This window comes from Pseudomonas cedrina subsp. cedrina (assembly GCF_001983175.1).
Lineage (GTDB): Bacteria > Pseudomonadota > Gammaproteobacteria > Pseudomonadales > Pseudomonadaceae > Aquipseudomonas > Aquipseudomonas cedrina.
The window spans coordinates 396295-508728 of sequence record NZ_MNPW01000002.1; the positions used below are offsets into that span (position 1 = coordinate 396295).

General features: G+C 57.7%; 105 protein-coding genes and 2 pseudogenes. 64 read left to right on the forward strand and 43 right to left on the reverse strand.

Annotation, left to right across the window (positions count from 1 at the left end; all coding sequences use genetic code 11):
• The first annotated feature begins 215 nt into the window (after positions 1-215).
• From BLL36_RS04915 to BLL36_RS05000, 18 genes are read left to right on the forward strand one after another with little or no spacing between them, the layout of a single operon-like run.
• Entirely contained in the window at positions 216-1196 is a 981-nt protein-coding gene (locus BLL36_RS04915) for an NAD-dependent 4,6-dehydratase LegB (RefSeq protein ID WP_076950352.1), read from the forward strand.
• Between the two features lie 9 nt (positions 1197-1205).
• On the forward strand, positions 1206-2357 hold the full coding sequence (locus tag BLL36_RS04920; RefSeq protein WP_076950353.1) for a LegC family aminotransferase: 1152 nt from the start codon (positions 1206-1208) through the stop codon (positions 2355-2357).
• Positions 2354-3508: a UDP-N-acetylglucosamine 2-epimerase gene (gene neuC / locus BLL36_RS04925; RefSeq protein WP_076950354.1), complete on the forward strand. Its 1155-nt coding sequence runs from the start codon at positions 2354-2356 to the stop codon at positions 3506-3508. Before BLL36_RS04920 ends, neuC begins: the two co-directional genes overlap by 4 nt.
• A 3-nt stretch (positions 3509-3511) precedes the next feature.
• Entirely contained in the window at positions 3512-4594 is a 1083-nt protein-coding gene (gene neuB, locus BLL36_RS04930; protein WP_076950355.1) for an N-acetylneuraminate synthase, read from the forward strand.
• Positions 4594-5283 (forward strand): acetyltransferase, encoded by a 690-nt coding sequence (locus BLL36_RS04935; protein WP_076950356.1) that lies wholly within the window; start codon positions 4594-4596, stop codon positions 5281-5283. The genes neuB and BLL36_RS04935 overlap by 1 nt, the downstream gene beginning before the upstream one ends.
• Positions 5280-6326: a nucleotidyltransferase family protein gene (locus BLL36_RS04940; RefSeq protein WP_076950357.1), complete on the forward strand. Its 1047-nt coding sequence runs from the start codon at positions 5280-5282 to the stop codon at positions 6324-6326. Before BLL36_RS04935 ends, BLL36_RS04940 begins: the two co-directional genes overlap by 4 nt.
• The gene (locus BLL36_RS04945) at positions 6323-7336 is read left to right on the forward strand and encodes a Gfo/Idh/MocA family protein (RefSeq protein ID WP_076950358.1); all 1014 of its coding nucleotides are present in this window, start codon (positions 6323-6325) and stop codon (positions 7334-7336) included. The genes BLL36_RS04940 and BLL36_RS04945 overlap by 4 nt, the downstream gene beginning before the upstream one ends.
• A complete protein-coding gene (locus BLL36_RS04950) occupies positions 7333-8034 on the forward strand; it encodes an acylneuraminate cytidylyltransferase family protein (RefSeq protein WP_076950359.1) in 702 nt (233 codons plus the stop codon). Before BLL36_RS04945 ends, BLL36_RS04950 begins: the two co-directional genes overlap by 4 nt.
• Entirely contained in the window at positions 8021-8782 is a 762-nt protein-coding gene (locus BLL36_RS04955; RefSeq protein WP_076950360.1) for an oxidoreductase, read from the forward strand. Before BLL36_RS04950 ends, BLL36_RS04955 begins: the two co-directional genes overlap by 14 nt.
• A 30-nt stretch (positions 8783-8812) precedes the next feature.
• Positions 8813-9796, forward strand: a complete 984-nt coding sequence (locus tag BLL36_RS04960; protein WP_076950361.1) for a Gfo/Idh/MocA family oxidoreductase — start codon at positions 8813-8815, stop codon at positions 9794-9796.
• A gap of 12 nt (positions 9797-9808) precedes the next feature.
• Positions 9809-10744 (forward strand): Gfo/Idh/MocA family oxidoreductase, encoded by a 936-nt coding sequence (locus BLL36_RS04965; RefSeq protein ID WP_076950362.1) that lies wholly within the window; start codon positions 9809-9811, stop codon positions 10742-10744.
• A 30-nt stretch (positions 10745-10774) separates the two neighbouring features.
• Positions 10775-12022: a hypothetical protein gene (locus BLL36_RS04970; protein WP_076950363.1), complete on the forward strand. Its 1248-nt coding sequence runs from the start codon at positions 10775-10777 to the stop codon at positions 12020-12022.
• Complete coding sequence (locus BLL36_RS04975; protein WP_130925961.1) at positions 11997-12692, forward strand: hypothetical protein; 696 nt, start codon at positions 11997-11999, stop codon at positions 12690-12692. Before BLL36_RS04970 ends, BLL36_RS04975 begins: the two co-directional genes overlap by 26 nt.
• An 8-nt stretch (positions 12693-12700) precedes the next feature.
• Entirely contained in the window at positions 12701-13945 is a 1245-nt protein-coding gene (locus BLL36_RS04980; protein WP_130925962.1) for a hypothetical protein, read from the forward strand.
• A complete protein-coding gene (locus tag BLL36_RS04985; protein WP_076950366.1) occupies positions 13932-15080 on the forward strand; it encodes a hypothetical protein in 1149 nt (382 codons plus the stop codon). The genes BLL36_RS04980 and BLL36_RS04985 overlap by 14 nt, the downstream gene beginning before the upstream one ends.
• 30 nt (positions 15081-15110) lie before the next feature.
• Entirely contained in the window at positions 15111-16244 is a 1134-nt protein-coding gene (locus BLL36_RS04990; RefSeq protein ID WP_076950367.1) for an N-acetyl sugar amidotransferase, read from the forward strand.
• Positions 16241-16855: an imidazole glycerol phosphate synthase subunit HisH gene (gene hisH / locus BLL36_RS04995; protein WP_076950368.1), complete on the forward strand. Its 615-nt coding sequence runs from the start codon at positions 16241-16243 to the stop codon at positions 16853-16855. The genes BLL36_RS04990 and hisH overlap by 4 nt, the downstream gene beginning before the upstream one ends.
• Before the next feature lies 1 nt (position 16856).
• Positions 16857-17642, forward strand: a complete 786-nt coding sequence (locus BLL36_RS05000; RefSeq protein WP_076950369.1) for an AglZ/HisF2 family acetamidino modification protein — start codon at positions 16857-16859, stop codon at positions 17640-17642.
• 60 nt (positions 17643-17702) lie between these two features.
• Here BLL36_RS05000 and BLL36_RS05005 read toward each other — a convergent pair whose 3' ends face one another.
• The 4 genes from BLL36_RS05005 to BLL36_RS05020 are packed head-to-tail and all read right to left on the reverse strand — an operon-like array spanning position 17703 to position 21525.
• Positions 17703-19232 (reverse strand): hypothetical protein, encoded by a 1530-nt coding sequence (locus BLL36_RS05005; RefSeq protein ID WP_076950370.1) that lies wholly within the window; start codon positions 19230-19232, stop codon positions 17703-17705.
• Between the two features lie 49 nt (positions 19233-19281).
• Complete coding sequence (locus BLL36_RS05010) at positions 19282-19677, reverse strand: GtrA family protein (RefSeq protein WP_076950371.1); 396 nt, start codon at positions 19675-19677, stop codon at positions 19282-19284.
• Positions 19678-19716: 39 nt separating this feature from the next.
• On the reverse strand, positions 19717-20430 hold the full coding sequence (locus tag BLL36_RS05015) for a class I SAM-dependent methyltransferase (RefSeq protein WP_076950372.1): 714 nt from the start codon (positions 20428-20430) through the stop codon (positions 19717-19719).
• 3 nt (positions 20431-20433) lie between these two features.
• The gene (locus tag BLL36_RS05020; protein ID WP_083735260.1) at positions 20434-21525 is read right to left on the reverse strand and encodes a glycosyltransferase family 2 protein; all 1092 of its coding nucleotides are present in this window, start codon (positions 21523-21525) and stop codon (positions 20434-20436) included.
• 407 nt (positions 21526-21932) lie between these two features.
• On the opposite strand from BLL36_RS05020, the gene BLL36_RS05025 reads away from it, so the two are divergent.
• The 10 genes from BLL36_RS05025 to BLL36_RS05070 all read left to right on the forward strand — a co-directional run bounded on the left by BLL36_RS05025 (position 21933) and on the right by BLL36_RS05070 (position 32630).
• On the forward strand, positions 21933-22967 hold the full coding sequence (locus BLL36_RS05025) for a polysaccharide biosynthesis protein (RefSeq protein ID WP_076950511.1): 1035 nt from the start codon (positions 21933-21935) through the stop codon (positions 22965-22967).
• Positions 22968-22970: 3 nt separating this feature from the next.
• Positions 22971-24089 carry a UDP-2-acetamido-2,6-beta-L-arabino-hexul-4-ose reductase gene (wbjC, locus tag BLL36_RS05030; protein WP_076950373.1) on the forward strand — a complete coding sequence of 373 codons (1119 nt, stop codon included), beginning with the start codon at positions 22971-22973 and terminating at the stop codon, positions 24087-24089.
• A 24-nt stretch (positions 24090-24113) separates the two neighbouring features.
• The gene (wecB, locus tag BLL36_RS05035) at positions 24114-25244 is read left to right on the forward strand and encodes a non-hydrolyzing UDP-N-acetylglucosamine 2-epimerase (protein WP_076950374.1); all 1131 of its coding nucleotides are present in this window, start codon (positions 24114-24116) and stop codon (positions 25242-25244) included.
• A gap of 13 nt (positions 25245-25257) precedes the next feature.
• Positions 25258-26511, forward strand: coding sequence for a glycosyltransferase family 4 protein (locus BLL36_RS05040; protein WP_076950375.1), 1254 nt, complete (start codon positions 25258-25260; stop codon positions 26509-26511).
• Entirely contained in the window at positions 26511-27473 is a 963-nt protein-coding gene (locus BLL36_RS05045) for a UDP-glucose 4-epimerase family protein (RefSeq protein WP_076950376.1), read from the forward strand. Before BLL36_RS05040 ends, BLL36_RS05045 begins: the two co-directional genes overlap by 1 nt.
• Positions 27470-28495 (forward strand): MraY family glycosyltransferase, encoded by a 1026-nt coding sequence (locus tag BLL36_RS05050; protein ID WP_076950377.1) that lies wholly within the window; start codon positions 27470-27472, stop codon positions 28493-28495. Before BLL36_RS05045 ends, BLL36_RS05050 begins: the two co-directional genes overlap by 4 nt.
• Before the next feature lie 56 nt (positions 28496-28551).
• The gene (locus BLL36_RS05055; RefSeq protein WP_162279248.1) at positions 28552-30549 is read left to right on the forward strand and encodes a polysaccharide biosynthesis protein; all 1998 of its coding nucleotides are present in this window, start codon (positions 28552-28554) and stop codon (positions 30547-30549) included.
• Between the two features lie 110 nt (positions 30550-30659).
• A complete protein-coding gene (locus BLL36_RS05060) occupies positions 30660-30992 on the forward strand; it encodes a ComEA family DNA-binding protein (RefSeq protein ID WP_076950378.1) in 333 nt (110 codons plus the stop codon).
• A 129-nt stretch (positions 30993-31121) separates the two neighbouring features.
• On the forward strand, positions 31122-31766 hold the full coding sequence (locus tag BLL36_RS05065) for a GntR family transcriptional regulator (RefSeq protein ID WP_076950379.1): 645 nt from the start codon (positions 31122-31124) through the stop codon (positions 31764-31766).
• A gap of 15 nt (positions 31767-31781) precedes the next feature.
• Positions 31782-32630, forward strand: a complete 849-nt coding sequence (locus BLL36_RS05070) for an urea carboxylase-associated family protein (protein ID WP_076950380.1) — start codon at positions 31782-31784, stop codon at positions 32628-32630.
• A gap of 8 nt (positions 32631-32638) precedes the next feature.
• On the opposite strand, the gene BLL36_RS05075 is transcribed toward BLL36_RS05070, so the two are convergent.
• Positions 32639-32806 carry a DUF2897 family protein gene (locus BLL36_RS05075; RefSeq protein WP_076950381.1) on the reverse strand — a complete coding sequence of 56 codons (168 nt, stop codon included), beginning with the start codon at positions 32804-32806 and terminating at the stop codon, positions 32639-32641.
• 111 nt (positions 32807-32917) lie between these two features.
• Positions 32918-34282 (reverse strand): ethanolamine permease, encoded by a 1365-nt coding sequence (gene eat, locus BLL36_RS05080; protein WP_076950382.1) that lies wholly within the window; start codon positions 34280-34282, stop codon positions 32918-32920.
• 410 nt (positions 34283-34692) lie between these two features.
• On the opposite strand from eat, the gene kdpF reads away from it, so the two are divergent.
• The 6 genes from kdpF (at position 34693) to BLL36_RS05110 (ending at position 42695) form a co-directional block, all read left to right on the forward strand.
• Entirely contained in the window at positions 34693-34782 is a 90-nt protein-coding gene (gene kdpF, locus BLL36_RS05085) for a K(+)-transporting ATPase subunit F (RefSeq protein ID WP_003218754.1), read from the forward strand.
• 10 nt (positions 34783-34792) lie between these two features.
• The gene (gene kdpA / locus BLL36_RS05090) at positions 34793-36487 is read left to right on the forward strand and encodes a potassium-transporting ATPase subunit KdpA (RefSeq protein WP_076950383.1); all 1695 of its coding nucleotides are present in this window, start codon (positions 34793-34795) and stop codon (positions 36485-36487) included.
• Positions 36488-36499: 12 nt separating this feature from the next.
• Positions 36500-38557 (forward strand): potassium-transporting ATPase subunit KdpB, encoded by a 2058-nt coding sequence (gene kdpB / locus BLL36_RS05095; protein ID WP_197678453.1) that lies wholly within the window; start codon positions 36500-36502, stop codon positions 38555-38557.
• A gap of 86 nt (positions 38558-38643) precedes the next feature.
• A complete protein-coding gene (kdpC, locus tag BLL36_RS05100) occupies positions 38644-39189 on the forward strand; it encodes a potassium-transporting ATPase subunit KdpC (RefSeq protein WP_076950385.1) in 546 nt (181 codons plus the stop codon).
• A gap of 127 nt (positions 39190-39316) precedes the next feature.
• Positions 39317-41968, forward strand: a complete 2652-nt coding sequence (locus tag BLL36_RS05105; protein ID WP_076950386.1) for a sensor histidine kinase — start codon at positions 39317-39319, stop codon at positions 41966-41968.
• 37 nt (positions 41969-42005) lie between these two features.
• Positions 42006-42695, forward strand: a complete 690-nt coding sequence (locus tag BLL36_RS05110) for a response regulator (RefSeq protein WP_076950387.1) — start codon at positions 42006-42008, stop codon at positions 42693-42695.
• A 124-nt stretch (positions 42696-42819) separates the two neighbouring features.
• Here BLL36_RS05110 and BLL36_RS05115 read toward each other — a convergent pair whose 3' ends face one another.
• The gene (locus BLL36_RS05115; RefSeq protein WP_076950388.1) at positions 42820-43857 is read right to left on the reverse strand and encodes a patatin-like phospholipase family protein; all 1038 of its coding nucleotides are present in this window, start codon (positions 43855-43857) and stop codon (positions 42820-42822) included.
• A 227-nt stretch (positions 43858-44084) separates the two neighbouring features.
• Here BLL36_RS05115 and BLL36_RS05120 point away from each other — a divergent pair, with 227 nt between their 5' ends.
• The 3 genes from BLL36_RS05120 (at position 44085) to BLL36_RS05130 (ending at position 46056) form a co-directional block, all read left to right on the forward strand.
• A complete protein-coding gene (locus BLL36_RS05120) occupies positions 44085-44363 on the forward strand; it encodes a hypothetical protein (protein WP_003172685.1) in 279 nt (92 codons plus the stop codon).
• 44 nt (positions 44364-44407) lie between these two features.
• Entirely contained in the window at positions 44408-45169 is a 762-nt protein-coding gene (locus tag BLL36_RS05125; protein WP_076950389.1) for a CHAD domain-containing protein, read from the forward strand.
• An 89-nt stretch (positions 45170-45258) separates the two neighbouring features.
• Positions 45259-46056, forward strand: coding sequence for an acyl-CoA thioesterase (locus tag BLL36_RS05130; protein WP_076950390.1), 798 nt, complete (start codon positions 45259-45261; stop codon positions 46054-46056).
• Positions 46057-46089: 33 nt separating this feature from the next.
• On the opposite strand, the pseudogene BLL36_RS05135 reads toward BLL36_RS05130, so the two are convergent.
• The 6 genes and pseudogenes from BLL36_RS05135 to BLL36_RS05155 form a co-directional block, all read right to left on the reverse strand.
• Positions 46090-46329: pseudogene (locus BLL36_RS05135) on the reverse strand (terminase); the annotation flags it as partial.
• Between the two features lie 216 nt (positions 46330-46545).
• On the reverse strand, positions 46546-46953 hold the full coding sequence (locus BLL36_RS05140) for an Imm50 family immunity protein (protein ID WP_076950392.1): 408 nt from the start codon (positions 46951-46953) through the stop codon (positions 46546-46548).
• A 2-nt stretch (positions 46954-46955) separates the two neighbouring features.
• Positions 46956-51665 carry an RHS repeat-associated core domain-containing protein gene (locus tag BLL36_RS05145; protein ID WP_076950393.1) on the reverse strand — a complete coding sequence of 1570 codons (4710 nt, stop codon included), beginning with the start codon at positions 51663-51665 and terminating at the stop codon, positions 46956-46958.
• A 198-nt stretch (positions 51666-51863) separates the two neighbouring features.
• Positions 51864-52748, reverse strand: a complete 885-nt coding sequence (locus BLL36_RS31620; protein ID WP_394329473.1) for a methyl-accepting chemotaxis protein — start codon at positions 52746-52748, stop codon at positions 51864-51866.
• Positions 52734-53390: pseudogene (locus BLL36_RS31625) on the reverse strand (HAMP domain-containing protein); the annotation flags it as partial. The pseudogene BLL36_RS31625 and the gene BLL36_RS31620, both read right to left, overlap by 15 nt.
• A 51-nt stretch (positions 53391-53441) precedes the next feature.
• A complete protein-coding gene (locus tag BLL36_RS05155; protein ID WP_076950395.1) occupies positions 53442-54248 on the reverse strand; it encodes a TatD family hydrolase in 807 nt (268 codons plus the stop codon).
• 236 nt (positions 54249-54484) lie between these two features.
• Between BLL36_RS05155 and BLL36_RS05160 the strand changes: the two genes are divergently transcribed.
• The 3 genes from BLL36_RS05160 to BLL36_RS05170 all read left to right on the forward strand — a co-directional run bounded on the left by BLL36_RS05160 (position 54485) and on the right by BLL36_RS05170 (position 57002).
• Positions 54485-55906 carry an MltF family protein gene (locus BLL36_RS05160; protein ID WP_076950396.1) on the forward strand — a complete coding sequence of 474 codons (1422 nt, stop codon included), beginning with the start codon at positions 54485-54487 and terminating at the stop codon, positions 55904-55906.
• A gap of 103 nt (positions 55907-56009) precedes the next feature.
• Positions 56010-56444, forward strand: coding sequence for a DoxX family protein (locus BLL36_RS05165; RefSeq protein ID WP_076950397.1), 435 nt, complete (start codon positions 56010-56012; stop codon positions 56442-56444).
• Positions 56445-56693: 249 nt separating this feature from the next.
• Positions 56694-57002, forward strand: a complete 309-nt coding sequence (locus tag BLL36_RS05170) for a hypothetical protein (RefSeq protein ID WP_076950398.1) — start codon at positions 56694-56696, stop codon at positions 57000-57002.
• A 4-nt stretch (positions 57003-57006) separates the two neighbouring features.
• On the opposite strand, the gene BLL36_RS05175 is transcribed toward BLL36_RS05170, so the two are convergent.
• Genes BLL36_RS05175 through BLL36_RS05185 form a run of 3 tightly spaced genes read right to left on the reverse strand, consistent with a single transcriptional unit; the run spans position 57007 to position 60397 of the window.
• Positions 57007-58734: a GldG family protein gene (locus BLL36_RS05175; RefSeq protein WP_076950399.1), complete on the reverse strand. Its 1728-nt coding sequence runs from the start codon at positions 58732-58734 to the stop codon at positions 57007-57009.
• Between the two features lie 14 nt (positions 58735-58748).
• Positions 58749-59474 (reverse strand): ABC-2 transporter permease, encoded by a 726-nt coding sequence (locus BLL36_RS05180; protein WP_076950400.1) that lies wholly within the window; start codon positions 59472-59474, stop codon positions 58749-58751.
• Complete coding sequence (locus BLL36_RS05185) at positions 59471-60397, reverse strand: ABC transporter ATP-binding protein (RefSeq protein ID WP_076950401.1); 927 nt, start codon at positions 60395-60397, stop codon at positions 59471-59473. The genes BLL36_RS05180 and BLL36_RS05185 overlap by 4 nt, the downstream gene beginning before the upstream one ends.
• A gap of 218 nt (positions 60398-60615) precedes the next feature.
• Between BLL36_RS05185 and BLL36_RS05190 the strand changes: the two genes are divergently transcribed.
• Positions 60616-61602 (forward strand): hypothetical protein, encoded by a 987-nt coding sequence (locus BLL36_RS05190; RefSeq protein ID WP_076950402.1) that lies wholly within the window; start codon positions 60616-60618, stop codon positions 61600-61602.
• Positions 61603-61715: 113 nt separating this feature from the next.
• Positions 61716-62189, forward strand: coding sequence for a transcription elongation factor GreB (greB, locus tag BLL36_RS05195; protein WP_076950513.1), 474 nt, complete (start codon positions 61716-61718; stop codon positions 62187-62189).
• Between the two features lie 1408 nt (positions 62190-63597).
• On the opposite strand, the gene BLL36_RS05200 is transcribed toward greB, so the two are convergent.
• On the reverse strand, positions 63598-66108 hold the full coding sequence (locus BLL36_RS05200) for an ABC transporter permease (protein ID WP_076950403.1): 2511 nt from the start codon (positions 66106-66108) through the stop codon (positions 63598-63600).
• On the reverse strand, positions 66108-66791 hold the full coding sequence (locus BLL36_RS05205; RefSeq protein ID WP_065869920.1) for an ABC transporter ATP-binding protein: 684 nt from the start codon (positions 66789-66791) through the stop codon (positions 66108-66110). The genes BLL36_RS05200 and BLL36_RS05205 overlap by 1 nt, the downstream gene beginning before the upstream one ends.
• 10 nt (positions 66792-66801) lie before the next feature.
• Between BLL36_RS05205 and BLL36_RS05210 the strand changes: the two genes are divergently transcribed.
• The 3 genes from BLL36_RS05210 (at position 66802) to BLL36_RS05220 (ending at position 68810) form a co-directional block, all read left to right on the forward strand.
• Positions 66802-67407, forward strand: a complete 606-nt coding sequence (locus BLL36_RS05210) for an arylesterase (RefSeq protein ID WP_076950404.1) — start codon at positions 66802-66804, stop codon at positions 67405-67407.
• Positions 67408-67465: 58 nt separating this feature from the next.
• On the forward strand, positions 67466-67759 hold the full coding sequence (locus BLL36_RS05215; protein ID WP_010211879.1) for a hypothetical protein: 294 nt from the start codon (positions 67466-67468) through the stop codon (positions 67757-67759).
• A gap of 85 nt (positions 67760-67844) precedes the next feature.
• Positions 67845-68810: a L,D-transpeptidase family protein gene (locus tag BLL36_RS05220; RefSeq protein WP_076950405.1), complete on the forward strand. Its 966-nt coding sequence runs from the start codon at positions 67845-67847 to the stop codon at positions 68808-68810.
• 183 nt (positions 68811-68993) lie between these two features.
• On the opposite strand, the gene oprI is transcribed toward BLL36_RS05220, so the two are convergent.
• On the reverse strand, positions 68994-69245 hold the full coding sequence (gene oprI, locus BLL36_RS05225) for an outer membrane lipoprotei OprI (RefSeq protein WP_003172710.1): 252 nt from the start codon (positions 69243-69245) through the stop codon (positions 68994-68996).
• A gap of 613 nt (positions 69246-69858) precedes the next feature.
• On the opposite strand from oprI, the gene BLL36_RS05230 reads away from it, so the two are divergent.
• Entirely contained in the window at positions 69859-70140 is a 282-nt protein-coding gene (locus BLL36_RS05230) for a GNAT family N-acetyltransferase (protein ID WP_003233387.1), read from the forward strand.
• A gap of 66 nt (positions 70141-70206) precedes the next feature.
• On the opposite strand, the gene BLL36_RS05235 is transcribed toward BLL36_RS05230, so the two are convergent.
• Both BLL36_RS05235 and BLL36_RS05240 read right to left on the reverse strand, forming a co-directional pair.
• A complete protein-coding gene (locus tag BLL36_RS05235) occupies positions 70207-71283 on the reverse strand; it encodes a 3-deoxy-7-phosphoheptulonate synthase (RefSeq protein WP_053130701.1) in 1077 nt (358 codons plus the stop codon).
• 131 nt (positions 71284-71414) lie between these two features.
• Positions 71415-71849 (reverse strand): PilZ domain-containing protein, encoded by a 435-nt coding sequence (locus BLL36_RS05240; RefSeq protein ID WP_076950406.1) that lies wholly within the window; start codon positions 71847-71849, stop codon positions 71415-71417.
• Here BLL36_RS05240 and BLL36_RS05245 point away from each other — a divergent pair.
• The 5 genes from BLL36_RS05245 (at position 71848) to cysB (ending at position 75758) form a co-directional block, all read left to right on the forward strand.
• A complete protein-coding gene (locus BLL36_RS05245; protein WP_076950407.1) occupies positions 71848-72234 on the forward strand; it encodes a YbbN family protein in 387 nt (128 codons plus the stop codon). The genes BLL36_RS05240 and BLL36_RS05245 overlap by 2 nt on opposite strands.
• Entirely contained in the window at positions 72231-73184 is a 954-nt protein-coding gene (locus BLL36_RS05250) for a putative 2-dehydropantoate 2-reductase (protein WP_076950408.1), read from the forward strand. Before BLL36_RS05245 ends, BLL36_RS05250 begins: the two co-directional genes overlap by 4 nt.
• A 15-nt stretch (positions 73185-73199) precedes the next feature.
• Positions 73200-74105 (forward strand): 5'-nucleotidase, encoded by a 906-nt coding sequence (locus BLL36_RS05255; RefSeq protein ID WP_076950409.1) that lies wholly within the window; start codon positions 73200-73202, stop codon positions 74103-74105.
• Between the two features lie 73 nt (positions 74106-74178).
• Positions 74179-74679, forward strand: coding sequence for a universal stress protein (locus BLL36_RS05260; RefSeq protein WP_076950410.1), 501 nt, complete (start codon positions 74179-74181; stop codon positions 74677-74679).
• Between the two features lie 104 nt (positions 74680-74783).
• Positions 74784-75758 carry an HTH-type transcriptional regulator CysB gene (gene cysB, locus BLL36_RS05265; protein ID WP_012722988.1) on the forward strand — a complete coding sequence of 325 codons (975 nt, stop codon included), beginning with the start codon at positions 74784-74786 and terminating at the stop codon, positions 75756-75758.
• A 118-nt stretch (positions 75759-75876) separates the two neighbouring features.
• Here the strand turns inward: cysB and BLL36_RS05270 are convergent, their stop codons facing one another.
• Complete coding sequence (locus BLL36_RS05270; protein ID WP_076950514.1) at positions 75877-76359, reverse strand: GreA/GreB family elongation factor; 483 nt, start codon at positions 76357-76359, stop codon at positions 75877-75879.
• 5 nt (positions 76360-76364) lie between these two features.
• Positions 76365-76733 carry a hypothetical protein gene (locus BLL36_RS05275; RefSeq protein ID WP_076950411.1) on the reverse strand — a complete coding sequence of 123 codons (369 nt, stop codon included), beginning with the start codon at positions 76731-76733 and terminating at the stop codon, positions 76365-76367.
• Between the two features lie 132 nt (positions 76734-76865).
• On the opposite strand from BLL36_RS05275, the gene earP reads away from it, so the two are divergent.
• Positions 76866-77999 (forward strand): elongation factor P maturation arginine rhamnosyltransferase EarP, encoded by a 1134-nt coding sequence (earP, locus tag BLL36_RS05280; RefSeq protein WP_076950412.1) that lies wholly within the window; start codon positions 76866-76868, stop codon positions 77997-77999.
• A gap of 49 nt (positions 78000-78048) precedes the next feature.
• On the forward strand, positions 78049-78621 hold the full coding sequence (locus tag BLL36_RS05285; RefSeq protein WP_003172723.1) for an elongation factor P: 573 nt from the start codon (positions 78049-78051) through the stop codon (positions 78619-78621).
• A 227-nt stretch (positions 78622-78848) separates the two neighbouring features.
• Here the strand turns inward: BLL36_RS05285 and BLL36_RS05290 are convergent, their stop codons facing one another.
• From BLL36_RS05290 to BLL36_RS05305, 4 genes are all read right to left on the reverse strand, one after another.
• Positions 78849-79865, reverse strand: a complete 1017-nt coding sequence (locus tag BLL36_RS05290; protein WP_076950413.1) for an alpha/beta hydrolase — start codon at positions 79863-79865, stop codon at positions 78849-78851.
• Positions 79866-79893: 28 nt separating this feature from the next.
• Complete coding sequence (locus BLL36_RS05295; RefSeq protein ID WP_076950414.1) at positions 79894-80313, reverse strand: organic hydroperoxide resistance protein; 420 nt, start codon at positions 80311-80313, stop codon at positions 79894-79896.
• Between the two features lie 264 nt (positions 80314-80577).
• Positions 80578-81030, reverse strand: coding sequence for a MarR family winged helix-turn-helix transcriptional regulator (locus BLL36_RS05300; RefSeq protein WP_076950415.1), 453 nt, complete (start codon positions 81028-81030; stop codon positions 80578-80580).
• A gap of 80 nt (positions 81031-81110) precedes the next feature.
• Positions 81111-82061 carry a LysR family transcriptional regulator gene (locus BLL36_RS05305; RefSeq protein WP_076950416.1) on the reverse strand — a complete coding sequence of 317 codons (951 nt, stop codon included), beginning with the start codon at positions 82059-82061 and terminating at the stop codon, positions 81111-81113.
• A 109-nt stretch (positions 82062-82170) separates the two neighbouring features.
• On the opposite strand from BLL36_RS05305, the gene BLL36_RS05310 reads away from it, so the two are divergent.
• The gene (locus BLL36_RS05310) at positions 82171-82920 is read left to right on the forward strand and encodes a sulfite exporter TauE/SafE family protein (protein WP_076950417.1); all 750 of its coding nucleotides are present in this window, start codon (positions 82171-82173) and stop codon (positions 82918-82920) included.
• On the opposite strand, the gene BLL36_RS05315 is transcribed toward BLL36_RS05310, so the two are convergent.
• Positions 82910-83791 (reverse strand): LysR family transcriptional regulator, encoded by an 882-nt coding sequence (locus BLL36_RS05315; protein WP_076950418.1) that lies wholly within the window; start codon positions 83789-83791, stop codon positions 82910-82912. The two genes, BLL36_RS05310 and BLL36_RS05315, sit on opposite strands and share 11 nt — an antisense overlap.
• A gap of 69 nt (positions 83792-83860) precedes the next feature.
• On the opposite strand from BLL36_RS05315, the gene BLL36_RS05320 reads away from it, so the two are divergent.
• Entirely contained in the window at positions 83861-84067 is a 207-nt protein-coding gene (locus tag BLL36_RS05320) for a DUF1127 domain-containing protein (protein ID WP_076950419.1), read from the forward strand.
• 45 nt (positions 84068-84112) lie between these two features.
• Positions 84113-85342, forward strand: a complete 1230-nt coding sequence (locus tag BLL36_RS05325) for a winged helix-turn-helix domain-containing protein (RefSeq protein ID WP_076950420.1) — start codon at positions 84113-84115, stop codon at positions 85340-85342.
• Positions 85343-85456: 114 nt separating this feature from the next.
• Here BLL36_RS05325 and BLL36_RS05330 read toward each other — a convergent pair whose 3' ends face one another.
• Positions 85457-86803: a class II 3-deoxy-7-phosphoheptulonate synthase gene (locus BLL36_RS05330; RefSeq protein ID WP_076950421.1), complete on the reverse strand. Its 1347-nt coding sequence runs from the start codon at positions 86801-86803 to the stop codon at positions 85457-85459.
• 124 nt (positions 86804-86927) lie between these two features.
• Between BLL36_RS05330 and BLL36_RS05335 the strand changes: the two genes are divergently transcribed.
• Complete coding sequence (locus BLL36_RS05335; RefSeq protein ID WP_076950422.1) at positions 86928-87683, forward strand: spermidine synthase; 756 nt, start codon at positions 86928-86930, stop codon at positions 87681-87683.
• 135 nt (positions 87684-87818) lie between these two features.
• Here BLL36_RS05335 and BLL36_RS05340 read toward each other — a convergent pair whose 3' ends face one another.
• The gene (locus BLL36_RS05340; RefSeq protein ID WP_076950423.1) at positions 87819-88610 is read right to left on the reverse strand and encodes a crotonase/enoyl-CoA hydratase family protein; all 792 of its coding nucleotides are present in this window, start codon (positions 88608-88610) and stop codon (positions 87819-87821) included.
• 424 nt (positions 88611-89034) lie between these two features.
• Between BLL36_RS05340 and BLL36_RS05345 the strand changes: the two genes are divergently transcribed.
• Entirely contained in the window at positions 89035-90708 is a 1674-nt protein-coding gene (locus BLL36_RS05345) for a DEAD/DEAH box helicase (RefSeq protein WP_076950424.1), read from the forward strand.
• Positions 90709-90911: 203 nt separating this feature from the next.
• Here BLL36_RS05345 and BLL36_RS05350 read toward each other — a convergent pair whose 3' ends face one another.
• Positions 90912-91679, reverse strand: a complete 768-nt coding sequence (locus BLL36_RS05350) for a DODA-type extradiol aromatic ring-opening family dioxygenase (RefSeq protein ID WP_076950425.1) — start codon at positions 91677-91679, stop codon at positions 90912-90914.
• 103 nt (positions 91680-91782) lie between these two features.
• Between BLL36_RS05350 and BLL36_RS05355 the strand changes: the two genes are divergently transcribed.
• Positions 91783-92439 (forward strand): thiopurine S-methyltransferase, encoded by a 657-nt coding sequence (locus BLL36_RS05355; protein ID WP_076950426.1) that lies wholly within the window; start codon positions 91783-91785, stop codon positions 92437-92439.
• A gap of 172 nt (positions 92440-92611) precedes the next feature.
• Here the strand turns inward: BLL36_RS05355 and htpX are convergent, their stop codons facing one another.
• Together htpX and BLL36_RS05365 are read right to left on the reverse strand one after the other, a co-directional pair.
• Complete coding sequence (gene htpX, locus BLL36_RS05360) at positions 92612-93499, reverse strand: protease HtpX (protein ID WP_076950427.1); 888 nt, start codon at positions 93497-93499, stop codon at positions 92612-92614.
• A gap of 304 nt (positions 93500-93803) precedes the next feature.
• Entirely contained in the window at positions 93804-95015 is a 1212-nt protein-coding gene (locus BLL36_RS05365; RefSeq protein ID WP_063032067.1) for a pyridoxal phosphate-dependent aminotransferase, read from the reverse strand.
• A 201-nt stretch (positions 95016-95216) separates the two neighbouring features.
• Here BLL36_RS05365 and msrB point away from each other — a divergent pair, with 201 nt between their 5' ends.
• Both msrB and BLL36_RS05375 read left to right on the forward strand, forming a co-directional pair.
• On the forward strand, positions 95217-95609 hold the full coding sequence (msrB, locus tag BLL36_RS05370; protein WP_076950428.1) for a peptide-methionine (R)-S-oxide reductase MsrB: 393 nt from the start codon (positions 95217-95219) through the stop codon (positions 95607-95609).
• A gap of 140 nt (positions 95610-95749) precedes the next feature.
• Positions 95750-96235, forward strand: coding sequence for a glutathione peroxidase (locus BLL36_RS05375; protein ID WP_076950429.1), 486 nt, complete (start codon positions 95750-95752; stop codon positions 96233-96235).
• Between the two features lie 9 nt (positions 96236-96244).
• On the opposite strand, the gene BLL36_RS05380 is transcribed toward BLL36_RS05375, so the two are convergent.
• Positions 96245-98554, reverse strand: coding sequence for a hybrid sensor histidine kinase/response regulator (locus BLL36_RS05380; protein WP_076950515.1), 2310 nt, complete (start codon positions 98552-98554; stop codon positions 96245-96247).
• A 163-nt stretch (positions 98555-98717) separates the two neighbouring features.
• Here BLL36_RS05380 and BLL36_RS05385 point away from each other — a divergent pair, with 163 nt between their 5' ends.
• Together BLL36_RS05385 and BLL36_RS05390 are read left to right on the forward strand one after the other, a co-directional pair.
• Entirely contained in the window at positions 98718-99608 is an 891-nt protein-coding gene (locus BLL36_RS05385) for an ATP-binding protein (RefSeq protein WP_076950430.1), read from the forward strand.
• Positions 99605-100087, forward strand: coding sequence for a GAF domain-containing protein (locus BLL36_RS05390; protein WP_076950431.1), 483 nt, complete (start codon positions 99605-99607; stop codon positions 100085-100087). Before BLL36_RS05385 ends, BLL36_RS05390 begins: the two co-directional genes overlap by 4 nt.
• Positions 100088-100251: 164 nt before the next feature.
• Here BLL36_RS05390 and BLL36_RS05395 read toward each other — a convergent pair whose 3' ends face one another.
• The 8 genes from BLL36_RS05395 to BLL36_RS05430 all read right to left on the reverse strand — a co-directional run bounded on the left by BLL36_RS05395 (position 100252) and on the right by BLL36_RS05430 (position 109043).
• The gene (locus BLL36_RS05395) at positions 100252-103887 is read right to left on the reverse strand and encodes a transporter substrate-binding domain-containing protein (RefSeq protein ID WP_076950432.1); all 3636 of its coding nucleotides are present in this window, start codon (positions 103885-103887) and stop codon (positions 100252-100254) included.
• Positions 103888-103895: 8 nt separating this feature from the next.
• A complete protein-coding gene (locus BLL36_RS05400; protein ID WP_076950433.1) occupies positions 103896-104522 on the reverse strand; it encodes a response regulator transcription factor in 627 nt (208 codons plus the stop codon).
• Between the two features lie 250 nt (positions 104523-104772).
• On the reverse strand, positions 104773-105174 hold the full coding sequence (locus tag BLL36_RS05405) for a response regulator (RefSeq protein WP_076950434.1): 402 nt from the start codon (positions 105172-105174) through the stop codon (positions 104773-104775).
• 173 nt (positions 105175-105347) lie between these two features.
• Positions 105348-106679, reverse strand: coding sequence for a deoxyguanosinetriphosphate triphosphohydrolase (locus BLL36_RS05410; RefSeq protein WP_076950435.1), 1332 nt, complete (start codon positions 106677-106679; stop codon positions 105348-105350).
• Between the two features lie 71 nt (positions 106680-106750).
• Positions 106751-107914, reverse strand: a complete 1164-nt coding sequence (locus tag BLL36_RS05415; RefSeq protein ID WP_076950436.1) for an EAL domain-containing protein — start codon at positions 107912-107914, stop codon at positions 106751-106753.
• Positions 107915-108005: 91 nt separating this feature from the next.
• A complete protein-coding gene (locus BLL36_RS05420; RefSeq protein ID WP_076950437.1) occupies positions 108006-108344 on the reverse strand; it encodes a hypothetical protein in 339 nt (112 codons plus the stop codon).
• Entirely contained in the window at positions 108341-108724 is a 384-nt protein-coding gene (locus BLL36_RS05425; RefSeq protein ID WP_076950438.1) for a phage holin family protein, read from the reverse strand. Before BLL36_RS05425 ends, BLL36_RS05420 begins: the two co-directional genes overlap by 4 nt.
• Before the next feature lie 4 nt (positions 108725-108728).
• Complete coding sequence (locus BLL36_RS05430) at positions 108729-109043, reverse strand: DUF883 family protein (RefSeq protein WP_076950439.1); 315 nt, start codon at positions 109041-109043, stop codon at positions 108729-108731.
• A 348-nt stretch (positions 109044-109391) separates the two neighbouring features.
• On the opposite strand from BLL36_RS05430, the gene BLL36_RS05435 reads away from it, so the two are divergent.
• Positions 109392-110600, forward strand: coding sequence for an ammonium transporter (locus tag BLL36_RS05435; RefSeq protein WP_076950440.1), 1209 nt, complete (start codon positions 109392-109394; stop codon positions 110598-110600).
• Here the strand turns inward: BLL36_RS05435 and BLL36_RS05440 are convergent.
• Positions 110587-112323 carry a cation:proton antiporter gene (locus BLL36_RS05440; protein WP_083735261.1) on the reverse strand — a complete coding sequence of 579 codons (1737 nt, stop codon included), beginning with the start codon at positions 112321-112323 and terminating at the stop codon, positions 110587-110589. The genes BLL36_RS05435 and BLL36_RS05440 overlap by 14 nt on opposite strands.
• Positions 112324-112434: the final 111 nt, after the last annotated feature.

A 112434-nucleotide genomic window follows, 5' to 3' on the forward strand; every position in this document is an offset into this window, starting at 1 on the left:
TCTGAGGTGGCATGCGGCCTGGGTTGTCCTGTCTCGCTTAAGGCGGAGGGACGCCTAAATACTGGTTTTATGAAGTCAAAGTCTGTAAATTGTGGGTAGAAAAGGCCGATGCATTCTCAGGTGTTGAATGCTCGTATTGCTAGCGTGAAGGCTTTTTTTGCTCATGTCGTATAGCGAAGTCATGCCTCAGTTAAGTTTAAAGTTAAGGTGAAATGATGAAGACAGTTTTGGTAACCGGGGCAGATGGATTTATTGGATCGCATCTGACGGAACTTCTGGTTCGGGAAGGGTACAAGGTCAAAGCGTTGTCTCAGTATAATTCTTTTAATTACTGGGGGTGGCTTGAGGATGTAAGCTGTCTGAAAGACATTGAAGTGTTAAATGGTGATGTGCGCGATCCGCATTATTGCAAACACATCACCAAAGGTGTTGATGCCGTTTTTCACCTGGCCGCGTTAATCGCTATTCCTTACTCCTATGTGGCGCCCGACAGTTATGTGGATACTAACGTCAAAGGTACACTGAATATTTGTCAGGCTGCGATAGATAACGGTGTGCAGCGGGTAATACATACTTCTACCAGCGAAGTCTACGGTACCGCTCAGTACGTTCCTATCGATGAAAATCATCCGCTTCAGCCGCAGTCGCCTTACAGCGCTTCGAAGATGGGTGCTGATGCGATGGCCATGAGCTTTTTCAATGCGTTTGACTTGCCTTTAACCATTGCTCGCCCTTTTAACACTTATGGGCCTCGGCAGTCTGCGCGAGCGGTCATTCCTACAATCATTACGCAGATCGCCAGTGGCAAGAGGCAGATCAAGCTCGGTGACGTTTCACCCACGCGCGACTTCAATTATGTTGCTGACACTTGCCGCGGATTCCTGGAGCTCTTGCGCTGCGACAAGGCTGTGGGCGAAATCGTCAATATCGGCTCGAACTTTGAAATCACCGTGGGGGATACACTAAATCTCATTCGTGAGCTGATGAACAGTGATGTCGAATTCTTGATGGATGACCAGCGCCTGCGCCCTGAGAAGTCTGAAGTTTTCAGGCTATGGTGTGATAACACCAAGATCCAAGGCCTCACGGGCTTTCAGCCGCAGTACTCGATCCGCCAAGGGCTTCAGGAAACCATCGATTGGTTTACTCAGCCTGAGAACCTGGCTAAATACAAAGCCGATCTCTACAACGTCTGAGGCGCCGTTATGCTCGACTCCCTGGTGAAATTTGTGCGGGAACAGTACCGCACCAATGAGTTCATTCCGCTGCACGCGCCGATATTTGGCGGAAACGAAAAACGCTACGTTAACGAAACTATAGAATCGACGTTTGTTTCCAGCGTTGGCGCGTTTGTTGATCGATTCGAGCATGATATGCAAGCTTATACTGGCAGCCCGCGCGCAGTGGCGACTGTCAATGGCACTGCCGCCTTGCATGTTGCACTGATGTTGGCCGGCGTAAAGGCCGGTGACTTGGTGCTGACGCAGCCTCTCACCTTCGTTGCCACGTGCAACGCCATTGCTTACTGCGGTGCAGAGCCTGTGTTTATCGACGTCGACAAACACACACTGGGGCTTTCGCCGGTAGCCATGGAGCAGTGGCTGCGGGAGTTTGCGTATCTGGATGACGACGGAACATGTCGGGCTAATGAAGGCGGCAGGATAATTCGTGCCTGTCTGCCCATGCATACTTTTGGGCACCCTGTTGAACTGGATCTGTTGATTGACCTTTGCGCACGCTGGGGGCTGGTGGTCGTCGAGGATGCTGCCGAGTCCTTGGGTAGCCTTTATAAAGGGCGTCATACCGGTACATTTGGCGCCGTGGGTACCTTGAGTTTCAATGGTAATAAAACCATCACTACGGGCGGGGGGGGCATGATTCTGGCCGGTGAAACGTTGGGCGCTCGGGCTAAACACCTGACTACCACTGCTAAACAGGCTCATCCTTACGAGTACGTGCATGATGAAGTTGGCTACAACTATCGTCTTCCCAACCTTAATGCCGCGTTGGGGTGCGCCCAGCTTGAACAACTGGATTCTTTTATTGCCGCCAAGCGTGTTCTTGCGAGCCGTTACCAGTCATTTCTAAAGGGTAGCGCCCTTCAGTTCGTTGTCGAGCCACAAGGATGTCGTTCCAATTATTGGCTTAACGCAGTGATCTGCGAGGACCTCCAGCAACGCGATGAGCTGCTGGCTTTCAGCAATCAGGCTGGGGTCATGACGCGGCCGATATGGAAGCTGATGAGTCATCTACCTGCTTACTCCTCAAGCCTGCAAGGTGAACTGACTAACGCATTATGGCTCGAGCAGCGGGTCGTGAATTTGCCGAGTAGCGTTGTGCCGGAGCTGCAGGTTTGAAGCGTAATGTTGCAGTATTCACTGGCACGCGCGCCGAGTATGGTTTGCTCTATTGGTTGATGAAAGACATTCAGGCCAGTGAAAGCTTGGCGCTGCAGGTAATTGTGAGTGGTATGCACCTTTCGCCTGAGTTTGGTGAAACCTGGAGAAGCATAGAAACCGACGGGTTCACCATTGACGCAAAGGTTGAAATGCTCCTCTCGTCCGACACCGATGTTGGTGTTGTCAAGTCGATGGGCCTCGGTACGCTGGGTTTTGCCGATGCCTTGGACCGATTGCGCCCTGAGATCCTGATCGTGCTGGGAGATCGGTTCGAGGCGCTTGCGATCGTGCAAGCGGCATTGATTATGAAGATTCCAGTTGCGCATCTGCATGGCGGTGAGATTACCGAGGGCGCCTACGATGACGCCATCCGACACGCCATCACCAAGATGGCGTTCTTTCACTTTGTAGCTACTGAACCGTACCGGCAACGCGTGATTCAGATGGGGGAAGCGCCAGAGCGCGTGTTTAATGCGGGCGCCGTCGGGCTTGACCATCTGTTCCGCAGTCCGCGAATGACTCAGGAGGAGCTGTCCCAGAGTCTGGAGTTCACGTTGGATGGCCCGCTCCTGTTAGTGACTTATCATCCGGTTACCTTGCTCGAGGAAGATCCCACCCAAAGCTTTCAGGCGTTACTGTCGGCGCTGGATCAGTTTCCTGGACACAAGGTCATTATTACCTACCCCAATGCTGATAATGGCGGTCGTGCGATCATTCCCCTTCTAGAAGAGTATGCGCAGCGCAACCCTGAGCGAGTGAAGGCAATTCCTTCGCTCGGATTTAGGCGCTATTTGAGCGTGGTAGCATTGGCTGATGCGGTTATAGGTAACTCTTCAAGCGGTATCATCGAAGTACCGGCTTTTCGTGTACCGACAGTTAATATAGGTGCTCGGCAGAACGGGCGCTTATCCTCGGCCTCTGTTATCAATTGCGCACCTGACGCGCAATCGATTGAGGGCGCAATCCGCCATGCACTGAGCGACGTATTCGCTGAAACCTGTAAACAGGCGATCAACCCCTACGGCGCTGGCGATGCTGCTCGTGGCATAGTGGGCGTGCTTGAGAGTTTCAATGGGGAATACCACAAGTCATTTCACGATTTGAGCTAAACCATGAAAGCATCCAACCAAGACTCGGTCTATATCATCGCGGAAGCTGGCGTTAACCATAACGGTGAGCGTGACCTCGCGTTTGCTCTCGTTGACGCGGCCGCTGCAGCGGGTGCTGATGCGGTGAAGTTTCAAACTTTCGATGCCGTACGTCTGGCATCAAAGGCTGCTCCCAAGGCCTCTTACCAAAAGCAGAGTACCGACGCGGCAGAAAGCCAACTCGCCATGTTAAAAAAGCTCGAATTGCCCAAAGAATGGCACGCTGACTTGCAGGCACATGCGCATCGCAGCGGCATTGAGTTTCTATCCACGGCGTTCGACACCGAAAGCCTGACGTTTTTGTCTGAGATGGGGTTGCCATTTTTCAAAGTGCCATCCGGTGAACTTACGAATGGTCCGCTGCTGTGGCAGTTTGCGCATACTGGAAAGCCACTAGTGCTATCAACGGGCATGGCTACGTTGAGCGAGGTCGAGCAAGGCCTTGCTATCGTCGCGCATGCCTTGGCGGCTGATCGAGAGCCCGCGAATATGGACGAGGTTTGGAAAAACTGGAGCCAACCTCAGGCGCGGGCACGTCTTAAAGGCCATGTCACATTGTTGCATTGCACTTCCCAGTATCCTACTCCCTGGGTGGAAGTGAACTTGCGAGCAATGGATACACTGAAAGCATTCGATCTGGCAGTTGGTTATTCTGATCATACGGAGGGCGCCTTGATTTCTGTAGCGGCAGTAGCCCGCGGTGCCAGGATCATTGAAAAACATTTCACGTTGGATCGCTCTATGCCAGGACCGGATCACAAGGCCTCACTTGAGCCTGATGAGTTAAAGGCGATGATCAGCCAGATCCGTGTGCTGGAGTTGGCGCTGGGTGATGCCTGCAAGACACCTCAACCCAGTGAGTGGGACACCCGCAGGGCCGCACGACAGCAGGTTGTGGCGGCGCGTGATATTGCTCAAGGTTCCATTATTGCCAGGGATGATTTGACCACAGCTCGCGCCGGCTCGGGTTTACCGCCCACTGCCTTGTGGGAATTGGTCGGCACTCGTAGTGAGTTCGCGGTGCAAACTGGCGAGATCATCAAGTAATGAGCCAGCCTTCAGACTCGTCATCGCTTCTGGTTATGCTGGGCGCTGGCGGGCACGCGAAAGTGCTGCTTTCACTCGCCAATGCTTCTGACGTGCCCGTAATGGGCGTCTGTGATCCAGAGCTTCATCGTTTGGGCATCCTGGAGTGGCGTGGGCTAACCGTGTTGGGTGGGGATGAGGTATTGGACCAGCTTGATCACACGCGCGTTGGTCTGATAAACGGCATCGGTCAGGTTGTGGGGAGTAATCTGCGACAACACGTTTATGAATCGGCAGTGGGCAAGGGATTTCAATTTCCGCCACTCGTTCACCCTGCTGCTTTTGTTGATGAGTCTGTCGTTCTAAGCCAAGGAGTACAGATAATGGCGGGTGCAGTTATCCAGCCGGATGTGACCCTTGGATGCAATACCATCATTAATACTGGAGCAAGCGTGGACCATGATTGCAACGTGGCTGCCCATGTACATATCGCCCCCGGCGCTACCCTGTGTGGGAACGTTCGGATTGGCAGCGGTGCATTTGTGGGTGCCGGTTCAACAGTGATTCAAGGGCTGATGTTGGGCGAATACTCGATTGTCGGTGCCGGGACAGTTATGGTTCGTGACCTGGCTGCCAACAGTATTTTATTAGGAAAAGCGGTGCGTCTCAGATCCGTTTCCGACGAGAAACATAGAGAAGGTAATCAATGAAGCAGTGGGAGTTAACACTCGTCGGTCCAGAGTGCTCAATGGAGGAGGCCATCGCAACGCTTGATCGGGCTGCGGCGCGTATTGTTATGGTGGTGGATCAGGAGCGCCGCTTGTTGGGGACGCTGACTGATGGTGATGTACGCAGGGCATTATTGAGACAGCGACCGCTGACAACGCCTATTCAAGAAATAATATGCACCACGCCGCGTACAGCGGGCCTGGACTGGAACCGAGACCGGATTTTAGCGGTCATGGAAAAATACCAGTTATTGCAACTACCGGTTGTGGACCCTAACGGGCGGGTAATTGGCCTTGAAACACTGCATGATCTGTTAAACCGGCAGAGACGCGATAACCCGGTATTTCTTATGGCCGGAGGGTTCGGGACTCGTTTGCGGCCCCTGACACAAAACTGTCCAAAGCCACTGCTCAAGGTAGGCGAAAAACCAATCCTTGAACTGATTCTCGAGCGTTTTATCAGTTCCGGATTCCATCGCTTTTTCATCTCGACCCATTACATGCCTGAGATGATCCGAGAGCATTTTGGAGATGGGAGTCAGTGGGGGGTCTCGATTCGCTATGTCCATGAGGATGAGCCTCTGGGGACAGGCGGTGCGCTGGGGTTGCTTCCACATCATGAGATTGATCTCCCGCTCTTTCTTATGAATGGGGATTTGTTGACAACGCTCAATTTTGAAAATCTCCTAGAGTTTCATGATGAGCACCCAGGCTCCGCAACTATGTGCGTGCGCGAATACGAGTATTGCGTGCCGTATGGGGTCATTGAAAATGAGGGGCATCGAATTCTATCAATGATTGAGAAGCCGATTCATCGGTTTTTTATCAATGCCGGCATTTACCTGTTATCTCCTGCACTGGTTAAAAGTGTGGCCGCCGGTAACCGTGTAGACATGCCAACTCTACTGGAGCGTGAAATAGAGGCTGGCCGCGATGTCAATATGTTCCCTGTTCATGAGTACTGGTTGGATATTGGCCGGATGGAAGATTTTCAACGTGCTCAGCAAGAGTTTGGCACGTTATGAGTGAGCAATTCACTTGCCTGGTAGTTGGAAGCGGCAGTATTGCAAAACGTCATATCAGCAACATTAAAATGTTGTTCGCTTCTGTGCGTGTCGGTTGTGTGTCCGCTTCGGGCAGGACGTTGTCTATTGACGAGGTGGGATGCGATATAATCTATTCATCCATCGACGCTGCGCTGCAGGATAAATTGTTGTTCGCAATTATCGCTTCGCCCGCGCCCTGGCATGTAGAGCATGCCGCACGTTTAGTGTGTGCGAAAGTGCCTGTCCTGATTGAGAAGCCCGTCTCTGATTCGTTGCAACGACTTTCAGCTTACCGTGATGTGCTGACGAATAACCTTGATCGGATCGAAATCGCCTACAATCTACGTTTCATGTCTTCGGCCATCAGGTTCAAGGCCCTCCTAGAGGAGGCCGCTGTGGGCGAGGTTCGCAGTGTAGCCGTCGATGTTGGTCAGTTTCTACCCGACTGGCGCCCTGCTAGTGACTACCGCAAGAATGTATCCGCCCGACACGAATTGGGCGGCGGCGTGTTATTGGAGCTCAGTCACGAGCTCGACTATCTCGGATGGCTGTTCGGTTCATTCAAAACAGTATATTGCGTCACCCGTCATACGGGCGACCTCGAAATTGACGTGGAGGATAGCGTTGACGCACTTCTCGTTCGGGATGACCATTTAGTCGTCAATGTACATATGGATTTTCTTCAGCGAGCGCCGGTACGAATCTGCAAAGTTGTTGGGCAGCTTGGCACTCTCTATTGGGATATTTTGAATAATAGCATTATCTTGCACACGGACAGGAATCAGCGGCAAGTTCTATTTGAGAGCCCTGACTACGACCGCAATAATATGTACCTTGATCAATTACGTCATTTTGCAATAGTTGCCGCAGGTTTGGCGGCTCCGGCCATCGGACTTAAAGATGGTCTGGCGGCACTCCGCCTGATTGAGGCGATGAAGATGTCTGCATCAACAGGTCAAGTCGTCAACATTGGAGATATTCAAGCATGAGCGTATACGCCTTCATTTTTGCGCGAGGCAACTCCAAAGGGCTGCCAGGAAAAAATATTCGAATGCTCGGCGGCCACCCGTTGATTGCGCACTCCATCCGTGTTGCGCAGCAAGTTGCAGGTATCGACAGAATCTTTGTGTCCACAGACTCAGATGAGATTGCGGTAATCGCCGAGACCTACGGCGTGACAGTCATTAGGAGGCCTGACGAATTAGCGACGGATACAGCACCTGAGTGGTTGGCTTGGCGTCACGCCATTAGTTATCTACATGCACAAGGCCACAAGTTCGACGTGTTTGTCAGTTTGCCTGCAACGAGCCCGCTGCGTAGCGTCGAAGATGTTGAGCAGTGCCTCGCATGTATAGACCGACACACCGATGTTGTCGTTACTGTGACTCCCGCCTCGCGCAGTCCGTTTTTCAATATGGTAGTTCGAGATTCAGACGGTGTGAGTCAACTTGTGTGTTCAGGCAGCAGTGCGCACCGGCGCCAGGACGCTCCCGCAGTTTACGACATGACAACGGTGGCCTATGTGGCGACCCCCACCTTCATTTTAACCAATGAGCGGATCTTTTCAGGGCGAGTCAGGTCGGTAATAGTACCCCGACATAGAGCCGTTGATATCGACGATATCTATGATTTCAAAATGGCTGAGATGCTTCTGGCTGATAAAGAGAATAACTATGTTGGAAGGTAAGAAGTTTCTAGTGGCGGGCGCAGGCGGATTGCTTGGAAGTAAACTGGCAGCGGCGTTGGTGAATGATGACGCTCAGGTGATTGCAGCTGACATCAGCCTTGATTTGATGAAAAAGCGTCTAGTGTCTCTGGGGCTGGATACTAATAGCCCTTCCCTTTCGTGTATAGCGCTCGACCTGAACGATACGACTTCCGTGGTGGATTTTTTTGCCACTATTAATGATGTCGATGGAGCGGTTAATTGCTCTTACCCGCGAAATAAGCGTTATGGGGCGAAGTTTTTTGACGTGTCACTCGCAGATTTCAATGAGAACGTTTCTCTGCATTTAGGCTCTTCTTTCTTCTTCATACAACAGTGCGCAGCGTATTTTAAACGTGTGCAGATACCGTTCTCCTTGGTTAACATTTCATCGATATATGGTGTTGTTGCGCCGAAATTTGAGGTTTACGACAATACACCGATGACGATGCCGGTTGAGTACGCGGCTATAAAAGCTGCGCTTCTTCATTTGAGCAAGTATGTAACTAGCTATGTTGGGGACAGCGCATTCAGGTCGAATAGCGTAAGTCCTGGCGGGATTTATGATCACCAACCTGAGCAGTTCCTTGAACAATACAAGAAGCAGACATTGGGTAGAGGAATGCTCGATATCGAGGACGTAATCGGCTCGATCAAATTTTTGCTTTCCGATAGCGCTCGTTATGTAAACGGCCAAAATATCATTGTTGATGACGGTTTCAGTCTTTAACTCACATTTATTAAAGATGACAGTGCTAATATGTTGAATTTTTTACTAGTAGGTGCGGGACAGTTAGGTAGTCGTCATCTGCAAGCATTGGCGCTTTCGGATTTTTCCGATGTGTCTATTCAGGTGGTAGATCCCTCATCGGAGGCGCTTCTTATAGTTCAGGAACGCTGGAGACAAGTTGTTAAGTCTCCACGTATAAAATCCATCGAGTTTCTGGCGGATTTTAGCGGTGTAAAACGTGACATTGACTTCTGCATTATCGCAACTAATGCAAATTGTCGCTTGCAGGTACTCAAGGCTCTCTTATCCCATGCACGCGTACGTCAGTTAGTTCTCGAAAAAGTGTTATTCCAGTCTGTTGAGCAGTTAGACGATGCGAGCCAGCTTTTACTTTCCGTAGGTACGCAAGCGTGGGTTAATTGCCCACGTCGGATGTTTCCAATTTACCTCACGTTGCGAAACCGTTTGATAGATGAACAGAAGTTTAATCTTCAAGTCCAGGGCAGCAACTGGGGGCTTGCGTGCAACGCGATTCATTTTATCGACCTATGGGCTATGCTCAGTGGGCAGCAGAGCTATATGCTCGACACCTCTGGCCTAGACGATACTATTGTTGGAAGCAAGCGCTCTGGTTACAAGGAGGTAACAGGCACATTGAGGGGTGGTTCGGGAGCACGAGTTTTTTCTTTGACGTCTTTTACAGCTACCGATCCGGTGCCCTTGAGTATTTTGATTGAGACAGAGCGATTTGTCATTGACGTCAGCGAGGCTTCGGGAGAGTGTTCGTTTCGGACGAAAGAGAGCGGGGCAAGGGAAATAATACCTTTCTCGGTCCTTTATCAGAGCCAGTTGTCCCACAGAGTCGGCCGCCAGTTACTCGCGGGTGAGAACAGCTCCTGCGAACTAACTTCTTTTAGTGAGTCAGCGTCGCTACATGCGCCGTTCTTGCAAGAAATGCTTGAGTTTTTCAGGAAGCAAGACGGTCACGCATACACCCTTTGCCCAATTACTTGATTTAGGTTCCCTATGATTCTGCTAGTCGGTGCTGGCCCTATGGCCATTCAATATGCAAAAGTGCTGCAAAGTATGGGCAAACCTTTCGTCGTGGTAGGGCGTAGCCAGCAGTCAGCAGACAGCTTCAACGCAAGTATTGGTATTCAGCCATTTGTAGGAGGTATCGAGGCATTTCTTTCGTCTGCGCATTCTATAAGCCATGCAATAGTTGCCGTCAGCGTTGACCAATTGGAGCGAACTACAGCATGCCTCGTAGAAAACGGAGTGAAAAATTTATTAGTGGAAAAACCTGGTGGAATGACGTTAGAGGCTATCGAGCGACTTCAAATACTTGCTCAGATGAACTTTGCTTCCATTTATATTGCCTACAACCGTCGCTTTCTCGCCACGGTAATCAAGGCACGTGAACTGATCGAGGAAGATGGTGGAGTTACTAGTTTCAGTTTTGAACTCACCGAGTGGGCTGACACCGTCCAAAAAATCTTTAAAGCTGACGGGGTCAAGGAAAACTGGTTTTTTTCCAATACTAGTCACATTACTGACTTGGCTTTTTATTTGGGGGGCACACCTCGGGAAATTGCTACCTTTACTGGCGGTAGCTTACCTTGGCACAGCCGAGCTGCTCGATTTGCCGGCGCAGGAGTAACCGAGCAGGGCGCACTATTTTCTTACTCAGGTGACTGGGAGGCGCCGGGCCGTTGGGCTGTAGAAGTACTCACTCGCAAACGACGTTTTATTTTTAAACCCCTAGAGAAATTGCAAGTCCAACTGCTTAATAGTGTCGCGATAGAGGCGGTGGATGTCGATGAAGAGTTGGATGCGAAGTATAAGCCAGGGTTATACCTCCAAGTCGCTCACTTTTTGCGCTGTGATGAAGCAAACCTGTGTTCGTTAACAGAACACTTGAAAAAGAGTAGGCTCTACGCACGTATTGCCGCTTATGATTGATTTAATTGCAATGATGCTTGGCGTTACCTTATGAGAGTCGAAAGTCGAGCGGGCGCCATCAAGTACGTCGTGGCTACTTATAGTGAATTTTCGCTGGTTGCGTTGCTGACCCTATTCTTTACGAATCTAGCTAGCCAGCAGATACTCGCAGATTCAAGTATTGCGTTCATTGTTATTTCCTATAGTACCTTTTTGGCATTTGGGTTTCACAATGGTGCAATACGCGATGGCGCGATTTGTATAAGCGGGGATGAGAAGGAAAATATTTTAAGGTTGGAGCTTTATTTTTCGGCGGTTATAGCAGTAATACTTGTTCTGTCGGCAATGGTCTTCCGAAGTAATTTCTACTTAATGAGCGGGTTATTCATTGGTGGTATCAATCACCTCAAAACATCTTGCCAAACGGTTTTCAGGCTAAAGGGAATGGATAATTTACTAAACGCGCTAAATGTGGCGTGGGCATCGGTGTTCTTTGTTGCTTTTTCCCTGCTAACTTGGTTGAGATCGGATATAGCACTAGAAATTAGGTTCTTCGGTGCTTGGGCAGGGGCGGCTTCACTAGTTGTATGCTCGCTCTACTTATTTTGTTTATCTACACTGAATACCACTCAGCCTTCTCCTGTATTGATGCGCAAGCTTTTTTTTAAGATCTTAAACTCTTCGAAGTACATGTTTCTCATGGCCAGTGGGCTGGTGGTTGTATTGACCTCCGATCGCCTTGTATTGAGCGCATTAGATGCTTCTGAAAAAACGAGAGCAGATTTTCAATATATTGATGTTCTCACGAATATCTATTTTCTTGGTATGACCTCAGTGCTTTACTATTTCACTCCTGGGCTTCTAAATCGACTCAGTGGAAAAGAGGGAGAGCATCACTCCGATTTTAAGTCGATGACGAAGAAGTACATTATCTGTTTATTTGGAGTGGCAATCGCGTTTATGCTGGCTATAACCATTTTTTTGCTAATTATTCATCGGTTCGGCTGGGACCTTTTTGGTATTCTGTTTTCAATGTTAACTGTTAAAACTTTGCTAATATGCCTTGGGATGGTGTGTAACTTTTACCTTGCCCAACGCCTGGAGCGTATTTTAGCTATCGCGTACTTGGGATTAATGGCGCTTGGCCTTTCTATGTCCTTTGTTTATGCATACCTTTTCATCCGCTCAGGACTGCTAATTTTTCTTCCTCTCCTGAATGCGATACTTGTGGGTATTTTGGCTGTTTACTTGCTAAAGGGAATAGGGGGAAGGCATGAAAAAAATACTTATAATAACTGATTCGCTTGGACTGCCGAGGGTATTACCTGAAGTAATCAATGATGAGCAATGTTGGACATATCGCCTTGCCGATCAATATTCGAAATATTGTCGGTTTCGGATTGTCAGTGTTCCAGGCATGGATACCAATCAGTTGGTGTCCCTAGTAGCTGATTATTATAAAGTGATTAAAGCTGACTTGGTAGTTGTTCAGGTTGGTATTGTCGACTGCTATCCCCGTGCGATAAAAAAATCTGAACTGTCCTTATTGTTAAGGATGCCGAGGTTCCTTAGCGAACTGATACATCGCTGGGTGAAGAGGAACTATTCCTGGCTTATATCCAAACGTGGTATTCGGTATGTAAAGTCCGAGCAGTTCAGCTCTAACCTTGTAAAGCTACAAGAAAGTTTTCCTGATTCGAAGTTTTTGGTAGTGCCCATTGCACCGCCGTCAATGGCCTATATAAAGAAAAATCCACTGATCCTAGGGGCGATCAAGGAATATAATGATTTGCTAGCATCGACATTTCCGAGTGGCTTTTTAGCAGAGTGCTATGCTGGGACCTCCGATGATATTTTTTTGAGTGACAATCATCATTTGAATGGGTTAGGAAATGAGCTTGTGTATACCGCAGTTAAAGAGGCGCTTTCTTTCGAGGATGCTGACAACGAAATTTGGGAAATCATATGATTTTTTGGGTGGCTAGTTTTATTGTCTTGATTTTCCTTGTTTTCAGGAATAAGGATGTGCTATGTCCTTCAAATGTTGTGTTCGGTAGTTACTTTCTCTATCTGGTTTTTCCCAGCATATTGTTCTATGCGCTGGAGTGGATGAGCTGGACATATGTATTACCTTGGGGGAAAACCAACGATTGGTCTAAAGTCTCTGATGAGGCAATTTTGTCATTTGGTTATGTGTTTGCTCTTTTCTTTTTCTTTACACGTACCTTTGAGGTGATCCTCCAGCGAGAGCATGCTCAAAATTTATTTTTGAAGTACCGAGTAAGTCCTTCGCTATTGTTCGCTTTCGCCGTGTTGGTTATTCTCGGAAGCACGTACTTTTTTCAGGTAACTGGCGGTGCTGATGCTTGGTTCGGTAACTACAGCGAAACGTATCTTGGTAAGAAGAAAGGTTTCGGTCTGCTTAATTTTTTACTCATTATGAGCTCTAATTTTCTCGCGTTCGTATTGGGTTTCTACTGGCGTACCCAACACCGAGTTAGTTGGTTTCTAGTATTATCGGTGATTGTGGCGCTAATCTTCTGTGCCTATATTCAAGGTGTAAAAAGCAGGATTTTTTATTTTGCGATTTTCTTTAGCATTCCTTGGCTGAGTGCGATGAGGTTTACGCTTAAAAAAGGTGTGTTCGTATTTTTCGGATTCGTGTTCGCTTTTAGCTTTGCGATGTATTTTCGGTCAAATGGTTTTTACAGTACCCCTGAAATGTTACTTGAGTATTTTCTGAGTTATTTTAATACCATTTTTCTACATGACATGATATTGCGGGATATGCCTCCTGACTTTTTTTTGACGGTGAGCTACCCATTTAATAAGTGGATGACATTTGTAGGTGTGCCTTCTGATGAATATTTGCATGATATCAGTCGTTGGCTGACATCTATATATTATCCATCACAGTGGTTTAATGAGTCAGCTACTCAGCAGTGGCCGATCGAAACCGAGCTATATCTGAACTATGGTAGTTATGTATTCTGGGTGGTGCCCATTTTTTTATATTCGCTATTCATCTGTGGTCTGTATGCCCTTCGTTATCGGCTGGGGCCTGTATTCTTGTTTATATTTGTGTCTGAGTTGCTTTTATTTCTAAGTATGTTTAGAGGTAGTATGTTGCAGTGGATCGAGTTGTTTAATTTGGTTTTTTATGGGGTTTTACTGCTGTGCAGCCGTTTGCTTTTTATCAGGTGCTTACATGAAAAGCGGTAAGGAAATAGGGGGATTGGCTAAGCTCGTTCTCCACGCCTATGTAAATGAGGTTTGCCTTGATCGATCAATGAAGGCCAAGTTTCTTGCCTTGGATCCCATGGCAGACGCCTTACCTCAGTATAAGATTATGCCGTTGTTGTCCTTATGCAAGCGCTACGGCAAACCAATGCTGTGGCTGTTGTCGGTTTTAAAGTTTGTAATTCTGCCTGTGCTTGTGGTAGCGGCACTCGTCAATTTGGTAATGGCGTTCGCGTCCGTATTACCTTTCTGGCGAAGGCAAGTGAAAGATCTGCCGCCTTTGGTTTGTCTACCCAATACTGCGCATCTCAAGTTGTTTCATTATTTGTTCGATGATTTCGATACGCGAGTCAAATTCGAATGCCGACGCCCTTGGGCAATGCTTCGTTATCTAGATGCCAGGGACTATCTGCGTGCACTGTTAACAGTCTGGAGGGTCATTTGGTACATTCTTTTATATCAACGGCATCATGGGGTGCGGCGGCAGGATCTTATTTTTCACGCGGTGGACGTTCTACCATTCGTATGCTACTCGTTATTTTTAATAAAATTATCAGAAGCTGGCAGGCAAGTGGTGACCGACTGCAATCTGCAACGGTGGGACTATGTTGCAACGCACCTTATGGCGGATTGTTCGATTATTCAACATGCGTATATACACCCAGACCTCGATTTCTCCCACACGTTTGGCCCGGTTGACTGCTTGTTTGTATTTGATCAGGAGTTTGAAACGGTTTTTTCGCGATATTATCAGTTTAAAAGAACTGATATTATTCGACCTAAGCTCACGCTTGCAGACATGGGCAGTGATAAACAAGTACTTTTTCTTGCTTCTTCGGCACCATTTTTGAATACCGAGATTGACTTTCTCGAGCGTGTCAAACAAAAGTTTGATTTTTTTATCGTGGTGAAGCTGCATCCACGTCACGTCTACGATGAGTCGGTAACGCGTTTGGTTTCGTTGGCTGACTGTGTTGCTGAACCTGCGGTTTTTCCAGATTGCCACCTTCAGGTATCTTACGATTCATTCTTGGGATACGAGTATAAAGCGCTTGGAAAAAAAGTATTATTTTTAAAGGATGAGTGCTCCGTGCGTAGGTTTATGGAGCGCCCTTGAGGTCAATAGTAGGATTTGAATGGGGGCAGCATGAGCTACCAAATTTGTAACACGTGTATTATGGATACGTCCGACCCTCACATCAGCTTTGATGCACAGGGTAGCTGCGAATACTGTGCTAATTTTCGTACGAACATCCAACCCAATTGGCATGTCGATGCACGGGGGGAAGCGCAATTGATGAAAATTGCTGATCGGATCAAAGCCGACTGCAAGGGACGTGATTTTGACTGCATCATTGGTTTGAGCGGTGGGTTGGACAGTTCTTACCTTGCGTATGTTGCCAAGGAGATAATGGGTTTGCGCCCCTTACTTTTCCACGTGGATGCTGGATGGAATACCGATCAGGCGGTTGGCAACATCGAGAAACTGGTCGATGGGTTGGGTCTAGACTTGTATACCGAAGTCATCAACTGGGAAGAGATGAAGAGCCTCCAGCTCGCCTTTCTCAAGGCACAAGTAGCCGATCAGGATATCCCCCAAGACACCGCTTTCTTCTCGGGCTTATACAAGTTCGCCAAAGCTCACAAAATCAAGTATGTACTCACGGGCGGAAATTTTTCGACTGAGTGCTGCCGGGAACCCGAAGAGTGGGGTGCCTATCCGGGTATCGACAAAACACTGATCAACGATATTCATAGTCAGTTCGGCTCACGTAAGTTGAAAAGCTTTCCTATTGTTGACGTATTGGCCTATAAAATTTACTACCGCTACGTTTTGGGAATGCGGGTGGTACGCCCGCTGAACTTAGTTCCTTACATTAAGCACGATGCAGAGGCGACTCTAGAACGTTTGTTTGGTTGGAAGAAGTTTCAGCACAAACACCACGAGTCGCGTTTTACCCGGTTTTACGAAGATTACTGGATGCCCCGTAAATTTGGCTATGAAAAGCGCCGCGCGCATTTTTCCAGCCTTATCATGACTGGTCAAATGACTCGGGACGCCGCATTGGAGCGTATTTCCAAGCCGGAGTTGGACGAGCAATTCCTGAAATCGGAATTTGAATATGTTGCAAGCAAGCTTGATTTAACTGTCGAGGAGTTGCAGAAACTGTTTGATGGAAAAAATAAGACTTTTCACGACTATAAGAACAAACGTTTTATGATTGGCCTAGGAGCGCGCGTGCTGTCTGCGCTGGGGTTGGAAAGAAGGCTGTTTAGATGATCACTATTATTGATTATGGCCTCGGGAATATTCAGGCATTTGTGAATGTCTATAAGCGTCTGCACATTCCTGTAGCTGTCGCTCGTGTACCGGAGGAATTGAGTGGGGCCACGAAGCTCATCCTGCCGGGGGTAGGCGCATTTGATCATGCTATGGAACGGTTGAACGCTTCAGGTATGCGCGCAACGCTTGACGAGTTGGTACTGAACAAAAAAATACCAGTAATCGGTATTTGCGTGGGTATGCAAATGCTCGCCGAAAGTAGTGAGGAGGGCTCACTTCCAGGGCTGGGATGGATTCCTGGGCATGTGCGACATTTTCGTTCAGTGCCTGAATTAGAAAAAATACCGTTGCCTCATATGGGTTGGAACGATGTCGAGTCGCTGCTTGGGCATGCTTTGTTTAGGGGGCTGGAAACAGATGCAAGATTTTACTTCCTTCACTCTTTTTATTTTGAATGTGCGCAAAAGGTGCATGAGGCCGCTCGAACCGAGTATGGTTTGAATTTTAGTTGCGCAGTCTCTGCGGAAAACATCTACGGTGTCCAGTTTCACCCGGAAAAAAGCCATCACTTTGGTGTAGCGCTTCTAAAAAATTTCGCGGAATTATGAAATGTTAAGACCTAGAATTATTCCCTGTTTGTTAATTCATGATGGCGGACTGGTGAAAACCGTTCGCTTTAAGGACCCCAAGTACGTAGGGGATCCCATTAACGCAGTCAAGATTTTCAATGAAAAGGAAGCCGATGAGCTGATCGTTCTGGATATTGATGCTACGGTCGAAAATCGCGAACCTAATTATAAGCAAATAGCGATTTTAGCCGCTGAATGTCGAATGCCGCTTTGTTACGGTGGAGGTATACGCACCGCGAGTCAAGCTCAGAAAATAATCGCATCAGGTGTAGAAAAAGTGGCGATTAGTTCTGCCGCATTGGACAATCCTCACTTAGTGACTCAAATAGCAGATGAGGTCGGTAGGCAAAGTGTAGTCGTGGTGCTGGATCATAAAAAGCGCCTGCTGAGTAAGCAGCACGATGTCTGGACGCATAACGGCAAGGTCAACACAAAGCGTAATGTGCTTGATGTTGCCAAGGAAATGGAGGCGCTGGGAGCGGGAGAAATTGTCATTAATTCGATTGATAACGACGGAAGAATGAAAGGCTATGATCTCGAGTTATTGTTAGAGTTGCGCAAGACCGTAAGCACTCCAGTTACAATTCTTGGTGGCGCCGGTTCCTTAGACGATATGGCGAAAGTTATATCGAGTTGTGGGGTGGTAGGAGTTGCTGCTGGCAGTTTCTTTGTGTTCAAGGGAACTTATCGAGCGGTACTTATCAGTTATCCTGACATCAGCCAGAAAGAAAAATTTATTTTTTCTGCTTTGCGCTCTAATCATTGACTGCTTCATCACGGTAGAAGATCGCCAGGTATGCAAAGGAATCTTCTACCGCCATAAAAGTCAGAGGTTTCTTACTTTCGAGACTGTTAGAGCTACGATAGCTTGATTGTTTCTCGAAAGATACTGGGTAAAAGTTTTCCCAAAGTTCCACGTTGCCACCGATGTGGTCACGCTCATGTCGACAATGCACTTTGGCATTTGTAGGGGTATGAAGTACTTGATTTTGTAACTTTCTTTTGGGAGTTTTCTGTAAATCTTTTCCATGTCAGAGGTTGGATCTTTCGAGTCCCCAAGCGGCAGTTGATTTGTCTCGCCATAGGCTCTATAGAATATGTCGCCGTATTCATAGTTTGTCAAAGTTCCTACGCCTGTGCTTTGAATATTGATGGCACAGGAAGGAAGAGCGGGACTAAGTTTTTTTATCTCGTTAACCATCCCGCGTTGAAAGAGCACTTCTTTCATCTTTCCTTCATGTGCATAAATATTAAGTGCACAGGCGTGTATCAATATTACTGTTAATGCCGACAATCTTAACCGAGGCGCCTGCGCTAGAGATTGCCAGACTGCAGGTAGCAATAATACGGAAAAGATAGTGCTGGTGAATGTAAAACGTAGCGACTCGCCGTGCATCAGCCCGATTTCTGAAACGCTTGGTAGCTTGTTTACGGCGATGTAGGCAACTCCGTTGAACAGAATGCCCGAAAATATAGCGACGAGTAGGTACAGTATTTTTTTATCAGGTCGATAATATAATGCCATCCCCACGGCAATAAAACTCGGTAAGTAGAGAATTACAAAGTATTTTATCAGGCTGAGATAGTTGCGTATGTCTAAAATGTTGCTGAGTTGGATTTCGTTATAGGTGTCATAAAGCCCGTAGGTTGGAAAGAGTTTTCTAAGGGCGAAAAAGCCGACAGTTATAAACAATATAGCACTTAGATTTATCAATCTATCTTTGATTTTGGTCTGTTGAAATATGCTGCTTAGCAATATTAGTGATATGGAAAGCGGGGCGTTTGAGGATTGTTGGAATGCCAGTAGAAGTAAGGGAAGGCATACCGTCATTGCTTTGCGGTCAAGGACGTATCTAGTACAGATCAACGTGGTAAACAGCGTCAGCGAGTGCATCAGATAAATATTTGAATAGTAGAGCACCCATGCAGGCGATAGGTAAAACAGAATGCCAGTGTAGAATTTTATCCGTGGCGGTATCTCAAAGTATCTTGATGCAATTTTGGCCGCTTCAAACGCCGACAGAATTAAGAAAAATACTGTGAAGATTTTTGCAAGAAGCTCGTAACCCAATACGCTGCGAAATAGGTATATCGCATCGTATATATATGGAGTGAAAAATAATCCAGCTTCACTGAACCATTCATGGTATACATCGGGTCTCGCTAGTGAGACGGCGTGCGAGACAATCACACCATCCCATAAGTCTGTTCCTATCGTTAGAAAGCCTAGTAGCCCAATAACGAGTGTAAAAGCTATAAAAAAATGAGCGCTGAAGGTCGCAAAATTTACCTGAATGTTTCTTTTATTTATATTCGTCCAAGAATTGTCAAAAATGAGTGCTTTCAGAGAGTACATCTCTAGGTCCTTAAGATGTGGGTATGCAATGTGGAAAGAGCACTGAATTTTATTTTTGCATGTTTTCGCGATAAGTCCAGGTGCTATGCAGTATAAATGTCATGACGGGCACCGTTAAAACTACACCGACGATGCCAAGAAAGTAATTTAAACCGAGTGCTTGCGCTGCCCATGCGATGACGACTGAGGCAGTGAAGCCTATTATCGATACGCAGATAAATTTATAAAGTGTGTGTCTCTGTAAAGGCTGGGAGAAGCTCCAAAGGGTATTGATTGTGTAGGAAGTAATGGTAGCGATGATAAACGCAATACCATTCGATAGCGGTGGTGAGAAAAAAAGTACACCTACCATGAGCCAGACGATAAATGCGTGAGTCGAGGTTACAAGCAGGCCTGTAGCACAAAAGCGTAGTACCTTTTTCTGCGTGTCATCTTGGCCAATCACCTTCGGTTCTCCCTCGATACTGTTGCTGCATCTGCTTGTTTATGGTTTTTGTGCAACACAAAATACGGATAAACCTGCGACTCGGTTAAAATTCATAATAGGTAATTCCAAGTCGCAGATGCCCTTTAAAAGTGCATTAGTAAAGCGGCTGTGTTGCGCCAGTTGCGATTTCGGTATTCTGGCTTTCGATTGACTGCGGTCAGCCAGACGAAGAGCCGCTGCTATTGGAAACACGCCACCAAAAAAATAAGCGCCTTTTTTCAGTTCCAACCCGCTTGCCTCTACAACGGATTCCATCTGTAGCAAGGTGTAGCGGCGTTTATGTTCAAGAAAATCGTCGTGTCCACTCCACAAAAACTTAAAAGCGGGAACAGTTATCAAAAACGTAGCGCCTGAAGGGACTTTTTCGACGTACTCTTTCAGCAATCCGATGTCATCGTCAACGTGCTCAAGCACGTCCATGAGCATGACTAGGTCAACATCGATGGTTTGAATGGATTTACGTAAATACAGTGGTTTATCTAAGTAGATCTCGTCCGATTCGGACGCATAGCTGATATCAACACACCAAGCTTCTTTGGCTGAGGTGTGTTGGAGTAGGTGCTTCGAAAAAAAGCCTGACCCTGCACCGATATCCAAGATCGTATTAATTGGCGTTTCGCCGAGAAATTTCTCTACGGCTTTTACTTTCGAGCTGTAATACCAATGGTCATTGATTGCATCACCGAGAATTTCGGTTTCTTTAAGGTCCATGATTCAGCGTTTGCTCCCGTAAATTTGGCGCACAAGGAAAACTGGACGCCGTTTGGATTCAATATAGGTTCTGCCCAAATATTCACCCAGTATGCCGATGCCGATTAATTGTAGTCCACCCAAAAATGTGACGGCAACCATGATCGATGCATAACCCGGTACATCAATGCCGTGGACGATAACTTTCAAAGCTATAAAAATGGCGAGCAAAAATGAAACCGCGGAGAACATGAGGCCGAGATAGGTCCATATCTTAAGGGGGTCTGTACTGAAGCTGGTGATCCCCTCCAGCGCAAAGTTCCACAGCTTCCAGCCGTTGAATTTACTTGTACCAGCAGAACGTTGGGGGCGGGCATAGTCGATGTAGGTCGTTTTGAAGCCTACCCACGCGAACAACCCTTTCATGAAGCGCCTTGACTCAGGAAGTTCTTTGAGTGCTTCCACTACGCACCTGTCCATCAAGCGGAAGTCACCCACGTTTTCTGGAATTTTCGAGCTGGTCATTTTGTTATGGATGCGATAGAACCAGTTCGCAGAAGAACGTTTCGCCCATGAGTCTGAATCCCTATCGGTCCTGCGACCGAGGACAACCTCATACCCATCTCGCCACTTTGCAATCATGTCGGGAATCAGTTGCGGAGGATCTTGCAGATCAACATCAATTGGCACAACTATGTGCCCCGTGCAAATTTGTAGCCCTGCTGTAAGGGCTGCTTCCTTTCCAAAATTTCTACTGAGATCAACTATATGAATGCGAGAATCTATATTCTGTAATTCAATCAGCCGGGGCAGGGTGTCGTCAGTGCTCCCGTCATTAATAAAGAGAATTTCAAGTTCGATCAGGGGAGCGCAGTCAAACACGCTCGAGACAGAGTCAATAAATAAGGATACAGTTTCTGCCTCGTTAAAAACGGGTACTACTAATGATAATTTTACCGTGGTTTCTGGCGCTATGCTCTGTGTCAATTCACCGTACTCACTCTCAGTCGTTATTTCGGACGCGGTATCACACGAGTCGTTTATTGTCCCACAATCCGGATTTACGGTTCGAATTTTTTCTATGTTTTCGTGCCTTGATTTTCCAGTCCACTCCATGCATATACACCTTCGCGAATCGAGTATGGGATGCCTCTTGCGCTTTTTCTATTTGGGCAGGTCGGCTGTATGAGCACGCAGGCTACGGTAGACCAAAACAAGCGCAGCGCTGGTCATTTCATGTCACGCCTGTCGGTTGCGCTCATGGGCTGTGCCCGAGCAGACACGTTTCGGGCGAGCCTTGCTCTCAGCTTCTGGAGGCGTGCTTTTCCGCTCCGATGTCGTGCTAAACTCTCGCTCAAACCTTAGGTAGGCTGCTGCTCAGCTCTTTGCTTTCCGGCGTTGCTTTCCTTGCCTCCTGTACGATGTCGAAAACCGGCAAGATTTGTGTCGATATTCGACGTTTAGTTTGGTCGTGGGTAGGCTCATTTTATATTCAGAATTGTATGCGCGGTTTGGGGGAAATTATGTTTGATGGAAGTAAACTACTCATATCTGGCGGCACGGGTTCTTTTGGTAATGCTGTTTTAAAGCGCTTTTTGAATACCCAAATCAGTGAAATTCGCATTTTCAGTCGTGACGAAAAAAAACAAGACGACATGCGTAAGCACTACAATAACCCGAAGTTGAAATTTTACATCGGCGATGTGCGTGATTTCCAAAGCGTCCTCAACGCCACCCGAGGCGTCGATTACATTTTTCACGCTGCGGCTCTAAAACAAGTTCCCTCTTGTGAGTTTCATCCGATGGAGGCAGTCAAGACAAACGTTATTGGCACCGACAACGTACTGGAGGCCGCCATACAGAACGAGGTCAAGCGTGTTGTCTGCTTAAGCACCGACAAAGCTGTATATCCCATCAACGCCATGGGGATCTCCAAGGCGATGATGGAGAAAGTCATGGTCGCTAAGTCTCGCAACGTCGACGAAGCCAAGACAGTCATATGCGGCACCCGCTACGGTAATGTTATGGCTTCCCGTGGTTCAGTCATCCCATTGTTCATCGATCAAATTCGGGCGGGAAAAGCACTCTCGATTACTGACCCGAGCATGACGCGTTTCATGATGACTCTGGCGGATGCTGTTGACTTGGTTCTCTATGCTTTCGAGCACGGGAATAATGGCGATCTGTTCGTCCAGAAGGCTCCCGCAGCAACTGTCGAAACCTTGGCTCGTGCTCTGACTTCCCTGCTCGGTGTTCCCGAACATCCTATCCGGATCATCGGTACCCGCCACGGGGAAAAACTATATGAGGCGCTTTTGAGTCGGGAAGAGATGGCGTGCGCTGAAGACCGGGGCCAATACTTCCGTGTGCCGCCCGATCTGCGCGACCTTAACTACAGTAAGTACGTCGAGCAGGGGGAGGAGAAGATTTCCACTATGGAGGATTACAACTCTCACAACACCGATCGCCTTGACGTCGATGGGATGCAGGCGTTACTGCTGAAGCTGGAATTCATGCGCGCTATCCAGCGTGGCGAACATGCCACACCTGAGGAGTAAGCAATGAAGGTACTGATCACGGGCAGCAACGGCTTTGTCGCAAGGAACCTCCATGCTCACTTGAAGGTTCGCAAAGACATTGAGGTATTGCAGTTCTCACGTGAGGACAGTCTTTCCGAGCTGAACGAAATGCTCTTGCAGGCAGACTTCATATTTCACTTGGCTGGGGTGAATCGGCCGACGAACCCTGAAGACTTCAGGTCCGGAAATACGGATCTGACCCGTGCGGTCTGTGAAGGCATTATCGCCAGCGGCAAGAAAACTCCCGTGCTTTACACCTCATCCAGCCAGGCGGAGCTGGACAATGCCTACGGCGCCAGCAAGTTGGCGGCCGAGCAGGCACTGTTGGACCTGAGTGCTACGCATGATGTGCCAGTGCATATTTTTCGCCTGCCTAACGTCTTCGGAAAATGGGCTCGTCCTGATTACAATTCGGCTGTGGCGACTTTCTGCAATAACATCGCTCGCAATCTGCCTATCAAAATCAACAATCCTGACGCCGCACTGACGCTGGTTTACGTTGATGACGTGATCACGCACTTTCTGGAAGTCATGGACGGTCGGCTCTCTGGCGATCCATTTGTTTCTGTCAAGCCTGTCTACCCCACAACTGTCGGAGAGGTCGCGGACCAGTTAGCCGCCTTCCGCGACAGCCGTGCAACCTTGGTCACTGAGGCTGTGGGCACAGGACTGACAAGGGCGCTTTATTCGACCTATTTGAGTTATGTCCCTCCAGAACACTTTACCTACGACGTTCCAAAGTACGGTGACCAGCGGGGCGTCTTTGTCGAAATGCTCAAGACCCGGGATTCTGGTCAGTTTTCTTATTTTACTGCGCATCCAGGTATCACTCGGGGCGGGCACTACCATCATTCGAAGACCGAAAAATTCCTGGTGATCAAAGGGAACGCGTGTTTTCGCTTTCGTCACATCGCGTCGGGAGAGTTTTACGAATTGTTTACTACTGGCGACAAGCCGGAAATTGTCGAGACGGTGCCAGGTTGGACCCACGATATTACTAACGTTGGTGATGAAGAGATGATTGTTATGCTCTGGGCCAACGAGGTGTTCGACCGTGAGCACCCGGACACCTATGCGTTGCCGGTCGGCACCGAAGCCTAAACATTTTCTCGAGTAGATGCAGTCATGAAAAAATTGAAAATTGTCACGGTCGTCGGCACGCGGCCCGAAATTATTCGTCTATCAAGGGTTATCGCCGCTCTGGACGAACACTGTGATCATGTGTTGGTTCATACCGGGCAAAATTACGACTACGAACTCAATGAGATTTTTTTTCAAGATTTGGGTATTCGCAAACCTGACCACTTTCTGAATGCTGCGGGTGCAAGTGGCGCGGAAACGATTGGCAATGTGATCATTACGGTTGACCGTGTACTGGCACAAGTTGAGCCGGAAGCCTTGTTAGTGCTCGGAGACACCAACAGCTGCATGGCGGTTATTCCTGCCAAGCGCCGCAAGATTCCAACGTTCCATATGGAGGCGGGCAATCGTTGTTTCGATATGCGCGTCCCCGAAGAAATCAACCGGCGGATTGTTGATCATACCGCCGATATCAATATGACCTACAGCACGATTGCTCGGGATTATCTGCTGCGTGAAGGGTTACCACCCGATATGGTAATCAAGACGGGCAGCCCTATGTTTGAAGTGCTCAACCACTACCGATCGGGCATTGAAAATTCGGACGTCCTTGATCGCCTTGGTTTGCAGCAGAACCAGTTTTTTGTATGCAGCGCTCACCGTGAAGAAAACATCGATTCGGACAAAAACTTCCTTAAACTGGTGGAAGTGCTGAACACCGTAGCCGCCCACTACGATCTTCCGGTCATCGTCTCCACTCACCCGCGTACGCAAAAACGCGTGGACGCGATGGGGATAACCTTCCATAAAAATGTGCAATTGCTCAAGCCGCTCGGTTTCAAGGACTATAACAAGCTGCAGCTGACGTCCAAGGCCGTGCTGTCGGACAGCGGTACTATCAGTGAGGAGTCGTCGATTTTAAATTTCCCCGCCCTGAACATTCGGGAAGCACATGAGCGGCCTGAAGGGATGGAAGAGGCGGCGGTGATGATGGTTGGCCTGGAAGTTAATCGCGTACTTCAGGGGCTTGGCATTCTTGAGAGCCAAGGTACGAATCTGGATCGCACCTTGCGTCTGGTAAGCGACTACAGCATGCCGAACGTGTCAGAAAAAGTCGTCAGGCTTGTTCACAGTTATACAGATTATGTGAATCGCATTGTCTGGAAGCGTTACTGATTGAGCCATGCAGATGCCTGATAATAAGCTGAATATTCTAGTGGTGACGCAATATTTTTGGCCCGAAAATATGCGTATCAACGACCTTGTCCGTGATTTCTCCGAAAAAGGCCACACGGTTACGGTGCTGACGGGGCTGCCGAACTACCCCGAGGGTAGGGTGTATGAACCTTACCGGACTGATCCGGAAAGCTTCAGTCAGTATTCCGGCGCGAGTGTTGTACGCGTGCCGCTGATCCCTAGGGGCAAGCGAAGCATCAGCCTGATAATGAATTACCTTTCCTTCTTCACCATGGCCTCTACGCTGGGTGTGTGGAAGCTACGCGGTAAACAGTTTGATGCGGTTTTTGTGTACGCGGTCTCGCCCATCATGGCGGCGATCCCGGCCATCATCATCGGTCGCTTGAAAAAAATACCGGTATTCATTTGGGTCCTGGATTTATGGCCCGAAACGCTTCGCGCCGTTGGCGTGTTACGTCATCCCCTGTTATTGGGCTGTGTCGGGCGAGTAGTCTCCTGGATCTACAATCGTGCGGACTACCTGCTGCTTCAATCACACGGTTTTTTTGAAAATGTGCGGCGTTACTGCACGCGGGAAATTGATCAGCAGCGACTCGTCTATTTTCCAAGTTGGGCAGAGGACGATTTTTCTACCGCTACGCCAAATCCCTCTGCATTGTTGACGCACGATCCATCGGTTTTTACCGTCTTGTTCGCAGGCAATTTGGGAGAAGCGCAGGATCTGCCCGCTGTGATAGAGGCCGCCCAGACCTTGCTGGGTACTGTAGCGGTGCGTTGGGTCATTGTCGGCGACGGCCGTATGAGCGATTGGCTTGCGGACCAGGTTGAAGTACGAGGCCTGGATAATGTGCTGCTGTTGGGTCGACACCCTCTTGAGGAAATGCCCGGCTTATTCGCATGCGCAGACGCCTTGCTGGTTTCGCTCAAGACCAATGATGTTTTCGAGAAAACCATACCGGGTAAGGTCCAGGCCTATCTGGCTTCCGGTAAGCCTATCCTCGGGATGATTAACGGTGAGGCGGCACACGTTATCGAGGCATCGGGAGCCGGGCTGGCATGCCCATCCGGTGACGCAACCGCCCTTGCGCGAATCACGCTCGAGTTGGCGTCCACTGATGCGGATGAGCGTATTCGTATGGGCAAATCTGGTCGCGAGTATTATCTGGCTAATTATTCGAAACCTACGCTCCTGGCTCGCCTGGAACAGCTGTTTCGTGATGCAACTTTGCGCAAAGGACGTCTGTGATGTCGCAATCTGTTTTCTTGACTGGGGCCACCGGGTTTGTCGGAGGGGCGGTGATGCGTCGCCTGGTCGCGGACGGCGTTCGCGTCACTGCAGCTGTGCGTAATGAATCCGATGCTATCAACGAAGATGTGGACGTTGTTCAGTTCGACTCCTTCGATGACGCAAATTGGCGTGAGAGCCTTGTCGGCGTCGACTCGGTAATTCATTGCGCAGCACGCGTCCATGTCATGAGTGATACCGAAGTTGATCCATTGGCCGCCTTTCGCAAGGTGAATGTGGAGGGCACTTTGAATCTGGCGGAACAGGCCGTCCGAGCTGGCGTACGACGCTTCGTCTTTATCAGCTCCATTAAGGTCAACGGCGAAGGGACTCGGTCAGGTAAGCCTTACGCGGCTGATGACACCCCAGCACCGAGTGATCCATATGGTGTTTCCAAGCTTGAAGCCGAGCAGGGGCTGCTTGCATTGGCAGGCCGCACTGCGATGGAAGTCGTGATCATCCGACCTGTTTTGGTGTACGGGCCAGGAGTCAAGGCTAACTTCTTGAATATGATGCGCTGGTTGGACAAGGGCATTCCGCTGCCTTTCGGTGCTATCGACAACCGTCGTAGTCTGGTGGCGCTGGATAACCTCGTGGATCTCATCATCACGGCTATCAACCATCCCGCTGCTGCAAACCAGATATTTCTGATAAGTGATGGGGAAGATTTATCTACGACGCAGTTGCTGCGCCGAACCGCAGCTGCGTTAGGAAAAAATGCGCGTTTATTACCGGTACCCTCTTGGATGCTCAGCAGCGCAGCCAAGCTTGTTGGTAAAGACGCCTTATCCCAAAGGCTTTGCGGCTCGCTGCAGGTTGATATTCAGAAGACCCGAACCTTGTTGCAATGGAATCCTCCAGTGTCGGTAAATGACGCGCTCAAGACAGTAGCAACGCAGTACATGAGTGATAAAAAACAATGAGTTATTGGTGGCTTGTCGTCGTTATCTCTCTTTTGTCGTACCTGCTGACCGCCTCGCTGCGGCGCTATGCTCTTGCTAACAGCATCATTGATATCCCTATTGCACGTAGTTCCCACTCTGTACCCACTCCAAGGGGAGGAGGAGTAGCTATTGTAGTGTCCTTCCTTTTAGCGTTGCCTTTGCTTGGATGGACCCAGGCGGTGTCACTTCAAACCCTGCTTGCGGTGGGAGGCGCGGGCGCATTGATCGCGATAATTGGCTTCATGGACGACCACGGGCATATCGCCGCCCGGTGGCGGTTACTCGGTCACTTTGCGGCCTCAGCATGGGCACTATACTGGCTGGGTGGTATGCCTGAGTTAGTGCTCTTCGGTGTCACCGTAAACCTAGGTTGGGTGGGGGTTGTGCTTGCCGCTTTCTACCTCGTCTGGATGCTTAATTTGTACAATTTCATGGATGGAATTGACGGTATTGCCAGTGTTGAAGCCATCTGTGCGTGCTTGGGTATGTGCCTGATTTGCGCGTTGAGCGGTCACTCCGGCTTGGTTTTACTACCGCTCGTTCTGGCGATGGCAGTAGCAGGCTTTTTATGCTGGAATTTTCCGCCTGCGCGTATATTCATGGGAGACGCAGGAAGCGGGTTCCTCGGTATTGTCCTGGGTGTTTTTTCAATCCAAGCTGCTTGGGTATCCTCTCAATTGCTATGGGCGTGGTTGATTCTGCTGGGCGTATTCATCGTAGATGCGACTTTTACATTGATCCGCCGCCTTGTGCGCGGTGACAAGGTATACGAGGCTCATCGCAGTCACGCGTATCAATTTGCCTCTCGGCGGTATGGCGGCCATTTATCCGTAACGCTTGCGGTTGCAGGTTTGAATCTGTTCTGGCTGTTGCCGGTTGCAATGTCCGTGGTCATGCTAGGGCTGGACGGTGCTGTCGGTGTTGTTATCGCTTACGTGCCATTGGTTGTGCTGGCGTTCAAGTTTCATGCCGGCGAGCTGGAAAAGGTTGACACTAAGTAAGGCGGGAGCCAGCCGCACAGTCATAAATACAGGAACGTTTTCAGGTGGACGAAGGGATTATGGATAGGTTACGGGCGATTCTGGTGGGGTTGCCGCGTCGCAACAAACGGCTTATTCAAGTGACTACAGACATTGTGGTCGTTTGGGCTGCGTTGTGGCTGGCCTTTATCGTGCGTCTGGGAATTGATGAGATGGCTACTCCTTTCCGTGACCATCTCTGGTTATTTGCCGCGGCTCCCGTGGTCGCTATTCCCTTGTTTATACGTTTTGGAATGTACCGCGCGGTCATGCGGTATTTTGGTAACGATGCTCTTATCGCGATCTTCAAAGCCGTCACTTTATCAGCGTTGATATTGGGGCTCGTGGTGTATTGGAACAGCAATCAGGTACATGTTGTTCCACGCTCCATCGTCTTTATTTATTGGTGGCTCAGCCTGATCATGGTTGGCGGGCTGCGCCTGGCCATGCGTCAGTACTTTCTCGGCGATTGGTTCTCCGCATCGCAGCACGTGCCCTTTACCAATCGGGAAGATGGCCTGCCCCGTGTTGCTATCTATGGCGCAGGCGCGGCAGGCAATCAATTGGTTGCAGCACTGCGAATGGGGCGATTGATGCGTCCGGTTGCTTTTATCGATGACGATGCAAGTATTGCTGATCGGGTCATTGCCGGTCTTCAGGTTTACAAACCCAAGCATATCCAACGCATGATCGACGCTACCGGCGCGCAAGAGATCCTTTTGGCGATTCCTTCATCCAACCGAGGGCGCCGCCGTGAAATTCTGAGCTTCCTGGAAGGTTTCCCACTGCACGTACGCAGTGTTCCCGGTTTTATGGACTTGGCCAGTGGGCGAGTCAAAGTTGATGATATTCAAGAGGTCGACATTGCTGATTTGTTAGGCCGTGACGCTGTTCCGGCTCAGACCGAGCTCCTGGAGCGTTGTATCGAGGGGCAGTGCGTACTGGTGACGGGCGCGGGCGGTTCTATTGGTGCTGAGCTCTGCCGCCAGATCTTATCGTTACGCCCTCTCACACTGTTGCTCTTTGAGCACAGCGAGTTCAATCTCTACTGCATTCTCTCGGAACTCGAACAGCGCGTAACTCGGGAGTCTCTCCCAATAAGGCTGCTACCGATCCTTGGCTCCGTGCGCAACGCCTCCAAGTTGGTGGACGTCATGAAGACATGGCGAGTCGATACGGTTTATCACGCAGCGGCTTATAAGCACGTGCCCATGGTGGAGCATAATATTGCCGAGGGCGTTTTGAATAACGTTATTGGTACGCTGAATACTGCGCAAGCGGCACTTGAGGTAGGGGTGGCCAATTTCGTCCTGATTTCAACTGACAAGGCCGTACGCCCAACCAATGTGATGGGGAGTACAAAACGTCTTGCGGAATTGACTCTCCAGGCTTTGAGTCGCGAGGCCGCTCCGGTCATGTTCGGCGATAAATTCAATATCTCGCGCGTCAACAAAACCCGTTTCACCATGGTGCGTTTCGGTAATGTACTGGGGTCATCCGGATCCGTAATTCCACTGTTTCATAAGCAAATCAAATCAGGTGGTCCCCTCACCGTCACCCATCCAAAAATCACCCGCTACTTCATGACTATCCCCGAAGCTGCCCAGCTAGTCATCCAGGCTGGCTCCATGGGGCAGGGCGGTGACGTGTTCGTACTCGATATGGGTGAACCCGTAAAGATTGTCGAGCTTGCCGAAAAAATGATCCATCTCTCCGGCTTGAGCGTGCGCTCCGACAAGAATCCTCACGGCGACATCGCCATCGAATTTACCGGTCTGCGCCCTGGCGAAAAGCTTTACGAAGAGTTACTGATTGGCGACAACGTAGTCGCCACCCGGCACCCCATGATCATGAGCGCTAACGAAGATCATCTTTCCTGGGAAGTGCTAAAGAGCAAGCTGACCGAGCTGCTGGCCGCGGTGGATCAGGACGATTACACCCGCGTCCGCCAACTGCTGCGAGACACCGTGAGCGGGTACTCCCCCGATGGCGAAATCGTCGACTGGATCTACCAGCAGCGCCGCCTTGAACCGTAAATTAACACCCTGTTACTCAAGCATTTTTGACGAATCTCCAACATGACCTAAGTTTGAAAAGCAGCTTCGAAAAAGCTGCTTTTCCCTCACCAATGTCATGGAGCGTCAAAATGCAAAACACCTACCTCACCTCCCTCATCTTCGCCTTCCTCACCACTCTCTCCGTCATCACCACCGCAGCCCCGTCCATCAAACCCGAAGCCTCAACCCCGATCACCGCGCAGATGTCCAAGGCCGAGCAACCCGCCAAGGTCAACCTCAACGCCGCCGATGCCGAAACCCTGCGGCGTGATCTGTTCGGCATCGGCGCCGCGAAAGCCAAGGCGATCGTGGCCTACCGCGAGAGCAATGGTCCGTTCACGGCGGTGGACGAATTGTTGGAAGTGAAGGGGATCGGCAAGGCGTTGCTGGAAAAGAACCGCGAGAGGCTGGTGCTCAATTAAGTAAGCCGAGGAGGCCGGTCATTGACCGGCCTTTCTCTTAGTCAGGATCCCGCGGTTCAAACTCAAACGCTTTGGCACGAAACGTGATTACCTCTACTAAACAGATTGTTCAACAATCCCAAGGTAACCATGACCCTAACCCTATCCCTAGCCGACCAAATCGCCCTGGAGCTGCGCACCGATATCATCGGCGGGCGGCTGTTACCAGGCATGCCACTGATCGAAGCCGAACTGGTAACCGCCTACAACGCATCGCGCAACACCATTCGCGAAGCGTTGCACCGTCTCGGCCAGGAAGGGCTGACGCGCTATGTGCGCAACAAGGGTGTCATGGTCCGGCGGCTGGAACGGGAGGAGGTGTGTGATTTGTTTGTGGTCCGCCGCACTCTGGAGTTGCAGGCTATCGCTCAGAGTGGCCCTCTCACCGACGATCAATCCGAGCGCATGCAGAATGCAATCGACGCGACAACCCTGGCCCGTGAGCGTGAGGACTGGCGGGCGGTCGCTACCCATAGCCTGGTGTTTCATCAGCAGATTGTCGGGTTGATGCGCAGCCCGTTGTTCGATGAGTTTTTTGCCCAGGTGATCGCGCAACTGCGTCTGGTGTTTTGTGCGGCGCCCGATGAGCAGCGTTTCCAGTCGCCTTGGCTGGAGCGTGATCGTGAGATTTACCAGCTCTTGCTCAACCATGACAAGCCGGCGGCAGGGGAGGCGATGAGCTTGTACCTGGATGATTCGGAGCGCCTGTCGTTGGCTTTGTTTACTCACTCTTGATCGAGGATTTGCATCATGTTCAAAGACTATCCGGCGGCGTATCAGGTCGGTAAAGGTTCTGCATTGCAGGTCGACACGGCGTTTTATGAGCGTGTGCGTGACCGGAAGGCGCAGCGCACGTTGGTTGAGCAGTTCGAGGTGCCGATCCGTACGGGCAGGGCGTGGAAGGTGCCGGCCGGGCATGTGTTTCGGGTGACGACGCCGGTGGGGCCGCAGGTGGGCGACTTCAATGTGTGGAACGCCCATGACCCGCGCGAGCGGTTGTGGGCGGCGCGCACGCGTCAGTTGCAGGGCGCGCATGTGAGTACCCATGACCGGTTGTGGTCGAACCTGCCGTTTTTGCGGCCTCTGTTGACGATCACCGATGACAGCCTGGCGAGTTATGGCATCGATGAGCATGGCGGGCGTCTGCATGATTTGCTCGGCACGCGGTGTGATCCGTATGTGAACCGGATGCTGACCGGTGAGGACTTTCATCACCATTGTCATTCGAACCTGACCCGGGCGGTTTTACCTCACGGTCTGACGGAGTTCGATGTGCATGACGTGCTGAATATTTTCCAGTGCACGGGCCTGAATCATGACGACATGTATTTCATGAAGGCGTGCCCGGCGCAGAAGGGCGATTATCTGGAGTTTTTTGCTGAGATTGATGTGTTGTGTGCGTTGTCGACCTGCCCCGGTGGGGATTTGTCGCTGCCGATGTGGGGGCCGGAGGCGCAGGATCCGTTGACGGTGTGCCGTCCGCTGGGGGTCGAGGTGTACAAGCTGGAAGAGGAGTTGCTCAATGGCTGGAGCCAGCCGGAGCGTGCTGCCTATAAGGGGCAGCACGGGTTGCAGATTGCCAAGGCGGATTGGGAGTAACCCAAGGTTCAGCGACCCTGCGCGTCCTTGGCGTCCGCCTGGGCGTTGCGCTCGGCCACGCGCTTGCGTTGTTCGTCGGTGAGTTCGACTTTGTTGGCGCTGTCACGCAGCATCATCAGGCCACCGACGATCGACCCGATCGCGACCACTAAAATCAACCATGCATACCACGGCATAAGGCTCTCCTTGAGGCAGATTGCCGTGGGAGAATTTTCCCACGGCAATGGCTGCTTTGAGTAACGGGCTTTCTTACTAGTTCAGTGTAGGCCCGTTCTGCCTCCATGGGATCAGAGCCCGGTCAACATCGCATCCGCCGGTGCATCGGCGCGGTCTTGCGCGGTCATCTGGAAGTAGGCGAAGCCCACGGCCATGAAGCCCAGGAAGATCAGCCCGATCAGTGTGTTGAACCAGGCCATGGCGACCAGGCATACCAGCGCCAGCACCAAGGCAATGCCGGGCACGATGGGGTAGCCGGGGGCGCGGAAGGTGCGTTCCAGCAGTGGTTCGGTCTTGCGCAGTTTGAACAGGCTGAGCATGCTCATGATGTACATGACGATGGCGCCGAATACCGCCATGGTGATCATGGCGGCGGTCAGGGTCATGCCGCCCAGGTTGATCAGGCCGTCGCTGTAGATGGCGGCGATACCCACCACGCCGCCGGCGAGGATGGCGCGGTGCGGTGTCTGGAAACGCGACAGTTTGGCGAGGAACGACGGCAGGTAGCCGGCGCGGGCCAGGGCGAAGAATTGGCGCGAGTAGCCGAGGATGATGCCGTGGAAGCTCGCCACCAGGCCGAACAGGCCGATCCAGACCAGCATGTGCAACCAGCCGGAGCTGTCGCCGACCACGGTTTTCATGGCTTGCGGCAACGGGTCGTTGATGTTCGACAGGGTGCGCCAGTCGCCGACGCCGCCAGCAAAGAACATCACGCCCATGGCCAGGACCACCAGGGTGAGGATGCCGCTGATGTAGGCTTTTGGAATGGTGCGCTTCGGATCTTTCGCTTCTTCGGCCGCCATGGCCGCGCCTTCGATGGCGAGGAAAAACCAGATGGCGAAGGGAATCGCGGCAAACATGCCGGCAATCGCCGGGGCGCCGAAGGTGTCGGAGCCGGCCCAGCCGTTCAGAGCGAAGTTGCTGAAGCTGAAGGCGGGCGCGACGACGCCCATGAACACCAGCAATTCCGCGACGGCGAGCACGCACACCACCAGCTCGAAGGTTGCGGCGAGTTTGACGCCGAGGATGTTCAGGCCCATGAATACGATGTACGCGCCGACGGCCGCGTGCTTGGGGTCGAGCGCCGGAAACTGCACATTCAGGTAAGCGCCGATGGCCAGGGCGATGGCGGGGGGCGCAAAGACGAATTCGATCAAGGTCGCGAGGCCGGCGATCAAGCCGCCTTTCTCGCCAAAGGCGCGACGGCTGTAGGCAAACGGGCCGCCCGCGTGGGGAATCGCGGTAGTCAGTTCGGTGAAGCTGAAGATGAAGCAGGTGTACATCGCGGCGACCATCAAAGAAGTCACCAGGAAGCCCAAGGTTCCGGCGACGCCCCAGCCATAGCTCCAGCCGAAGTATTCCCCGGAAATGACCAGGCCGACGGCGATGCCCCATAAGTGCAGGGTGCCCAAGGTGGGTTTGAGTTGTGTGTTCATTGTGTTGCTCCCTGAACGGTTTGGAATGATTCAAGGTGTTGCAGCGGGCATGCCAGGCTGGAAATCGGTGTCGTAAAGCGGAGCAAGCGTCGTGTGGGGGATGGTTTGGCGTTTGAATATCGGCCGGGTTGCACCAGTTGGGTGCGGTGTTGGCTGGGCGGGCCTCATCGCGGGCAAGCCCGACTCCCACACTTGAGCGGGTGTCTGAACGAACGCCGATCAACCTGTGGGAGCGGGCTTGCCCGCGATGAGGCCCGCCCAGCCGCCGAAAATGCCCCTGTAAACCCCGCATAAACCCACTCTTTACGCCGTCTTTACGCCCCGCCCACTCCCTCGCTCTCGTTCCTTTACGCCACTCCTGCGGACAATTGCCCCACACGCGGCACTCGCCGCTGAACGGAGAGACTTCCATGAGCGTTCTGGACGGGGTGTCACTGCTATTGGCCGTGGCGCTGTTCATTTATCTGCTGGTTGCGCTGTTACGCGCGGATCGGAACTAGGAGCTGGGCCATGCACAGTTATGACTATTGGCTGATCATCGCCTTCTTCGCGGTGGTACTGGTGCCGGCGCCGTTCCTCGGGCGGTTCTACTACAAGGTGATGGAAGGGCAGCGCACCTGGCTCACCCCGGTGCTGGGCCCTGTGGAAAAAGCCTGTTATCGCCTGTCGGGCGTGAACGAGCATCAGGAACAAAGCTGGCAGAAGTACATGCTGGCCTTGCTCGCGTTCAACCTTGCGGGCTTTTTGCTGTTGTTTGCGATCCTGTTGTTCCAGGACTATCTGCCACTGAACCCGCAGAAATTGCCGGGCCAGGAATGGACGTTGGCCTTCAACACGGCGGTCAGTTTCATGACCAACACCAACTGGCAGTCCTACAGCGGTGAAGCGTCCCTGAGCTACCTTAGCCAGATGGCGGGGTTGACCGTGCAGAACTTCGTCAGTGCGGCCACCGGTCTTGCAGTGCTGGTCGCCTTGTGCCGTGGGATCGGTCGCAAATCCGCCCAGACATTGGGCAACTTTTGGGTCGATATGACCCGCGCCACCCTCTACGGCTTGCTGCCGTTGTGCCTGGTGCTCGCGCTGTTCCTGGTGTGGCAGGGCGTACCGCAGACCTTCGCCCATTACGTCGATGCCGTGACAATGCAAGGCGTGGATCAGGTGATTCCCCTGGGCCCGGCGGCCAGCCAGATTGCGATCAAGCAATTGGGCACCAACGGCGGTGGTTTCTTCGGCGTCAATTCGGCGCATCCGTTTGAAGACCCGACGGCCTGGGCCAACCTGTTTGAAGTGGCGTCGATCATCCTGATCCCGGTGGCGCTGGTGTTTACCTTCGGCCATTACGTCAAGGACCTGCGCCAGAGCCGCGCCATTCTTGGCTGCATGCTGGCGCTGTTCCTGATCGGCGGCGCGACCTCGCTGTGGTCCGAATACCAGCCCAACCCGACTTTGAACAACCCGGCCGTGGAGCAAACCGCGCCGCTGGAAGGCAAGGAAGCGCGCTTCGGCACCACTGGCACCGTGTTGTGGTCGGTGACGACGACGGCGGCGTCCAACGGTTCGGTCAACGGCATGCAGGACAGCCTCAGCCCCCTCAGCGGCATGGTAGCGCTGGTCAACATGATGGTCGGCGAAGTGATCTTCGGCGGCGTCGGTGCCGGCATGTACGGCATGTTGCTCAACGTGTTGATCGCGGTGTTCCTCGCCGGCCTGATGATCGGGCGCACCCCTGAATACCTGGGCAAGAAGCTGCAGGCCAAGGAAGTGCAACTGCTGGTGGTGACCCTGCTGGTGATGCCGGTTGGCGTGCTCGTGCTCGGTGCCATCGCCGCCAGCCTGCCTGGCCCGGCGGGTGCCATCAGTAACCCCGGCCCTCACGGTTTCAGCCAGTTGCTCTACGCCTACACCTCGGCCAGCGCCAACAACGGCTCGGCGTTCGGTGGTTTCAGCGCCAACACGCCGTTCCATAACCTGATGCTGGGCCTGGGCATGTTGATCGGCCGCTTCGGCTACATCCTCCCGGTACTGGCCCTGGCCGGCAGCCTGGCGATGAAGAAGAGCGCACCCATCGGCCAGAACAGCTTCCCGACCCATGGTCCGCTGTTCGTGACCCTGTTGACGGTGACCATTTTGCTGGTGGGCGGCCTGACTTTCCTGCCGACGCTGGCGCTGGGCCCCATTGCTGAACATTTGAGCTTGGGCTTCTAAGGGGATATGACAATGAATATGCCTGCAAAAAATGCCGCTCCGGTGCAAACCCGGGAGCCTGCCAAGACCGCCATCTCCGCCCTGTGGCGCCCGGCGCTGGTCCAGGCGTTCGTTAAGCTGGACCCGCGCCAACTGAAGCGCTCGCCGGTGATGCTGGTGGTCGAGCTGACCGCCATTCTCACCACCGTGCTGTGCTTTGTGCCTGATACCGCCGTGCCGACCTCTGTCGCTGTGCAGATCGCCGTGTGGCTGTGGTTCACCGTGCTGTTCGCCAACTTCGCCGAAGCCTTGGCCGAAGGGCGTGGCAAGGCGCGCGCCGACAGCCTCAAGGCCGGCAGTGAAGGCCTGAGTGCACGTCGCAAGGAAGGCGACGGCAGCTTCAAGGTCGTACCGGCCACCAGCCTGCGCAAAGGCGATGTGGTGCGCGTCGCCGCCGGGGAAATGATCCCCGGTGACGGCGAAGTCATCGAAGGGATCGCGGCGGTCAACGAAGCCGCCATCACCGGTGAGTCCGCACCGGTCATCCGTGAATCCGGCGGCGATCGCTCGGCCGTCACCGGCAACACGCGCCTGGTGTCGGACTGGCTGCTGATCCGCATCACCGCCAACCCCGGTGAGTCCACACTGGACCGCATGATCGCCCTGGTGGAAGGCGCCAAGCGCCAGAAAACCCCCAACGAAGTCGCGCTGGATATCCTGCTGATCGGCCTGACCCTGATCTTCCTGTTGGTGGTGGTGACCCTGCAACCGTTCGCCCACTTCGCTAATGGCAGCTTGCCCCTGGTGTTTTTGGTCGCACTGCTGGTGACGCTGATTCCTACCACCATCGGCGGCTTGTTGTCGGCCATCGGCATCGCCGGCATGGACCGCCTGGTGCGCCTCAACGTGATCGCCAAGTCCGGCCGTGCCGTCGAGGCGGCGGGTGACGTGCATGTGTTGCTGCTGGACAAGACCGGCACCATCACCTTTGGTAACCGTCGCTGCACGGCGGTGGTCGCGGCGCCGGGCGTGAGTGGCAAGGAAGTGGCCGAAGGCGCGCTGTTTGCTTCCCTGGGGGATGACACGGCGGAAGGTAAATCCATCGTCGAGTACCTGCGCGCCTTGCACCCACAGGCCGAGCCCGCTGCGGATGAGCTGACGGTCGTGCCGTTCAGCGCCGAGACTCGTTTGTCCGGTGTCGATTACCAGGGCCGCGTGTTTCGCAAAGGCGCGGTGGATTCGTTGCTGGCGTTCATCGGTCAACAACGTAGCGACCTGCAACCAGCACTGTCGCGGGAAATCGACAAGATCGCCCAGAGCGGCGGCACGCCATTGCTGGTGTGCGCCGATGGCAAGTTGCTCGGTGCGATCCACTTGAAGGACGTGGTCAAGCCCGGCATCCGCGAGCGGTTCGCCGAGCTGCGCAAACTCGGCATTCGTACCGTGATGGTCACCGGCGACAACCCGCTGACCGCTGCCGCGATTGCTGCCGAGGCCGGTGTGGATGACGTGCTGGCTGAAGCCACGCCTGAGAAGAAGCTCGCGCGCATTCGTCATGAACAGAATGACGGTCGCCTGGTGGCGATGTGCGGCGACGGCGCCAACGACGCCCCGGCGCTGGCCCAGGCTGACGTCGGCATGGCGATGAACGACGGCACCCAGGCCGCCCGCGAGGCCGCCAACATGGTCGACCTCGACAGCGACCCGACCAAGCTGCTTGATGTGGTGCAGATCGGCAAGGAATTGCTGGTGACGCGCGGCGCGCTGACCACTTTTTCCATCGCCAACGACGTGGCCAAGTACTTCGCCATCCTGCCGGCGCTGTTCGCCTCGATCTACCCGCAACTGGGCGTGCTCAACGTGATGCATTTGCAGAGCCCCCAGAGCGCGATCCTCTCGGCCATCGTGTTCAACGCGCTGATCATCGTGGTGCTGATCCCGCTGGCGCTGCGCGGTGTGCGTGTGCAGGCGGCGAGCGCGGCGGCGTTGCTGCGGCGCAACCTGCTGATCTACGGGCTGGGCGGGCTTGTGGTGCCGTTCGTGGGCATCAAGGCGATCGACATGCTGCTGACCGCGCTGCATCTGGTGTAACCCGATCGTTCCCTCGCTCCGCGTGGGAACGCGGCCCCGGACGCTCCGCGTCCCTGCGATCCGATCATTGAATTGAGGAATCCAAAATGTCCAACATCATCCGCCCGGCCCTGAGCCTGCTGGTGCTCATGACCCTGATCACCGGCGTCGCCTACCCACTGGTGGTGACCGGCGTCGCCCAAGTCGCCTTTCCGGATCAGGCCAACGGCAGCCTGGTACGCGATGCCAGCGGCAAAGTGCGCGGCTCCAGCCTGATCGCCCAGGACTTTACCGGTGACGGCTGGTTCCACCCGCGCCCGTCGGCCGGTGCTTTTGCCACGGTTTCCAGCAGCGCCAGTAACCTGGGGCCCAGCAACCCGGCGCTGGCCACGCGCGTGTTCGATGACGCGCAAAAACAGTTAGTGCCCAGCCAGGGCCCGGTGCCTCTGGCATCGCTGACTACCTCCGGCAGCGGTCTTGATCCACACTTGCCACCGCAGGCGATTGCCTATCAACTGGCGCGGGTGGCCGCGGCGCGGAATGTGCCGGTGTCGAGCTTGCAGCGGTTGCTTGATGAGCATATCGAAAGCCCGCTGGTGGGGCCGCCGGTAGTAAACGTACTGGCGCTGAACATGGCTTTGGAAAAGTTGTAGGCAGTGGCACCGCCATCGCGGGCAAGCCCGGCTCCCACAAGGAAATGCATTCCAACTGTGGGAGCCGGGCTTGCCCGCGATGGCGGCATCAAAGATTCCATATAAATACCTGAAGGAACCCCACAGCATGAGCGACTCCGGCCGCGCCGATGCCCTGTTAGCCGATCTGCCCCGCAACGGCCGTGGCCGGCTCAAAGTCTTCCTCGGCGCCGCGCCGGGCGTGGGCAAGACCTACGCCATGCTCCAGGCCGCCCATGCGCAACTGCGCCAGGGCGTCAAATTGGTTGCCGGCGTGGTCGAAACTCACGGCCGCGCCGAAACCGAAGCCTTGCTCAGCGGCCTGCCGCAGCAACCCCTGCTGCGCAGTGAATACCGTGGCGTATTGCTCGAAGAAATGGACCTCGACGGCCTGCTCGCCGCCAAGCCCAAGCTGGTGCTGGTCGACGAACTGGCGCACAGCAACGCCCCCGGCAGCCGCCACGAAAAGCGCTGGCAAGACATCCAGGAATTGCTCGCCGCCGGCATCAACGTATTCACCACGGTCAACGTCCAGCACCTGGAAAGTCTCAATGATCAGGTGCGCGGCATCACCGGCGTGCAGGTGCGCGAAACCCTGCCGGACTGGGTGCTGCAGGAAGCCGACGAATTGCTGCTGATCGACCTGCCGTCCCGCGAGTTGCTCGAGCGCCTGCGCGACGGCAAGGTCTATGTGCCGGAACAGGCCCGCGCGGCCATTGATGCGTTTTTTACCCAGACCAACCTCATGGCCTTGCGCGAGCTGGCGATGCAAACCGCCGCCGCCCACGTCGATGACGATTTGGCCCAGGGTTACCGCCAACTCGGCCAGGCCGCACCGGCGGTGCGCGGACGCTTGCTGGTCGGGGTGGACGGCGATGCGCAGGCCGAGCGCCTGGTGCGCCATGCCAGCCGTGTTGCCCAGCGCCGGCATTTGCCGTGGAGCCTGGTGCATATCGATAACGGCCGCGTGCGGGATGAACAGTCGCGCTCGCGCCTGCAAACTGCCCAGCAATTGGCCGAACGCCTGGGCGGCGAGGTGGTGTTGCTGCGCGCGGGGGAGGTCGCCAAGACGCTGATCCAGCACGCCCGCGAACGTCGCGCCAGCCTGCTGCTGGTGGGGCAATCGAGCATGGGTTGGCGGCGTCAGCTGTTCGGTGGCGGCCTGGCCGCGCGGTTGCTGCGCAGCGCGCGCGGCCTGGAAATCAATGTCCTCGACAGCGATGACACTCCCGCACCGCCACGCATGCCGCAGGTGCGCGGGCTGGTGTGGTTCGACTACGGGCTGGCGGTGCTGGCGACGGTGATCGCGGCGGCGGTGGCCTGGGCGGTGTCCAGCGTCTTGCCGCTGCCGAATATTTCGCTGGTGTTTCTGGCGGCCGTCTTGCTGGTGGCGGTGCGCAGCAGCCTGGGGCCGTCGCTGGTGTGTGCGGCGTTGTCGTTCATGACCTATGACTTCCTGTTTATCCCGCCGAATTTTTCCTTCGCCGTCCAGCGCGAAGAAGATGTACTGACCCTGCTGTTCTTCCTGCTGATGGCGGCGTTGACCGGTAACCTCGCCGCCCGCCAGCGTCGCCAGTTGCAGGCGTTGCGCGATACCCAGGAAGAAACCAGCGAACTGCTCGACCTGTCACGCAAACTCACCGCCGCCACCGACCGGCAGGCGGTCGTCAGTGCCGCGGCCCATCACCTGGAAGGCTGGAGCGACCTGGACCTGTGCCTGGTCAATCGCGATGGCCAGGGTGGCTGGACGATCGAGACTGGCGGCCCGCTGACCCTCACCGACGCCGAGCGCGCCGCCGCCGATTGGGCCTGGCAACATGACCAGCCGGCGGGCAAGGGCACCGGCACCTTGCCGCTCGGGCGTTGGTGGTGGTGGCCGCTGTCGGGCGAAGAGGGGCCGCTGGGTTTGCTGGGTGTCAGCCCCAAACCCGGCCTGGAATTGAGCGGCCAGCGCCGTCGCTTGCTGACCGCCTTGAGCCAACCGCTGGCCCAGGCATTGGCGCGGGCGCAACTGGCCCAGGAGCTGGAGTCGGCGCGTCTGCACGGCGAAACCGAGCAACTGCGCAGTGCCTTGCTGGCCTCGGTATCCCACGATTTGCGCACGCCGCTGACCTCCATGCGTGGCAGCATCGACAGCCTGTTGGCCCTTGGCGAAGCCATCCCGCTGGAAGATCGTCGCGAGCTCCTTGAAGGCACCCGCGATGAGGCCGAGCGTCTCGACCGTTATATCCAGAACTTGCTCGACATGACCCGCCTCGGCCATGGCGCGTTGAAGCTGGCGCGGGATTGGGTGTCGCCGGGCGATATCGTCGGCAGCGCCCTGGGCCGCCTGCGCGCAGTGCTGGCGCCGCTGCGGGTGAGCACCGACGTGCCGCCTGAGTTGCCGTTGCTGTATGTGCATGCCGCGTTGATCGAGCAGGCGTTGGTCAATGTGCTGGAAAACGCCGCGCGGTTTTCGCCGTCGCAAGGGCGTCTGCAGCTGAGCGCCGGCGTCTCGGATAACCAGTTGTTTTTCGCGGTGGCCGACGAGGGGCCGGGCATTCCCGAGGACGAGCGCGCGAAAATCTTCGATATGTTCTACACCGCTGCGCGGGGCGACCGGGGCGGGCAGGGCACCGGCCTGGGCCTGGCGATCTGCCAGGGCATGGTCGGTGCCCACGGTGGGCATATCCGCGTGGCCGACGGCATTGACGGGCGCGGCACCTGCATCACCTTGTTCCTGCCGTTGCCGACCCAGCCTGGCCTGGAGCGCGAGGCATGAGCTACCCTGCGTTCTTCACGGATTTTGATGGAACACCATGAGCCAGACCGCGACGATTTTGGTCATTGATGACGAACCGCAGATCCGCAAATTCCTGCGTATCAGCCTGGCTTCCCAGGGCTACAAGGTAATCGAAGCCGGCACCGGCACCGAAGGCCTGGCCCAGGCCGCGCTGAGCAAGCCGGACTTACTGGTGCTCGACCTTGGCCTGCCGGACATGGATGGCCAGCAGGTGCTGCGCGAATTTCGCGAGTGGTCGACGGTGCCGGTGCTGGTGCTGTCGGTACGGGCCAGCGAAGGGCAAAAGGTGGAGGCCCTCGACGGCGGCGCCAATGACTATGTGACCAAACCCTTCGGCATCCAGGAATTCCTGGCCCGGGTGCGGGCGTTGTTGCGTCAGGCGCCAATTGGGGAAGCCCAGGAAGCAGCCTTGCGTTTTGGCCCGTTGACGGTGGACCTGGCCTATCGCCGGGTGCTGCTGGACGGTGCCGAAGTGGCGCTGACGCGCAAGGAGTACGCCGTGCTCGCGCAGCTCGCCCGGCACCCGGGGCGGGTGATTACCCAGCAACAATTGCTCAAGGACATCTGGGGGCCGACCCATACCGAGGACAGCCACTATCTGCGCATTGTGGTAGGGCATCTGCGGCAGAAACTGGCGGACGATCCGACGCAGCCGCGGTTTATCGTGACCGAGGCGGGGGTGGGGTATCGGTTGTTGAGTGCCTGAGTGTGTCTGTGCCTGAACTGGCCTCATCGCAGGCAAGCCAGCTCCCACATTTTCTGATGTGTGAATACATTCAACTGTGGGAGCTGGCTTCCCTGCGATAGGGCCATCAGCCACACCCAAAATCTTAACCCTGCTCACGCTCATAACGGTCCAACGTATCACTGGCAATCTCCCGCCCCAGCGCGATCAACTCCGGCGCCTTGTAGAACTCGAAAAACCGGCACACCCGCTTCGGCACGTTGATCAGTACATCCGGCGGGTAGCCGGCGATCTTGTACTGCGCCAGCGAAGTCTGCATCACCTCGAAGCTCTGGTTGATCAGGTCCAGCAGTGACGCCGGGCCGACGTTGTCGATGATGAACGACCCGGTCGCCGACTTCGGTGCGCCGGGTTTTTCCGGTGCGGCGGCGGGTTGTTGGGATTCCGGCTCGGCGGACTCCAGCCACGGGTTGATCTCCGCGGCCTGGGCCTCCAGTGCCTCTTGCTCCAGCTTCATCAGCTGTTCGGCCTGCTTGCGGCGAAACGGCAGGTGCGATCCCAGTGATTTGGCCAGGTTATTGAAGCGACTCTTGAACGCCGGCGGGCGCTGGATCACCGGTAACTGGTAGTGTTTCTGGTTGGTGGCGTTGAGGTTGACCGCGATGATCAAGTCGCAGTGGCTCGACACCACTGGCACGATGGGCAGCGGGTTAAGCAGGCCGCCGTCCACCAGCATGCGGTTGCCTTGCATCACGGGGGTGAACAGGCTGGGAATCGCCGCCGATGCGCGCATGGCCTGGTGCAGGCAGCCTTCCTGGAACCAGATTTCCTGCTGGTTGGTCAGGTCGGTGGCGACGGCGGTGTAGGGAATGCGCAGCGCTTCGATATTGATCTCGCCGACGATCTTGCGGATCTGGCCGAAGACCTTCTCGCCGCGAATCGCGCCCAGGCGGAAACTCACATCCACCAGGCGCAGTACATCGAGGTAGTCGAGGCTTTCGATCCAGTTGCGGTATTCATCCAGCTTGCCGGCGGCGTAGATCCCGCCCACCACGGCGCCCATCGAACAGCCGGCGACACAGGCGATGTCATAGCCGCGCCGTTCTATTTCTTCGATCACCCCGATATGGGCGTAGCCCCGGGCCCCGCCGGAACCCAGCACCAAGGCAACACGCTTTTTCATGGTCGACTTACTCCCAAAACAGGTGCCCACAATGCACCCATTGAGGGGGCGGCTTCAATCTTCGCGGGGGCCCGAAATATTATTCCGGGATAACCGTGGTGCTCGGGTATGCTTTGCGATGCCTGGGCCAATAGGTACTGTCGATTTCGGGATCGGACAAGGCACTTTTCCCTGTAGGCAACGTCTACAACGTACGACTGTTTCTTCTTTATTTTGAGGTGTCATCAATGAAAGCCTGGATGTGTGTGCCTGTGATCATGTTGGCGCTGGCCGGTTGTGCCGGTAAAACCGCGTACCGCGACAGCTGCGGCAGCCAATTGGACGCCGCCTGGAAGGAACTGGACCTGGCCAAGGCCGAAGGTTTTGCCGGCACCGTGAGCTACTCTAAAGCACTGTCGTTGTTGACCGGTGCCAAGACCCAGCAACAATTTGAAGCGTTTGAAGGCTGCTCCAACAAGGCCGAGAAAGCACGGTTCTATATTCGTGAGTCGCGCGCCGGGCGTTGACCTATAGTGGTGAGCAGGATTTTTCATCAGAGAGTGGGGGCAGGATGTCAGCGTTGGTCGATCAGTTAGTCGCTCAGGTCATTGGCCTGGAAGTAGGGTTACTGAGCTGCCAGGCTCGCCTCGCCGCCGTCACCGACGATGAAGCCCTGCATGACCTGCGCACCACGGTACGCCGACTGCGCAGCCTGTTGCGCCCCTTGCGCGGGTTGCCAGGGGTTGAACAGCTTGAATCGGCCGCCAGCAGTGTGGGCCAGATGACAACGCCGCTACGCGACCGTGAGGTGCTGGCGGCGTATTTGCACCAGCATGGCCATCACGAGGCCGCTGACCGGCGCCTGCGCCTGCAACCCGATGCCTATCGCCAGGTGGCGCAAAGCCCGGAACTCGCGCATCTGCTGCTGATCCTCGATGCTTTCCCACGGTTTGTCCGCGCGTGCGAACACCAGAAGCTGCTCAAGGGCCTGCGCTCACGCATTGAAAAGCGTTTGGCCAAGCAGTGGCAGAAACTCGGTGACGCCTTGAAAGACCCCGACCATGATCGCCATCGCCTGCGGCTGTTGATCAAGCGCGTGCGCTACGCCGCCGAGGCCTACCCTGAATTGAGCAAGCTGCCCGCCAACGCCATGTCGCGCCTGAAAAAAGCTCAAGGTGCGCTGGGCGATTGGCATGACTGCTGGCAATGGTTGGCCCAGGCCGAGCAGCAGGCGGATCTGCAACCTTGCGTTGCGGTGTGGCATCGCACCATGGTCAAGGCGGAGCGTGAGGCGGATCGGGTTCTGGATAAACTCAGCAGCGACTGTTTCTGAGCGGGTCCGGCTTTTGGCCGGATAAACGCTGTACCTGGCGGGCCCGATGGTTAATATCCCCCATCTGTCCTTTTTGATGTGAGACCGCCATGCGCTTTAGTGATTTGCTCGACGCCGCCCGTAGCAACCCGCTGGACGTCACCATCCCCGCCGAATGGGGCCAGGGTCGCGCGACCTTCGGTGGCCTGGTTGCCGCCTTGCAATACGAAGCCCTGCGCGCCCAGGTGCCGGCCGATCGCCCACTGCGCTCGCTGGCCATCACCTTTGTCGGCCCGGTAGCACCGGACGTTTCCGCGAGTTATCAAGTCGAAGTGTTGCGCGAAGGCAAGGCCGTCAGCCAGTTGCTCGGTCGGGTGGTACAGAACGGTGAAGTGGCGACCCTGGTACAAGCCAGCTTCGGCGCGTCGCGAGCGTCGGAAATCGCCGTTGAGAGTGAAGCACCACCGGTGTTCAAACACTGGGATGAGTGCCAGGAGCTGCCCTACATCAAGGGCGTCACCCCCGAATTCATGCGCCACCTGGCAATGCGCTGGAGCGTCGGCGGCTTGCCGTTCACCGGTAATAAATCCCGCGACATGGGCGGTTGGGTGCGTTTGCGCGGCGATGTCAAGGAAGAGCCGCTGACCGAGGCGCACATCCTCGCCCTGGTCGATGCCTGGCCGCCGGCCTTGCTGCCGCACCTGAAAAAACCGGCCCCCGGCAGCACCCTGACCTGGACCATCGAGTTCATCCAGCCCTTGCAAGCCCTCACGACGCTCGACTGGTGCCAGTACCACGTCACCATCGAACACGCCCGCGACGGCTACGGCCACGCCGCCGCCGCACTCTGGAGCCCGACCGGCGAACTGATCGCCCTTAGCCGCCAGACCGTGGTGGTCTTCGCCTGACGTTAATGCCGGTGACGTTGCTGTTCAACACAAAGCGGCCTGTGTTTCGACGCTATGACCCTTCCGCTGCAACGCCACGCCAGCCAGGATACCCACAATGCCTACGGCAACACTGCCGGGGCTCAGGCTGAATACCCCGGATACGATCAACAGAAACCCGATGATGAACAGCGGCACGGCAATCAGGCGCAAAGCCTGGTTGGTCGGGTGTTGTTGGTTCTGCGGGTGGGTACGCCATTGCCAGGCGGGGAGATTGGGGTGACGTTTGCCCATGATGGTGAATCCTCTGTCCGTTGAAGTGGCTTGGGCAGAGTTTAGGTGGGGTGGGGCGGAGGGGGCGAATTGGGGTTGGCTATGGGGGTCATAGAGCGCAATTTATAGCCAGCCATGTTTACGTCCAAATCACGCAATCATAGTCATCCATGTGTACCAGAAAGTGAGCTCCCTATGGACCACCCGGAATGGGTATCCAATCGTTTCACGCTCGGATTATTTGAAGTAGTAGTCGTCCGGTCCGTTAATGTAAACACTAGGGTCTTTAAGTGAAATGAATTTCGCATTAAACTTTATCGATGCGTTGTCGCTGATGGCCTCAAATGTGAAATAGCCACTGTCTTTATTGATCTTTACGGTGAAAACTTCATGTGCCGGAATATTTGAAATCTTCAGGTTTTTGATCTCGTGGAAAGTTAGCCCTACTCTACACATGTTATATCCTTTATTTTTCCATTTTTCTGGTAAGTTATCTGGGAATTCAGGTATATCGAAACCCATGCCAATGCTGGGTTGGTCATTTTCTATCCTTATAGAAAAAAGAGCTATTTTTCCAATTTCAACAGAAAAACTAAAAAGCTTGTTAAAAAATATGCTTCCATCTAAATCATTCCAATATTTCATGTTTACTTCCTGAATGGATAATGTTTTTTTGCACCTTCAATATAGCCTTTTCGAGGTTTATCGATTGGTCGCAAGTTGAAGTGCGGAGGGTGATCCCCAATGCCATCTACCCTACCGAATTTATGACCAGCCGAGTGGTCTTGAATAAGGATTTTTGAACCGTCCGATCTTGTGTATTGATAAACCCTTGTGTCGATGGGTATACCGTTGTCATCCAAAATTCTTTTCTCATTTTTGTCCGTCATTTTTTCAATAGCATATTGCTTAGTCTTTCCTGTGTCTGGGTCTACTATCATGTCTGGGTTCTGGGCCATTGGTATACCGGCATCTCTTTTCGCTTCTCTGAAGGCTCCTTTGCGTGAAACATCGGGTGCTTCTGGCTCACTCCATGTTTTACAGGCTGACGGGGATTTTCCTTTCGGCGGGCAGTTGGCGCTCAGCCCTAGCGGATCCACCCACCCAGTAGGATTTGGTACGTACTGATAGGCATTGATCCCACCCGCCAACTTCACTGGGTCGGGCGTCAGGTAACGACCAATATCCGGATTGTAGTAACGATGGCGGTTGTAGTGCAGTCCGCTTTCCTGATCGAAGTGCTGCCCTTGGAAGCGCAGCGGGTTGTCGACTTTTTCTACGTCTAGCTTGGTGATTTCGCCGTAGGCACGGTAATGCGCGGACCAGACGATTTCGCCATCCGGGGCGGTGAGTTCCTGGGGCGTGCCCAGGTGGTCGAGTTGGTAATGGTAGGGCTTGGTTCCTTTTGGACCGAAACCTTCCAACAGCGCCAGTGGCCGGAAGCTGTTCGGTTCGTAAAGGTAACTGCGATGCCGCTCCGCATGGTGTTCGGCGATGAGTTTGTCGCCTTGCCAGAAGAACTCGGTGGTGATGCCATCCACGGTTTTGCTGATTCGGCGGCCAAACGGGTCGTAGCGGTAGCTGGCGGTTTTTCCGTTGGGTTGGGTGAGGCCGATCAGGCGGTGCTGGCAGTCGTAGCGGTATTCGGTGACGAGTTGTTGGCCTTTGCCGCGTCGTTCGCGGATGAGGTTGCCGAAGGCGTCGTAGTCGTAATGACGGTCGCCCTGGATCATCAGGCGGTTGCCGGCGACGATGTCGGGGCCGGGGCGGTCTTGCATGAGCAGGTTGCCGGCCGGGTCGTGGGCGAAGCGTTCCTGTTCACCGTAGGAATGGTCGGCGCGGGTGAGACGGTTGAGTGGGTCGTAGTGGTAGTGGTGTTCGCCTTTGCGGGTGTCGTTCAGGCGGGTGAGGTTGCCGGATTTGTCGTAGTCGTAATGGCGCTCGTAAAGGTAATGTTCCTGTTGAGTGACGGCGTGGGCATGCAGACGCTGTTGATCGTCGTAGTGGTAGCGACTGAGCAGTTGGCCTTGTTGGCGTTGGTGTTCCTGGCCTGCCTTGAAGAGATGGGAGGTGAGTACGTCACCATTCAGTTCGACGCTGGCGAGATGGCCGCCTTTGTCATGATTGAAGGTGAGGCGGTTGTTATCCGGTAGGCGCAGTTTTTGTAACTGGCCGCAGGCGTCGTAGCCGTAGCGCAGGGTGCCCCAGCCTTGGTGTTCGGCGGTGAGGCGGTTTTGTGGGTCGTATTCGTAGGCCAGGGCCCAGTGGCCGTCGTCGACGCTGAGGAGATTGCCTTGGCGGTCGTAGGCGTAATCGATGATGTTGCCATCGGGCAGGGTTTTTCTGACGAGGCGCCCGGCATGATCGCGTTCGTAGCGGGTGATTAGCTGACTGCCGTCGTCGCCGTGTTCGGTTTTTTCCTGCAGGTTGCCGTTGAGGTCGTAGACGTAGGCGGTGCGCTGGCCGTCGAAGCCGATTTCCTGCTGGATCAGACCGTTGTTGTGGTACTGGACTCGGTAGGTTTCGCCTGTTTCGTTTTCGATTTCGGTCAGCAGTAACCGGGCGTTGTCGTAGCGGTAGTTGACCTGAGTGCCATCGGCATTGATGCGGCGGCTGATCAGGTGCAGGCCGTCGGCATATTCGTAGCGGGTGACGTGGCCCAGTTCGTCGCGTTCGGAGGTGATTTTTCCGTAAGCGTTGTAGGTATATTTACGCGTGTCGCCGCTCGGCAGGATGATTTGGACTAATCGCCCAACGTTGTTCCATTCAAATTGCGTGAGCGCGCTGTGTTCATCTTCGTGCGCAATCTGCCGGCCTAGATCGTCGTAGCGATAGCGCTTTACTCCGCCATTGGGCAACTGCTCTTCCAGCAACTGGCCGCGCGCATTCCACACCAAGCGATGACAGCTGTGATCCGGGTGCCAGACCTGCGTCAGTTGGCCGTGTTTGTTGTAGGTGTAGTCGGTAGAGTTACCGTCGGGATCGGTCTTGCGTGTAACGTCGCCCTGGTCATTACGCTCATATTTCCAAACCGCTTCGCCACGCCGTACGACCCGTACGAAACCATTGTCATGTTCGTAGGAAGTCGGCTCATCATCCCCTGGAAACAACGCCACCAAACGCCCGGCTTCGTCATACTGATACGCGGTGATTGCCCCGAGCGGGTCCTGCTCAACCGTCAGCCGGCCTTTGTCGTCATAAGATTTGAAGTGCTGGGCACCATCCGGATCGACGCGCTGTACCAGGCGCGCCCGATCATCGTGCACATAGACTTCCTGACTGCCATCGGCGTTATGCACGACAACGCTGCCGTCATCATTCCAGGCATACCGCGTGTCCATCTGCGAAAAACTCGCCCAATGCCGGACACACCGCGCCGCCTTGCCAGTCCGTTCCCACTCCCAATAGAAACTCGCTCCACCAGCCAACCCACGCTCAAGAATGACGTGCTGCTCGTCGTACCGATAAATCTCACTTTCCCCGACAGCATTGGTCGCCGAAACCAATCGTCCAAGGTCGTCATAGGCGTAGGAAACAATGGTCTGTTTCGTCACCCAGACAAACGGACCGTCGTCGAGCGCTCGCTCAATCTGGTAGTCCACCGCGACGATGCGGCCCGACGCATAGCGCAAAAACAACGCCCGCCCGACGCCGTTATCCACCCGCTCAATGCGCCCCAAAAAATCCCGGGAAATGCGCAACCGGTTGTCATACGCATCGCTGATCGCTGTCAGCACACCGTCGCGAAAGTGGTAGAAGCGCGATGCCTGGGCCAGCACCAGTTCATCCGGCAACGACCCTAGATAAATCGCAGCTTCCGCCAGGCTATTGGTAATGGCTGGTCGAGACACCGTGGGCAAGGGCAGGGTGGTCGACCGATTTTCATGGTCGATCCACACCACTGAATCCTCCTCAACCACCAGCCGATGCGCCAGTGAGTGACTCCAACCAAACCCCAACCCGCCATCCACTTCCACAGCACTGGTGCGATACAACCGTGTCCACTCAAACGGCAAAACCCCGTCCAGAGCGCCATCGGTCAGCGTCAGTAATTCCTCCCCGGTGACCATCGACACCGGGCAGCCATTGGTCACGGTTTTATCCGAAGAATCAGCCGCATCCCCCGCCGGGTTCTTCGCAACCGCAGGCACGTCATCGACATGTTCCTGCCGCACCAACGCCGTCCGCTGGGTCTTGTTGCGAACCACCGGCACCGGGTTGGAAACCAGCTGATCCCCAGCCTTCAACGGCGCAACCGGCACGGCCCTGATCGGCGTCGCCGCGCTCCCCAGCAACAACGGCTTGGCCACCTCCACATGCGGCTCCAACCCAGGCCCCACAAGCTGATCCGCCAACCTCTGCAACCAAGTGCGCACCCACCCGGACTTGATAGGCCCCAGCGTCTGAACCCCCAGCCGAACCTGCACCCCCATGCCCCGCGTCGCCCAGGCCAGGAACAGATTGATCAGCACCTCGCCGGTGATCTCGCCCAGCAACTCGTACATCTGCGGCGGCGGCAGCAGGCGTATCCAGGCCACCATGGCTGACAGGTAGATGAACAACAGCGGCTCATCGCTGAGCACCAGCAGGCCTTTGGCAACGGCGTCCTTGCCCAGCTTCAGCAGTTCATCGAGTTCGGCCTGGGAGAGGTAATGCAGCAGCTTCTCGCTGTTCGCCTTGAGGTCCGCCAGCAGTTCATACAGCTGCGTGAGATCGTCCCAAAGGTGGTAGAGCGCCTTGCCAATCCCGGTCGAGAACGCCAACCCTTGCATGGCGCTGCGCTCGAAAGGCGTGGCGTTGGCAAACTCGTCCCATTGCGGCTTGAAGGTCTTCTTCCATTCCTCGCGCAGGCGCTCGTCCAAACCCGCGATCAGCGACTGATAAGACGCATATAGCGCCTTGACGTGATTCTTGGAAACGTTGGGATAAAAGGTGATCTGGTATGGCTGATCGCGGGTGCAATCGTTGATGTGAAGAATGCCGCTGGGGCCAATCATTCGATGGATCGGCGCACCCGTTGGGCTGCCATCCGCGGCAATCGCCTGCAGCATCACCGGCGTGTTGCCGATGGGCACAAACCGCGTGCTTTCGAACATGTGCACCAGCGTCAGCGCGCCCTGGGCCTTACACACGGCAACGGTGCGACTGGGTTCTTTAGACGACGCGGGAGCGACAAGGGAGACCTCGTCGCCCACCTTGAACACCTGCTCCACTTCCAGCGCCGAACCCGTCCAGAAACTCTCGGCCCATGCGTCAAAGGTGTTCAGGCACTGGCGCAAGTCACGAAAAACGCTGTCGACGTCTGGCTGCGTGGCGTCCATGGGGGACAGGACGAACTTGCCAATCACCGGAATCAAGAGGCAGCCCCATCGAGCGGGGCATTGATAGAGAAGTGCATCGGCGGTCCCTCGCGCTGATTGATCAGGCGAGAGACTTTGGAGAGGTTGGCGGGGAAAATAAGTCGGCGTTATTCGCCGGAATGTCTAGGACGTTTCGCCAAAACCTCGGGTAAACCGAGGGGTTGCAGTAGGCAAAGAATTACAGGTTGAACAGTCCTACAGCTTCAACTGCCCAATCGCCTTGCTCAGTTCCCCGGCCAGGGTGGCCAGTTCGTTGCTGGTGGTCGCCGAGTCCACGGTCTGCTGCACGGTGTTCTCGGTGACGTCGCGAATGCTCACCACCGCGCGGTTCATCTCTTCGGCGACGTGGCTTTGTTGTTCGGCGGCGACGGCGATCTGGGTGTTGCTTTCGCGCATCTGCGCCACGGCGCCGGTGATTTCGATGAGTGCTGCGCCGGCCTCCTGGGCCTGCTGTACGCAGTCGTCAGCCTTGAACGAGCTTTCCTGCATGAAGTCCACCGCGTCGCGGGTGCCGGCTTGCAGCGCCGAGACCATGCGGGTGATTTCGTCGGTGGAGCTTTGCACGCGCTTGGCCAGGTTGCGCACCTCGTCCGCGACCACGGCAAAGCCACGGCCCATTTCGCCGGCGCGGGCAGCTTCGATGGCGGCGTTGAGGGCGAGCAGGTTGGTCTGCTCGGCGATGCTGTGAATCACGCTGACCACGCCGTTGATTTTCTGGCTGTCTTCGGCGAGTTTCTGGATCATTCCCGCGGTTTGTTGTACGCCGGTGGACAAGCCTGCAATCGAGCGCTGTACACGGCTGACCACTTCCTGGCCGCTGCCGGCGAGGGTGTCGGCGGTCTGCGACAGGTCGCGGGTGGCGCCGGCGTGCTGCGCGATGTGGTGGACGGTGGCGGTCATCTCGTTGATGGCGGTGGCGGCCTGGTCGGTTTCGCTTTGCTGGCCGAGCATGCCGTGCCGCACCTCGTTCATGCTGCTGGCCAACCGCGCGGCGCCTTCATCGAGTTGCTTGGCGGTGCGCGCAACCGTGTTGACCACGCGCTGGTAGCCGGCTTGCATGGCATTGAAGGCGCTGGCCATCTGGCCGACTTCATCTTTGCAGGCCAATGGCACGCGCGCCGACAGATCGCCGGTTTTCTCCACGTGCAGCATCACGTCCTTAAGGGTGTTGAGCTGGCTGAGCAGGAAGCGGATCAGCAGTTGCGAGGCCCCCAGCATCGCCAGCATCAGGATCAATACCGCCACGGCGTAGTTGGCGAAGCGTTCGCCGAACACTTGGCTCAGGCTTGGCGCATAGGCAAGGACGGCGACGTACTGGCCGTCAGTGCGGGCGATGACTTCAGCGCCCATCAGCGGGTTTTCGCCGAACACCGGCATGTGGTTGAGTTCGACCCAACCGAGGGTGCTGCCCAGGACTGACAGATCCTGTTCAGCCAACTGTGGGACTTGGCCGCGCTTGAACGTCAGCCAGTGCTCGCCCTTGGGCAGTGCTTCGCCGGCCGGCCATGCGCCGAGCAAATGGGCTTGCGCCTGGGCCGAGGTCCGGGATGCATCGCTGCGCGCCTGTTGTTCAAGCTGCACCGCGTAGAGCACCAGCAGCAGGGTGGTGATGAAAGCGACCGCGTTGACGGCCCAGAATTTGTACTTCAGCGAGATATTGCTAAGCCAGGCACCCATGGAAGGTTTTCTCTGATAGCGGAAACAGCATTGGCAAGGTGCCATTATTGTGCCGCTATCGATAAAACCGGTTTTGACATGGGTCAATGCGCCGCATTAATCCACCACGGGCAACCCAAAAAACGCGCGGGCGCAGGCGGTACTGTGGCTGGCCAGGTCTTCCACGCTTTCGTTGCGATGCAGGGCGACTTCGCGCAGTACTTCCGCCAGATAAGCGGGTTCGTTGCGACCATTTTTCGGCTTGGGACGCAGGGTGCGCGGCAGCAGGTAAGGCGCGTCGCTTTCCAGCATCAGGCGGCCGCGGGGAATTTCCCTGACCAGTGGGTGCAGGTGTGTCCCACGGCGCTCGTCGCAGATCCAGCCGGTGATGCCGATGTGCAGGTCGAGGTCGAGGTAACTGAACAGCGCCGCTTGTTCGCCGGTGAAGCAGTGCACCACGGCGGCGGTGAGGTGGTCGCGGTAGTCCTTGAGGATGTCCAGCAGGCGTTCGTTGGCGTCACGCTCATGGAGGAACACCGGCAGTTTCAGCTCGACGGCCAGGGCCAAGTGTTGCTCCAGGACTTTTTCCTGCTGCGGGCGCGGTGAAAAATCCCGATTGAAATCCAGCCCGCATTCGCCGACTGCGCGTACGCGGCTCTCGTTGAGCAGACTGCGCAAGCGCTGGGCGCTGTCGCCGTTCCAGTCGCTGGCGGAGTGAGGGTGGATGCCGGCGGTGCTGAACAGGCGCTGGCCGCTTTCATCCAGTTTTACGCACAGCTCCAGGGCCTGTTCGCTGCCCTCGACGCTGGTGCCGGTGAGCACCAATTGCTGCACGCCGGCAGCATAGGCACGGTCGAGCACGGCCTGGTGCTTTTCGTCGAAACTGGGGTTGGTCAGGTTGACGCCGATATCAATGAGTTGCATGGTGCTATCTCCGCCTGCGGCCGGAAAGCATATCAGAGCTGTAGATTTATAAGAAAAACGAAGAACTACAATGAGTTATAGCTGTCTTTGAACGTCGCCAGTGACATTGTGGTTGGCCGAACGCCTTGCCCTGTGCCACCGTTGCGCGCAAAGCCTGCGCATAAAGCGCTCTGTTTCTGACGTCCACCGCCTCGTTTTTCGCGACGGCGCTGGCCAGTATTCTTTCCGGAGAGCGGATGATCCGACCCTCGGCGTTGCTTATGTTGTGCCTGACGTTACTGCTGCCCATGGCTGCGGTGGCGCGTCTGGACGGGCCGCTGGAAGTGACCAAGCCCGGCAAGGTCCGCGACTTGGCTGAGATTCGCGCCAGCCGCACCTTGCGTGTGTTGGTCAACCAGAGCCGCAACAGTTCCGGCGAAGTCCAGGGCCAGGCCATCGGCGTCGAGTACCACCGCCTGCGCGCCTTCGAGCAGTACCTCAATGGCCATGCCCGCGATGGTCGGGACATCAACCTCAAGATCATTCCCAAGGCCAAGGACCAATTGCTCGGCGCGCTGGCCCGTGGCGAAGGCGACCTGGTGGCGCCCGGTGAACTGCTCGATGTGAAGGCCGCGCACAAGATCAGCGCCAGCGACCCGATTGCCAGCGGCGTGCCGCTGTGGCTGGTGGGGGTGAAGGGCGAGCGGCGGTTTACCAAGTTGGAGCAACTGTCCGGACGCACCCTGGCGTTGACCACCGGCAGCGCGGCGGCGGATGCCATCAGCCAGGTCAACCAGAAACTGGCGCTGCACAAGCAGCCACCGATCAAGGTGGAATGGGTGGACCCGACCCTGGCCGTGGAAGACGTGCTGGAGATGGTCCAGGCCGGTATTTACCACCTGACCATTGTCGAAAAGCCGATTGCCGAGCGCTGGTCGAAAATCCTGCCCAAGTTGCGCTTCGATAAACAAGTGGTGATCAGCGAACCGGGCGACGAGTATTGGTTCGTGCGCCAGGATGCCTCGATGCTGAGGGCGAGCATTGATCGGTTCCTCAAGACCTATCGAACCCCTTCCGATCAGGATGTGGCGTTCCAGCGTATCTACCGTCGCTTGTACCAAGTGCGTAACCCGCTGGCACGCATTGACCGCCAGCGCCTGGAAAAACTGCGTCCGGTGTTGCAAAAGCACGCCCGCGAGCAGGGCATGGACTGGTTGAACCTGGCGGCACTGGCGTTCAAGGAGTCGGCGCTTGATCCGGGGGCGCGCAGTAGCGGGGGGCCAACCGGCCTGATGCAGATCACCCCCTCGGCAGCGCAGCGTGTGGGTGTCAACAATATCGAAAACCTCGACAGCAATGTGCAAGCGGGGGCGCGCTACCTGGCACTGATCCGTCGCAAGTTCTTCGCCAGCCCCAAGCTCAACGAGCGCGAGCGCATGGCGTTTGTGCTGGCGGCCTACAACATGGGGCCGGAGCGGGTGCAGGGCATGCGCACCGAAGCCAAGCGTCGGGGGTTGAACCCCAACCAGTGGTTTTTCCAGGTTGAACGCATCGCCATGGAGCAGGTTGGCATGGGCGGCGTCAGCTATGTGAACAGTGTCAACAAGTACTACTTGGCGTTCGATCGGGAGCGGGAGTCCCTTGAGCCGCCTGCGACGAAAATTGCCTTAGTTAAATAATCGAATTAGTCGATACTAATCAGGTATTTTTTCGGCTTTTATCATTGCTTAATCTGATTAATATAGCGGCCAACCAACCCCTACTTTGAAAAGGATTATCTCCATGAGCCCACTGATCAAAAGCGTCCTGTCCACCCGTGCCGGTTATGGCCTGACCATTCTGCGCATCGTGGTCGGCATCATTTTCGCCGCCCACGGTTCGCAGAAACTCTTCGGCTGGTTTGGCGGCTATGGCCTGGCGGGCACTGCCCAGTGGATGGAAAGCATCGGCCTCGCGCCGGGTACCCTGATGGCGCTGTTGTCGGGCGGTACCGAGTTCTTCGCCGGCCTGGCCTTGATCATCGGCCTGCTGGTTCGCCCTGCGGCATTGGGCTTGACGATCCTGTCGCTGGTGGCGATCTTTTCGGTGCACATCCATAACGGTCTGTTCATGGCCAACAACGGTTATGAGTTCGCCCTGGCCTTGCTCGGTGGCTCGCTCGCAGTGCTGCTGGAAGGTGCCGGCAAACTGTCCGCCGACCGCGCCATCGCCCACTGACGCGCTGCCACACCCTGAATCGGCCCGCCTTGCGCGGGCCTTTTCGTTGCTCGGGATTCTTGACACCGCCCCACAGGCTTCTCTAGGATGCCGCTCATGCGCCGATTTAAACAGCTAATTGCGGGGCGCCATGGGTGATCGTTATCGGTCCCGACAGAAGCATGCTCCATGCTTCGAAATTCCGCTAAAGCGCTGGTTCGGTGTTGCCTCTCACCTGCCCGCAGACTTTTGAGGCAGAGATACGACACGATGAATGCACTACGCCCCCTGATACGCCTGGCCCCGATCACTGCGGACCTCACTCAACGCAATCCCAGGATTCTCCTGGGCGGCAAGCACCAGCCGACGCTGTTGCGTTACCTGGATGGCTGGCCGCGGCGTACTGGCCGGCCTTCCGCGTTCCTGATCCAGTTTGTCGAAGATGGCGATTCCCTTGCGCGTTTTGCCAGCAACAGTTTTGACCTCGCGGTGATCCAGGCGCCCAGTGCCGGCGACGCCGACGAGGTCATCCGGCAATTGACCCGCATTGCCCGACAAGGGCTGATCGCCCGTCGTTGAGCGTTCAGCGAATCATGCGGGCAGCGTGCAGCCGACGACGATGGCCCAGGAAGACGATCCAGGCGATCAGACATAACGTCAGCGGCAGCGCAAACGTCACCACCAGCTCTAGCGCCATTTCCAGGCGACGCACCTGCGCATAGGCTTCGCGCTCCAAGGCGTGCAGTTCCATGGGCAAGCGCAAGCGTTCCTTGTTGAGCGCTTGCAAGCGGGTCGTGGTGTCCACGGCCTGGGTGCCGAGAGACGTTGTCCATGGGCTCAGCCGTTGCCATTCCTGTTCGGTGCGTTGCAGGCGCCGTTGCAGTTCGCTGGCCTTGGCGCGATAGGCCTGTTTCGCCGCGTCGCGCATGCTCTCCAGCACCGTGGGCGCACTTTGCGGTGCTACGCGAGGGCGAATGGCCGCGAGTGCGTCGGGAGCTGCCAGATTGTCCAATGTGTTCAAGACAAACAGCGCATTGCCGTCTGGCGCCGAGTTGTTGGTTTTGTCCGTGAGCATGTCCGTGTCAGCCACGATCACCACATGAATCTGTGCGGCTTTCTGCAATCCGGGTGGTTGCCCTTTGATACCATCGGGAAACACCGAATAGCTCGGGCCCTCAATACGTGCTGCGATCACATGAGGTCGCTCCTGGTTCGCCGCCTGTTCAATCAATGAATCGAGCGTGGCGGCGTCAGTGAAGCTACTGGCATCGAGCAGGACGGATTGCTCGGAACTCTGCAGGAGCGGGATGAAGGTGGTGCGGCTTTTATTCAGCCGGGAGAGAGCACCGCTGCTTGAAACCGTTACCCTGTTGAGGTTCCAGGTGCTGATATCGTTCGCGTTCATCGACGACCTCGGCAGGTTCAATCGCACCTGATTGGCTTTGCCTGGCGTCTCCCAAGGTGTGTAGAGGGCGTCCGCCACCAGTTTGTCCGCCGGCATCCGGACACCCCAGGCGGCGAGCAAGTCGTCCAGTCGGGTGTTCGCTGGGCCGGCGTTTGAGCGTTGCTCGCTCAAGGGGTCGATAAACATCATCAATCTGCCGCCCCTCAATACAAATTGTTCGATTCCATACAGGGTTTGCTCAGACAGCGCCTGCGGGTGCACTACCAGCAGCGTCCGAAGATGCTCGGGAACCTGCGCGACCGTCGGTTCCAGATTGACCAGATCGAACTCGCGCCGCAGCTCCTGCAACAACCGGCTTGAGGACTCGCCTAACGCCAAGCCCGACAGCAACGCAATGACCGGCCGCTCCGGGTGCTGCAATTTATAGAGCAGGTGGCTGATTTCATATTCAAGCAGGGGCTCTCGGTCGAGACTGAAGGAGCCGATACGTCGCACACCGTGACCGGCGCGGGTGCCGATAAGGCCGAGGAACCCACCGCTGTCGTCAAGCCCGGATAGCCGGGCTTTGTAGGCATCCTCCGAAAAAGGTGCAGGATCGATAAGGTGCAGGTTGATCCTGCCACTGGCGGCTTTTTCGTATTCCTTGAGCAAGTCTTCAATACGCCTGCTGTAGCGTTGCACCGCGTAATTCTTTTTCGGCGCGTTGTTTGAGTTGAAGTAATACAAATCCACCGGACCTTCCAGTATTGCAACCAGATGCTGTGCCGGGGACGACAATGTGTGAATTTTTTGTTGAGAAACATCCCACCGTATAGCCGGAATCTTACCTATCCATACCAGATTGAATGCCAGGAACAACAATAAAATGACGACGAGCGTCATGCCGGTGCGCAGAATGGACCGCATCAAGGTTTCCCTTCTCAGCTGTGTTTGTAGTTGAGTGTGACGGTCGTCGCAGCGAGAAAGGCGAGGATCATGCTGATGAAGTAAAGCGTGTCATGAAGTGTGAGTTTTCCATCATCGATACAACTGAATCGAACAGTCGGGCTGAGTGACGCCAAGCTGTCTATCAACCCGATAGGTGCTTGGTGCTCCAGCGCATCCAATACAGTCGAAAGTCCGCTGGCTGTCAGCAATAAGCCCAGGGTCAGTAGGAAAATGACAGTACGTTGCCGTACAAAAATACAAACGAAACAACCGACAGACAGGTAGCTGCCCGCCAGCAACCAACTTGCCAGAAATTGCGACGCGATAACGTGGTTGTCTGCCCGGCCCAGGTAGTTGGCAGCAATGACCAGAGGAAACATCAGAATTAGGGCTGTGCCTGCTACGAGCCAGGCGGCGAGGAATTTTCCGACGACCCACTCAGACGTTGTGATGGGCATGGTTTTCATCAGGCCGAAAAATCCCGCATTGGCTTCATCCGACCACAGGTGCATTGCCAGGGCAGGTATCAGCAGTAAATAAAGCCAGGGATGAAATTGGAAAAATACCTGCAAGTCGCTGCTGTTCTGTTCCGGCCAAGGGCTTATGTACCTTCCCAGCGCCACTGACAGAATCAGGAAGACTGCCATGCTCAGGTAAGTACTGGGGGCGCAGGCATAGTTGGCGAGTTGACGCTTTAGAATGATGGGCATTAATTTCAAAGCGACGCCTCCTCGCTCAGATGGTGGACCACATCATTCAGGCGACCTGGCTCCAGGTGCATCGAGTTGATCTTCCAGCTACGACTGGCAATCAACATGTTGATATGGGGATAGATGGTGCGGCCCGGCATCGCGAGTACGGTCACGGTACCGGGCGCGTGACGATGCTCCTCGATGCCAGCCACGCCTGGCAGAACGGCCAATGCCAGCAGGTCGAGCGGGTTATCCGCGGTCAGGGTGACTGCCTGGAAGTGACGCGAGTCGCGCTGTAGATCAGGCACTGGGGTATCGGCAACCAATCGACCGCCCGCCATGACCAATGCGCGCGTGCACAACTTGGACAATTCATCGCAGTGACGAGAGGCGATGATCACTGTCATCTCTTGTGTCAACGAGTGGATAAGTGCCCTGAAGGTATGTTTCTGATCCGGCGCGAGCCCCTCGGTTGGTTCATCCAGCAGTAGCAGGGCAGGGCCGTGCAGGACGGCCTGGGCAATGGCGACTTTGCGTTTCCAACCAATGCAGAGCGCATCGAGGGGCGCATTGAGCACTGCAAATAACTCCAGCCGTGCAATAACCTGTTCCAGCCGTGCGCGCTTTTCGGCGCCGTGGAAGCCGCGAAGGGTAGCGATGAAGCCAAGGAATGCTTTGACGGACATCGTTGGATGGCCGAGGTCGTTGGACGTTTGATAGCCGACGAGCCTTCTCGCTTGCAGCGCATGGGTTTGTGTATTGAAACCTTGAATAGTTATATGACCGCTGGAAGGCTGCGTCGAACCCGCTATTACATCTAGCAGCACTGTTTTAGCTATAGGGTCTTGCCCGAATAATCCCAAACATTCCAGTGGATTGGCTTTGAACGATAAGTCGCTGATTATAGTTGTGTTACCCGTGTGTTTTGTCAGATTGCTTATTTCGATCATTTTTTTACCGAATAAGTTTGGCATGACGTAGGGGGCGTGAAAAAAGGGTACGGGTAATAGGCTTTTTTGGGAACGTCGATAACGCTTAATAAGAGAAGTCCTACGTGCAGGTCAGGAGCGCCGCTGGAACAATGTGTCGTGTTTTGGAATGAAAAAAATCTCAGTGTTTACTTGTTGTTTATGTAAACTTTCTGCCCTGTATAAGAGGCCTGAATGCCATGATGCTGCTACGTACCCTTGTTCTTGAACGCGACGGTCAAGATGCTCCGGTTAACGGTGCACTGCTCTGTGGGTTTGCTGTAGGTCAGGCGGCCTCCAACTTTCTTGTTTATAGTTTGGATGAAGAGGTAGAGCCGGGAAGTTCAAGGGTATATATCGCCGCCTTGCGTAAGAAACTTGACCGGTATTTCCTGAGTGGAGTTGAATCCAGGGAAGACTTGCAGCTGGCGTTGGATGTCTTCAAGCAAATACTGACGTTGGCCGCTTCGGGAACCAAGGCGGGCGGCGTTATCGAGACCCAGGTGCCCTATCATTTTATCGATTTGAAAGGGTGCAAGTTGCCGCCTGCCAGGCCTGAGGATCATCACTCGGTGATCATCAAGAAAGCCTTGGTGATGAAAGTGATCACCCTGGGCATGTCTGCCTCGACGCTGCCGGCGATCGAGAGCGCATCGTTGATCGTACCGTCCATTCGTTTTTCGTCGCAGATGACTTCTCCACCCAAGGGGTCGAGCCCAACCGAGCCTACCAGGCTGCCGATGCATGAACACCCTGGTGAGGAACCACTGCAAGCGGTCGTCGAAGCTCCCGTGATGATGGCGCAGGCTGCACCGGCTATGCCACGGGACCCCCTTGTACCGGCGCAACCGAAACTCCCGGTCCCGGGTAACGACAGCACGTTGTTTGAGGTGGACAGCACGTTGACCAACCTTGCCCGTGTCGCCCAGGAGCTGACCCAGCAAAAACTCGCGGCAAACGAGCGGGAGGCGACACTTGGGCAATGGCAGGCGCAACTTGAGCAGGGGCAAAGCCAGTTGGATGAGAGGGTTCGAGAATTGGAGCAACGCACCACTCAATTACATGATCAGTCGCTTGCGGTCAGCCAGAGGACCGAAACCTTGAAGGTGATGATTTCGCAGGTGGCAGGGTTGCGCCAGAGTCTGCGAGGCATGCTGCTGGAACTGGATCGCGTGCTGGACAGCTAGACTGGCCTGGCTACTTTCGCCGGTTCATTTATCATCAACCCCAGCCGGCCGATGCCAGGGCTTCAAGTCCAGGCGTATCGGCACCTATGGACATTGCCTGGGGATGCAAGCGTTTGAGTACCAAGCTGATTACCAAAGAAGGTCATGAAGCGCTGAAGAAAGAGCTGGATTATCTGTGGCGCGAAAAGCGCCCGGACACCACGCGCAAAGTAACGTGGGCGGCCTCCCTGGGGGACCGCAGCGAAAACGCCGACTATCAGTACAACAAGAAATTGCTGCGCGAGATCGACCGTCGCGTGCGCTACCTGCGCAAGCGCCTGGAAGACATGCGCGTGGTGGAGTACATGCCCGAGCAAGAGGGCAAAGTGTTTTTCGGCGCCTGGGTGGACATCGAAAACGAGCAGGGCGAGACCAAGCGTTTTCGCATCGTCGGTTATGACGAGATTTACGAGCGCATGGACTACATTTCCATCGACTCCCCCATGGCCCGTGCGCTACTGCGCAAGGAAGTGGACGACGAGGCCATCGTCCAGACCCCAAGTGGCGAAGTGTGCTGGTGGATCACCGGGATCGAGTACGTGAAGTGAATGAGGCCCGGCAAGCACTGATATAAATTGGCTGTTGTCGAGCTCCGATGATTCTGTGAGAGCGGCGGCACTGCCGTCATTTTTATCGCCTGACCCACCGCTTTCGCAGCCTCGCTAAAGCTCGACAGCTCCCACAGGGGATCTGCGTTGTCGGTGGGATTTCGGTTGTGCCTGCAAACACGGTGTTCAGCCGCGACGACGATCCCCTGTGGGAGCTGTCGAGCCCCAGCGAGGCTGCGAAGGCGGCGGCACTGCTGGCATTTTCCTCGCTTGACCCACCGCTATCGCAGCCTCGCTGAAGCTCGACAGCTCCCACAGGGGATCTGCTTTGTCGGTGGGATTTCGGTTGTATCTGTAAACACAGTGTTCAGCCGCGACGACGATCAAATGTGGGAGCTGTCGAGCCCCAGCGAGGCTGCGAAGGCGGCGGCACTGCCGTCATTTTTATCGCCTGACCCACCGCTATCACAGCCTCGCTAAAGCTCGACAGCTCCCACAGGGGATCTGCTTTGTCGGTGGGATTTCGGTTGTATCTGTAAACACAGTGTTCAGCCGCGACGACGATCAAATGTGGGAGCTGTCGAGCCCCAGCGAGGCTGCGAAGGCGGCGGCACTGCCGTCATTTTTATCGCCTGACCCACCGCTATCACAGCCTCGCTAAAGCTCGACAGCTCCCACAGGGGATCTGCTTTGTCGGTGGGATTTCGGTTGTATCTGTAAACACAGTGTTCAGCCGCGACGACGATCAAATGTGGGAGCTGTCGAGCCCCAGCGAGGCTGCGAAGGCGGCGGCACTGCTGGCATTTTCCTCGCCTGACCCACCGCTTTCGCAGCCTCGCTAAAGCTCGACAGCTCCCACAGGGAATCTGCTTTGTCGGCGGGATTTCGGTTGTGCCTGCAAACACAGTGTTCAGCCGCGACGAAGATCAAATGTGGGAGCTGTCGAGCCCCAGCGAGGCTGCGAAGGCGGCGGCACTGCCGTCATTTTTATCGCCTGACCCACCGCTATCGCAGCCTCGCTAAAGCTCGACAGCTCCCACAGGGAATCTGCTTTGTCGGCGGGATTTCGGTTGTGCCTGCAAACACAGTGTTCAGCCGCGACGAAGATCAAATGTGGGAGCTGTCGAGCCCCAGCGAGGCTGCGAAGGCGGCGGCACTGCCGTCATTTTTATCGCCTGACCCACCGCTATCGCAGCCTCGCTGAAGCTCGACAGCTCCCACAGGGGATCTGCTTTGTCGGTGGGATTTCGGTTGTGCCTGCAAACACAGTGTTCAGCCGCGACGAAGAGCAAATGTGGGAGCTGTCGAGCCCCAGCGAGGCTGCGAAGGCGGCGGCATTGCCAACATCTTTATCGCCTGACCCCACCGGGCTGGCCCGCACGCTTTGAAGTGTGCGGGCCGGCAGCGGTCAGCCTTCGCGTAACACCGTCAGCGGGCTGGCGTTGAGGGCGCGGCGGGTGCCGAATACGCCGGCGCCGCCGATCAGTACGGCTCCGATTACCGGCAGCAGCAACAGCCAGGGGTGGGGATGCCAGGCCAGGTCAAACGCGTAGCGGTACAGCACGAAGGTCACCAGTTCTGTCCCAAGTGCCGCCAATAGCCCGCTGACAGCGCCGAGCAAGCCGAACTCAATGCGCCGGGCCTTGACCAGCAATTTGCGTTCGGCGCCCAGCGCACGTAGCAGCGCGCCTTGGCGGATACGTTCGTCCAGGGTCGCTTGCAGGCCCGAGAACAGCACCGCCATGCCCGCCGCCAGGACAAACAGCAGCACGTATTCCACCGCCAGGGTCACCTGGGCGAGGATGCTGCGCAACTGCTCGAGCAGCGCCTCCACCTGCAGGATGGTCACGGCCGGAAAGGCCCGGGACAGGTCGACGATTTGCTGGTCATGCCCAGGCGCCAGGTAGAAGCTGGTCAGGTAGGTGGCCGGCAAATCCTGCAAGGTGCCCGGCTGGAATATCATGAAGAAGTTGGGCTGGAAATTATCCCAGTTGATGGTCCGCAGGCTGGTCACCCGCGCTTCGCGATTTTCCCCGGCGATGGTAAACACCAGGTGATCGTTGAGCTTGAGCTTGAGGCTCTCCGCGACCTTGGCCTCCACCGAAACCCCAGGGATTTCCTCGGTGGGTTGCTGCGTCCACCACGAACCCGCGGTCAAGGCATTGCCCGGTGGCAGGTCGGCGGCCCAGGTCAGGCTCAGGTCGCGTTGGATCGCACGGTCGCCGCTGGAGTCCTTGCTGACGATCTCTTGCACCGGCTCGCCATTGATGCTGATCAACCGGCCGGGCACGACCGGATAGAGCGGCGCGGACTGAGCCTGCAGCTCCAGCAGGCGGGCGCCAAACGCTTCTTTGTCGGCCGGCAGGATATTCAAGGCGAAATAGTTGGGCGCATCCTTGGGCAACTGGTTCTGCCAGGTGTCGAGCAACTCGCCACGCAACAGCGCGATCAAGCCCATGGACAACAGGATCAGGCCAAACGCCAGGGATTGACCGGCCGCCGCCAACGGATGGCGCAGCAGTTGGCCCAAGCCCAGGCGCCAGGGCAGGGAGGCGCGGGCCAGCAGGCGGCGCAGGCTTTGCAACAGCAACAAGAGCAGGCCGCCAAGCACCAGCGCCGCCACCACACCACCGCCGAGCAGGGCGAAGGTCAGCACCAGGTCGAGGCTCAGGCGCCACATGATCAAGCCCAGGGCGAACAGTGCCGCGCCATAGACCATCCAGGTACTTGAAGGGATTGGCAGCATGTCGCGGCGCAACACCCGCAATGGCGGCACGCGCCCCAGTGCCGCCAACGGCGGCAAGGCGAAACCGGCGAGAGCGACCAGCCCGGTGCCGATCCCGGCGATGGCCGGTAACAGCCCGCCCGGCGGCACGTCCGCCGGCAGCAGGTCATGAAGGAAGTAGAACAGGCCAAACTGCGCCAGCCAGCCGAGCACGGCGCCGGCCAGGCTGGCCAGCAGCCCCAGTACAGTCAGTTGCAGCGTGAACAGCAACATGGCTTCACGTCGCGACAATCCCAGGCAGCGCAGCAATGCGCTGGCGTCGAAGCGCCGGGTGGCGAAGCGGTTGGCCGACAGCGCCACAGCCACGCCGGCCAGCAGCACCGCCACCAGGCTGGCCATGTTCAGGTAGCGCTCGGCCTTGCCCAGGGCGCCGCCGATCTGCTGGTTGCCGTCCCGTGAATCCTGCAGGCGCTGGTTGGCCGCGAGCCCTGGCTTGACCAAATCGCGATAGGTTTGCAGTGCCGTGCTGCCTTGCGGCCCGCGCCACAATTCGCGGTAGCTGACGCGACTGCCTGGCTGGACCACGCCGGTGGCCTCCAAGTCTGCCAGGTTGATCATCACTCTGGGCGTGAGGCTGTAGAAGTTGCCGGCGCGATCCGGCTCATAAGTGAGCACGCGCGCCAGGCGCAGGGTTTTCATGCCCACGTCGATGCTGTCGCCGACCTTGAGGTCCAGGGCCGTCAGCAGCCGCGCTTCCACCCAGGCTTCGCCGGGTTTCGGGCCGCCTCCCGGGGTTTCATCGCCAAAGGGAGCGGCAGCGCTTTTCAGTTCACCGCGCAGCGGGTACTGCTCGTTCACCGCCTTGATGCTGGAGAGTTGGATGCCGTTATCGGTGGCGATGACGCTGGAGAATTCCACGACCCGTGCGTGTTCCAGGCCCAGCTCGACGCCGGACTGGATTTGCTCGGGCCGGGCCGGCGAGCTGCCTTCGAGCACCAGGTCGGCCCCCAGGAATTCAGTCGCGCGCAGCAGCATGGCGCCGTTGAGACGGGCGCCGAAATAACCGATGGCGGTGCTGGCGGCCACGGCCACCAGCAGGGCGAAGAACAATACGCGCAATTCACCGGCGCGGGCATCGCGCAGCAATTGGCGCATGGCAAGGCTGAACAGGCGCAACAGCGGCAAACGTGCCATCAAGGCTCCAGGGGCGCGACCATCAGGCCGGCTTCAAGGCGGATCAGGCGTCGGCAACGGTGGGCCAGGCGCTCGTCGTGGGTGACCAGAACCAGGGTCGTGCCGTTTTCTTTGTTGAGTTCGAACAGCAGGTCGCTGATGCGCTCGCCGGTGTGGCTGTCGAGGTTGCCGGTGGGTTCATCGGCAAACAGCACGTCCGGCTCGGCGGCAAAGGCGCGGGCAATCGCCACCCGTTGCTGCTCGCCACCGGAGAGTTGGCGCGGCGAGTGGGTCAGGCGCTGGCCCAGGCCTACGCGTTCGAGCAGGTGCCGGGCACGCTCGCGGGCGTCCTTGCGGCCATCCAGCTCCAGCGGCAACATCACGTTTTCCAGGGCGTTGAGGCTGTCGAGCAGTTGGAACGATTGGAATACAAAGCCTACGTGTTCGGCGCGAATGCGCGCGCGTTGGTCTTCGTCGAGGGTGCTCAGGGCCTGGCCGGCGAGGGTGACCTCACCGCTGCTGGGCAGGTCGAGTCCGGCCAGCAGGCCCAGCAGGGTGGATTTGCCGGAACCGGAACTGCCGACGATAGCCAGGCTATCGCCCTTGTTCAGTTCCAGGCTCAGTTCGTGCAGGATAGTCAGTTCACCTTCCGCGCTGGGAACCACTTTGCTAAGGTTCCGCGCGGTGAGAATGCTTGCGCCCATGGAGAATCCGATGCGAATGTGGTTTTTGAGTGCTGGCCTGGCCTTGATGTGCATGGCCCAGAACGCAGCGGCGGGTACAGTCCTGATCGTTGGCGATAGTATCAGTGCCGGTTTCGGCCTGGATACCCGCAAAGGGTGGGTCGCCTTGCTGGAGCAACGGCTCAAGCAGGAAGGTTTCGACGATAAAGTGGTGAATGCGTCCATCAGCGGCGACACCAGTGCCGGAGGCCTCGCGCGGCTGCCGGCGGCGCTTGCAGAGCATAAGCCGGACGTCGTGGTCATCGAGTTGGGCGGCAATGACGGCTTGCGCGGGCAGCCCCCTGCGCAATTGAAACAAAATCTTGCGTCGATGATTGACCAGTCCAAGGCCGGCGGTGCCAAGGTGTTGCTGTTGGGCATGCAGTTGCCGCCCAATTACGGCCCGCGATACACCACGGCGTTTGCCGAAGTCTTCGGCGAGTTGGCCAAGGAAAAAAACGTCCCGCTGGTGCCGTTTTTCCTTGAGGGCGTGGGCGGGCGTCCCGACATGATGCAGGCCGATCAACTGCACCCGGCGGTCGGCGCCCAGGGCAAGTTGCTGGAAAATGTCTGGCCGACGCTCAAACCGCTGCTTTGACGCTTTTCTACCGGCAGGCTTTCGGCTAAGGTGGCGCCCCCCCGATTTGGAGCCCCTGATGTCGCGTCCTGCCTGGTCCCTGTTTAACTACCAACTGATCGAGCCGGACGAGCAGCTGGATCTGTTCGCCTGCCAGGAAGTGCGGGTGCATCTGGTGGCGCGTCAATTGGAACTTGGCGGCTCCATCGATCGCACGCTGTGCGGCACGCTACTGCCAGCGCAGCCACGTTGGTCGCGGGTGGACCGTTCGATTTTCCAGGACCAGCGCCTGTGCCCGCTGTGCCGGGCCATCCTGGAATCCCAGAAGCGCGGCACGCCGCCGATCTGGCCGGAGCTGCGTTTCGAACTCTAGGGCGGCGACAAGCTTGCAGCTAGAGGTTCGCTTCACGTATACAATCGATTTTTACCTACCCGTCGTTCTGCGAAGGATTACCCGGATGTTGTCGCGCCTTTCCGTCGTCACCTGCTGCCTGTCTCTCGCTGCACTCTGTGCGGCCGGTTCCGCATCAGCCCTGCAGTTGCCCTTGCCACCACCGGGTGAAGACATCGTCGGCCAGGTCCAGGTGATCAAGGCCAAGTACGAAGACACCTTTGCCGACCTGGGCACCACCTACGACCTGGGTTATTCGGAGATGGTCGCGGCCAACCCGGGCGTGGATGCCTGGCTGCCGGGGGCGGGCACCGAGATCGTGCTGCCGACGCGTTTCATCCTGCCGCCGGGGCCGCGCGAAGGTATCGTGATCAACCTGGCGGAGTACCGGCTCTACTATTACCCCAAGGGCCAGAACGTGGTCTACACCTTCCCGTTGGGGATCGGTCGTGAAGGCTGGGGTTCGCCTATCGCCCACACCAGCATTATCGCCAAGACACCCAACCCGACCTGGACCCCGCCGGCCTCGATCAAGGCCGAGCACGCCGCCAACGGCGATCCGCTGCCCAATGTGGTGCCCGCCGGCCCGGACAACCCGTTGGGCCCGTTCAAGTTCACCCTGGGTACGCCGGGTTACCTGATCCACGGCTCCAATGCCAAGTTCGGCATCGGCACGCGCACCAGCCATGGCTGCTTCCGCATGTTCAACAACAACGTGCTGGAGATGGCCAGCATGGTGCCGGTGGGCACATCGGTGCGCATCATCAACGATGCCTACAAGTTCGGCAGCAGCGGCGGCAAGGTTTACCTGGAAGCGCATACGCCGTTGAACGATGACGGCACGCCGTCGGTGGTCGACAAGCACACGGCGGTGATCAACGCCTTGCTCAAGCGTGAAGACCTGGCCAATCAATTGCGGGTCAACTGGGACCAGGTGCGTGACGTCGTCGCGGCGGAAGACGGCTTGCCCACGGAAATCGGCGTACCTGGTGCAGCCTCGGTAGCCGCAAGCGCGCCCTTGGATCCTCTGTAGGCGCGTGGGCGTTAAGCGCAGATCCCCTGTGGGAGCGGGCTTGCCCGCGAAGACGGCAGCCGGCAAACATTGATCTTGACTGGCCCACCGCTATCGCGAGCAAGCCCGCTCCCACAAGGAATCGCGGGCAATAAAAAAGCCGACCCATAAATGGATCGGCTTGATAACAACCCCGAAGGATTATTACTTGCGGCTAGCTTTTTCAAGCATACGCAGGGCGCGCTCGTTAGCTTCGTCAGCAGTCTGTTGTGCTTTTTGAGCAGCAGCCAGCGCTTCATCAGCTTTACGGTAGGCTTCGTCTGCACGAGCCTGGGAGCGAGCTGCTGCGTCTTCAGTTGCAGTCAGACGTGCTTCGGTTTCTTTGGAGACGCTGCTGCAACCGGTAGCCAGAACTGCGGCCAGAGCCAGTGCAGAGAATTTCAGAACGTTGTTCATCGTGTTCCCCTTCAAGGACTTTCTATTAGATGACTAGTTCGCCCAGAGTGGGCTAATAGCCGGCGTACATACTACCCATTACTTGTAGTAAGTAAACTGACGTAGCGCAAGAAGTAAAAAAAATTCTTGCAGCGCATCTTTTTTGGCTAACCTTTTGGAGGTTTGTATAAAAACCGTCCAATTTTTTTCAATCGGGTGCGCATTGGATCCAGCCTGAGAAGGCCGGCCCGCATGCCTCAGGCCCTGCCGGCAGATGAAATCTTATATATCCACGCCGACACTTACGTTCCGCTTGGCTCTACCTGGGCCAGCATCTTTTGCGCATGTAGAGGTGACTTTAAGAGCGCGAGTTCGTCTCAAGGTTCAACTGCCGGCAATGTTCAGGCTTTCGATCCTCGGTTGATCGGGAGCCCTTTCTATATCCGCCATCGGCAGGGATGACGAGCGCGCCTTGAGCAATCGCAGGATTGGTGCCTACTATTCCCTACGTGCTGGCTGTGAGCGCTCAGGGTTTTCTCGCTGTCGAAACCGGCACGGGGTGGCGTAGATGTTCCTTCGCCGGAAAAACATCGGTAAGGTAGGGGTCAGAATCCAAGACCCGCGAGGAGTAGTGATGAGCGAGGCGTTGTCCATCCACCATGACCAGGCTGGTCATCAGTTCGAGACCAATGTGGACGGTCATCGTGCCTATCTGACCTACATGGACCTCGGCAAACAGACCCTGGATATCTATCGGACCTTCGTGCCCAACGCACTGCGGGGTCGTGGTATCGCGGCGGCATTGACCGAAGAGGCCCTTAAATTCGCCGAAGAGTCAGGCTACACGGTGATCCCGTCCTGCTCCTACGTCGAACGCTACATGGAGCGCCACCAGCGCCATGCCGCGAAGCTGTAAGCACTCATGACAGAATAAAAAAAACGCCGGGCTCAGCCCGGCGTTTTTGTGTGCGCAATTTAAAACTCAGGTGCGCTTGCGCTTGGGCAATACGTCCTTGAGCTTGGCATGCATGCTGCGCAGGGTGTTTTCGGTGGCGGACCAGTCGATGCAGGCATCGGTGATCGACACGCCGTACTGCAAGTCGGCCAGGTCTTTTGGAATCGCCTGGCAGCCCCAGTTCAGGTGGCTCTCGACCATCAGGCCGATGATCGACTGGTTGCCTTCCAGGATCTGGTTGGCGACGTTTTCCATCACCAGCGGCTGCAGGGCCGGGTCCTTGTTGGAGTTGGCGTGGCTGCAGTCGACCATGATGTTCGGTTTGATTTTGGCCTTGTTCAGTGCCTGCTCGCACAGCGCAACGCTGACCGAATCATAGTTGGGCTTGCCGTTGCCGCCGCGCAGCACCACGTGGCCGTAGGCGTTGCCCTTGGTGGTGACGATGGACACGCCACCTTCCTGGTTGATCCCCAGGAAACGGTGCGGGCTGGAGACCGACTGCAGCGCGTTGATCGCCACGGTCAGGCCGCCGTCGGTGCCGTTCTTGAACCCGACCGCCGAGGACAGGCCGGATGCCATTTCACGGTGGGTCTGGGATTCGGTGGTGCGTGCACCGATGGCCGACCAGCTGATCAGGTCCTGCAGGTACTGCGGGGAGATCGGGTCCAGCGCTTCGGTGGCGGTGGGCAGGCCCATTTCAGCCAGGTCCAGCAGTAGCTTGCGACCGATGTGCAGGCCGTCCTGGATCTTGAACGAGTCATCCAGGTAGGGGTCGTTGATCAAGCCTTTCCAGCCGACGGTGGTACGCGGTTTTTCGAAATAGACGCGCATCACCAGGTACAAGGTGTCGGACACTTCCGCCGCCAGCACCTTGAGGCGCTCGGCGTACTCGTGGGCAGCCTTGAGGTCGTGGATCGAGCAAGGCCCGATAACGACAAACAGGCGGTGGTCGGTGCCGTCGAGAATGTCACGGATGACTTCGCGGCCCTTGGTGACGGTCTGCAGGGCAGCGTCGCTCAAAGGGATTTCGCGCTTGAGCTGATCGGGTGTGATCAGGGTCTCGTTGGATTCGACGTTTAGGTCATTGATCGGTAAATCAGCCATCGTGTTACTCGTCAGGGTCACGGGTGCCGGCCGCCAGCTATCCCCGTGCGGCGGAGCACAGCATGATTTGGATGCAGGGGGGAGGAACCTTAGCGCGTAACACCGGCCCGCGACAATGGGCAAAGCCCGCTTTAATCCAGCGCTGGCGCCACAAAGGCCTCATGGGAGAACTCACTGGCATGGCGCGATACCCACTCGCGGGCCAGGGCCTCGAGTTGCTCGGGAGTCGGCTCGGCGTCTTCGTGCTGGCGACAATAGCGCTCTATCCGGCATGCTTGCTCACCCATTCGCGCACCGAACAGCGCATGGTCATCGGTAAACGAGACACCGACGCGGTAGCCGTCTTGCACCTTGCGGCACCACGCCACGTAGCCCGGATAACGCGCGCCGGCGCCCAGGGAAGGGATGTGCAGTTCAACCGCCGTGCCCTCACGCCAGGCGCGCGGCCAATTGCACGCGACGCCGCCCAGGCCGATAGTATGCAGGCGTTGGCGGGGTAAGGCGGGAGCGGGGCGTTGGGTCAACAAGACAGCGACATCATCAGGGTGAGGTAGAAAACGACCCATGTACACGGACTCCGAGCACCGTTCAATTCATGGCGGTGGCAGCAGTAGAGTGAAGCATCTGGAATTGACCGACCTGGATATTGACCAGCAATTGCTGGGATTTCCAGGCATTTCGCTCGTCGTATTTACCAGCGTGGGGTGTTCCAGTTGCCGTTGGGCACGCCAGCATTTACCGGGCTGGCCGTTGCCGGTGGACCGCGTGTGCTGGGTGGATGCCGGCCACAACGGCGGTGCGGTCGAACGCTACCAGATCTTTCATTTGCCGGCGTTGTTCGTGGTGTGCGAGGGTCAATTCCTCGGGCAATTACAGACGCGTCTTACTTCTTCTGACCTGTCTGAGGCCATTAACCTAGCGCTTACCCGTACGCCAGAGGATCTGCCATGACCGCACAATCACCCCGTATTGGTATCATCGGCACCGGTGCCATCGGTGGGTTCTACGGTGTAATGCTGGCGCGTGCCGGGTTCGATGTGCACTTCCTGTTGCGCAGTGAATACGCGGCGGTCAGCGAACACGGCCTGTACGTCAACAGCACCGTGCATGGCGCCTTGCACCTGCACCCGGTGCAGGCCTATGCCCGCGCCGCCGATATGCCGCCCTGCGACTGGTTGCTGGTGGGCACCAAGTCGACCGGAAATGTCGAACTGGCCCCGACCCTTGCCCAGGTCGCGGCGCCGGATGCCAAGGTGGTGTTGCTGCAAAACGGCCTCGATGTGGAAGACAGCTTGCGTGAACACCTGCCCGCTTCGCTGCACCTGCTGGGCGGGCTGTGCTATATCGGCGTGCACCGTTGCGCGCCCGGCGTTGTCGAGCATCAGGCGCTGGGCCGGGTCAACCTGGGTTATCACAGTGGCACGGCGGCCAACGATGAAACCCGGCAGAAGGCGATTGTCGAAGCCGGCGCCGCGTTGTTTCATCAGGCCGGTATCGAATCCGAAGCCATGGTCAATGTGCATCAGGCAAGGTGGCACAAACTGGTGTGGAACGTGCCCTTCAACGGGCTCTCGGTATTATTGGGCACCGGCACCACGGCGCTGATGGCGGACGAATCCAGCTGTGAGCTGATCCGGGCGCTGATGGCCGAAGTCATCAAGGGCGCGCACGCCTGCGGCCATGAAATCCCCAAGAGTTACGCCGAGCAGATGTTCACCATGACCCAGACCATGGCCGACTACCTGCCCAGCATGTACCACGACCACGTGCATAAACGCCCACTGGAATTGGCGGCGATCTACGCCCGGCCACTGGCCGCCGCAAAAGCCGCGGGGTGTGAACTGCCGCGGATGCAAGCGCTCTACCAAGCCTTGAGTTTTATTGATCGGCATAATCGCTGAGCCGAGGAGCAGAGCATGGCAAAGGGGATGGGCGACAAATTGGTGCTGGCGATTTCATCGCGCGCGCTGTTCGACCTGAGTGAAAGTCACAAGGTGTACCTGGCCGAAGGCGTCGAGACCTACCGCCAGTACCAGATCGAACACGAGGAGGAAATCCTCGAGCCCGGCGACGCGTTCCCGCTGGTCAAGAAACTGCTGAGCCTGAACGCCAGCCTGGGTCGTGCCCGGGTCGAGGTGGTGCTGGTGTCGCGCAACAGCGCTGATACTGGCTTGCGCGTGTTCAATTCGATCCAGCATTACGGCCTGGATATTTCCCGCGCCGCCTTCGTAGGCGGACGTAGTCCTTATCCTTATCTGGCCGCGTTTGGTTGCCATCTGTTCCTGTCGACCCATGCCGAAGATGTGCGCAGTGCACTCGACGCTGGCTTCGCGGCGGCGACGATTCTGTCAGGCGGTGCGCGCCGCGCCTGCAGCGGTGAACTGCGCATTGCCTTTGATGGCGATGCGGTGCTGTTTTCCGATGAGTCGGAGCGCGTGTACCAGGCCGGCGGTCTGGAAGCGTTCCAGGCCAACGAGCGGGAGTCGGCGCGCCAGCCTTTGCACGGCGGTCCTTTCAAAGGTTTCCTGGCGGCGCTCAACCTGTTGCAGCGCGAATTTGCGGACGACGCCTGCCCGATCCGCACCGCCTTGGTCACGGCCCGATCGGCGCCGTCCCATGAGCGGGTGATTCGCACCCTGCGTGAATGGGATATCCGTCTGGACGAGTCGTTGTTCCTCGGCGGCCTGGAAAAATCCGCATTCCTGGAGGCGTTTGCCGCCGATGTGTTTTTCGATGACCAGGCCGGGCATTGCGAAAAAGCCATGGAGTTTGTTGCCACCGGGCATGTGCCCCATGGCATCAGTAATGAGCTCAAGCGCTAAGTCAGTCGGATTCGCCGATGCGCTGCTAAGCTCATTTAATCTCCGCCATCCTGGCAGTTCCAGGGGGGGTTCCATGATTCGTTCGATGCTGTACGCCACGGACCTCGGCCTGTACGCGCCTTATGTGATGCAGCATGCGCTGGCGCTGGCCCGAACGTTCAAGGCGGACCTGTATGTGGTTCACGTGGTGGAGCCTATCGGGCTGTTCGCCGAATCGGTATTGCAGAGTTACCTCGATGAGAAAGCCCTGAGTGAATGGCAGAGCCAGGGCCTGACCACGGTGATGGCGACGATTGAACAACGGGTGCTGGACAGTTTCAGGGAGGAGTTGGGGGAGGGCGAACAAGACTTGAAGTTGATCCGCTCGGTACGGGTGATCCAGGGCGACCCGTGCGAGGTGATCCTCGACCAGTTGCGCAAATTGTCCGTGGACCTGCTGATCGTCGGCAGTCATAGCCAGGCAGCCGCGGCTGCAACACCCTTGGGACGTACCGCCGCGCGGGTGTTGCAGCTGTCTACGGTGCCGGTTTACCTGGTGCCTTCGCTGCAACGTTGCCGCAGTGATGACGTGTGAGAGGCGAAAACGATAAAAAAGTTCTAGATTTATCAATCGAACCTTTAATATAGTTATATACCGTCGCTGATACCCGTGGCGTCTATCTGCTTTGAGGGACACATATGAAGCTTCAACAACTGCGCTACATCTGGGAAGTGGCGCACCACGATCTCAACGTTTCCGCTACCGCTCAAAGCCTCTACACCTCCCAGCCTGGTATCAGCAAGCAGATCCGCCTGCTCGAAGATGAGTTGGGCGTCGAAGTGTTCGCGCGCAGCGGCAAGCACCTGACCCGCGTCACCCCGGCCGGCGAGCGCATCATCACCACCGCCGGCGAGATCCTGCGCAAGGTCGAAAGCATCAAGCAGATCGCCCAGGAATTCTCCAACGAGAAGAAGGGCACCCTGTCCATCGCCACCACCCACACCCAGGCGCGTTATGCGTTGCCGCCGGTGATCCGCGATTTCATCAAGCAGTACCCGGATGTGGCCCTGCACATGCACCAGGGCTCGCCGATGCAGATCGCCGAGATGGCCGCTGACGGCACCGTCGATTTCGCCATCGCCACCGAAGCCCTGGAGTTGTTCGGTGACTTGGTGATGATGCCGTGCTACCGCTGGAACCGTTGCGTGGTCGTGCCCCAGGGTCACCCCCTGGCCAAGCTGCCGAAGCTGACCCTGGAAGCCCTGGCGGAATACCCGATCGTCACCTACGTGTTCGGTTTCACCGGCCGTTCCAAACTCGACGAAGCCTTCAGCCATCGCGGCCTTACGCCAAAAGTGGTGTTCACCGCGGCCGACGCCGACGTGATCAAGACTTACGTGCGCCTGGGCCTGGGCGTCGGGATCGTCGCCAAGATGGCGGTCGACACCGCGCTCGACAAGGACCTGGTGGTGCTCGATGCCAGCGAACTGTTCGAGTCCAGCGTGACCAAGATCGGTTTCCGTCGCGGCACGTTCCTGCGCGGCTTCATGTGCGATTTCATCGAAAAATTCGCGCCGCACCTGACCCGTGAAGTCATGGCCAAGGCGATCCAGTGCCACAACAAGCAGGAACTGGAAGAGCTGTTCGACGGTGTGGAACTGCCCGTCCATTAAGTATTGCTGACACTGTAGGAGCGAGCTTGCTCGCGAAAAACGTCAACGAAAACGCAGCGACTCTGGTTTAACGCGGCGCTCTCAAGTTCTTCGCGAGCAAGCGCGCTCCTACAGGGGGTTACCTGGCCTCGGTAACCGTAAAGTGTTGCCGGGCGCCCGCCACCAGAATCTCCACCTCATCGCCTTCGAACTTGCCCAACAGGCTCTTGCCCAGCGGCGAGCGCGGGGTGATGACGGTCACCGGTTGCCCGACCACGTCCACCTTCAGGCCCGCCGCGTCCGGCGCGAGGAACAGCCACTGCTGGCGGTCGTTCTCGTCTGCCAGGCCCAGCAGCGCGCCGAGTTCTATACCCCGTTGCTCATCGTAGGCGCGCACTGCCATGTTCTTGCACAGCGCCAACGCCTGCTTGATTTCCTCGACCCGCTTGGCTTGCCCGGCCGCCAGGTAGGAGGCCTCGAGCCCAAGGGTGTCGTACTTGTTTTCCGCGATGTTTTCTTCGTGGGTCGCGGTTTCGTAGGCGGTCTGCGCGGCGCGCTGGGCAATGTCGAGGTCGACGCTGAGCTTTTCGAGGATCAGCAGGTGCACGGCGTGTTTATTCATGGTCATCAATCGCAGAATTGCAGGACATTGGCCCGGGTCTTTTCGTTGGGGGCGTTCTGGTCCTGTTGCAGCCAGAACTGGCATTTGGGGTTGGACAGGTTGCGCGCATTGTTGCGGGCCTGGTCCAGGGTCTGTTGCTGTTCCTGCTTCTGCAGGTTCTGCTGGTATTGCTCGAACATCCGGTTCGGTGGCTCAGGTACCACAACAGCAGGCTTGCCCAATTGCTCGACGGCCCGGGCCACCGGCGCAAGGCTCTGCGGGAACAGGTAGCGCGACGCCAGCCAAGTGCTCAGCACAATGGCGATAAACCCCAGCCAGACGCCAAACGCGATACCCACAATCAGTTTGAACAGCGACAGCGGACGATCAGCCATGATGGCCTCCTGGCAAGCATTTGTGGCGTGGCGGCAATTGTCGCACAGCCAGTGCGCAGAATAATCGCGATCAAGCCTTCTGCATCCGCGCATTTATGCGGACAATCGAGCCTTTGATCACTGGAGCCCGGAATGAAAGCCCGCTGGGATATTTTTTGCAGCGTCGTCGATAACTACGGCGACATCGGCGTGACCTGGCGCCTGGCCCGGCAATTGGTGGTGGAGCACGCGTGCGCTGTGCGCCTGTGGGTTGATGACCTGCGCGCTTTCGAACGCCTGTGCCCGGACATTGATGTGCGCCAGGATGCGCAGTGGCAGGAAGGCGTCGAAGTCCGCCATTGGCCGGCCGAATGGGTGAGTGCGCCGGCCGCCGATGTAGTGATTGCCGCGTTCGCCTGCCAGTTGCCGCCCGATTATATGGAAGCCATGGCCGCCCGCGACCGTACGCCGTTGTGGATGAATCTGGATTATCTGAGCGCTGAAGACTGGGTGGTAGGCTGCCACAGGTTGCCCTCGGTGAAATTCAAGGGCGTGCAGAAGTACTTCTTCTTTCCCGGCTTCCGACCGGGCACCGGCGGCCTGTTGCGTGAGTCGGGGTTGCTGGAACAGCGCCGGGCTTTTCAGCAGGATGCCAGTGCGCAGCGAGAATTCCTGCAAGCTCTGGGCATATTTCCCGCAGCCGATGCGCGGCTTATCTCACTGTTCGCCTACGAGAACGCTGGGTTGGCCAGTTGGCTGGAGCTGTTATCGACGGACGGGCGTGCCACTCATCTGTTGGTGCCGGAGGGGCGCGTCCTGGGTGATGTACAGCGCTGGCTGGGCCTGGAACGCCTGGCTGCGGGGGATATCCAGCAACGCGGCGCGCTGACGGTGCAGGTCATCGCCTTCGTGCCTCAAGAGCACTACGACCGCCTGCTGTGGTGCTGCGACTTCAATGCCGTGCGCGGCGAAGATTCGTTCGTGCGTGCCCAGTGGGCCGGGCGCCCGCTGCTGTGGCACATCTACCGGCAGGATGAAGACATCCACCTCGACAAGCTCGATGCCTTCCTCGAGCTCTATACCGCCGGCTTGTCACCGGCTGCAAGGGCTGCGCTGATCGGGCTCTGGCACGCCTGGAATACCGAGGGCGATATGGCGCAACCGTGGAAAATGCTGCTGGAACACTGGCCCGAGGTCAATCTGCACGCTGAAACATGGTGTCTGGAACAGGGTTTGCAGGCTGATCTTGCGACGGCACTGGTGAATTTTCATGAAAGTTGGATATGATACGCCACCTTGAATTTTGTAAATCCCATCCAAATTTCGGATATATGCAATGAAAACTGGTAAAGAACTGAAACCCGGTACAGTGATCCGTCTCGAAAACGACCCTTGGCTGGTTCAGAAAGCTGAGTTCACCAAGTCTGGTCGTAACAGCGCCATCATGAAGACCAAGCTGAAGAACCTGCTGACCGGTTACAAGACCGAGATCGTCTACAGCGCCGATGACAAACTGGACGACGTGATCCTCGACCGCAAGGAAGCGACCCTGTCCTTCATCAGCGGCGACACCTATACGTTCATGGACACCACCGACTACACCATGTACGAGCTGAACGCTGAAGATATCGAAGCCGTTCTGCCGTTCATCGAAGAAGGCATGGAAGACGTCTGCGAAGCGATCTTCTTCGAAGAGCGCCTGGTTTCCGTAGAGCTGCCGACCACCATCGTGCGTAAAGTGGCCTACACCGAAGGTTCCGCTCGCGGCGATACTTCGGGCAAGGTGATGAAGCCTGCCAAGCTGAGCAACGGTACCGAACTGCAAGTCGCCGATTTCATCGAAATCGACGACCTGATCGAGATCGACACCCGCGAAGGTGGTTCGTACAAAGGTCGCGCCAAGAAGTAATTCTGGCCCCGCCGATACGAAAAAAAGCCCGACCTAGCGTCGGGCTTTTTCATGGGCGTTACGTTTGATCGTTCCCTCGCTCCGCGTGGGAATGCATCCCGTGACGCTCCGCGTCACCCTTGCGCAGGTGTCGGATTATGCGCTGAAAGCAGGACGCGGAGCGTCCTGGGAGGCATTCCCACGCAGAGCGCGGGAACGATCTATTTCAGGGCTAGACATCGTATTGATTACTTCAGGTGTTGCTTGAGCTCGTCCGACGCCTGCAGCATTGCTGATCGCACCGCCGGCACTTGGCTGATCACGTTCAGCAAACCGTAGTCGTGGATCATGCCGTTGTAGCGCACCGCGGTCACCGGCACACCGGCTGCATCCAGCTTGCGCGCATAGGCCTCGCCTTCATCACGCAGCACGTCGGCGCCTGCGGTCTGGACCAGCGCGGGCGGCAGGCCTTTGAGCTGATCCGTGGTCGCGCGCAGCGGCGAGGCGTAGATCTCGGCACGTTGCTTGGCGTCGGTGGTGTAGTTGTCCCAGAACCACTTCATCATGTTTCGGGTGAGGAAGTGCCCTTCGGCATATTGGTTGTAGGACCCGGTGTCGAAGTTGGCGTCGGTCACCGGCCACAGCAGCAGTTGGAACTTGATCGCCGGCGTGCCCTTGTCTTTGGCCATCAGGCTGACCACCGCCGCCATATTGCCACCGACGCTGTTGCCCGCGACTGCGAGGCGCTTGCCGTCGACATTGATCTCTTTGCCATGCTCGGCCACCCATTGGGTCGCGCCGTAGGCCTGGTTGATGGCGACCGGGTAATGCGCTTCCGGCGAAGGTGTGTAGTTGACGAACACCGCCACCGCACCCGAGCCCACGACCAAATCCCGCACCAGGCGTTCATGGGTCGGGTAGTCCCCGAGCACCCAGCCGCCACCGTGGAAGAACATGAATACCGGCAATGTGCCCTTGACCCCGGCCGGACGCACGATGGTCAGGTCCAGCGGCTTGTCGTCGACCTGAATGGTTTTGTGGCTCACATCCGCTGCCGGCAGCGTAAGCTTCACACCGGCCTGGGCGCCGGTCAAAACGGCACGGGCGTCCTTTGGCGTCAGCTGTTCTATCGGCTTGCCGGTGCCGGCGTTCAACACATCCAGGAAGGCCTGGGTGTTGTGTTCCACATCACCGGTCGCCGCGAAGGCCTGGGTGATGGACAGGGCGAGCAGGGTGCCGGTGAGCGCTTTAGCGACTGTGTTCATGTTCTTCTCCTTGAGCGGCTGCGGTTGATTAAACGGTTATGTGCAGGCGGACATCGACGTTGCCACGGGTGGCGTTGGAGTACGGGCACACTTGGTGAGCAGCGTCGACCAGGCTTTGCGCGTCCTCCTGGGCCAGGCCCGGCAGGCTGATGTGCAGGTCGATATCCAGGCCGAAACCACCAGGGATCTGGCCGATGCCGACGTGGGCGGTGATCGAGGCGTCATCCGGGATTTTGCGTTTGGTCTGGCTGGCGACGAATTTCAGCGCGCCGATAAAGCAGGCCGAGTAGCCGGCAGCGAACAGTTGTTCCGGGTTGGTGGCCTGGCCACCGGCACCGCCCAGTTCCTTGGGGGTGGAGAGTTTGACGTCGAGGATGTTGTCGCTGGAAACAGCACGACCATCACGGCCGCCGGTGGCGGTGGCTACTGCGGTATAGAGTGTTTGCATGGTGGTTTCCTCAGGGTTATTTGCGCTAAATATTTGCGCGCTAAGTAGTTGGTGGGGCGAATGTATAGCGCTAATGTTTTGCGCGCAAGATAAATTTTGAAATTTTTTGCGATACGGCTTTTCGAGGTGGCACACAGACAAATGTGGGAGCTGGCTTGCCTGCGATTGCGGTGTGTCAGTCAGAGAATTGATGACTGATCTATCGCAATCGCAGGCAAGCCAGCTCCCACAGTTTTTTGTAATTCGGTGGCCGGATCTATCGCGTCAGACGCTGGCCTGAAGGTTGGTGCGCAGGGCGATCAGGTCACCTTGCAGCTTGCGCAGTTGTTCCAGCTCCAGGCCGCTGGCGCCGAGGATGCAGTGCGGAATACCCATAGCCTTATCCTGCAAGGCACGGCCGGCGTCGGTCAGCTCCACCACCACCACCCGTTCATCCTCACGGCTGCGAGTCCGGCTAAGCAGGCCTTCGCCCTCCAGGCGCTTGAGCAGTGGGGTCAGCGAACCCGGATCGGTCAGCAGGCGGTTGCTGATTTCGCCGACGGTCAACCCATCCTCTTCCCACAACACCATCATCGCCAGGTACTGCGGGTAGGTCAGGCCCAGGGCTTGCAGCAGCGGCTTGTAGACCTTGGTCATCAACAGCGACGTTGAGTGCAGAGCGAAGCACAGCTGGTTGTCCAGCATCAGCGATTCGCACGGATTGGGATTCTTGCTCATGGCGGTACCTCGAAAAAGCGTGTCTGGGCTAGAATCTAGCGGGCAAACCTTTAATGCGCCAGATAATTCTGTCCCAGCGGTCAGACCAAACCACTTTGCAGGGCCAGGTCCCAGGGCGGTACCGGGCTGAAACGGGTTTTCAGGTATTCCAGCAACAGGCGGCTGCGCGCATTGGGTTGCTGTTCCAGGCGCAGCGCATAAATGCCGGTGGTCTCCGGGCTGGGCAGGCCGTTTTCGCAGAACAATGGCAGCAGTTCGCCACGCACCAGGTACTCGCTGGCCAACCAAGTGGGCAGGTGGGCGATACCCAGCCCGGCCAAGGCGCCGGACAGCAAGGCTTCGGCGTTATTGGCGCTCAGGCGGATGCGCCGCGGGCGGTAGGTCGCGCGGCGCCCATCCAGCTCGAAGCGCCAGGCGAACATCGGCGCCAGGCCGTCCCAGTCCAGTCCATCATGCTCGCTGAGCTCACCGGGATGGCGCGGCGTGCCACGGTTTTTCAGATAGGCCGGGCTGGCGCAGGCGATGCGCACGATGCTGGCCAGCGGCGTGGCGATCAGCCGTGTATCAACGATATGCCCGGCACGCAGTACCAGGTCGACTTTGCCCAGGTGCGTCCCCTGCATATCCACAAAGCTGTCGATCAAATGCAGGTGCACGTCCAGTCCGGGGTACACGTTGAGGAAGTCCGCCACCACCGGCGCCAGGTGCCGTCGACCAAACGCTGCGGGCGCGTCCACCCGAATCAGGCCTTCCGGCGCGTGGCTCAGGGACACCGCTTCGGCCCGCGCCAGCTGCAACTCGCTGACGATCCGCCGTGCGCGCTCGGCAAACGCCAGGCCCGCCGGGGTCGGCACCACCGCGTGGGTGCTGCGCTGGAACAAGCGGCTGCCCACCGAACGTTCCAGGCTGTCGATGCGCCGCGCTACGGCTGAGGGCGTCAGAGGATGGCGGCGTGCGGCGGCGGAGAAGCTGCCGGTTTCCAGCACATCCAGAAACAGGCCCAACTGGTCGGTCAAGGTATTCGGGTTCATCGAAGCAACGCTTATGCAAGATCGGCACAGCCATTGTGCGTTGCTGTGCCTTTGCGCGCCATAGCCGACTGCGTAGCATGCAAGGCCTGGGATTGGGGAGTAACGCGCGGTGTTGGATTTGATGATTTATCTGCTTTTGGGCGCGGCCCTTGGCACGGTGGGCGGCCTGTTCGGCATTGGGGGTGGGCTGATAGCGATTCCGGTGCTGGGCGTGTTGTTCGGCCTGGATCAGCAACTGGCCCAAGGCACGGCGCTGGTGATGGTGGTGCCTAACGTGATGCTGGCGTTGTGGCGCTATCACCAGCGCAACCGTATCGAACTGCGCCATGCGCTGCCCTTGGGCTTCATGGGGTTCGTGTTTGCCTGGCTCGGCTCGATCTGGGCGGTAGGCCTGGACGCGGGCGCCATGCGCATCGGCTTTATCGCCTTCCTGCTGGCGCTTGGCGCCTACAACCTACTGCGCATGTTCACCCGCAATGCGCCGCCGACCGCGCAGATGCGTTATTCCTGGCCGTGGCTTGGGGTGCTCGGTGCTGCCTCCGGGTCCATGGGCGGTTTGTTTGGCGTTGGCGGGGCGGTGGTGGCGACGCCGGTGCTCACCAGCCTGTTCGGCACCACCCAGGTGGTGGCCCAGGGGTTGTCCCTGGCCCTGGCATTGCCCAGCACGGGCGTGACCTTGGTCACCTACGCCTGGCACCACGAAGTGGACTGGCTGATCGGCGTGCCGTTGGCGGTCGGCGGTCTGCTCAGTATCAGCTGGGGGGTGAAGGTTGCCCATGCGCTGCCGGAGCGCGTGTTGCGCGGCCTGTTCTGCGGCTTTCTGGCAGTGTGCGCGGTGATGCTGACCTTTAAAGTTTAAAACCTTCGAGAATGTACTCGGCCAGGCATTCGGTGATGGGCGACGTCATCGCCGGGTTGCGCAGCAATCGAAGATCCATCGACGGCAAGGGCGGAAAACCTTCTTCGCTGCCCAGTAAGCGCAGGTCCCCAGTCACCAGGCTTTCCACGCTGGCCATCACCGCCAGGCCGGAACTCACCACGGCCTGGATCGCCGCTACGTTAGAGCTGTGGTAGGCAAGCCGGTATTCGCGCCCGACCGCGTCCAGCGCCGTGCGGATCCACTGGGTACAGAAACTGTCGACGCCGGAAACCGCCAGCGGCAGGGCCTGGTGTTCGTCTGCGCAAAAACTTGCGGCAGCCACCCACACCATGCGCTCGGTGCGCAACAATTCGCCGATCTCACTGCCTGGCTCGCGGCTGATGACGGTCAGCGCCAGGTCCCGACGTTGCATCAGCACCGTCGAGGCCTCGCAGTGCATTTCGATCTGGATGAGCGGGTACGCCTTGGAGAACCGCTTGAGAATCCCCGGCAGGAAGCGCATCACGTAGTCATCCGGCGTGCCGATGCGCACCAGCCCGACCATGTGCGGTTCGCGCAGGGTATTGAACACCTCACTGTGCAGTTTCAGGATACGGCGCGCGTACCCCAACAGCACCTGGCCCTCGGGCGTAAGCCGCACTTGCCGCCCATCACGCTCGAACAACTTGCGCTGCAACACGTCTTCCTCCAGGCGCTTCATCTGCATGCTCACCGCCGATTGGGTGCGGTTGACCGCTTCGCCCGCGCGGGTAAAACCGCCCTGGTCAGCGATGGCGACGAAGGTGCGCAGTACTTCAGTGTCGATGCTCGGGTAGCCTGGCAATTGATCAATCTCCGAGATGTATTGCATAAGAAACATTCGTTGGATTGATCATAAGGCCTGGCACACACTCGCGTCATCCCCAATGGAGGGCGAGAGATGAAAGGGCAAAAAGGTTTTGTGTTGATGGCAAAACGTCCGTTTTCCGGAATGTTCCAGCGCATGGCGCGTTGGCAGGCGCTGCATCAAGAGCGCCAGCTGCTGGCGAGCCTGAGCGACGACGCACTCAAAGACATCGGGCTCAATCGCGGTGACGTGGAGCAGGACCGTCACCTGCATTTCTGGCAAGACCCGCTGCGAAAATGATCGCCGATGCAGTAGGGTAGTCGGTGCGCCCATACGGAGAACCCCATGCCCGCCGACCTGTGTTTTTCACTCAAGCAAGCGCGACGCATGGCGCTGGCGGCCCAAGGTTTTTCCGGGCGCCAGGCGCCGGCACTGATCAAGGCGGCGCACCTGAACCGGATGATCGAACGCCTGGGCGTGTTGCAGATCGATTCGGTCAACGCGCTGGTGCGCTCGCATTACCTGCCGCTGTTTTCCCGCCTGGGCAGCTACCCCGCGTCGATGCTTGAGCAGGCGGCCTGGAGCCAGGGGCGGCGGCGTTCGTTGTTCGAATACTGGGGGCACGAAGCCTCTCTGCTGCCGATGACGCTCTACCCGTTAATGCGCTGGCGCATGGCGCGGGCGCAGCAGGGGCAGGGCATCTATTCGCAGATGGCGCGTTTTGGTCGCGAGCAACAGGCCACGATTCAGCGGGTTCTACAAACGGTCGAGCAACAGGGCGCGCTGGGCGCCGGCAGCTTGTCGACCCGCGAAGAGCGCGCTGGCCCGTGGTGGGACTGGAGCGACGAGAAACACGCACTGGAATGGCTGTTTGCCGCCGGCCTGGTCACGGTGGCCGGCCGACGTGGCTTTGAGCGGCTTTATGATTTGCCCGAGCGGGTCATTCCGCGCGATATCCTTCAAGCCCAGGTAACGGAGGCCGAGGCCCAGCGCGGCTTGCTGCTGCACAGCGCCACGGCGTTGGGGGTGGGCACCGAAAAAGACCTGCGCGATTACTTTCGTCTTGAGCCTGGCGACAGCCGCAGTCGCCTCGCCGAGCTGGTGGAAGACGGCCAACTGCAGCTCTGCCAGGTGCAAGGCTGGAAACAACCGGCGTACTGCCTGCCTGATCCAAAAGTGCCGCGCAAAGTGCCGGCCAGCGCCTTGCTGTCGCCGTTCGATTCACTGGTCTGGGAGCGCAGCCGCACTGAACGCCTGTTCGACTTCCGCTACCGCCTGGAGATCTACACCCCGCAGGACAAACGGGTGTACGGCTACTACGTGCTGCCTTTCTTGCACAACGAGCGGATTGCTGCACGCATCGACCTGCGCGCCGAACGTGCCCATGGGCGTTTGGCCGTGCATGCGGTGCACGAGGAGGAGCCGGGGCTGGACGAGGAGGGGATGTTGGCGCTGGCATTGAATCTGCGGCAGATGGCCGATTGGCTGGGGCTTGAGCAGGTTCAGCTCAATTGCCAGCGGCCGAGTGCGGCGCGGTTAAGGATGGCGATGATCAATAGAGAGATTGGCCTTTAGGGCCCCATCGCGGGCAAGCCCGCTCCCACAGGGGATGGCATTCCTCCTTTTGAAATGCATTCCCTGTGGGGGCCGGGCTTGCCCGCGATGGCGTCAGCCCAGGCGACTGAAATTTCAGCGCTTGACCTGCTTTAACGTCTCGGCAATCAGGAACGCCAATTCCAGCGACTGATCGGCATTCATCCGTGGGTCGCAGTGCGTGTGATAGCGGTCCGACAGGCCATCCTCGGTGATCGGCCGCGCGCCGCCGATGCATTCGGTGACATTCTGCCCGGTCATTTCGATGTGGATACCGCCGGCGTATGTCCCTTCAGCCTGGTGAACCTGGAAGAACTCCTTCACTTCACCCAGGATCTGCGCAAAGTCGCGGGTCTTGTAGCCGCTGCTGGCCTTGATGGTGTTGCCGTGCATCGGGTCCGAGCTCCACAGCACCTGCTTGCCCTCGCGCTGCACGGCGCGGATCAGGCCTGGCAGGTGATCGCCGACTTTGCCTGCGCCCATGCGCGCAATCAGGTTGAGGCGGCCGGGATCGTTGTCCGGGTTGAGGATGTCGATCAGGCGGATCAGGTCGTCCGGGTTCATGCTCGGGCCGACCTTGACCCCGATCGGGTTGTTCACCCCGCGCAGGAACTCGACATGGGCACCGTCCAGTTGGCGGGTGCGGTCGCCGATCCACAGCATGTGGGCGGAGCAGTCGTAGTAGTCGTTGGTCAGGCTGTCGCGGCGCACGAAGGCTTGCTCATAGTTGAGCAGCAGCGCTTCATGGGCGGTGAAGAAGCTGGTTTCGCGCAGTTGCGGCGAGCTGTCCATGCCGCAGGCGCGCATGAACGCCAGGGTTTCGTCGATGCGGTCGGCCAGTTGGCTGTACTTCTCGGCCAGTGCGGAGTTGGCGATAAAGTCCAGGTTCCACTTGTGCACTTGATGCAGGTCGGCAAACCCGCCCTGGGCAAAAGCGCGCAGCAGGTTAAGGGTGGCGGTGGACTGGTGATAGGACTGCAACAGGCGGTCCGGGTCCGGCACACGGCTTTTTTCGTCGAAGCCGATGCCATTGACGATATCGCCACGGTAGGCGGGCAGGGTGATGCCGTCGATGGTTTCGTCGTTGGCCGAACGCGGCTTAGCGAACTGGCCGGCCATGCGCCCGACCTTCACCACCGGGCAACCGGCGGCGAAGGTCATCACAATGGCCATCTGCAGCAGTACCTTGAAGGTGTCGCGGATTTTCGCGGCGGAGAATTCGGCAAAGCTTTCGGCGCAGTCGCCGCCTTGCAACAGGAACGCACGGCCTTGGGTGACCTCGGCAAACTGGCGACGCAACTCGCGGGCTTCCCCGGCAAACACCAGCGGCGGGTAGCTGGCCAGGCTTTGCTCTACCTGCAGCAAGTGCGCAGCGTCCGGGTACTGGGGTTGTTGCTGGATCGGCAAGGCGCGCCAGCTGTCGGGGCTCCAGGGTTGGCTCATCATGAACTCGATTGGTTGATTGACGGTCGGGTGCCAATGTTATCAGCAATTAGTGCGTGACCTGTTGCCACCGCTTGGCCGACAATCGCGCCTTTGCCCTGCCGCGAACCCGTTAGGAGTAGTGATGACCGAGGAGCGTGTCGAGCGCCTGCTCGCCGAAGTCCATGATGACTTCGGCATGATCCGTGTGCTCGAAGTGGCCGATTACCGGTTTCTCGAGTTCGGCGACGCCATCGAGCAAAGCTGCGTATTTACCGCTGACCCGAGCTGGCTGGAGTACGACTATACCCGTGCGATGCTGATTGGCGCGTTGGCCCATGAGCAGCCGGAGAGCGCGCTGTTCCTCGGCTTGGGCGCCGGCACCCTGACCCAGGCGTGCCTGAAGTTCCTGCCGCTGGAAGATGTCGAAGCGATCGAGCTGCGCCCCGATGTACCGCGCCTGGCGATTGAATACCTGGGGCTGGACGATGACCCGCGGCTGTATATCCGCATCGGCGACGCCCTGCAATTGCTGGAGACCGCCGAGCCGGCCGACCTGATCTTCGTCGACCTCTATACCGACGTCGGCCCTGGCGTCGGCCACCTGGCCTGGACCTTCCTGGAAAACTGCCAGAAGAAACTCAACCCCGGCGGCTGGCTGGTGATCAACCAGTGGGCCACCGACGATGGCAAACCCCTGGGCGCAGCGTTGTTGCGTGGCTTGTATCATCGGCATTACTGGGAGCTGCCGGTCAAGGAGGGCAATGTGATTTTGCTGGTGCCTGCGGAGCTGGATCAGGCGCTGGACCTGGATGGGCTGTCTGCCAGGGCGCAAGGGCTGGCGCCGCGCCTGGGGTATTCGTTGCAGGCGTTGATCAAGGCGATTCGGCCGGCAACTTAGGCGCCTGTCAGGACGCCTTCGCGAGCAAGCCCGCTCCCACATTTGGACCTTATTCCTACAGGTTAAACGCGGTCGAGGGTGGGAGCGGGCTTGCTCGCGAAGAGGCCATCACTGCCGACGGCTAATTCAGGGTATTCAAATCCCCTTGAACACCCCCGGCCGCTTCTCGATCATCGCCCGCACACCCTCCCTGGCATCCTCGCTGTTGAACAGTTTATCCACCATCGGCTGCAATCCGGCCGTCGCGACGGCTTCACCTTCCAGGCGCGCCAACCGCGCCGACATCAATGTGGCCTGCACACCCAGCGGCGCCTGCCGCGCGATGCGGTTGGCCAGTTCGACGGCGCGCGGTAGCAAGTCTTCGCTGGCCATCACTTCCTGCACCAGGCCCAGGCGCAGGGCTTCATGGGCGTCGAACTCGTCGCCGGTCAGCAACCAGCGCATGGCATTGCCCCAGCCGGCGATCTGATGAAAGCGCAACGTCGCGCCGCCAAACGGGAAAATCCCGCGCTGTACTTCCATCTGCGCAAAGCGCGTATTGCTCGCGCAAAGATTGATGTCCGCCGCCAGCATCAGCTCGATACCGAGGGTCAGACAGTAACCCTGGGCCGCGACGATCACCGGCTTGCTCACGCGTGGGCCGCTGAACACGCCCCAGGGATCACAACCTCCCAAGGGTGGCTGCCAGCCACCGGCCATCACGCCGCTGACGTTGGCCAGGTCCAGCCCCGCGGTAAAATGATCGCCGTGGGCAAACACCACCGCCACCCGTGCTTCGGTATTTCGATCAAATTCGCCATACGCCAGGCTCAGCTCATTGAGCAGATCCAGGTCAAAAGCGTTGCGTTTGGCCGGCCGGTCCAGCCCCAGCAACAGGACATGGCCCTGGAGTTCACGGCTGACGCGGCTGCTGCTGGCTTGATTCATCGAGTGTGCCCTCGGGCGCGGGGAAGGGTTTCAGACCAAAGGGCCGGAAAAATTCAGGTGAACCGTTTAAGCGTTAGACCCAGCAGGGCCGGGCCTGTGAAAAATAGACCCTGGCGGTGTTATCTGCAAAGGCTTTGACGCAGCAGGGTTTATCCGCACTTTCCGATAAAAAAAGCTCCCTTTTTCAGCTATTTCCGGTATAGTGCGCGCCGGCCTTTAACCGGGCCGCGTTTAGGTAGCGCAATTCCCCGAAGTCAGCTTCGGCTGCACGTCCGCACAGCGGACTCTCCCTTGACGAATCTTTTTCATTCATTCGTTTTCGCAAATCCCCGCCGACAAAGCAGCCAGGGCGACTCTTGAGTCTCAACACGGCATGCGCAGCTTTGGAGCATGGGTCTTTGCGGATGCACTTAGAGGCAGACCCATGACCCAGGAAACCGGCGGCTTCGCCGCTTTTAATCTTAACCCGAACATTCTTGCAGCCGTCATTGCGACCGGCTACGAAGAACCTTCGGCGATTCAGCAGCAATCGATCCCGATCATCATGGCCGGCCAGGACATGATTGGCCAGGCGCAAACCGGTACCGGTAAAACCGCCGCGTTCGCCCTGCCTATCCTGCACTGCATCGATCCTGCCAAGCGCGAACCGCAAGCCCTGATCCTGGCGCCAACGCGTGAGTTGGCGCTGCAAGTAGCAACCGCTTTTGAAACCTACGCCAAGCAAATGCCAGGCGTAACTGTCGTGGCCGTCTACGGCGGCGCGCCGATGGGCCCGCAACTCAAGGCAATCCGGAATGGCGCACAGATCGTTGTCGCCACCCCGGGCCGCCTGTGCGACCACCTGCGTCGTGACGAGAAAGTCCTGTCGACCGTGAACCACCTGGTTCTGGACGAAGCTGACGAAATGTTGAAGCTGGGCTTCATGGATGACCTGGAAGTCATCTTCAAGGCACTGCCACCGACCCGTCAGACCGTGCTGTTCTCGGCCACCCTGCCACAGTCGATCCGCGCCATTGCCGAACGCCACCTGCGCGATCCGCAACACGTGAAGATCCAGACCAAGACCCAGACCGTTACCGCGATCGAACAGGCTCACCTGTTGGTTCACGCTGACCAGAAGACCTCGGCTGTATTGAGCCTGCTGGAAGTCGAAGACTTCGACGCCCTGATCATGTTCGTGCGCACCAAGCAAGCGACCCTGGACCTGGCCAGTGCCCTGGAAGCCAAAGGCTACAAAGCCGCTGCGCTGAACGGTGACATTGCCCAGAACCAGCGTGAGCGCGTCATTGAGTCCCTCAAGGATGGCCGCCTGGACATCGTTGTAGCGACCGACGTTGCTGCCCGCGGCCTCGACGTTCCACGTATTACCCACGTGTTCAACGTTGACATGCCTTACGATCCGGAATCCTACGTTCACCGTATCGGCCGTACCGGCCGTGCCGGTCGCGAAGGTCGTGCACTGTTGCTGGTGACTCCACGTGAGCGCCGCATGCTGCAAGTGATCGAGCGTGTAACCGGTCAGAAAGTCGCCGAAGTCCGCCTGCCGGATGCCCAGGCCGTTCTCGATGCCCGCATCAAGAAACTGACCAACAGCCTGTCACCACTGGTGGCTGACGCTGAATCGACCCACGGCGAATTGCTGGACCGCCTGACCGCCGATATCGGTTGCACCCCGCGTGCCCTGGCCGCAGCTCTGCTGCGTAAAGCCACCAACGGTCAGGCCCTGACCCTGGCAGCCATCGAGAAAGAACGCCCACTGGTACCGAACAACGCGCCACGCGGTGATCGTCCAGAGCGTACTGGCGACCGTCCAGACCGTGGTGATCGTGAGCGTCGCGCTCCGGTTCCATTGGCCGAAGGCCGTGCGCGTTGCCGTACCGCGCTGGGCGCGCGTGATGGTATCGCTGCCAAGAACCTGCTGGGCGCTATCCTCAACGAGGGTGGCCTGGCACGTGAAGCCATCGGTCGCATCCAGGTCCGTGACAGCTTCTCCCTGGTGGAGCTGCCGGAAGACGGTCTGGAAAAGCTGCTGACCAAGCTCAAAGATACACGCGTTGCCGGCAAGCAACTGAAGCTGCGTCGCTACCGCGAAGATTGATCCGCCCTTGGGCTGATTGATCGCACATAAAAAATCCCCGACTGGTTCGGGGATTTTTTTTACCTTGGATTTCAGATTTTGGAGCTGCACTCAGTTCAATGTGGGAGCTGGCTTGCCTGCGATGACGGTGGCTCAGTCACCACAATTGTCACTGATACACCGCCATCGCAGGCAAGCCAGCTCCCACAGAGGGCGGCGTTTCGTCAGCCGAAGCGGTAGATGTCCATCCCCAGCGCACCCAGGGTGAACCCTTGGTGCGCCACGCTGAAATCACCCCCCGCGCCTCGCGCAAAGTACAACGGCAACAGATGCTCATCCGTTGGATGACTGCGCACGGCATTCGGTGCCTGACGACGATAATCGTGCAAGGCGGCTTCATCATCGGCTGCCAGTTTATCCACCACCCAATCCCGGAAATCCCGTGCCCAGGGCTCGATGCTCTCAGGTCCTGCGTGCCAGTCCAGCTCGCCCAGGTTGTGGGTGATGCTGCCCGAGCCGATCAGCAGCACATCGCGCTCGCGCAGGCCGGCGAGCGCATGTCCGACCCGAGTCTGCAGCGCCGGGCCCATGCGGCTGGGCAGGGATACCTGTACTACCGGGATATCCGCCGCCGGGTACATCAACGACAGTGGCACCCATACGCCATGGTCAAAGGGGCGGCGCTCGTCGATACGAGCATCCAGGCCGTCGGCCTGCAGCCACTCGACAATCTCACCGGCCAATTGCGGATCGCCCGGTGCCGGGTACTGCACGGCAAACAATTCACGCGGGAAACCGCCAAAGTCATGCCAGGTTTGCGGCGCTGCGCTGCCGCTGACCAGGAGTTCCTGGCTTTCCCAGTGCGCCGACACCACCACGATTGCCTTCGGTCGTGGCATTCCTGCGGCCAGCCGCTGGAGGGCCGGGCCGCTGGCGCCGGGTTGCAGGGCGAGCATGGGCGAACCGTGGGAGATAAACAGGCTGGGGAGCATAAGAGGGGTCCTGAGCGTTAACATGGGCTCATCTTCAATCAGTTCATCAATCAAAATCTAATATAAGTTTTAACGCCTTTTCATCGAATTTTCGGGGTGATCCATGGAGCCAGAGTTTTGGCGGGAGCGCTGGGCGCGCGATCAGATCGGCTTTCATCTGCCTGAGGTCAACCCTTATCTGCAGCGGCACTGGCCGCAACTGGCGCTCGCCGAAGGCGGCCAGGTACTGGTGCCCTTGTGCGGCAAAAGCCTGGACTTGATGTGGTTGGCCAGCCATCGGCTGCGGGTATTGGGCGTGGAGCTGTCGCAGCAGGCCGTGGAGGCGTTTTTCAATGAGCAGAACCTTACGCCGCGTATCACCGAGCGGGGCGCCTTCAAGGTGTATCAGGCTGATCTGATCGAAGTGTGGTGCGGCGACTTCTTTGCCATGGGTGCCGAGGCGTTGGCCGATTGCGCTGCGTTGTATGACCGCGCCGCACTGATCGCCTTGCCGCCATTGATGCGTGCGCGATACGCCGAGCACCTGAACCGCCTGTTGCCCCCAGGTTGCAAGGGATTGCTGGTCACCCTTGATTACGACCAGGCGCAAAAGGCCGGGCCGCCGTTTGCGGTGACGGATGATGAGCTGGAGGTGTTGTTCGGTTCGCACTGGCGCTTGGACGTGCTGGAAGAGCAAGACATCCTGGGGGAGAGCTGGAAGTTTGTGCAGGACGGCGTTACGCGGCTTGATGAGCGGGTGTATCAGTTGACCAGGCGCTGAGCCTGCCATCGCCATCGCGGGCAAGCCCGGCTCCCACATTGCCCGCGTCGTTCACAGCTTGGGTGGGCCAACGAAGATCCTTGTGGGAGCCGGGCTTGCCCGCGATGACGATATCCGCACCCACAAAAAAAGGGGCGATCAGATCGCCCCTTTCGGTGTTGCTGGCGGGCTGTCAGCCCCGACGACGCAGTGCGTCGATACGTTCTTCCAGCGGCGGGTGGCTCATGAACAGGCGAGCCATGCCCTGCTTGATACCGCCGTTGATGCCAAAGGCCGTCAGGCTGTCCGGCATGTGCACCGGCAGGCCCTGTTCGGAGCGCAGGTGTTGCAGCGCTGCGATCATCGCACCGGTACCGGCCAGGCGGGCACCGGCTTCGTCTGCGCGGAACTCCCGTTTGCGCGAGAACCACATGGTGATCGCGCTGGCCAGGAAGCCCAGCACCAGCTCGGCGAAGATGGTCGCCACGAAGTAGGCAATGCCGCGGCCGCCTTCGTTCTTGAAGATCACCTTGTCGACAAAGTTACCGATGATCCGCGCGAAGAACATCACGAAGGTGTTCACCACGCCCTGGATCAACGCCAGGGTGACCATGTCGCCGTTGGCCACATGGCCGATCTCGTGGGCCAGCACCGCCTTCACTTCATCGTAGGAGAAGCGTTCCAGCATGCCCTGGCTTACCGCAACGAGTGCATCGTTCTTGTTCCAGCCGGTGGCAAAGGCGTTGGCTTCATAGGCCGGGAAGATCCCGACCTCGGGCATCTTGATGCCGGCTTCGCGGGACAATTGCTCGACGGTCTGCAGCAACCATTGCTCATGCCGGGTGCGTGGTTGAGTGATCACCTGGGTGCTGGTGCTCATCTTCGCCATCCATTTGGAGATGAACAGCGAGAACAGCGAGCCGGCAAAACCAAAGACCGCACAGAAAACCAGCAGCTGATTGAGGTTCAGGTCAACCCCGTTGGCCGCCATGAACCCGTTGAAGCCGAAAAGGCTCAAGGTAATGCTGGCAATCAGCACGACCGCAAGGTTAGTGGCCAAGAACAGCAGGATGCGCATCATGGTTGTAGAGTTCTCCTCATGCTTAATATGTCGCGTACTGCGGGGTATATAAGGTGCGCCATGGGGTGATTCAACCGAGCGACTATTTCAAACTGTGTCCTACAGCCGGAATGAAGAGTCTTGAAGGGCATTTCCGACACGAAAAAGACGGCGTTATCGCTGCGCCGGTGCGTTGCGCCCCAGCAATTACAGGGGCTGGGTGCCTTTTGCCCGGCCAGTAAGGTGCTGCAGTGGTGCCTGGGCAGAGAAGTGTTGCCAGATACGCGCTGTACGACCGATTGCCGTTCGTACAGCGCCATCTACGCTACTGGCGATAGGACTTGAGGAAGTTGCCGATGCGACCGATGGCCATCTCCAGGTCATCCACGCGCGGCAGCGTCACCACGCGGAAGTGATCCGGCCACGGCCAGTTGAACGCAGTGCCTTGCACCACCAGCAGCTTTTCCGACAGCAACAGGTCGAGCACGAACTTTTCGTCGTTCAGGATCGGGCATACCTTGGGATCGATCCGCGGGAACGCGTACAGCGCGCCCATGGGTTTCACGCAGCTTACGCCCGGGATTGCGTTGAGCAGTTCCCAGGTGCGGTTGCGCTGCTCGAGCAGGCGGCCCTGGGGCAGGACCAGGTCATTAATGCTCTGGTAGCCGCCCAGGGCGGTCTGGATGGCGTGCTGGCTTGGCACGTTGGCACACAGGCGCATGTTGGCCAGCATGTCGATGCCTTCGATGTAGCTCTGGGCGTTGTGCTTGGGCCCGGAGATGGCGATCCAGCCGGAGCGGAAACCCGCCACGCGGTAAGATTTGGACAGGCCGTTGAACGTCAGGCACAGCAGGTCCGGCGCCAGGGATGCGGTGCAGATGTGCACGGCATCGTCGTAGAGGATCTTGTCGTAGATCTCATCGGAGAACACCACCAGGTTGTGCTGGCGCGCCAGTTCCAGCATGCCCAGCAGCACTTCCTTTGAATACACGGCACCGGTCGGGTTGTTCGGGTTGATGATCACCAGGGCCTTGGTGTTCGGGGTGATCTTGGCCTTGATGTCGGCCAGGTCCGGGAACCAGTCGGCGCCTTCATCGCACAGGTAGTGCACCGGGTGACCGCCGGCCAGTGTGACGGCGGCGGTCCACAGCGGATAATCCGGCGCCGGCACCAGCACTTCATCGCCATTGTTGAGCAGGGCCTGCATGGACATCACGATCAGCTCGGACACGCCATTGCCCAGGTAGATGTCTTCGATGCCGACACCTTCGACCTGCTTTTGCTGGTAGTACTGCATCACCGCCTTGCGCGCGCTGAACAGGCCCTTCGAATCGCTGTAGCCCTGGGCGGTGGGCAGGTTGCGGATCACGTCCTGGAGGATTTCGTCCGGCGCTTCGAAACCAAAAGGCGCCGGGTTGCCAATGTTCAGCTTGAGGATGCGATGGCCTTCCTCTTCCAGGCGTTTGGCGTGCTTGAGCACTGGGCCGCGAATGTCGTAGCAGACGTTGGCGAGCTTGTTCGATTTGCTGACCTGCATGGCGATGTGATCCTGAAAATGAACGATCCAGACGGTGTGGGCACTACCGTACTGTGAATCCGCCGGGGCCGCCCCCATAAATACGTTTGAATGCCGGTAGCGCGGGTGCCAGACTGGCGTTTTGAAGAGGCGCAATCATACGTGCCGCCTGATCCACGGAAAAGATACAGATCAGGGTTTTTCAGTTGCCGAGGTGTACCGATGGAAAAGTTGCAGAAAACCGTTGAAGAATGGAAGACGATGCTCGACCCGGAACAGTACAACGTGTGCCGTCTCAAGGGCACCGAGCGACCGTTCAGCGGCAAGTACAACGCCACCAAAACGGAGGGCGTTTACCATTGCATTTGCTGCAACGAGCCACTGTTCGATTCCCGTGCCAAGTTTGATTCCGGCTGCGGCTGGCCCAGCTTTTATGAGCCGATCGCCGACAGCGCAATGATCGAGATCCGTGATGTCAGCCACGGCATGATCCGCACCGAAGTCACTTGCGCCAAATGCGACGCGCACCTGGGTCATGTGTTCCCGGACGGTCCGCCGCCGACGGGCCTGCGTTATTGCATCAACTCGGTGTGCCTGGACTTCGTCCCGCGCTAGTTATAAGGCTGTAAACCGATCGAAAATGTGGGAGCGGGCTCCCACATTGATATCGCGCCATCATCGCGGTCAATTAAATTGTACTCAATCGAGTTGGCTACTATGTTTCTCCCTCTTTAATCCCTTATCGAGCCACTGCCATGAGCGACAACCTGCTGAGCATCCCTTGCACTACCATCAAAGGTGAGCAAAAGACCTTGGCCGATTTCGCCGGCAAGGCCATCCTGGTGGTCAATACCGCCAGCAAATGTGGCTTCACCCCGCAGTACAAGGGCCTGGAGCAACTCTGGCAGCAGTACAAGGACCAGGGCCTGGTGGTGCTGGGTTTTCCGTGCAATCAGTTCGGCAAGCAAGAGCCGGGTAACGAGGGGGCGATTTCCGAATTCTGCGAGTTGAACTTTGGTGTCAGCTTCCCGCTGTTCAAGAAGGTCGACGTGAATGGTGGTGCTGCCCACCCGTTGTTCGTACAGCTGAAAAAGCAAGCGCCGGGCCTGCTGGGTACCAAGGGGATCAAGTGGAATTTCACCAAGTTCCTCATTGGCCGCGATGGTCAGGTGGTCAAGCGCTTTGCCCCGACCACCAAGCCGCAGGACCTCACCCAGGAGATCGAAGCCCTGCTCAAATGAGCCGGCAGGTCAGAGACTTGTCGTCTTCGGCACCCACAGCTCCAGCAAGCCGCTGAGTTCCTCACGGCGAAACGGCTTGGCCAGGTAGTCATTCATGCCCGCGGCCCGGCACCGCTCGCGCTCCTCGGACAGCGCGTTGGCGGTCAAGGCGACGATCGGCAGGTCGGGCCAGCGCCCGCTGCGACGGATCTGCCGGCTGGCCTCGTAGCCGTCCATCACCGGCATGTTGCAGTCCATCAGCACCAGGTCGAAGCGTTGGTCTTCGAGAAACCTGAGCGCCTCGCCACCGTGGGCGGCCACGATCACTTCACACCCCAGCTTGCTGAGCATGCCCTTGGCCACCAGTTGGTTGACCGGATTGTCTTCCACCAGCAGGATACGGGCCCGGTGTGCCAGTGGCGCGGCTTCTATCTGGATCGGATCAAGGACCAGTCGGGCATCGCTGCGCAAGTTGCGTTCCAGGATCTGATACAGCGCGTTGCGGCTCAATGGGCGCGCCTGTTGCTGCAACGGTGCCAGTGCCGCGACTTCTTCGCTGGGCATGAAATTGCCATAGGCGGTCACCAGCAGGATCGGCGCGCCGATAAAAGGCCGCAGGCGAAACAGGCATTCGGGGCAGTCGGTGATCAGCAGGTCTGGGTTTTGCCCGCTCAGATCGTCGTCTTGCGTGTAGCAGCGGGGTGTCAGCGCCCAATGCGGCAGCAAGGTAGTGAGCAGTTCGGTCAGACCGCTGCCGGCATTGGTGATCACGATCACTTCACCCTTGAGCGGTGGCGGTGGTACCGCAGGCAAATGCACCGGCAACGGCAGGTCGGCGCAGAACTGGCTACCGAAACCCACCTCGGAACTGATGCTCAGCCGGCCCTTCATCGCTTCACACAAGTTGTGCGTCAGCGCCAGGCCGAGGCCGGTGCCGCCAAACTGGCGCGTGATACCGGCGCCGGCCTGGGTGAAGGGCTGGAAGATCTTCACCTGAGCCTCCTGGGCAATACCGATACCGGTATCGCAGACCTCGATGCGCACCCGGTCATCAAGCGCGCTGAGGCGCACATCCACTCGGCCGAAGCGCGTGAACTTCAGGGCGTTGGACAACAGGTTGCTGACGATTTGCCGCACACGGGTCGGGTCGCCGAGCACCTGGGCGGGAAACCGCGGGTCGATCAGGCAGGTCAGTTCGACGCTGGGCGCCGCGTTTTGTGACAGCAGGTTGGCGGTGTCTTCCACCAGCGAGCCCAGATCGAAGGGGATGCGCTCCAGCTCCAACTGGCCGGCGTCGAACTTGGACAGGTCGAGGATATCGTTGAGCAATTCCACCAGCACCTTGCCCGAATCATGGGCGATGGACAGTTGCTGGCGCTGTTCGGCATTGAGCGGGCTGTCCAGTGACAGCGCGATCATCCCCAGCAGGCCGTTGAGCGGGGTGCGGATCTCGTGGCTCATATTGGCCAGGAATGCCGCCCGCGCCTGGGCCATGTTCACTGCATGCATCTTTGCCGCTTCCAGTTCGTCGTTGGACTGGCTCAGCCGCTGGTTGCTGGCCTTGAGCTCCAAGGTGCGCGCCGAAACGATGTCTTCCAGTTGCGCCAGGTATTCGGTCAGTCGATCTTCGGCATGACGGCGTTGCTGGATCTCGGTCTCCATGTTTTCGAACTGCTGGTTGGCAACCTTCACCAACACGCCGATTTCGTCGTGTTCGTGGCCAGGCGGGCAATCCAGGCGTGCCTGCTTGCGGTTGCTCAGCTCACGGATAATGCGTACCAGCGGTTGGGTCAGCATCACGTAGAACAAGCCCAGCAGGATGCCGGTCAGCAGCAGGCTGCGCACGAAACCGTTGAGCAGGGTTATCTCGGCACGGCGCAGAAAGCGGCTGCCAAAGGCATAGGTGTCCACGTCCAGGCGCAGGATGCCGAGGGACTCGCCGGGCAGGTGGCTGAGGAACAGGCGGTCTTCAAACCGACGGTTGGCACCAAACAGAAAGTCACTGAGGGGGCGGTAGCTGCTTTCCTGGCGCGGCCGTTCGACATCGGCGAGTACAACGCCGTTATTGTCGATCAGCTGGGCATGAACGATGGCGGGTGAGTGCAGCAGGCCCAGGGTCAGTTCCTGGGCCAGTTCGGCGTCGATGTTGTAGGCGATGCGTGACGCGGGGTTGTGGCTGATTTCGATCAGCGAGCGAATTTCGCGGTTGATGGATGCGTCTTCGCTGGCATAATCAATGCCGATCTGGATCAGGCTGAGCAAGGTTCCCAAGACGAAACCGACCAGCACCGTCAATCTGGCTTGTTTATAAGACAAGCGGTGGGCGAACTTGATATCCATCGAGTGTTGAACCACTTCACGTTTCCCTTCGCCCGGCAAGCATAGCTGAACATCCACACGCTCTGGCTTGCCCGGCATGAATCATTTTTTACGCAGCCTTGTGCGGTCTGCCGCAGGGTTGCCAATACGCCATCTTTTGCAAGAACTTGCCAGAGGAATAATCGTGGATTCTCGATTGAGTGCCTTTCTTGAGCGCGCCGATGCAGTGCTCACCCGCCTGGAGCCGTGGTTGCCCGCGCCCCGTCAAGCCATCGATTGGAACCAGTGCCTGGCTGCCCGCTGGCAACGTGAAGGGCGCAATGGTTTCCTGCTACCGCTGGACGTGAGCCTGGACATGCGCCTGTCCGACCTGATCGGTGTCGACAAGCAACGTGAAACCCTGGCGCGCAACACCCAGCAATTCATCGATGGCCTACCCGCCAACCATGCGCTGCTATGGGGGTCGCGCGGCACCGGCAAATCCTCCATGGTGCGCGCCTTGCTGGCGCAGCACGCCAAGGCCGGCTTGCGCCTGATCGAAATCGAGCGTGACCACCTGGCCGATCTGCCGCGGGTGGTCGAGCAACTGCTCAAGCTGCCGCAGCGTTTTATCCTGTTCTGCGACGACCTGTCATTCGAGGCCGGCGAAGGCGATTACCGCGTGCTCAAGAGCGTGCTCGACGGCTCCCTCGAACAGGCCCCGGAAAACGTGCTGCTGTATGCCACTTCCAACCGCCGTCACCTGGTGCCGGAAAACCAGAGCGACAATGACAACTGGAAGCGCGTGGATGGCGAGTTGCACCCCAGCGAAGCAGTGGAAGACAAGATCGCCCTGTCCGACCGTTTTGGCTTGTGGCTGTCGTTCTACCCGTTTACCCAGGAGCATTTCCTGGACGTGGTGGAGCACTGGATCGGCGAACTGGCGAACAAGGCCGGCCTGCAGTGGCAGCGCGACGACGCCCTCGACATCCTTGCCGTGCGCTGGGCGACCGGACGCGGCAACCGCAACGGCCGTTGCGCATACCAATTCGCCCGTTACTGGGTGGGCCTCAAATTGCTGGAGCGTCAACCATGATCGACCTGCAAACCGCCGGTACTGGCCTGCAAGGCTATGGCATGCTCTGCGCACAGTTGGAATCGCTGCTGGCCGATGAGCGGGATTTCATCGCCAACAGTGCGCAGTTTTCGGCGTTCCTGTTCAACCAACTCGACGACTTGAACTGGGCCGGCTTTTACCTCAACCGTAACGAAGAGTTGGTGCTCGGACCGTTCCAGGGCCAGATCGCCTGTGTGCGCATTCCCTTCGGCCGCGGGGTATGCGGTGCGGCGGCGGCGTCACGGCAAACCCAGCGGGTGGAGGATGTGCATGAATTTCCCGGACATATCGCCTGCGACAGTGCGTCGAACAGCGAGTTGGTGGTGCCATTGGTCAAGGACGGCAAACTGATTGGCGTGCTTGACCTCGACAGCCCGTCGCTGGGGCGGTTTACTCTTGAGGATCAGGCCGGTATTGAACAGCTGGCGGCGATTTTCCTGCGTTTGACTGATTGCTGAAGCACGGATATCCACACCCCTGTAGTGAGCGGGCTTGCCCCGCGCTGGGTGGCGAAGCCGCCCCAATCGGAACACCGCATTCTGTCTGAAGGATCGCGGTGAATGGTTTTGGGGCGGCTTCGCCACCCAGCGCGGGCGGTGCGACGATTCGACAAGCCCGCTCACTACTGTGAATCCAACTTGTGAAGCTGCACTCGCAATAACCTCTCCAGTTCCAGCATGAGCTTCTCCAGGCACTTCACACCTGCTTCAACCAGCAGCCAGTCATCTCCCCGAGCGCACGCCTGTTCAACCGCTTCACACTGCCCGGCAAGCGGCGTCGCCTGGACGATACGCGCCGCGCCCTTGATCTTGTGCGCCTGCTCGACAATCTCCTGAAGCGGGGCATGGGCTTCAAGCAGGGCTGTCAGTTCATGGCGATCATGTTGACTGCTGCTCAACAACTCCTCCAGCAAACGCCGGCTCAATTGCGGATCGCCGCCGGTCAGGGCCTCGAAGTTGCCGAGGTCCAGGTTCAGATCGGTGGGTTGAGGGCTGATCTGCGCCAATTGCCGCTCCAGTGCCGTAAGGCTGATGGGTTTGAACAGGCAATCGTTCATGCCCGCTTCAGCGCAGCGTTGCTTCTCTTCAGGCTGGGCGTTGGCGGTAAAACCCAGGATCACGCAGGGCGCCAGTTGCTCACGCTGTTCGTACTCGCGGATCGAGCGGCTCAGCTCGTAGCCGTTCATGATGGGCATGTTGCAGTCGGCGATGATCAGGTCGAAACGTTCCTGGCGCCAGGCCTGGAAACCCGCGGCGCCGTTCTGGGCGGCGGTGTACTGGTGTCCCAGGTAAGCCAGTTGCTGGCACATCAGCAAGCGGTTCGCGGGATGATCATCCACCACCAGTACATTGAGCACCGGTGCGGTCGCGGGCGCCGAGGGTGTGTGTTCCACCCGTAGCTGTTCCGGCTGCAAGCGCGTCATGTTCAGGTTGACGTGCACCTGGGTGCCGACCATGGGCACGCTGCTCAGGCTCAGTTGCCCGCCCATCATCGCGCACAGGCTGCGGCAGATCACCAGCCCCAGGCCGGCGCCGCTCCTGGCCAGTTGCCCGGAATTGTCGGCCTGGGCAAAGGGTTCGAACAGGCGCAATTGATCATCTCGGCTGATGCCTATCCCGGTGTCCTCGACCACCAGTTTCATCTCGACCTGCTGCGCCTGCTCGGTGGGCAATACCTCCACCTTGATCTTCACCTGGCCGCGCTCGGTGAACTTGATGGCGTTGCTGACCAGGTTCGACAGCACCTGCTTGAAGCGCAGGGGGTCGACCAGCACTTCGGTGTCGTCCAGGTTGGGCTTGAACTCAAGGGACAGGCTGAGGGTTTTCTGGCGTGCCAGGCCGTCGAAGACACGCACTACCGACTCGATGACTTCCCGCAGGTTGACGCGCTCCGGTGCCAGGCTCAGGCGCCCGGATTCGATGCGTGCGATGTCCAGGATATCGCCAATCAGTTCCAGCAGGTCCTTGGCCGAGTTGTACGCCACTTCGATGGCCGGGCGGTCGAGATGGCCCTGGTCGGCGCGCTTGAGGGTCAGTTCGAGCATGCCGATCACCGCGTTCATCGGCGTGCGGATTTCATGGCTCATGGTGGCGAGGAACGTGCTCTTGGCCCGGTTGGCCTCGTCGGCGCGCTCTTTGGCGGCGCGGATTTCGTCGAACAGTTGGCGCCGCTCGCTGATGTCGATCCAGCCGCCAATGATGCCTTGCACTTCTCCGATGGAATCGCGGTACGGCAGGATCCAGTGGTAGATCGTCAGTTTTTTTCCGCGGATATGCAGGGTGCGGTCCAGGATCAGCGGGTTGCCCTCGCTCATTACCCGCTGGTAATCGTCGTGATATTGAACGGCTTCGGTTTCCAGGGCCTCGCTCATCTGGATGGCGCTTTTGCCGATCACGTCCTCGCGCTTGACGTCGAACACCTGCAGGTAGCTGTCATTGCAGGTCTGCAGCAAGCCGTTTCGATCGCGCACATAGATCGGGTGCGGAGTCTCGTTGACCAGCGCGCGCATGAATTCGAACTGGTCACTGAGGGCGCGTTCGGCCATTTTGCGGTGCTTGATCTGGCGACGCATGTAGGCGTTCCAGCCCAGGGAGATCAACAGCAACAGCCCGGTTACGATGATGATGCGTGCGATCAGTTGGTGATAGTTGCGCCAGTAGCTATCGGAGGCCGAGGTGTAGCCTCGCCAGCGACTGTTGATCACCCCCAGTTCATCCGGGGCGATGCTCAGCAGGGCTTTATCGAGGATCGAGCTGAGCTCGGTGGCACCGCGCGCGGTAGCCAGGGAAAAGGTGGCGGGGAAGGTGCCGATGCCGCTGCTGATCTGCAATTTGTCCTGGAACACCTGGGACGACAGGAAATAGTTGGCCACCACCAGGGAATTCACCGCGCCTTCCACGTGCCCTTGGGCCAGCAGTTCGGACGCCTTGAAGGTGTCGCTGGCCTTGACCAGTTGGATCTCTGGATAGTCGCTGCGCAGGAAGGCTTCCAGGGGGTTGCCGGGGGTGAGTGCCAGGCGCTTGCCGGCCATTTGCTCCAGGTTCGCCGGCGCATTGGGCTCATTGCGAGTCAGCAGCACGTAGGAGTTTTCCAGGTAAGGTCGACTGAAGTTCAGCTGGGCCTCCCGTTCAGCGCTGGGCACGATTGCGCCGATGATGTCGATGTTGCCGGCGTCGACCTGTTCGATCATCGCGTTCACGTCTCGGCCTCGCTGCATCTCGAAGCGCAGCCCGGTACGCAGGCGAATCAGCTCGAGCAAGTCGGCGGTGATGCCACGGAAGTTGCCGTCCGCATCAAAGAAGGTCAGTGGCGCGAAGGTCTCGTTCACGATCACTTTGACCACCGGGTGGTCCTTCAGCCAGCGCTCCTCGCGTTGGGTCAGTTGCAGCTTCTCGGCGGTCAGCAGGATATCGCTGCCGGTGCTCCAGCGCTTGGCGATCGCCTCCCGCTCAGCGGCAGGCACGGCGGTCAATACCGCGTCGACGATACTCAGGAGGATGCGCTGGTGTTGAGGCATGGCAAAGCTGAAACCGTAGGCCTCGTGCTTGCCGAAGTTGGCCATGCGGATGTTTTTCAGGTAGCCCTTGTTGATCATGTAATGAGTGGAAATGGTATCGCCGAGGAAGACGTCGGCCTGATCGAATGCCACCGCATTCAGGGCGTTTTGATAAGAGGGGTAGGTGCGGATGATCGCCTTGGGGTACAGTTTTTCCACCTCGCTCAGGGGCAGGTAGTGGTAGACCAGCGACAGGCGCATCCCGGCCAGGCCATCATCCAGGCTGCGCGTCTCACCCTCGCGGGTGACCAGTACCGGCTGGTCCACGGCGTAGGGTTCTGACAATGTAAGGTTCGGGTTTTGCGCCTCGAAACCGTTGGAGGAGCCCAGCAGATCGATCTCCCCGCTTTCCAGCGCGCGAATCGCTTCCTCCCGGGAGGCGTAGCGCAACACCTTCACCGGCAGCGCCAGGGCCCTGGACAGCAGGCCGGCGTAATCGGCGGTGAGGCCCTCATAGTCGCGGCCGCTGGAGGTGAGGTCGAAGGGAGGGTAGTCAGGGGATGCGGCGCCCAGCACCAATTCACGCTTGTTTTGCAGCCATTGACGCTGGGTCTTGTTCAGGTGGGTGTCCAGTTGAAACGAGCCTGAACGGCTCAATAAGGTGAGATATTCCGGGCCCGTTGGTTGGTTCGCGAGCACGACGGTGCTCAAGCACAGACTGGCACTCAATATGATCAGGTAGTCCTTAATACGGCTGGGCATCCACTTTCTCACACTAGCGCGTTTCGTTTTGCCATCTCGATAAGGTCTACCAAGGATTTGGCTTGAAGTTTTTGCATCAGCCGCTTTTTATAAGTACTCACTGTTTTATTACTAAGGAACATACCTTTGGCAATTTCCTTGTTAGTGCGGCCTTGTGCAAAAAGTTGTAATACCATTAGTTCCCGGTCATTGACGGACTTGAACAGTTCAAGTTCCTGGGACTCCACGCCCTCTACACCGCTGGTGGTGAGTGCCTGGCTGGGGAAATAGTTGTAACCGGACAACACCGCGCGAATGGCGCTGAGCAATTCGCTCAGGTCGCCTTCCTTGCACACATAGCCATCGGCGCCCGAGCGCATGCAGCGCGTGGCGAACAGCGTGGGCGACTGGGCCGTCAGGATCAGGGTCTTCATCGACGTGTTCATCGCGTTGAAGCGGCAAAGCACTTCGAGCCCGTCCAGCTTGGGAATGCTGATATCCAGGATGATCAGGTCCGGCAGGCATTCGCGGACCATTTGAATGGCGTCGCATCCGTTATCTGTTTCGCCGACCACTTTATAGCCTTCGTGCTCCAGCAACATTCGGATGGCAAGCCGTATAACCGGATGATCATCGATAATAAAAACTGTGTTCATGGTCACATTCCGTGCAAGTGCAAAATAAAGTGGGCACATTAGCTCAGAAGCGGAGTAAGGCGCATGAGCTCAGGGGGGAGTAGGTATAAAACAGGAATATTCCTACAGTAAAAAAGGTAATGGCCTACTGGTCGCTAAGGCTTCATGAAGCGATAGGTCAGTGTTCGAGGAAGAAGTGGGTTAAAGGCGGCTGCCATGGATTTAACGGTGGCAGTACCGGCTCTTTTCGTCGGGCAATAGTGTTTAAATCCTACAAGCGTGACTTCAGTAATGGGCAGAGCAAGTGCGCCAGTTCATCCCTGTTCAGCGGTTTCGATAAATAGCCGAGCAGTGGCAGGCCACGATCGACGGCCTGGTTTATCAAACTGGCGAGTTCCGCCACCGGCAATCCGCTCAGCAGGATGGCGGTCGTGGTAAAGCGCCTGCGGCTGGCGATCTCGATCAGTTCGAGTCCCGGCAGGTCGGGCAGGCATTGATCACACAGGATAATGTCGAAGGGTACCTCGGCCTGCGCCATGGCACAGATTGCCTGCTCGGCGTTTTCGGCCGGGGTCAGCCTTGCGAAGCCGAAGCTCCTCAGCAGGCACTGGGTGGCGAGGAGTTGAAAGGGATGATCCTCCACCAACAGGATACGAAGCGGATAGCTGGGCATTGGGGGCCACACGGTGAGTCAAGCGTCGAGGGAGGGCGCGTAGGAACAGGTCGCCAGCGTCGCCGGGAGCGTGCGTGATTATTCATCGTGTGTTTGTGCGAATTCGATCAGGCCGCTCTGTTCCCTTTGTAGGTGGATTCCTTAGAGGAGACAGGCGGCTTGATCGTGCTCGTTTATTGAGGGCTGGAACGCCCGGTCATTTCCCGCGCCATTTCGGTGGCATAGCTGTCGGTCATGCCCGCGATGAAGTCGATCATGCGCAGGAACGAAGCGTGCAGCGGCCACTCGGGGTTTGGTGCGTTGTTGCCCAGCAAGTCGAGAATGCGTCGGTTCTTGAACGACGGCGTGCGCCCGCCATGCTGTTCCAGTGCCGCGCCGCAGAAAGCGTTCAGGAGGATTTCCAGCGTGGTGTAGGCGCCGATTTCGTGCAGGGTCTTGCGCTTGTCCTGGAAGATCTTCTTGCGCGCCATGTCCTTGGCATCCAGAACGCAGCGTTTGGCGGGGCCGTGCATGTGTTCCACCAGATCGCCGGGCAGCGTGCCGGCCAGCAAGGCATCCTGCTGCTCGACGAAGGCCCGCGCCGCCGCGTTGGTCAAATGCTCGATGGCCTTGCCGCGCAGGATCGCCAGTTTGCGTCGCCGCGAATCCTGCGCGCCGAGTTGGCGATAGGTCTGGGGCAGGTCATCGCCCACCAGGTCCAATAGCAGCGACTCGACTTCGGCGTATTCCAGCAACTGCATTTCCAGGCCGTCTTCCAGGTCGATCAGGGCGTAGCAGATGTCGTCCGCCGCTTCCATCAGGTACACCAGCGGGTGCCGGGCCCAGCGTTGTTCTTCCAGTTGCGGCAGGCCGAGCTTGTGGGCGATCTGCTCGAGGATCGGCAGCTCGCTCTGGTAGCAGCCGAACTTGTGTTTCTTGTAGCCCAGGGAATCGGCGTGTCGGGCGGTCCAAGGGTATTTCAGGTACGTGCCCAGGGTGGCGTAGGTCAGCCGCGTACCGCCGTCGAACTGGTGGTATTCGAGCTGGGTCAACACGCGAAAGCCCTGGGCGTTGCCTTCGAAGTTGAGGAAGTCGTTGCGCTCGGCGCTGCTCATGTCATCCAGCCAGCCACGTCCTGCGGCCTGCTGGAACCAGTGGCGAATGGCGTCTTCACCGGAATGCCCGAACGGCGGGTTGCCGATGTCATGGGCCAGGCAGGCCGATTGCACCACCATGCCCAGGTCGCTCGGGTCGCACCAGTCGGGCAGGGCGCCGCGCAGGGTCTCGCCGACGCGCATGCCGAGGGAGCGGCCTACGCAGCTCACTTCCAGGGAATGGGTCAGGCGGGTATGGATATGGTCGTTGCTGGAGACCGGGTGCACTTGGGTCTTGCGGCCCAGGCGACGAAACGCGCCGGAGAAGATAATACGGTCGTGGTCTTTGTGAAACGGGCTACGTCCCAGTTCTTCCGGGCTGTGCAGCGGTTTGCCAAGACGTTCGCGGGTCAGCAGGGTGGGCCAATCCAAGGCGGATGCTCTCCGTAGGGTGAATGACCCTCCCAGCTTCCCGGTTCAGCGCGGCCTGGGCAAGCGAAAATCTACAACCCGGCCGCGTCGATATCGATTAAGAGCAAACGCTGACCGTTCTCGAAGAATTGTCCGGCGGTGAGGCAATACCGGTTGGTGGTCGCGTCGCGGTAGGTCGAGGACAGGCTCAGGCGGCGCTCCTCCCAACCTTCGGCCAGCAGGTGATAAAAGTAGGGGCGCCACGACCAGTTGTGGCCCAGGTAGCGGCTGTCGGCCTGCCAGGCGTCCTGGTGCCATTCGAAGTTGGGCGTCAGTTGGGTGCCATGCCGGTCGCACTGGTAGAAGCGCAGCAGCCAGGGAAACGCCGGCAGATGCGGCAGTTGGCTCAGCGGCGCCTGTGCCTGGGCCCAGGTTTGCAGGATATTCATCAGCTCGGCCAATTGCTGGCGCAGTTGCATGATGCGCCCGCGCTCTGCCAGCTTTTGCTGGACGTAGACCGTGCGCAGCTGGGCGAAACGCGGCACGAAGGCGTCGGTGGCGAACCAGTCCAACCGGGCCTGGGCAAACAGATAGCCCTGCACATAGCGCGCGCCGCATTCCAGGGCAAAGCTCAACTGCGCTTCGGTCTCCACGCCTTCGGCTATGATCCAGCAGCCGGTCTTCTCGGCCATTTGCGCCAGGGCCCGCACCACTTCGCTGCCAGGCCCGCCGCGGGCGGCGTCCTGGAACAGGCGCATGTCCAGCTTGAGAATGTCCGGCTGCAATGCCAGTACCCGGTCGAGTTGGGAATAACCGGCGCCAAAGTCGTCGATGGCGATGCGCGCGCCGGCTTCGCGGTAACGCGCCACCACGTCAGCCATCCGCTGGATGTCGCCACCCTGTTCAGTGATCTCGAACACGATGCGCCGCGGATCGACGCGGTGCTTGTGGATTTGCTTGAGGCTCGGCAGCGCCTGGCCGGGGCGTAGCCGGTTGATCCAGCGTGGCGAGATGTTCAGGCTCATGAACCAGTCTTCAGGCGCTTCGTGCAAGCGGCTCAAGGCGTTGTCGCGGATCTGCCGGTCGAGGCGTCGCAAGGTTACACCTGGCGTGCGTGGGTCGGCGAACAGCGGGCCGACGGACTGCAAGCGGCCATCCGCCTGGCGCAGGCGGCCCAAGGCCTCGACGCCGGCGATGCGGCCCGTGGCGGTGTCGATAAACGGTTGGAAGCAGGCGAGCGGTTGCCCGTCGATCACGGGGCCTCCTTAAGAGAGGTGGCGAAAAAAGGCCCGGCCCTCGAAAATGAGGGCCGGGCCAGTTCTGTTAGCAAGAATGCAGCCAGTACGCTCAGCTTTTACGCGAAGAGCCCTGCATGGCCAACTTGATCAGCGGGATCAAGCCGGCACCGAGGCGCACCAGGCGCGTCACGCCGCCGATACCACCACCCTTGGCACCCTTGCCCGTGAAGAAGCCCATCAGGGTCACGGCGGCCACGCCCCACAGCGGCGCGTGCTTGATGCCCAGGCCGCCCTGCAGACTCTGGCCCATGTTGCGCACCTTGTTCAGCGGCAGCATCAACTGCTGGGACTCGTGGCGGATCTCCTGACGGTGCATTTCCATGCGCAGGCGAATCAAAGCCTTGCGCATTTCTCGGCGGGAGGTTTGCTGGTTTTCATTCGAGCTCATGGCAGCAGGCGCTCCCGGTCATTGGCCAATTCTTCGAGGGTGGCGTGGAACGGCGTGGACTCATCGAATACCGCCGCTTTCAAGCGCACCCCGCAGAACGCGGCGGCCAGGGTGTAGAACACGCAGAGGCAGATGATCCCGGTCAGCCGGTAGCCGGTGTCCCACACCAGGATCATCACCAACGTCGATAACCCCACCAGCAACAGCAGCGCAAACACCAGCGCCAGGCCGGCAAACAGCAACAGGCTGACGGTGCGGGCCTTCTGTTCCTGCAATTCAATGCCAAACAATTCGACGTGACTGTGCAGCAAGCCCAGCACGGCCGCGCCCAGACGCCTTGAGGTTGAGCTCGTGGTCGAGCTGGATTCGCCGATAGACATGGTATTAGCGCCTTGTGGCCAGCAGGCCGATCAAAAAGCCCACGCCGGCGGCAATGCCCACCGACTGCCAAGGGTTGGCCTGCACGTAGTCTTCAGTGGCGGTGACCGCCGCCTGGCCGCGTTCGCGCAGGGAGTCTTCTGTCAATTTCAGGGTTTCACGGGCCTGCAGCAGCGATTCCTGGATTTTGGCGCGCAGCTCGTCGGCCTGGTCGCCCGCGAGTACCTTGGTGTCGTTCAGCAACCTTTCGGTGTCAGTCACCAGGGTTTGAAAATCCGCCATCAGTATTTCCTGGGCGTTCTTTGCAGTGCTTCGGGCCATGGGTATCTCCGTGATTGGCTGATCGGTATGTAGTGGTTTCGAGTCACCGGGCTCGGTGAAGGTTCAGTGCAATTGTCTGGTACAGCTTTTGCTACGCCTTGGTGCGCGGGCCAACGAGTCTGCGCTGAATCCGGGCGGTGGGGCAGCAAGCCTTGAAAAACCTTACCCTAAATAACTCAAACTCGCGGAAAAACCCTGTCGGTAACGGCCTGTTGTGTTGATCGCTGCGCTAAAGCGGTTCACGCCCTCTGAAAAGGGGTGGGGCCGCAGGTGCCAAATTAGTGCGCAAATACCTGGCTTGACCCGCTTTGGTGCTTTTTTGCCTTGACTGCAGGCCTGCCAACTTCCATGGAAAATCTGCAAAGTGCAGTGGACACGCTCGTCCACAGCTCCAACACCCTGTTTATCCTGATCGGTGCGGTCATGGTCCTGGCCATGCACGCCGGCTTCGCGTTCCTGGAAGTCGGCACGGTGCGTCAGAAGAACCAGGTCAACGCGCTGTCGAAAATCCTCAGCGACTTCGCCATCTCCACCCTGGCTTATTTCTTTATAGGCTATTGGATCTCCTACGGCGTGAGCTTCATGCAACCGGCGGCGGTGATCAGTGCCGACCATGGTTATGGGCTGGTGAAGTTTTTCTTCCTGTTGACCTTTGCGGCAGCGATCCCGGCGATCATTTCCGGTGGCATCGCAGAACGTGCAAGGTTCGCTCCACAGCTCTGCGCCACGGCGTTGATCGTGGCGTTTATCTACCCGTTTTTCGAAGGCATGGTGTGGAACGGCAATTTCGGCCTGCAAGCCTGGCTGCTCGCGACCTTTGGCGCCAGCTTCCATGACTTTGCCGGTTCCGTGGTCGTACACGCCATGGGCGGCTGGCTGGCGCTGGCGGCGGTGTTGTTGCTCGGCCCGCGCAATGGGCGCTACCGCGAAGGGCGCCTGGTGGCGTTCGCGCCGTCGAGCATTCCGTTCCTGGCGTTGGGTTCGTGGATCCTGATCGTCGGTTGGTTCGGTTTCAACGTAATGAGCGCCCAGACCCTGGACGGCGTGAGCGGCCTGGTGGCGGTCAACTCGTTGATGGCGATGGTCGGCGGCACGGTCGCTGCGTTGATCATCGGCCGCAATGACCCGGGCTTCCTGCACAACGGCCCGCTGGCCGGGCTGGTGGCCATTTGCGCCGGCTCCGACCTGATGCACCCGGTGGGCGCGCTGGTGACCGGTGCTGTCGCCGGCGGGTTGTTCGTGTGGTGTTTCATCGCGGCGCAGGATCGCTGGAAGATCGACGATGTACTGGGTGTGTGGCCGTTGCACGGCCTCTGCGGCGTGTGGGGCGGCATTGCCTGTGGCATCTTCGGCCAGACCGCCCTGGGGGGACTGGGCGGTGTCAGCCTGATCAGCCAGTTGATCGGCACGGCCCTCGGCGTGCTGGTGGCGCTGCTCGGCGGCTTGCTGGTGTACGGCGTGCTCAAGCGCGTCACCGGGCTGCGCCTGAGCCAGGAGCAGGAGTATTACGGTGCGGACCTGTCGATCCACAAGATCGGCGCGGTCAGTCAGGATTGATCGGCGCCTGTTCTTCGTCGTCCGGTTGCGCGTAAAAACCGTGCAGCAGGCGATAGCGGTTCTGCCGCACTTCATCGACCCGCGCCTGCACCTGTTGGTCCGGCAGGCCCAGCAGGATCAAGGCGTGGGAGGCGAGCATCAGGCTCGACTCCAACAGCTCGGGTACCACTTCGGTGGCGCCCGCAGCTTTCAGTTCAGCCAGCTGGCTGTCATCGCGGGTACGCACCAGGATCGGCACCTGGGGGTTGATCCGGCGCGCCTCTTTCAGCACCACCAGCGCCACATCGGTGTTGTCCACCGCAATCACCACCAGCCGCGCGCGTTCCAGGCCGACCGCACTCAGCAGGGCGCCCCGCCGGCAATCGCCATAATGCACGCTGCTGTCTTCGGTGGCGGCTTCCTGAACCCGTTCCGGATCGTCATCCAGGGCGATGAAGGCCTGTTGTTCCTTGCGCAGGAAACGCCCGATGGATTGGCCGACGCGTCCATAGCCGCAGATCACCGCGTGCCCGCGTAGCTCGGCATTCAATGCGGTGATGTGTTCCAACTGCACTTGCTGGTTGGGTTTGCGGTGCAGGCGCAGGGCAATGCGCGGCGCGGCGCGCAACAGCAGCGGAGTCAGCAGCATTGAACAGAAGGTGGCGGCCAACAGCAGGCCGTTGAATTCGTCGGGGATCAGCCGGCTCTGCTGCATCTGCGCCATCAGCGCAAAGCAGAACTCGCCGCCTTGAGCCAACGCCAGGCCACTGCGCCAGGCCGTCTCGGCGTCGCTGCCGCGCAACTTGACCAGCGCTGCCACCACGCAGCCTTTGACCAGCATCAGGGTCAAGGTCAGGCCAAGGATCAGCAGGCTGTGGCTGACGAACAACTGCAGGTCGATCAGCATGCCGATACTGACGAAAAACAGCCCCAGCAGGATGTCGCGAAACGGACGGATATCCGCCTCGATCTGGTGGCGGTAGTGGCTCTCGCCCAGCAGCATGCCGGCCAGGAACGCGCCGAGGGCAGGGGAGAGCCCCAACAAATGCGTGAGCCAGGCCGTCAGCAGCACAATTACCAGCGCCAGCAGTACAAACAGCTCCGCCGAATGGGAGGCGGCGACTTCGCGGAACAAGCGCGGCAACAGCCAGCGGCTGGCCAGCAGCAGGCCGACAAACAACACCACGGTCTTGCCCAGGGTCAGCGGCAGCGCCAGGTACCAGGCTTGCTCGCCGGTGCCGGCAAATACCGGCACCAGGGTCAGCAGCAGCACCGCCACCACATCCTGGAACAGCAGTACGCCAATTGCGTTCTGGCCGTGACTGCTGAAGATCTCCCCCAGGCTGGTCAGCTCCTTGCTGACGATGGCCGTGGAGGACAACGCCAGCCCCGCCCCCAGCAACAAGGCGATGCCCGGCGCTACGCCCAGGGTCATCAGCAAGCCCCCCAGCAGCGCCCCGCACCCCAACACCTGCAGACTGCCCAGGCCAAACACCACGCGGCGCAGGGCAAACATCTTCGTCAGGGAAAACTCCAGGCCCAGGGAAAACAGCAGGAACACCACGCCCAGTTCGGCGAGGTCGGGCAGTTCTTCGCTGTCATTCACCCAGTCCAGGGCGGTGGGCCCCACGGCCAGGCCGACGCACAAATAGCCCAGCACGGGTGGCAATTGCAGCCGGCGAAACAGCGCAATCACCACCAGGGATGAGGCCAGAATGATCAGCAGGTTGGCAAACACACGCATCTCCATTGCAAGGGGCAGGCAAAAGCCTGCAAGTATTGCTGAGTCAGTTATAGGTCATTGTGACGTGGGTCAGGATTTATGTGGGGGTGGCAGGCTTATGGTGGCGAGCGG

What these genes read in the sequence shown, in the direction of transcription:
- BLL36_RS05295 (WP_076950414.1), bottom strand. Translation starts at nt 80,313, where the DNA reads ATGCAAACACTCTATACCGCAGTAGCCACCGCCACCGGCGGCCGTGAT.
- BLL36_RS04965 (WP_076950362.1), top strand. Translation starts at nt 9,809, where the DNA reads ATGATTCTGCTAGTCGGTGCTGGCCCTATGGCCATTCAATATGCAAAA.
- BLL36_RS05250 (WP_076950408.1), top strand. Translation starts at nt 72,231, where the DNA reads ATGACCGCACAATCACCCCGTATTGGTATCATCGGCACCGGTGCCATC.
- BLL36_RS04985 (WP_076950366.1), top strand. Translation starts at nt 13,932, where the DNA reads ATGAAAAGCGGTAAGGAAATAGGGGGATTGGCTAAGCTCGTTCTCCAC.
- BLL36_RS05425 (WP_076950438.1), bottom strand. Translation starts at nt 108,724, where the DNA reads ATGTCTATCGGCGAATCCAGCTCGACCACGAGCTCAACCTCAAGGCGT.
- BLL36_RS05045 (WP_076950376.1), top strand. Translation starts at nt 26,511, where the DNA reads ATGTCGCAATCTGTTTTCTTGACTGGGGCCACCGGGTTTGTCGGAGGG.
- kdpC (WP_076950385.1), top strand. Translation starts at nt 38,644, where the DNA reads ATGTCCAACATCATCCGCCCGGCCCTGAGCCTGCTGGTGCTCATGACC.
- BLL36_RS05210 (WP_076950404.1), top strand. Translation starts at nt 66,802, where the DNA reads ATGCGAATGTGGTTTTTGAGTGCTGGCCTGGCCTTGATGTGCATGGCC.
- BLL36_RS05305 (WP_076950416.1), bottom strand. Translation starts at nt 82,061, where the DNA reads ATGAACCCGAATACCTTGACCGACCAGTTGGGCCTGTTTCTGGATGTG.
- BLL36_RS05255 (WP_076950409.1), top strand. Translation starts at nt 73,200, where the DNA reads ATGGCAAAGGGGATGGGCGACAAATTGGTGCTGGCGATTTCATCGCGC.
- BLL36_RS05170 (WP_076950398.1), top strand. Translation starts at nt 56,694, where the DNA reads ATGAATGCACTACGCCCCCTGATACGCCTGGCCCCGATCACTGCGGAC.
- BLL36_RS05220 (WP_076950405.1), top strand. Translation starts at nt 67,845, where the DNA reads ATGTTGTCGCGCCTTTCCGTCGTCACCTGCTGCCTGTCTCTCGCTGCA.
- msrB (WP_076950428.1), top strand. Translation starts at nt 95,217, where the DNA reads ATGGAAAAGTTGCAGAAAACCGTTGAAGAATGGAAGACGATGCTCGAC.
- BLL36_RS04990 (WP_076950367.1), top strand. Translation starts at nt 15,111, where the DNA reads ATGAGCTACCAAATTTGTAACACGTGTATTATGGATACGTCCGACCCT.
- BLL36_RS05070 (WP_076950380.1), top strand. Translation starts at nt 31,782, where the DNA reads ATGTTCAAAGACTATCCGGCGGCGTATCAGGTCGGTAAAGGTTCTGCA.
- BLL36_RS05420 (WP_076950437.1), bottom strand. Translation starts at nt 108,344, where the DNA reads ATGAGCTCGAATGAAAACCAGCAAACCTCCCGCCGAGAAATGCGCAAG.
- kdpA (WP_076950383.1), top strand. Translation starts at nt 34,793, where the DNA reads ATGCACAGTTATGACTATTGGCTGATCATCGCCTTCTTCGCGGTGGTA.
- BLL36_RS05240 (WP_076950406.1), bottom strand. Translation starts at nt 71,849, where the DNA reads ATGGGTCGTTTTCTACCTCACCCTGATGATGTCGCTGTCTTGTTGACC.
- BLL36_RS05140 (WP_076950392.1), bottom strand. Translation starts at nt 46,953, where the DNA reads ATGAAATATTGGAATGATTTAGATGGAAGCATATTTTTTAACAAGCTT.
- BLL36_RS05060 (WP_076950378.1), top strand. Translation starts at nt 30,660, where the DNA reads ATGCAAAACACCTACCTCACCTCCCTCATCTTCGCCTTCCTCACCACT.
- BLL36_RS05235 (WP_053130701.1), bottom strand. Translation starts at nt 71,283, where the DNA reads ATGGCTGATTTACCGATCAATGACCTAAACGTCGAATCCAACGAGACC.
- BLL36_RS05395 (WP_076950432.1), bottom strand. Translation starts at nt 103,887, where the DNA reads ATGCCCAGCCGTATTAAGGACTACCTGATCATATTGAGTGCCAGTCTG.
- BLL36_RS04960 (WP_076950361.1), top strand. Translation starts at nt 8,813, where the DNA reads ATGTTGAATTTTTTACTAGTAGGTGCGGGACAGTTAGGTAGTCGTCAT.
- BLL36_RS05190 (WP_076950402.1), top strand. Translation starts at nt 60,616, where the DNA reads ATGATGCTGCTACGTACCCTTGTTCTTGAACGCGACGGTCAAGATGCT.
- BLL36_RS05260 (WP_076950410.1), top strand. Translation starts at nt 74,179, where the DNA reads ATGATTCGTTCGATGCTGTACGCCACGGACCTCGGCCTGTACGCGCCT.
- BLL36_RS04920 (WP_076950353.1), top strand. Translation starts at nt 1,206, where the DNA reads ATGCTCGACTCCCTGGTGAAATTTGTGCGGGAACAGTACCGCACCAAT.
- BLL36_RS05320 (WP_076950419.1), top strand. Translation starts at nt 83,861, where the DNA reads ATGAAAGGGCAAAAAGGTTTTGTGTTGATGGCAAAACGTCCGTTTTCC.
- BLL36_RS04955 (WP_076950360.1), top strand. Translation starts at nt 8,021, where the DNA reads ATGTTGGAAGGTAAGAAGTTTCTAGTGGCGGGCGCAGGCGGATTGCTT.
- BLL36_RS05040 (WP_076950375.1), top strand. Translation starts at nt 25,258, where the DNA reads ATGCCTGATAATAAGCTGAATATTCTAGTGGTGACGCAATATTTTTGG.
- BLL36_RS04940 (WP_076950357.1), top strand. Translation starts at nt 5,280, where the DNA reads ATGAAGCAGTGGGAGTTAACACTCGTCGGTCCAGAGTGCTCAATGGAG.
- BLL36_RS05390 (WP_076950431.1), top strand. Translation starts at nt 99,605, where the DNA reads ATGATCGACCTGCAAACCGCCGGTACTGGCCTGCAAGGCTATGGCATG.
- BLL36_RS05130 (WP_076950390.1), top strand. Translation starts at nt 45,259, where the DNA reads ATGCGCTTTAGTGATTTGCTCGACGCCGCCCGTAGCAACCCGCTGGAC.
- BLL36_RS05375 (WP_076950429.1), top strand. Translation starts at nt 95,750, where the DNA reads ATGAGCGACAACCTGCTGAGCATCCCTTGCACTACCATCAAAGGTGAG.
- BLL36_RS05355 (WP_076950426.1), top strand. Translation starts at nt 91,783, where the DNA reads ATGGAGCCAGAGTTTTGGCGGGAGCGCTGGGCGCGCGATCAGATCGGC.
- BLL36_RS05015 (WP_076950372.1), bottom strand. Translation starts at nt 20,430, where the DNA reads ATGGACCTTAAAGAAACCGAAATTCTCGGTGATGCAATCAATGACCAT.
- kdpB (WP_197678453.1), top strand. Translation starts at nt 36,500, where the DNA reads ATGAATATGCCTGCAAAAAATGCCGCTCCGGTGCAAACCCGGGAGCCT.
- kdpF (WP_003218754.1), top strand. Translation starts at nt 34,693, where the DNA reads ATGAGCGTTCTGGACGGGGTGTCACTGCTATTGGCCGTGGCGCTGTTC.
- BLL36_RS05435 (WP_076950440.1), top strand. Translation starts at nt 109,392, where the DNA reads ATGGAAAATCTGCAAAGTGCAGTGGACACGCTCGTCCACAGCTCCAAC.
- BLL36_RS05400 (WP_076950433.1), bottom strand. Translation starts at nt 104,522, where the DNA reads ATGAACACAGTTTTTATTATCGATGATCATCCGGTTATACGGCTTGCC.
- BLL36_RS05175 (WP_076950399.1), bottom strand. Translation starts at nt 58,734, where the DNA reads ATGCGGTCCATTCTGCGCACCGGCATGACGCTCGTCGTCATTTTATTG.
- oprI (WP_003172710.1), bottom strand. Translation starts at nt 69,245, where the DNA reads ATGAACAACGTTCTGAAATTCTCTGCACTGGCTCTGGCCGCAGTTCTG.
- BLL36_RS05025 (WP_076950511.1), top strand. Translation starts at nt 21,933, where the DNA reads ATGTTTGATGGAAGTAAACTACTCATATCTGGCGGCACGGGTTCTTTT.
- BLL36_RS05270 (WP_076950514.1), bottom strand. Translation starts at nt 76,359, where the DNA reads ATGAATAAACACGCCGTGCACCTGCTGATCCTCGAAAAGCTCAGCGTC.
- BLL36_RS05185 (WP_076950401.1), bottom strand. Translation starts at nt 60,397, where the DNA reads ATGATCGAAATAAGCAATCTGACAAAACACACGGGTAACACAACTATA.
- BLL36_RS05110 (WP_076950387.1), top strand. Translation starts at nt 42,006, where the DNA reads ATGAGCCAGACCGCGACGATTTTGGTCATTGATGACGAACCGCAGATC.
- BLL36_RS31620 (WP_394329473.1), bottom strand. Translation starts at nt 52,748, where the DNA reads ATGGCCAGCGCCTTCAATGCCATGCAAGCCGGCTACCAGCGCGTGGTC.
- BLL36_RS05275 (WP_076950411.1), bottom strand. Translation starts at nt 76,733, where the DNA reads ATGGCTGATCGTCCGCTGTCGCTGTTCAAACTGATTGTGGGTATCGCG.
- wecB (WP_076950374.1), top strand. Translation starts at nt 24,114, where the DNA reads ATGAAAAAATTGAAAATTGTCACGGTCGTCGGCACGCGGCCCGAAATT.
- BLL36_RS05020 (WP_083735260.1), bottom strand. Translation starts at nt 21,525, where the DNA reads ATGGAGTGGACTGGAAAATCAAGGCACGAAAACATAGAAAAAATTCGA.
- BLL36_RS05405 (WP_076950434.1), bottom strand. Translation starts at nt 105,174, where the DNA reads ATGCCCAGCTATCCGCTTCGTATCCTGTTGGTGGAGGATCATCCCTTT.
- BLL36_RS05000 (WP_076950369.1), top strand. Translation starts at nt 16,857, where the DNA reads ATGTTAAGACCTAGAATTATTCCCTGTTTGTTAATTCATGATGGCGGA.
- BLL36_RS05430 (WP_076950439.1), bottom strand. Translation starts at nt 109,043, where the DNA reads ATGGCCCGAAGCACTGCAAAGAACGCCCAGGAAATACTGATGGCGGAT.
- BLL36_RS05340 (WP_076950423.1), bottom strand. Translation starts at nt 88,610, where the DNA reads ATGAATCAAGCCAGCAGCAGCCGCGTCAGCCGTGAACTCCAGGGCCAT.
- BLL36_RS04945 (WP_076950358.1), top strand. Translation starts at nt 6,323, where the DNA reads ATGAGTGAGCAATTCACTTGCCTGGTAGTTGGAAGCGGCAGTATTGCA.
- BLL36_RS05380 (WP_076950515.1), bottom strand. Translation starts at nt 98,554, where the DNA reads ATGGATATCAAGTTCGCCCACCGCTTGTCTTATAAACAAGCCAGATTG.
- BLL36_RS05300 (WP_076950415.1), bottom strand. Translation starts at nt 81,030, where the DNA reads ATGAGCAAGAATCCCAATCCGTGCGAATCGCTGATGCTGGACAACCAG.
- BLL36_RS05315 (WP_076950418.1), bottom strand. Translation starts at nt 83,791, where the DNA reads ATGCAATACATCTCGGAGATTGATCAATTGCCAGGCTACCCGAGCATC.
- BLL36_RS05160 (WP_076950396.1), top strand. Translation starts at nt 54,485, where the DNA reads ATGATCCGACCCTCGGCGTTGCTTATGTTGTGCCTGACGTTACTGCTG.
- BLL36_RS05350 (WP_076950425.1), bottom strand. Translation starts at nt 91,679, where the DNA reads ATGCTCCCCAGCCTGTTTATCTCCCACGGTTCGCCCATGCTCGCCCTG.
- BLL36_RS05005 (WP_076950370.1), bottom strand. Translation starts at nt 19,232, where the DNA reads ATGTACTCTCTGAAAGCACTCATTTTTGACAATTCTTGGACGAATATA.
- BLL36_RS05105 (WP_076950386.1), top strand. Translation starts at nt 39,317, where the DNA reads ATGAGCGACTCCGGCCGCGCCGATGCCCTGTTAGCCGATCTGCCCCGC.
- BLL36_RS05120 (WP_003172685.1), top strand. Translation starts at nt 44,085, where the DNA reads ATGAAAGCCTGGATGTGTGTGCCTGTGATCATGTTGGCGCTGGCCGGT.
- earP (WP_076950412.1), top strand. Translation starts at nt 76,866, where the DNA reads ATGAAAGCCCGCTGGGATATTTTTTGCAGCGTCGTCGATAACTACGGC.
- cysB (WP_012722988.1), top strand. Translation starts at nt 74,784, where the DNA reads ATGAAGCTTCAACAACTGCGCTACATCTGGGAAGTGGCGCACCACGAT.
- BLL36_RS05155 (WP_076950395.1), bottom strand. Translation starts at nt 54,248, where the DNA reads ATGCAACTCATTGATATCGGCGTCAACCTGACCAACCCCAGTTTCGAC.
- BLL36_RS05200 (WP_076950403.1), bottom strand. Translation starts at nt 66,108, where the DNA reads ATGGCACGTTTGCCGCTGTTGCGCCTGTTCAGCCTTGCCATGCGCCAA.
- BLL36_RS05330 (WP_076950421.1), bottom strand. Translation starts at nt 86,803, where the DNA reads ATGAGCCAACCCTGGAGCCCCGACAGCTGGCGCGCCTTGCCGATCCAG.
- BLL36_RS04975 (WP_130925961.1), top strand. Translation starts at nt 11,997, where the DNA reads ATGAAAAAAATACTTATAATAACTGATTCGCTTGGACTGCCGAGGGTA.
- BLL36_RS05440 (WP_083735261.1), bottom strand. Translation starts at nt 112,323, where the DNA reads ATGCGTGTGTTTGCCAACCTGCTGATCATTCTGGCCTCATCCCTGGTG.
- BLL36_RS05125 (WP_076950389.1), top strand. Translation starts at nt 44,408, where the DNA reads ATGTCAGCGTTGGTCGATCAGTTAGTCGCTCAGGTCATTGGCCTGGAA.
- BLL36_RS05215 (WP_010211879.1), top strand. Translation starts at nt 67,466, where the DNA reads ATGTCGCGTCCTGCCTGGTCCCTGTTTAACTACCAACTGATCGAGCCG.
- BLL36_RS05165 (WP_076950397.1), top strand. Translation starts at nt 56,010, where the DNA reads ATGAGCCCACTGATCAAAAGCGTCCTGTCCACCCGTGCCGGTTATGGC.
- hisH (WP_076950368.1), top strand. Translation starts at nt 16,241, where the DNA reads ATGATCACTATTATTGATTATGGCCTCGGGAATATTCAGGCATTTGTG.
- BLL36_RS04915 (WP_076950352.1), top strand. Translation starts at nt 216, where the DNA reads ATGAAGACAGTTTTGGTAACCGGGGCAGATGGATTTATTGGATCGCAT.
- BLL36_RS05325 (WP_076950420.1), top strand. Translation starts at nt 84,113, where the DNA reads ATGCCCGCCGACCTGTGTTTTTCACTCAAGCAAGCGCGACGCATGGCG.
- BLL36_RS05075 (WP_076950381.1), bottom strand. Translation starts at nt 32,806, where the DNA reads ATGCCGTGGTATGCATGGTTGATTTTAGTGGTCGCGATCGGGTCGATC.
- BLL36_RS05290 (WP_076950413.1), bottom strand. Translation starts at nt 79,865, where the DNA reads ATGAACACAGTCGCTAAAGCGCTCACCGGCACCCTGCTCGCCCTGTCC.
- BLL36_RS05050 (WP_076950377.1), top strand. Translation starts at nt 27,470, where the DNA reads ATGAGTTATTGGTGGCTTGTCGTCGTTATCTCTCTTTTGTCGTACCTG.
- htpX (WP_076950427.1), bottom strand. Translation starts at nt 93,499, where the DNA reads ATGATGCGCATCCTGCTGTTCTTGGCCACTAACCTTGCGGTCGTGCTG.
- BLL36_RS05065 (WP_076950379.1), top strand. Translation starts at nt 31,122, where the DNA reads ATGACCCTAACCCTATCCCTAGCCGACCAAATCGCCCTGGAGCTGCGC.
- BLL36_RS05345 (WP_076950424.1), top strand. Translation starts at nt 89,035, where the DNA reads ATGACCCAGGAAACCGGCGGCTTCGCCGCTTTTAATCTTAACCCGAAC.
- wbjC (WP_076950373.1), top strand. Translation starts at nt 22,971, where the DNA reads ATGAAGGTACTGATCACGGGCAGCAACGGCTTTGTCGCAAGGAACCTC.
- neuB (WP_076950355.1), top strand. Translation starts at nt 3,512, where the DNA reads ATGAAAGCATCCAACCAAGACTCGGTCTATATCATCGCGGAAGCTGGC.
- BLL36_RS05205 (WP_065869920.1), bottom strand. Translation starts at nt 66,791, where the DNA reads ATGGGCGCAAGCATTCTCACCGCGCGGAACCTTAGCAAAGTGGTTCCC.
- BLL36_RS05285 (WP_003172723.1), top strand. Translation starts at nt 78,049, where the DNA reads ATGAAAACTGGTAAAGAACTGAAACCCGGTACAGTGATCCGTCTCGAA.
- eat (WP_076950382.1), bottom strand. Translation starts at nt 34,282, where the DNA reads ATGAACACACAACTCAAACCCACCTTGGGCACCCTGCACTTATGGGGC.
- BLL36_RS04950 (WP_076950359.1), top strand. Translation starts at nt 7,333, where the DNA reads ATGAGCGTATACGCCTTCATTTTTGCGCGAGGCAACTCCAAAGGGCTG.
- BLL36_RS05365 (WP_063032067.1), bottom strand. Translation starts at nt 95,015, where the DNA reads ATGCAGGTCAGCAAATCGAACAAGCTCGCCAACGTCTGCTACGACATT.
- BLL36_RS04970 (WP_076950363.1), top strand. Translation starts at nt 10,775, where the DNA reads ATGAGAGTCGAAAGTCGAGCGGGCGCCATCAAGTACGTCGTGGCTACT.
- BLL36_RS05335 (WP_076950422.1), top strand. Translation starts at nt 86,928, where the DNA reads ATGACCGAGGAGCGTGTCGAGCGCCTGCTCGCCGAAGTCCATGATGAC.
- BLL36_RS05230 (WP_003233387.1), top strand. Translation starts at nt 69,859, where the DNA reads ATGAGCGAGGCGTTGTCCATCCACCATGACCAGGCTGGTCATCAGTTC.
- BLL36_RS05115 (WP_076950388.1), bottom strand. Translation starts at nt 43,857, where the DNA reads ATGAAAAAGCGTGTTGCCTTGGTGCTGGGTTCCGGCGGGGCCCGGGGC.
- BLL36_RS04935 (WP_076950356.1), top strand. Translation starts at nt 4,594, where the DNA reads ATGAGCCAGCCTTCAGACTCGTCATCGCTTCTGGTTATGCTGGGCGCT.
- BLL36_RS05245 (WP_076950407.1), top strand. Translation starts at nt 71,848, where the DNA reads ATGTACACGGACTCCGAGCACCGTTCAATTCATGGCGGTGGCAGCAGT.